Annotated in this window: 79 protein-coding genes; 29 read left to right on the plus strand and 50 right to left on the minus strand. The window is 66.0% G+C overall.

Going from position 1 to position 114,879, the window contains the following annotated elements:
* Together GCN74_RS14355 and mdcA are read right to left on the minus strand one after the other, a co-directional pair.
* A partial coding sequence (locus GCN74_RS14355) for a triphosphoribosyl-dephospho-CoA synthase (RefSeq protein WP_413541543.1) occupies nucleotides 1-385 on the minus strand: 385 nt, incomplete at its 3' end.
* Nucleotides 386-393: 8 nt separating this feature from the next.
* Nucleotides 394-2,067, minus strand: a complete 1,674-nt coding sequence (gene mdcA / locus GCN74_RS14360; protein WP_152257308.1) for a malonate decarboxylase subunit alpha — start codon at nucleotides 2,065-2,067, stop codon at nucleotides 394-396.
* Nucleotides 2,068-2,186: 119 nt separating this feature from the next.
* Here mdcA and GCN74_RS14365 point away from each other — a divergent pair, with 119 nt between their 5' ends.
* Nucleotides 2,187-3,107: a LysR family transcriptional regulator gene (locus GCN74_RS14365; protein WP_152257309.1), complete on the plus strand. Its 921-nt coding sequence runs from the start codon at nucleotides 2,187-2,189 to the stop codon at nucleotides 3,105-3,107.
* A 72-nt stretch (nucleotides 3,108-3,179) separates the two neighbouring features.
* Here the strand turns inward: GCN74_RS14365 and GCN74_RS14370 are convergent, their stop codons facing one another.
* Genes GCN74_RS14370 through GCN74_RS14380 form a run of 3 tightly spaced genes read right to left on the minus strand, consistent with a single transcriptional unit; the run spans nucleotide 3,180 to nucleotide 8,045 of the window.
* Nucleotides 3,180-4,997, minus strand: a complete 1,818-nt coding sequence (locus GCN74_RS14370) for a glycoside hydrolase family 15 protein (protein ID WP_152257310.1) — start codon at nucleotides 4,995-4,997, stop codon at nucleotides 3,180-3,182.
* Complete coding sequence (gene otsB, locus GCN74_RS14375) at nucleotides 4,981-5,757, minus strand: trehalose-phosphatase (protein WP_152257311.1); 777 nt, start codon at nucleotides 5,755-5,757, stop codon at nucleotides 4,981-4,983. The genes GCN74_RS14370 and otsB overlap by 17 nt, the downstream gene beginning before the upstream one ends.
* Entirely contained in the window at nucleotides 5,757-8,045 is a 2,289-nt protein-coding gene (locus tag GCN74_RS14380) for an alpha,alpha-trehalose-phosphate synthase (UDP-forming) (RefSeq protein WP_193317083.1), read from the minus strand. Before GCN74_RS14380 ends, otsB begins: the two co-directional genes overlap by 1 nt.
* 240 nt (nucleotides 8,046-8,285) lie before the next feature.
* Between GCN74_RS14380 and GCN74_RS14385 the strand changes: the two genes are divergently transcribed.
* The 3 genes from GCN74_RS14385 (at nucleotide 8,286) to GCN74_RS14395 (ending at nucleotide 12,047) form a co-directional block, all read left to right on the plus strand.
* Entirely contained in the window at nucleotides 8,286-9,401 is a 1,116-nt protein-coding gene (locus GCN74_RS14385) for a mechanosensitive ion channel family protein (RefSeq protein ID WP_152257312.1), read from the plus strand.
* A 51-nt stretch (nucleotides 9,402-9,452) separates the two neighbouring features.
* Nucleotides 9,453-10,748 carry a cation:proton antiporter gene (locus GCN74_RS14390; RefSeq protein WP_152257313.1) on the plus strand — a complete coding sequence of 432 codons (1,296 nt, stop codon included), beginning with the start codon at nucleotides 9,453-9,455 and terminating at the stop codon, nucleotides 10,746-10,748.
* Nucleotides 10,749-10,856: 108 nt separating this feature from the next.
* Nucleotides 10,857-12,047 carry a serine hydrolase domain-containing protein gene (locus tag GCN74_RS14395; protein WP_152257314.1) on the plus strand — a complete coding sequence of 397 codons (1,191 nt, stop codon included), beginning with the start codon at nucleotides 10,857-10,859 and terminating at the stop codon, nucleotides 12,045-12,047.
* Between the two features lie 8 nt (nucleotides 12,048-12,055).
* On the opposite strand, the gene GCN74_RS14400 is transcribed toward GCN74_RS14395, so the two are convergent.
* From GCN74_RS14400 to GCN74_RS14410, 3 genes are all read right to left on the minus strand, one after another.
* Complete coding sequence (locus GCN74_RS14400) at nucleotides 12,056-12,439, minus strand: YkvA family protein (RefSeq protein ID WP_226939042.1); 384 nt, start codon at nucleotides 12,437-12,439, stop codon at nucleotides 12,056-12,058.
* A gap of 308 nt (nucleotides 12,440-12,747) precedes the next feature.
* On the minus strand, nucleotides 12,748-12,978 hold the full coding sequence (locus GCN74_RS14405) for a hypothetical protein (protein WP_152257316.1): 231 nt from the start codon (nucleotides 12,976-12,978) through the stop codon (nucleotides 12,748-12,750).
* A gap of 476 nt (nucleotides 12,979-13,454) precedes the next feature.
* A complete protein-coding gene (locus tag GCN74_RS14410; protein WP_152257317.1) occupies nucleotides 13,455-13,898 on the minus strand; it encodes an RICIN domain-containing protein in 444 nt (147 codons plus the stop codon).
* A gap of 369 nt (nucleotides 13,899-14,267) precedes the next feature.
* Here GCN74_RS14410 and GCN74_RS14415 point away from each other — a divergent pair, with 369 nt between their 5' ends.
* Complete coding sequence (locus GCN74_RS14415) at nucleotides 14,268-17,663, plus strand: hypothetical protein (RefSeq protein ID WP_152257318.1); 3,396 nt, start codon at nucleotides 14,268-14,270, stop codon at nucleotides 17,661-17,663.
* Nucleotides 17,664-17,681: 18 nt separating this feature from the next.
* Here the strand turns inward: GCN74_RS14415 and GCN74_RS14420 are convergent, their stop codons facing one another.
* The 12 genes from GCN74_RS14420 to GCN74_RS14475 form a co-directional block, all read right to left on the minus strand.
* Nucleotides 17,682-18,497: a ferritin-like domain-containing protein gene (locus GCN74_RS14420; protein ID WP_152257319.1), complete on the minus strand. Its 816-nt coding sequence runs from the start codon at nucleotides 18,495-18,497 to the stop codon at nucleotides 17,682-17,684.
* Between the two features lie 43 nt (nucleotides 18,498-18,540).
* Complete coding sequence (dsdC, locus tag GCN74_RS14425; RefSeq protein ID WP_226939043.1) at nucleotides 18,541-19,446, minus strand: DNA-binding transcriptional regulator DsdC; 906 nt, start codon at nucleotides 19,444-19,446, stop codon at nucleotides 18,541-18,543.
* A 17-nt stretch (nucleotides 19,447-19,463) separates the two neighbouring features.
* Entirely contained in the window at nucleotides 19,464-20,783 is a 1,320-nt protein-coding gene (locus GCN74_RS14430) for a D-serine ammonia-lyase (RefSeq protein ID WP_152257320.1), read from the minus strand.
* A 203-nt stretch (nucleotides 20,784-20,986) separates the two neighbouring features.
* Nucleotides 20,987-21,394, minus strand: a complete 408-nt coding sequence (locus GCN74_RS14435) for a DNA/RNA non-specific endonuclease (protein WP_193317084.1) — start codon at nucleotides 21,392-21,394, stop codon at nucleotides 20,987-20,989.
* Nucleotides 21,391-21,699 carry a hypothetical protein gene (locus tag GCN74_RS14440; RefSeq protein ID WP_152257322.1) on the minus strand — a complete coding sequence of 103 codons (309 nt, stop codon included), beginning with the start codon at nucleotides 21,697-21,699 and terminating at the stop codon, nucleotides 21,391-21,393. Before GCN74_RS14440 ends, GCN74_RS14435 begins: the two co-directional genes overlap by 4 nt.
* A gap of 154 nt (nucleotides 21,700-21,853) precedes the next feature.
* Nucleotides 21,854-22,759 carry an EcsC family protein gene (locus GCN74_RS14445; RefSeq protein ID WP_226939044.1) on the minus strand — a complete coding sequence of 302 codons (906 nt, stop codon included), beginning with the start codon at nucleotides 22,757-22,759 and terminating at the stop codon, nucleotides 21,854-21,856.
* Between the two features lie 255 nt (nucleotides 22,760-23,014).
* The gene (locus tag GCN74_RS14450; RefSeq protein ID WP_152257323.1) at nucleotides 23,015-25,093 is read right to left on the minus strand and encodes a TonB-dependent receptor; all 2,079 of its coding nucleotides are present in this window, start codon (nucleotides 25,091-25,093) and stop codon (nucleotides 23,015-23,017) included.
* Nucleotides 25,094-25,181: 88 nt separating this feature from the next.
* Nucleotides 25,182-25,577 carry a DUF2946 domain-containing protein gene (locus GCN74_RS14455; RefSeq protein ID WP_152257324.1) on the minus strand — a complete coding sequence of 132 codons (396 nt, stop codon included), beginning with the start codon at nucleotides 25,575-25,577 and terminating at the stop codon, nucleotides 25,182-25,184.
* A 55-nt stretch (nucleotides 25,578-25,632) separates the two neighbouring features.
* Entirely contained in the window at nucleotides 25,633-26,640 is a 1,008-nt protein-coding gene (locus GCN74_RS14460; protein ID WP_152257325.1) for a PstS family phosphate ABC transporter substrate-binding protein, read from the minus strand.
* Nucleotides 26,637-27,668, minus strand: coding sequence for a PstS family phosphate ABC transporter substrate-binding protein (locus GCN74_RS14465; RefSeq protein WP_152257326.1), 1,032 nt, complete (start codon nucleotides 27,666-27,668; stop codon nucleotides 26,637-26,639). Before GCN74_RS14465 ends, GCN74_RS14460 begins: the two co-directional genes overlap by 4 nt.
* Entirely contained in the window at nucleotides 27,658-28,353 is a 696-nt protein-coding gene (locus GCN74_RS14470; RefSeq protein WP_152257327.1) for a hypothetical protein, read from the minus strand. Before GCN74_RS14470 ends, GCN74_RS14465 begins: the two co-directional genes overlap by 11 nt.
* Complete coding sequence (locus GCN74_RS14475; RefSeq protein ID WP_152257328.1) at nucleotides 28,353-30,497, minus strand: TonB-dependent siderophore receptor; 2,145 nt, start codon at nucleotides 30,495-30,497, stop codon at nucleotides 28,353-28,355. The genes GCN74_RS14470 and GCN74_RS14475 overlap by 1 nt, the downstream gene beginning before the upstream one ends.
* Before the next feature lie 257 nt (nucleotides 30,498-30,754).
* Here GCN74_RS14475 and GCN74_RS14480 point away from each other — a divergent pair, with 257 nt between their 5' ends.
* Nucleotides 30,755-34,243, plus strand: a complete 3,489-nt coding sequence (locus GCN74_RS14480; protein ID WP_226939045.1) for a DUF748 domain-containing protein — start codon at nucleotides 30,755-30,757, stop codon at nucleotides 34,241-34,243.
* Nucleotides 34,244-34,308: 65 nt separating this feature from the next.
* On the opposite strand, the gene GCN74_RS14485 is transcribed toward GCN74_RS14480, so the two are convergent.
* Entirely contained in the window at nucleotides 34,309-34,887 is a 579-nt protein-coding gene (locus tag GCN74_RS14485; RefSeq protein WP_152257330.1) for a hypothetical protein, read from the minus strand.
* A gap of 168 nt (nucleotides 34,888-35,055) precedes the next feature.
* Nucleotides 35,056-37,506: a membrane-bound PQQ-dependent dehydrogenase, glucose/quinate/shikimate family gene (locus GCN74_RS14490; RefSeq protein WP_152257331.1), complete on the minus strand. Its 2,451-nt coding sequence runs from the start codon at nucleotides 37,504-37,506 to the stop codon at nucleotides 35,056-35,058.
* A gap of 339 nt (nucleotides 37,507-37,845) precedes the next feature.
* On the opposite strand from GCN74_RS14490, the gene GCN74_RS14495 reads away from it, so the two are divergent.
* From GCN74_RS14495 to GCN74_RS29545, 4 genes are all read left to right on the plus strand, one after another.
* The gene (locus GCN74_RS14495) at nucleotides 37,846-38,487 is read left to right on the plus strand and encodes a hypothetical protein (protein ID WP_152257332.1); all 642 of its coding nucleotides are present in this window, start codon (nucleotides 37,846-37,848) and stop codon (nucleotides 38,485-38,487) included.
* An 83-nt stretch (nucleotides 38,488-38,570) separates the two neighbouring features.
* Nucleotides 38,571-39,194, plus strand: a complete 624-nt coding sequence (locus tag GCN74_RS14500) for a response regulator (RefSeq protein ID WP_152257333.1) — start codon at nucleotides 38,571-38,573, stop codon at nucleotides 39,192-39,194.
* 4 nt (nucleotides 39,195-39,198) lie between these two features.
* Complete coding sequence (locus GCN74_RS14505) at nucleotides 39,199-39,591, plus strand: Hpt domain-containing protein (RefSeq protein ID WP_193317085.1); 393 nt, start codon at nucleotides 39,199-39,201, stop codon at nucleotides 39,589-39,591.
* A gap of 30 nt (nucleotides 39,592-39,621) precedes the next feature.
* Entirely contained in the window at nucleotides 39,622-39,747 is a 126-nt protein-coding gene (locus GCN74_RS29545) for a hypothetical protein (protein ID WP_264372888.1), read from the plus strand.
* A gap of 6 nt (nucleotides 39,748-39,753) precedes the next feature.
* Here the strand turns inward: GCN74_RS29545 and GCN74_RS14510 are convergent, their stop codons facing one another.
* The 9 genes from GCN74_RS14510 to GCN74_RS14550 form a co-directional block, all read right to left on the minus strand.
* Nucleotides 39,754-40,965 carry an NnrS family protein gene (locus tag GCN74_RS14510; RefSeq protein WP_152257335.1) on the minus strand — a complete coding sequence of 404 codons (1,212 nt, stop codon included), beginning with the start codon at nucleotides 40,963-40,965 and terminating at the stop codon, nucleotides 39,754-39,756.
* Between the two features lie 135 nt (nucleotides 40,966-41,100).
* A complete protein-coding gene (locus GCN74_RS14515) occupies nucleotides 41,101-41,763 on the minus strand; it encodes a response regulator (protein WP_071323820.1) in 663 nt (220 codons plus the stop codon).
* 22 nt (nucleotides 41,764-41,785) lie between these two features.
* Nucleotides 41,786-43,687, minus strand: a complete 1,902-nt coding sequence (locus GCN74_RS14520; RefSeq protein ID WP_152257336.1) for a type IV pili methyl-accepting chemotaxis transducer N-terminal domain-containing protein — start codon at nucleotides 43,685-43,687, stop codon at nucleotides 41,786-41,788.
* A 122-nt stretch (nucleotides 43,688-43,809) separates the two neighbouring features.
* Complete coding sequence (gene moaA, locus GCN74_RS14525; RefSeq protein ID WP_152257337.1) at nucleotides 43,810-44,796, minus strand: GTP 3',8-cyclase MoaA; 987 nt, start codon at nucleotides 44,794-44,796, stop codon at nucleotides 43,810-43,812.
* A gap of 102 nt (nucleotides 44,797-44,898) precedes the next feature.
* Nucleotides 44,899-45,645 carry a peptidylprolyl isomerase gene (locus tag GCN74_RS14530; protein ID WP_152257338.1) on the minus strand — a complete coding sequence of 249 codons (747 nt, stop codon included), beginning with the start codon at nucleotides 45,643-45,645 and terminating at the stop codon, nucleotides 44,899-44,901.
* A gap of 139 nt (nucleotides 45,646-45,784) precedes the next feature.
* Nucleotides 45,785-46,471, minus strand: a complete 687-nt coding sequence (gene narI, locus GCN74_RS14535) for a respiratory nitrate reductase subunit gamma (RefSeq protein WP_152257339.1) — start codon at nucleotides 46,469-46,471, stop codon at nucleotides 45,785-45,787.
* Between the two features lie 35 nt (nucleotides 46,472-46,506).
* Nucleotides 46,507-47,163, minus strand: coding sequence for a nitrate reductase molybdenum cofactor assembly chaperone (gene narJ, locus GCN74_RS14540; RefSeq protein ID WP_152257340.1), 657 nt, complete (start codon nucleotides 47,161-47,163; stop codon nucleotides 46,507-46,509).
* Between the two features lie 21 nt (nucleotides 47,164-47,184).
* Nucleotides 47,185-48,735: a nitrate reductase subunit beta gene (gene narH, locus GCN74_RS14545; RefSeq protein WP_152257341.1), complete on the minus strand. Its 1,551-nt coding sequence runs from the start codon at nucleotides 48,733-48,735 to the stop codon at nucleotides 47,185-47,187.
* Nucleotide 48,736: 1 nt separating this feature from the next.
* Entirely contained in the window at nucleotides 48,737-52,435 is a 3,699-nt protein-coding gene (locus GCN74_RS14550; RefSeq protein ID WP_152257342.1) for a nitrate reductase subunit alpha, read from the minus strand.
* 245 nt (nucleotides 52,436-52,680) lie between these two features.
* On the opposite strand from GCN74_RS14550, the gene GCN74_RS14555 reads away from it, so the two are divergent.
* Nucleotides 52,681-53,052 (plus strand): ribonucleotide reductase subunit alpha, encoded by a 372-nt coding sequence (locus GCN74_RS14555; protein ID WP_152257343.1) that lies wholly within the window; start codon nucleotides 52,681-52,683, stop codon nucleotides 53,050-53,052.
* Here the strand turns inward: GCN74_RS14555 and GCN74_RS14560 are convergent.
* The 3 genes from GCN74_RS14560 to GCN74_RS14570 are packed head-to-tail and all read right to left on the minus strand — an operon-like array spanning nucleotide 53,038 to nucleotide 56,414.
* Nucleotides 53,038-53,733: a carbonic anhydrase gene (locus tag GCN74_RS14560; protein WP_152257344.1), complete on the minus strand. Its 696-nt coding sequence runs from the start codon at nucleotides 53,731-53,733 to the stop codon at nucleotides 53,038-53,040. The genes GCN74_RS14555 and GCN74_RS14560 overlap by 15 nt on opposite strands.
* 54 nt (nucleotides 53,734-53,787) lie before the next feature.
* Nucleotides 53,788-55,173 carry a NarK family nitrate/nitrite MFS transporter gene (locus tag GCN74_RS14565; RefSeq protein WP_152257345.1) on the minus strand — a complete coding sequence of 462 codons (1,386 nt, stop codon included), beginning with the start codon at nucleotides 55,171-55,173 and terminating at the stop codon, nucleotides 53,788-53,790.
* Nucleotides 55,170-56,414, minus strand: a complete 1,245-nt coding sequence (locus GCN74_RS14570; RefSeq protein ID WP_152257378.1) for an MFS transporter — start codon at nucleotides 56,412-56,414, stop codon at nucleotides 55,170-55,172. The genes GCN74_RS14565 and GCN74_RS14570 overlap by 4 nt, the downstream gene beginning before the upstream one ends.
* Before the next feature lie 289 nt (nucleotides 56,415-56,703).
* Here GCN74_RS14570 and GCN74_RS14575 point away from each other — a divergent pair, with 289 nt between their 5' ends.
* Nucleotides 56,704-57,150, plus strand: a complete 447-nt coding sequence (locus tag GCN74_RS14575; protein ID WP_152257346.1) for a GNAT family N-acetyltransferase — start codon at nucleotides 56,704-56,706, stop codon at nucleotides 57,148-57,150.
* Nucleotides 57,151-57,237: 87 nt separating this feature from the next.
* Entirely contained in the window at nucleotides 57,238-57,615 is a 378-nt protein-coding gene (locus GCN74_RS14580; protein ID WP_152257347.1) for a SirB2 family protein, read from the plus strand.
* Nucleotides 57,616-57,619: 4 nt separating this feature from the next.
* On the opposite strand, the gene GCN74_RS14585 is transcribed toward GCN74_RS14580, so the two are convergent.
* The 8 genes from GCN74_RS14585 to GCN74_RS14620 form a co-directional block, all read right to left on the minus strand.
* Nucleotides 57,620-60,082 carry a TonB-dependent siderophore receptor gene (locus tag GCN74_RS14585; protein ID WP_226939046.1) on the minus strand — a complete coding sequence of 821 codons (2,463 nt, stop codon included), beginning with the start codon at nucleotides 60,080-60,082 and terminating at the stop codon, nucleotides 57,620-57,622.
* 83 nt (nucleotides 60,083-60,165) lie between these two features.
* Nucleotides 60,166-61,170, minus strand: coding sequence for a FecR domain-containing protein (locus GCN74_RS14590; RefSeq protein WP_152257348.1), 1,005 nt, complete (start codon nucleotides 61,168-61,170; stop codon nucleotides 60,166-60,168).
* Nucleotides 61,167-61,679: a sigma-70 family RNA polymerase sigma factor gene (locus GCN74_RS14595; protein WP_152257349.1), complete on the minus strand. Its 513-nt coding sequence runs from the start codon at nucleotides 61,677-61,679 to the stop codon at nucleotides 61,167-61,169. Before GCN74_RS14595 ends, GCN74_RS14590 begins: the two co-directional genes overlap by 4 nt.
* Nucleotides 61,680-61,807: 128 nt before the next feature.
* The gene (locus GCN74_RS14600; RefSeq protein WP_152257350.1) at nucleotides 61,808-63,118 is read right to left on the minus strand and encodes a DUF3472 domain-containing protein; all 1,311 of its coding nucleotides are present in this window, start codon (nucleotides 63,116-63,118) and stop codon (nucleotides 61,808-61,810) included.
* Between the two features lie 128 nt (nucleotides 63,119-63,246).
* On the minus strand, nucleotides 63,247-64,638 hold the full coding sequence (locus GCN74_RS14605) for a Gfo/Idh/MocA family protein (protein ID WP_152257351.1): 1,392 nt from the start codon (nucleotides 64,636-64,638) through the stop codon (nucleotides 63,247-63,249).
* 65 nt (nucleotides 64,639-64,703) lie between these two features.
* Complete coding sequence (locus tag GCN74_RS14610; protein ID WP_152257352.1) at nucleotides 64,704-67,745, minus strand: TonB-dependent receptor; 3,042 nt, start codon at nucleotides 67,743-67,745, stop codon at nucleotides 64,704-64,706.
* Between the two features lie 509 nt (nucleotides 67,746-68,254).
* Entirely contained in the window at nucleotides 68,255-71,200 is a 2,946-nt protein-coding gene (locus GCN74_RS14615) for a TonB-dependent receptor plug domain-containing protein (RefSeq protein WP_152257353.1), read from the minus strand.
* Between the two features lie 101 nt (nucleotides 71,201-71,301).
* Entirely contained in the window at nucleotides 71,302-74,652 is a 3,351-nt protein-coding gene (locus tag GCN74_RS14620; protein ID WP_152257354.1) for a TIM-barrel domain-containing protein, read from the minus strand.
* Between the two features lie 358 nt (nucleotides 74,653-75,010).
* On the opposite strand from GCN74_RS14620, the gene GCN74_RS14625 reads away from it, so the two are divergent.
* The 12 genes from GCN74_RS14625 (at nucleotide 75,011) to GCN74_RS14680 (ending at nucleotide 90,184) form a co-directional block, all read left to right on the plus strand.
* Nucleotides 75,011-76,159 carry an SIS domain-containing protein gene (locus GCN74_RS14625; protein ID WP_152257355.1) on the plus strand — a complete coding sequence of 383 codons (1,149 nt, stop codon included), beginning with the start codon at nucleotides 75,011-75,013 and terminating at the stop codon, nucleotides 76,157-76,159.
* On the plus strand, nucleotides 76,146-77,093 hold the full coding sequence (locus GCN74_RS14630) for an ROK family protein (protein ID WP_152257356.1): 948 nt from the start codon (nucleotides 76,146-76,148) through the stop codon (nucleotides 77,091-77,093). Before GCN74_RS14625 ends, GCN74_RS14630 begins: the two co-directional genes overlap by 14 nt.
* A gap of 5 nt (nucleotides 77,094-77,098) precedes the next feature.
* Nucleotides 77,099-78,442 (plus strand): D-tagatose-bisphosphate aldolase, class II, non-catalytic subunit, encoded by a 1,344-nt coding sequence (locus GCN74_RS14635; RefSeq protein WP_226939051.1) that lies wholly within the window; start codon nucleotides 77,099-77,101, stop codon nucleotides 78,440-78,442.
* A gap of 36 nt (nucleotides 78,443-78,478) precedes the next feature.
* Nucleotides 78,479-79,246 carry a DeoR family transcriptional regulator gene (locus tag GCN74_RS14640; protein ID WP_152257357.1) on the plus strand — a complete coding sequence of 256 codons (768 nt, stop codon included), beginning with the start codon at nucleotides 78,479-78,481 and terminating at the stop codon, nucleotides 79,244-79,246.
* Nucleotides 79,247-79,249: 3 nt separating this feature from the next.
* On the plus strand, nucleotides 79,250-80,344 hold the full coding sequence (locus GCN74_RS14645) for an N-acetylglucosamine-6-phosphate deacetylase (RefSeq protein ID WP_152257358.1): 1,095 nt from the start codon (nucleotides 79,250-79,252) through the stop codon (nucleotides 80,342-80,344).
* A 38-nt stretch (nucleotides 80,345-80,382) separates the two neighbouring features.
* A complete protein-coding gene (locus tag GCN74_RS14650; RefSeq protein WP_152257359.1) occupies nucleotides 80,383-82,176 on the plus strand; it encodes an MFS transporter in 1,794 nt (597 codons plus the stop codon).
* Nucleotides 82,177-82,398: 222 nt separating this feature from the next.
* On the plus strand, nucleotides 82,399-83,796 hold the full coding sequence (locus tag GCN74_RS14655; protein ID WP_152257360.1) for an amino acid permease: 1,398 nt from the start codon (nucleotides 82,399-82,401) through the stop codon (nucleotides 83,794-83,796).
* A gap of 59 nt (nucleotides 83,797-83,855) precedes the next feature.
* Nucleotides 83,856-85,142 (plus strand): DUF445 domain-containing protein, encoded by a 1,287-nt coding sequence (locus GCN74_RS14660; protein WP_152257361.1) that lies wholly within the window; start codon nucleotides 83,856-83,858, stop codon nucleotides 85,140-85,142.
* A 413-nt stretch (nucleotides 85,143-85,555) separates the two neighbouring features.
* Complete coding sequence (locus tag GCN74_RS14665; protein WP_152257362.1) at nucleotides 85,556-87,361, plus strand: PHA/PHB synthase family protein; 1,806 nt, start codon at nucleotides 85,556-85,558, stop codon at nucleotides 87,359-87,361.
* A 31-nt stretch (nucleotides 87,362-87,392) separates the two neighbouring features.
* Nucleotides 87,393-88,238 carry a universal stress protein gene (locus GCN74_RS14670; protein ID WP_152257363.1) on the plus strand — a complete coding sequence of 282 codons (846 nt, stop codon included), beginning with the start codon at nucleotides 87,393-87,395 and terminating at the stop codon, nucleotides 88,236-88,238.
* A 102-nt stretch (nucleotides 88,239-88,340) separates the two neighbouring features.
* Complete coding sequence (locus GCN74_RS14675) at nucleotides 88,341-89,405, plus strand: alpha/beta fold hydrolase (protein WP_152257364.1); 1,065 nt, start codon at nucleotides 88,341-88,343, stop codon at nucleotides 89,403-89,405.
* A gap of 80 nt (nucleotides 89,406-89,485) precedes the next feature.
* Nucleotides 89,486-90,184 carry an alpha/beta hydrolase gene (locus GCN74_RS14680; protein ID WP_152257365.1) on the plus strand — a complete coding sequence of 233 codons (699 nt, stop codon included), beginning with the start codon at nucleotides 89,486-89,488 and terminating at the stop codon, nucleotides 90,182-90,184.
* Nucleotides 90,185-90,388: 204 nt separating this feature from the next.
* Here the strand turns inward: GCN74_RS14680 and GCN74_RS14685 are convergent, their stop codons facing one another.
* On the minus strand, nucleotides 90,389-91,375 hold the full coding sequence (locus GCN74_RS14685) for a magnesium and cobalt transport protein CorA (RefSeq protein ID WP_193317088.1): 987 nt from the start codon (nucleotides 91,373-91,375) through the stop codon (nucleotides 90,389-90,391).
* Nucleotides 91,376-91,615: 240 nt separating this feature from the next.
* On the opposite strand from GCN74_RS14685, the gene GCN74_RS14690 reads away from it, so the two are divergent.
* The 3 genes from GCN74_RS14690 to GCN74_RS14700 all read left to right on the plus strand — a co-directional run bounded on the left by GCN74_RS14690 (nucleotide 91,616) and on the right by GCN74_RS14700 (nucleotide 95,540).
* Nucleotides 91,616-92,095, plus strand: a complete 480-nt coding sequence (locus GCN74_RS14690; RefSeq protein WP_226939047.1) for a sigma-70 family RNA polymerase sigma factor — start codon at nucleotides 91,616-91,618, stop codon at nucleotides 92,093-92,095.
* On the plus strand, nucleotides 92,074-93,060 hold the full coding sequence (locus tag GCN74_RS14695; RefSeq protein ID WP_152257367.1) for a FecR domain-containing protein: 987 nt from the start codon (nucleotides 92,074-92,076) through the stop codon (nucleotides 93,058-93,060). Before GCN74_RS14690 ends, GCN74_RS14695 begins: the two co-directional genes overlap by 22 nt.
* A gap of 62 nt (nucleotides 93,061-93,122) precedes the next feature.
* Nucleotides 93,123-95,540 carry a TonB-dependent siderophore receptor gene (locus tag GCN74_RS14700; protein WP_226939048.1) on the plus strand — a complete coding sequence of 806 codons (2,418 nt, stop codon included), beginning with the start codon at nucleotides 93,123-93,125 and terminating at the stop codon, nucleotides 95,538-95,540.
* Between the two features lie 52 nt (nucleotides 95,541-95,592).
* Here GCN74_RS14700 and GCN74_RS14705 read toward each other — a convergent pair whose 3' ends face one another.
* The 3 genes from GCN74_RS14705 to GCN74_RS14715 all read right to left on the minus strand — a co-directional run bounded on the left by GCN74_RS14705 (nucleotide 95,593) and on the right by GCN74_RS14715 (nucleotide 99,557).
* Nucleotides 95,593-97,962: a TonB-dependent siderophore receptor gene (locus GCN74_RS14705; protein ID WP_152257368.1), complete on the minus strand. Its 2,370-nt coding sequence runs from the start codon at nucleotides 97,960-97,962 to the stop codon at nucleotides 95,593-95,595.
* A gap of 93 nt (nucleotides 97,963-98,055) precedes the next feature.
* Nucleotides 98,056-99,042 carry a DUF4880 domain-containing protein gene (locus tag GCN74_RS14710; protein WP_152257369.1) on the minus strand — a complete coding sequence of 329 codons (987 nt, stop codon included), beginning with the start codon at nucleotides 99,040-99,042 and terminating at the stop codon, nucleotides 98,056-98,058.
* Nucleotides 99,039-99,557 (minus strand): sigma-70 family RNA polymerase sigma factor, encoded by a 519-nt coding sequence (locus GCN74_RS14715; protein WP_226939049.1) that lies wholly within the window; start codon nucleotides 99,555-99,557, stop codon nucleotides 99,039-99,041. Before GCN74_RS14715 ends, GCN74_RS14710 begins: the two co-directional genes overlap by 4 nt.
* Before the next feature lie 128 nt (nucleotides 99,558-99,685).
* Between GCN74_RS14715 and GCN74_RS14720 the strand changes: the two genes are divergently transcribed.
* Nucleotides 99,686-100,177 (plus strand): hypothetical protein, encoded by a 492-nt coding sequence (locus GCN74_RS14720; RefSeq protein WP_152257370.1) that lies wholly within the window; start codon nucleotides 99,686-99,688, stop codon nucleotides 100,175-100,177.
* 164 nt (nucleotides 100,178-100,341) lie between these two features.
* On the opposite strand, the gene GCN74_RS14725 is transcribed toward GCN74_RS14720, so the two are convergent.
* From GCN74_RS14725 to GCN74_RS14740, 4 genes are all read right to left on the minus strand, one after another.
* Nucleotides 100,342-100,557, minus strand: a complete 216-nt coding sequence (locus tag GCN74_RS14725) for a hypothetical protein (RefSeq protein WP_152257371.1) — start codon at nucleotides 100,555-100,557, stop codon at nucleotides 100,342-100,344.
* A gap of 102 nt (nucleotides 100,558-100,659) precedes the next feature.
* Nucleotides 100,660-101,391: a sigma-70 family RNA polymerase sigma factor gene (locus GCN74_RS14730; RefSeq protein ID WP_152257372.1), complete on the minus strand. Its 732-nt coding sequence runs from the start codon at nucleotides 101,389-101,391 to the stop codon at nucleotides 100,660-100,662.
* Complete coding sequence (locus GCN74_RS14735; RefSeq protein ID WP_152257373.1) at nucleotides 101,388-114,044, minus strand: filamentous haemagglutinin family protein; 12,657 nt, start codon at nucleotides 114,042-114,044, stop codon at nucleotides 101,388-101,390. Before GCN74_RS14735 ends, GCN74_RS14730 begins: the two co-directional genes overlap by 4 nt.
* Nucleotides 114,045-114,188: 144 nt before the next feature.
* On the minus strand, nucleotides 114,189-114,879 hold a 691-nt coding region (locus GCN74_RS14740; protein ID WP_193317089.1), incomplete at its 5' end, for a FecR family protein.

Here is a 114,879-nt window from a genome sequence, read left to right on the forward strand (position 1 = left end):
CGCCGCGCGCGCCCTGCTGCGCCGCCGCCGTCGCCAGCAGGCCCAGCGCCCAGATGGCGCCCCGGTGCGTGTTCACGCCGTCCGTGGCTGCCAGCATCAGCGCCTCGCCTTCGCGGCCGATGGCGCCGATGCGCTGGCGCAGGGCGTCGTCATCATCGCTGTCCCAGCCCGCCTGCGCCATGGCGGCAAACACGGGCTGCAGCACGCAAGCCGAATGGCACATCAAGGCCCAGTTCAAGTCCGCGTGGGCGCCCCGGCTGCGCAGATCGACGAGGCCCGGTTTCGGCGTCAGGGTCACTTCATCGAGCAGCGCCTGCAGCACCCGCCGCGCCAGCGCAGCAGGACGTACCTGCACCGGCACTGCCGTCATCATTGTGCTCATCATTGTCATCATTACCAGCTCCTGAATTTGGCGGGGGGTTGATACAGGCCGTCGGACCATTCGACCAGGTCGGCGATGCTTTTCGCCGCCAGCAGCGAGCGGCTGGCGGCGCCCCGCTGCACGCCGATATCCTCGGGCAGCGCGATCAGGCCGTCGGCGCGCAGTTTCGCCGTCGTCTTCGGATCGTGGCGCAGGCCGATCGGCGTCACGCCGGCCACGGCCGCCAGCATGGCCTTGCGCTCGTCGAGCGAACGGGCCTTGTACAGGTAGGCGATGCCCTCTTCCGTCAGCACGTGGGTGACGTCGTCGCCATAGATCATCACGGGCGCCAGCGGCATGCCGCTGGCCTGGCCCACGGCCACGGCGTCGAGCGATTCGACGATGGTCGGCTGGCCGCCGTCCTGGAAGGTTTCGACCATCTGCACCACCAGCTTCTTGCCGCGCGCGAGCGGATCGTCCGTCTCGATCAGGTCCAGCCAGGCGGGCGTCGGGTGGCGCCGGCCGTGCGGGTCGTGGCCCATATTGGGCGCGCCGCCGAAGCCGGCCAGGCGGCCGTTGGTGACGGTGGACGAGTTGCCCAGGCCATCCATCTGCAGGGTGGCGCCGATGAACAGGTCGACCGCATACTGGCCGGCCAGCTGGCACAGGGCGCGGTTCGAGCGCATGGAACCGTCGCGGCCCGTGAAAAACACGTCGGGCCGCGCGGCCGCATAGCCTTCCATGCCCAGCTCCGCGCCGAAGCAGTGCACGCTCTCGACCCAGCCCGTCTCGATGGCCGGGATCAGGGTGGGATGGGGATTGAGCACCCAGTTGCGGCAAATCTTGCCCTTCAGGCCCAGCTGCTCGCCGTAGGTGGGCAAAATCAGCTCGATGGCGGCCGTATTGAAGCCGATGCCGTGGTTCAGCGACTGCACCTGGTGTTTTTCATACACGCCGCGGATCGCCATCATGGCCATCAGCACGTGCACGGGCTTGATGACGCGGGGATCGCGGGTAAACAGCGGTTCGATGAAGAAGGGCTTGTCGGACTGCACGACGAAATCGACCCATGAACCGGGCACGTCGACCCGGGGCAAGTCGCTGACGTCGTCGACGATCTGATTCACCTGGGCGATGACGATGCCGTCGCGGAAGGCGGCCGATTCCACCAGAGTGGGCGTGTCTTCCGTGCTGGGGCCCGTGTACAGATTGCCCTGGCGGTCGGCCATGTAGCCGGCCACCATGACGACGTTGGGCGTGAGGTCGACGAACAGGCGCGCATACAGCTCGATATACGTGTGGATGGCGCCCACTTCCAGCAAGCCGTCCTGCAGGAACTGGGCGATGCGCAGGCTTTGCGTGCCGGCAAAGGAAAAATCGAGCTTGCGGGCAATGCCCCGTTCGAACAGGTCCAGGTGCTCGGGCAGGCTGACGCTGGGCATGATCAGGTGCAGATGGTGGATCTTGTCGGGGTTGACCTTGGTCAACATGCGGGCGAGGAAATCGGCCTGCTTCTGGTTATTGCCTTCGAGGACGACGCGGTCGCCCGGCGCAAGCAAGGCTTCGAGCACGGCGACCATGTCGCCCTGTTGCAGCACGGGGCCGCTCGCGTACTGGCGCACGGCGTCGAGGCGGCGGCGCTTCTCCGTGCGCCGCGTGTCCCATTGTTTTTGCCGCTGCGCTGGCGCTGCTGTGGCGGTTGACATCATGCCTCCGGAATGAGCTATCGAAGCCTGACGATAGAACGAAAGCGTCACCGCGACAATCAACCTGCTAGCATGTTCATTACCCTGAAGTTAATGAACTGCCATAAGAGAGACTAGCCATGGCCATCAACGAAGAAATCACCTTGAAGAAGCTGGAAGTGTTTCTCAGCTTTATGGAATTGAACAACCTGGCACGGGTGGCCGATGCGCTGGGCCAGAGCACGGTCAGCGTGCACCGCGCCCTGCACTCGCTGGAAGACGGCTTGCGCTGCCCCCTGTTCAAGCGCGAGGGCCGCAGCCTGATCCCCCTGCATGCGGCCTACACCTTTGCCGAATCGGCGCGGCGCGCGCTGGCCGAGTGCGAGGAAGGCGTGCGCAAGGTGCGCGAAATGTCGGGCATCAACCCCGTGCGCCTGAAGATCGGCTCGCTGTATTCATTGACCCTGCACTGCATCCCGCAGCTGGTAATCGCCCTGAAGCTGCGCCGGCCGGGCCTGGACATCGACCTGACCCTGGGGTCGAACCGCGAACTGCTGCAAAGCCTGGCCGATGGCAGGCTGGACGCCATCATCGTCGGCGTGCAGGAAGACGAGCAGCATGCGGGCCTGGTGGCCGTGCCCCTGTTCCAGGACGACATCTTCCTGGCCGCGCCGCTGGCCTCGCCCTATGCGGGGGCGGCATCGGTGGACTTGCAGCAGCTGCGCGACGACAAATTCGTCACGCTCAACGAGGGTTTCGTCACCTCGCAAAGCTTCAACCACGCATTCGAGCTGGCGGGCTTCGTGCCCGACACGGCCATGCGGGTGGGCGACATCTTCTCGCTGATCAACCTGGTGAGCGGCGGCATCGGCTACAGCCTGCTGCCCGGCCGCGTGCGCGCCTTCAGCTCGCGCATCGAACTGCTGCCGCTGGACGCCCGCTACGGCTCGCACCAGCAGATTACCCTGCTGATGCTGAGCAGCCGCGAGCGCGACCCGAATCTGCTGGCGCTGGCGGCTGAGTGCAGGTTGTATGGGCGCCGCGAGCCTGCTGGCACATGATTACCCCGAACATCGAAAAGGCTGGGGTCGGACCCTGAGGGTCCGACCCCGGAACGTGCCTTGGGGGTGAACTTAAATCGCACTATCCCACGGCGCCGACAACCGCACGGCGCAATTGATCAAGCCCACCATCGAATACGTCTGCGGGAAATTCCCCCACATCTCGCCCGTCACCGGGTGCGTATCTTCCGACAGCAGGCCCAGGTGGTTGCGCGCCATTAACATCGTTTCGAAGATCTTGCGCGCTTCGTCTTTCCTGCCGATGCGGGCCAGGGCGTCGATGCGCCAGAAGGTGCAGATGTTGAACGCCGTTTCCGGTTTGCCGAAGTCGTCGGGCGCTTCGTAGCGGCGCATATAGGGGCCGTCGCACAGCGACGCTTCCAGCGCATCGACGGTGGCGATGAAACGGGGGTCCATGGGGTCGATGAAGTTGACTTCCGCCATCAGCAAGACGGAGGCATCGAGGTCGCGTCCGCCCAGGCTTTCCGCGAAGGCCTGGCGCTCTTCGCTCCATGCTTCGCGCAACAGGCGCTCACGGATCAGCACGGCGCGGCTGTTCCAGTGGTCGGCGCGGTCGTCCAGGCCCAGTTTATACGCGACCTTGGCCAAACGGTCGCAGGCCGCCCAGCTCATCAGCATGGAAGAGGTGTGGACCCTGGCCCGCGTGCGCAGTTCCCACATGCCCGCATCCGGTTCCGCATGCAGGCGGAAGGCCTGGTCGCCCACGGCTTCCAGCGCGGCAAACTCGGCCCGCCCCGCCCGGTGGAACAAACGGTGGTCGAGGAAGGCCTGCGCCGCACCCAGCACGATGTTGCCGTAGACATCGTGCTGGAAGTGTTCCTGTGCCTGATTGCCCACGCGCACGGGGCCGTTGCCCCGGTAGCCGGGCAAGTGGTCGAGCATCGATTCGGGCAGCTGCTCTTCCAGGCCGATGCCGTACAGGGGCTGGATGTGGCCGCCTTTCGAGCGGGCGACGATATTCGTCAGCCAGCGCAGATATTCCTCCATCGTGCCCACTTCCGACAGGCTGTTGAGCGCGCGCACGACAAAGAAGGCGTCGCGCAGCCAGCAATAGCGGTAATCCCAGTTGCGGCTGCTGCCCGGCGCTTCGGGGATGCTGGTGGTCATGGCGGCGATGATGGCGCCCGTGTCCTCATACAGCGACAGTTTTAATGTGATGGCGGCGCGGATGACCACGTCCTGCCATTCCAGCGGCACGGCCAGGCGCCGCGTGTAGGTGCGCCAGTAGTTGATGGTTTCCTTCTCGAAGATGCGCGCCGTCTCGTCGATGCCGCCGGCCAGGGTTTCATCGGGACCCAGCAGGAAGTTGGCCGTGCCGCCCAGCACGAAATACGTTTCGCTCAGTACATAGTTGAGCGATACATCGGTGTTCAGGCGCAAGGTCTGTTCCGGCCCCACATAGCGGATGTGGTGGCTGCCCTGGGTGATCTGCGGCGCCAGCTTGCCCCAGTCGTAGCGGGGACGCAGGCGCACGCGGATGCGCACGGCGTGGTCCAGCGGGCGGACCCGGCGGATCAGCATCAGCGGGCGGAACATGCGGTCGCGGCTGAGGAAGCGGGGGGCGAAATCCGTGATTTCCACGCCGCGCCCCAGCGTGTCGTACAGCCGCGTGCGCAAAACGGCCGTGTTCGGCTCGTAGACTTGCTCGCTGCGGGCGAAGTTTTCGATGTCGATGGCCCAGACGCTGCCGTTTTCAGTGCCGTCCAACAAGCGGTTGAAGACGGGATCGCCATCGAAACGGGGCAGGCAGGACCAGACCACCTGCCCCGCCTGGTCGATCAGGGCGCTGAAGGCGCAATTGCCCACCACGCCGCAGTTGAGGGATGCTTGCGCGGGCGCGCCGCCGGGGGTGTCATGAGTTGTCATCATCTGCTCCTTCAGGGGATACGGAGGCGGCCAGCAGCGCGGCGCGCAAGGCGCCGGGGCTGGCCAGGCGCAGGGTGGCGGCGCTGGGGCCGCTGCCCACTTTCACGCCCTGCCCGCCTGCTTGTTGGACATAGGCAAAGCCTGCCTCGTCGGTGGTGTCGTCGCCCGCAAACACGGGCCGGCGCCCGGCGAACGGGGTTTCCTGCATGAAGGCGGCGATGGCGCCGCCCTTGTCGGTGGCGGCCGGCTTGGCTTCGAGGACCATTTTGCCATGCAATAACAAAATTCCCGGGCACGCTTGCACGGCCGCCGTCATTTCCTGCAAGCACAATTGTTCCAGTTGCGGCGCCAGCCGGTAATGCAGGGCCACGGCGCCCCGCTTCCGTTCCACCAGCAAGCCGGGATAGAGCGCGGCCAGCGCCTGGGCGCGCGCCAGCACGGGCGACAAGTCGGGCGTGGCCGCCACGGTGAACCTGCCGTCGGCGCCGCGCCGCTCCACGCCGTGCACGCCCGCCACCGGCACGACCAGGGGCGCCAGCATGGCGTCGATCTGCGCCACGGGACGCCCGGAAATGAGGGCCAGCGCGCCGCCATGGCGCTCGGCCAGCAGCGCCAGCGCCTCGACCACGCCCGGTTCCAGGCGCACGCCGTCGGGCGTGGACGCCAGGTCGACCAGGGTGCCGTCGAAATCGAGGAAGACGGCCGTCCCGGGCGCACTCAGCAGCTGCAACAGCGCCGCGCCATCGTCAATGAAAGCCGCCATCACATCCCCTTGCGCCGCTTGATGCGGCTGTGGGCGTCGATCTTGGTCATGACCTTGTCGCGCTGGCGCAGACGGGCCGCGTCCAGCAGCATGCGCCCGGCCCAGCGGTAGACGTTGAAATGCTTGACCCTGGCCCGCATGCTTTTCATGCGCTCGCGCTGTTCCACGGGCGGCATCACGAGAGCGCGGTACAGGGCATCCGCGCCCTGTTCGATGTGATACGGGTTGATGATCAGCGCTTCGTGCAATTCGCGCGCCGCGCCCGTGAACTGCGACAGCACCAGCACGCCCATCTCGTCATCGCGTGCGGCAATGAATTCCTTGGCCACCAGGTTCATGCCGTCATGCAAGCTTGTCACCATGCACACTTCCGAGGCGCGGAAATAGCGCTGCAAGTCGTCCTGGCCGTGGTGCTCCGCCTTCAGCAGGATGGGCACGTAGTCGCCGCTGCCGAAACGGCGGTTGATGCGCTCGACCATCTTGCGCACCCTGGCGTCAAAGCTTTGATATTCATCGAGCGAAGCGCGGCTGGGAGCGGCGATCTGCACGAAAGTAAAATGCCCCACCATGCCGGGCTGCTGCTCCAGCATGCGCTCGACGGCCTGGAAGCGCTCGACGATGCCTTTCGTGTAATCGAGGCGGTCGACGCCGATGCCCAGCAAGTGGTCTTGCGCCACGCCCAGTTCGCTGCGGAGCTGCGCGCGGCACGTGGCCACGTCGGGCTGCGCCGGATCGTCCTCGGGCCAGGCGATGGAAATCGGGTAATCCTCGACCTGCGTCATCTCGCCGCCATAGGAAATGACGGACGCTTCCGGCTCGATGCGCGTTTCCAGGTAGCGGTCCACCGTTTCCAGGAAATTCTTGCGGTGGAATGGCGTGTGGAAGCCCAGGATGGTGCTGCCCAGCAAGCCGTCGAGGATTTCCTCGCGCCATGGGCAAATGCCGAACGATTCCGAGTTCGGCCACGGGATATGCCAGAAGGTGATGATCGTCGCCTTCGGCAAGGCTTCGCGCACCATGCGCGGCAGCAAGGCAAAATGGTAATCCTGCACCAGCACGACGGGGTTGTCCGTCTTCGCTTCGGCGATCACGGCGTCGGCAAAACGGCGGTTGACCTTCACATACTGGTCCCAGTCGGACGAGCGGAACACGGGGCGCACGTGGGCGATATGGCACAGCGGCCACATGCCTTCATTGGCGAAGCCATAATAGTAGCCCTGCTCTTCTTCTTGCGTCAGCCACACGCGGCGCAAGGTGTAGCTGGGATTGTCGGGCGGCACGGGCACGTGGTCGAACTTGTCCACCGTCTCGCGGTCGGCGGAACCGGCGCCATGCGCGATCCACGTGCCGGAACAGGCGCGCATCACGGCCTCCACGGCCGTCACCAGGCCGCTGGCGGGCCGCTGCACGGCAATGCCGGCATCCGTTTTCGTGTGGATATACGGCTCGCGGTTCGACACGACCAGCACTTGATCTCCCGCAAGGTCCGCTTCCAGCAAGCCGCGCAGTTTCTCCGGCGTCCAGTCGGATGACCAGCCGTTGTCGCCCTGGCGTTCCAGATGGTATTCCTGCAGCAATTCGCGCAAGTCGCCGATCAGCGGCTGCATTTCCGGCGGCGGCGCGGGCGCGGCGGCGGGCGCCGTGGCGGCGGCCACGGCGCCATTACTCTTCGGCAGCAATTCGCCCCGCAAGATATCTTTCACGGCCGACAGCCAGCCGCGCCAGCTCAGGTGGGCGACGAACACGGTCATCAGGGAAATCAGCACGGCCAGCACGGCCAGGAAGGTAAAGATGAAACGCTTGGTATCCGTATTGCGGCGCTCGACAAAGCTCATGTCCTGCACCAGCACCAGGCGGCCCAGCTGGGTGGCGTCCTGCATGACGGGCGTTTCGCTGAGGTGGACTTGCCCTTGCGGCAGTTGCGCGAGAGATTTGTAGAGGCCGCCCGTGGCGGGCGTGCTCCAGCAGCCGATGGAGGTGGGGTATTGCGCGGACTGGTACAGCAAGTGGCCCGCGTTGTCGCAAAAGCCGATGGCGATCAAACGTTCGTCGCGCGTGGCGCCCTGGAACAGTTCTTTGACGCGCGTGGCGTCCTGCGCGGGCAGGTATTCGGTGAGCGAGGGCCGGAGAGTTCCAGCAAGCAATTCGGCCCGGCTGTCGAGATCGCGCACATACCAGCGCAGGGTAATGTTGTCGAGCAGGGGTACCACAATATAGGCAAACAATCCCAGCACCAGGGCCAGTGGCAGGATGAAGCGCAAGGACATTCGCAGTGATCGTACTATCATCGTTTTCCTTTGCAGACATGAACAACCATTGCAAGTATGGCTATATTTCCATTGCGGCGGCGCCCGTTTGCTTTCCGTATTGAAACGTCAACATGGCATGGCGCAGCGCAGCAATTTCTTCCAGTATCCGCCTTGACGCAGGTCTTATCCGTACGGCAACGCACGCCCCCGTTACGCCATCTGCCCGTAAAATAGCCGCTTCCGACATCCATTTCATTTAAAGACAAGGAGTTTTCGCCTATGGATCTCAGCACGTTCCACTCGCTGATGGGAGGCCCGCTGCGCTCGGCGCTGACCGTGCTCGTTTCCGCCCTGCTCGTCACCCTGGTCGCCATCGGCGTGCACCGGGCCGGCATCGGCTTGCTGAAAAGACTGGCCAATGGCCGCCCGTTCACCACCAACGCCACGCGCGTGGCCTTCCGCGCCAGCCAGCTGTGCGTGATCGTCTTCGGCCTGCGCATGGTGCTGGCCGGCGCGCCCGACGACACGCCGGGCCTCGTTGCCATGTCGCATGTCACCAGCGTGGCGCTGATCATCGCGCTGACCTGGCTGGCCATGCAATGCATCCAGGCCCTGTCCATCACGATTTCCGAAGTCAACCCCGTCGACGTGGCCGACAACCTGCGCGCGCGCCGCCTGATCACGCAGGCCCGCGTGCTCACGCGCAGCGCGCACGCCATCGTCGTCATCCTGGGCCTGGCCTTTGTGCTGCTGACCCTGCCCGGCGCGCGCCAGATCGGCGCCAGCCTGCTCGCTTCGGCCGGCGTGGCGGGCCTGGTGGCCGGTATCGCCGCCCGTCCCGTGCTGGGCAATTTCATTGCTGGGCTGCAGATTGCGTTTTCGCAACCCATCCGCATCGACGACGTGCTGATCGTCAATGGCGAATGGGGCAAGGTCGAGGAAATCAAGGGCACGTATGTGGTCGTGCGCGTGTGGGACGAGCGCCGCCTGATCGTGCCGCTGCAGTGGTTCATTGAAAATCCGTTCGAGAACTGGACGCACAGCTCGTCCACCCTGCTGGGCACGGTGTTCCTGTGGCTCGATTTCAGCATCCCGCTCGACCCGCTGCGCGCAGAGCTGACGCGCATCTGCGAGTCCGCCGCGCAATGGGATGGCCGCGTCTGCACGGTGCAGGCGACGGATTCGAACGAGCGGGCTGTGCGCGTGCGCTTCCTCGTCAGTGCGGCAGATTCGGGCCTGGCTTTCGAGCTGCGCTGCATCGTGCGCGAGCAGATGCTGGCCTTTATCACGGCCCGCTATCCGCACGGCCTGCCCCGTTTGCGCTCCACGCACGACCCCGTCGAGTTGCGCGCCATGCAGGCGCAGAACGACAGCGTGTCGCTGTACAAGGCGTAAAGAAACCGTGCGGCGCGCTGCCCTTGCCGGCGCGCCGCTACAATGGACCGCATGAGCACCACCGCCTGGTTCATCCTGATCGGCTGCCTGATGCTGGCGCGCGGCCTGGGCGCCGACGGCATTGCGCGCCTGCCCTTGACTTCGGCCATCGCTTACCTGGGCGCGGGCCTGCTGCTGGGGCCCATGTTTCTCGGCCTGTTTGCGTTCGACCTGGTGCAGCAAGCACCCCTGCTGGAAACCCTGACGGAAATCGCCGTCCTCATCTCCCTGTTTTCCGCCGGCGTCAAGATGCCCGTGCCGTTCAGCCTGGCGCGCTGGCTGCCGCCGCTGCGCCTGGCGTGGCTGTCGATGGCCCTGTCCGTGGCCCTGGTGGCCGCCTTTGCCTGCCTGGTGCTGGGCCTGCCCCTGGGCGCGGGCGTGCTGCTGGGCGCCATCCTCGCGCCCACCGACCCCGTGCTGGCCACGGACGTGCAGCTGCGCCATGCGGGCGACAGCGAACAATTGCGCTTCATGCTGACCAGCGAAGCGGGCATGAACGATGGCAGCGGCTTTCCTTTCGTCATGCTGGGCCTGGGCTTGCTGGGCCTGCATGAGCTGGGCCCCCATGGCGCCACCTGGCTGTGGCGCGATCTGTTCTGGGCCAGCGGAGCCGCCATCGCCCTGGGCGCGGCCGGCGGCGCGCTGCTGGCGTGGCTGGGCTGGCAGGTACGGGCCAAGGAACCGAAGCATGCGATGCTGGACGACCTGGCTGCCCTGGGCCTGATCGCCTGCGTGTATGGCGTGGCCACCTGGCTGCACGCGTGGGGCTTCCTGGCCGTGTTCTTTGCGGGCGTGGCCCTGCGCCAGACGGAACTGCGGCTGGCCGGCGCGCCCAAGGACCGGCAAGGCTTGCTGCAGGCGCAAGCAAGCCACGCTGTTTCCGCCGCCAGGCCGCACGGCAGCGAGGTGCCGCTGACCGTCAGCGGCGAGTCGCTCGTCTTCAAGGAACACCTGGAACGCCTGTCCGAACTGACCCTGGTGCTGTTGCTGGGCGGCGCCGTCACGGCTGCCGCCTGGAGCTGGCGGGCGTGGAGCGTGGCGCTGTTCCTGCTGCTGGTGGCGCGCCCGGCCAGCGTGATGCTCGGCTTGCTGGCCTCGGGCACCAGCATGCGCCTGCGGGGCCTGGCGGCCTGGTTCGGCGTGCGCGGCATCGGCTCGCTGTACTACCTCAGCTACGCCATCGCGCATGGCTTGCCGCGGGGGCTGGCGCGCGAACTGGCCGACATCACCCTGGTCGTCGTCATCCTTTCCATCGTCGCGCACGGCTTGACGGTCAAGCCCCTGCTGGAACGCTACTGGCGCAAATAAGCACCGGCCGGGCCCGTTTGTCATTGCTACACAGCAATCTTTTGCCAATCAACCCTATGCTGAGCGGAAATATTGTTAAGATAATTAAAAACAGCCAAGAGAGAATCAATGAAACGAAGAAGCGTGCTGGGACTGGGTGTCTCACTGGCCCTGCTGCAAACGGGCTGCGCCACCGATCCGGCCAGGCTGGCGTGGGAAACGGAATTTGACGGCTTCATGCGCGATGGCCTGGCCCGCACGGAAACGCCGGGCATGGGCGTGGCCGTGGTGCGCGGCGAACAGACCATTTTTGCGCGCGGCTATGGCTGGGCAGATATCCAGGCCGGCAAGAAGGCCGACGCCAGCACGGCGTTCCATATCGCCTCAGTCAGCAAGCTCGTCACGGCCACGGCCATCATGATGCTGCTGGAACAGGGCGCCTTCCAGCTAGACGACAAGGTGGCGGCCTATCTGGACTTCCCGCTCATGCATCCGAAGTTCCCCGACGTGCCCATCACCTTTCGCCATCTGCTCAACCACACCTCGGGCATTTCCGATGCCGTGTACGAAAAGACGACGGCGTTTGCCGTGCAGGGCGACCCCCGCCTGCCCCTGCGCGACTTCGTCAAGGGCTATCTGTCGCGCGGCGGCGCCTGGTATGACGCGGATCTGTCGTTTGCCGCCCGGCCCGGCACGGAATGGCGCTACAGCAATGTGGGTATCGCCCTGCTCGGCTATCTGGTGGGCCGCGTGAACCCGGACGGCCTCGACGCCTTTGCGCACGAGCACCTGTTCGAACCGCTGGGCATGGACAGCACGGCCTGGAACCTGGCCGGCTTGCCGCGGCGCGCCGTCGTCGCCCAGCCGTATGCGCACAGGGAGCCGGGCCTGCAAGTGCTGCCGCCCGTCGGCTATCCGGACTGGCCGGCGGGACTGCTGCGCAGCTCGGCGCATGACTTTGCCCGTTTCCTGGCCATCTTCAGCAATGGCGGCCGGGTCGATGGCCGCCGCTATTTGCAAGATGCCACCCTGCAATCATTTTTTGCCCCGCAAGCGGCCCCCGTCGTGCCTGCCGATTCGTCCGTGCGCCAGGCCCTGGCCTGGCAGCTGCGCGACGTGGACGGCAGGACCCTGGCCACGCACAGCGGCGGCGACCCGGGCGCCGCCTCCGTCGTCTGCGTCGACCGCGCCAGCAGGACAGCCGTGCTGGCCTTTGCCAACGTCAGCGCCGACAAGGAATTTCGTTCATTCCAGAAAGAAGTCGTGCAGCGCCTGCTCGCGCATGGCGGCAGCGGCGCGCCCGCTGCCAAAAAGGCCTAGGCGAAGGCCTAGGCGCCGAACCAGCCGCGCAGCTTGTCGGCGGCCCGTTCCTTGACGTCGGCCGTGATGTAGGTGGCGACCGTGGCGACGGCCGCCGCCAGCACGGCCAGGTCGTCCGCATAGCCGACCACGGGCGTGATGTCGGGAATCGCATCGATGGGCGAAATGAAGTAGCCGAGCGCGCCATAAATCGCCGTCTTGGCCCACAGCGGGGTATTCGGCTGCTGCGCCGCGTAGTACAGCCACAGGGCTTTCTCGATGACTTCGCGCCCCGCCGTCCTGGCGAACTTGACGACCTTGTCCCAGAAACTGTCATCCGTGTATTTTTTCTCATACTGCTTGTCGGCCTGGGGGGCGTGGTCTTCTTCCAGATTCCTTTTTCTGCCAAACATCTGCTGCTCCTGTCTGCCGCGCACGGCGTTACGAATGCGCACCTTAGCATAACGGCGCGCCGGACGCGCGGCGGGCAAGGTAAGCGATCGCCATGCAAATCTCCGCCACCAGAACGGCATCGCCCGCCTGGGCAAGCCCGGCAAGTTCCGCTACCCGGCCGTGCTGGAATCGTATCTGGGCGGCAGTTTATTGGAAGGCATGCGCGCGCGGGCGCGGCAGCAGTTACAGGAGGACTTGCCGGCGCTGGCGCCGGAGGAAGCGGCCGTGCTGACCTTGCTGCAGCAGCGCCTGCAAGGCGCCGCGCCCATCAAGCCTGGCGCCCCGGCTGGGGCTGGCACCGGGCCGACAGCTTGAAGGCATCGCTGTTACACAGCGGCATGCTCTGATGGCCCGCATCGCGCGCCACGGGCGCCGGTGCGCCATCGACGGGCTGCGTGTCGCCGAGCTTGACGAAGGTGGCGGCCAGGGTCGAGAGCGTAAACAGGCAGATCAGCAGGAATGGCTTGTTCAAGTAAATGGACTGGCCTGGCTTTTGCATCGCATACTCCGTCGGACTGGTTGGCTGTTGCAGCATGAATACGATCATCGCGTGTTTCCGCAAGGCATACAATCAGACAGTTTCGACAAGATGGGTAGGACGGCGCTGACAAACACAGCCATGCATCAGCTTGCGCGCACTGACAAAAATTAGAAATGCAGCAGGCATCCGGAGATTATCCGGGATTGGCGCCCGCGACTATTCCTGCCGATATAAAAATCGGCAACACATAAAACAGGAAAAATTAAATATAATCGCCTTTATTTTCAATTCCTCCAAAAAAAAATGATCAGCAATACAGATGAAATAGCGCGATGCAATTGCATGCCCGCCCTCGCATAATATGAAGGGAATAAATCGCCCCCCTTTAAAACAGACGCGGCGATTTATTTTTTAACATGTCAGCATGCAAGCATGCGCCAGCGGCGCGGGACCAAGGCGCAGGCGCAAGGGGACTGGCTGCTGCCGCCCGATGCTTAGGCCGCTTCAAGCATGGCCTTCAGGGCAGGCACGCCAAGGCAACTCCATTTCTGGTTCTGGCCGCCGTTGTATGGCCAAACGAGGATGGGATTGCCGGGCGTGGCATTGTTGTTGGCGTTGTCCAGCACCATTTGCGGGTACTGCACGTTCGAGATGTTCGGCGCGCGGCCCACCCAATTCCACAACTGGCTGGTGCGGCCCAGGACCATCGAGGCAACGATCACCTGGCCCTGCTGGCCGTCGTAGCCCTGCACGTCGAGGCACAGGCTGGGATTCGATGCCAGGGTGATGTAGCCGGAGTTCGGGTCCATATTCCATTGCGAATTCGTGCCGCCGATACCGGAAAGAACTTGCAGGGTAACGGGCGAACCCGCCGCCGCACTATTCACACCGATACACAGATTCGTATTTTGCAGGCTTTGGATTACATATGCAGTCATGCTATATCTCCAATTGAGTTTTCGACGTTAATATATCGGGCTGGCAGCAAGATATATTAGCGGAGCTGTTTTGCAGCAGAGTCAGTATGGACCCATTTTTTTGATTTATTATCACGCTTTGTCACTTTAAAACATATATATTGATGAGCTAAAATTAATTAAATTCATTAATTAAAAACGATAGATCACCAGCCGCGCGAACGGCCAGACCCGGCGCCGGGGCAAGATTGTCGGCATATTTGACAGTACGCCTGGCAGCAAGGGGGCCGGTGCGTCCAAGTCATTGTTTTGCAAGCGATAAATTTTCAGGAATGCTTCCTGCTTGGCCCGTTGCCAGGACCGCGCGGCGGCCCGCACCGGGGAGCGATCATGACGCGGATCCAACGGCATATCACACAAACACTGCTATCGCTGCTGGGCCTCATGCTGTGCATGATGTCCGCCGCGCATGCTGCCACCATCGGCTACACGGCAACCGCGCTGGGCGGCACGCAGTGGCGCTACGACTATACCGTCAGCAATACCACGTTGACCGCTCCCATCAGGGAATTCACGCTGTTCTTCGGCGTGGGCCAGTACGCCAAGCTGCACAACGTTTCCACGGCGCCGGGCTGGGACGTGCTGCAGGTACAGCCCGACGCGGCCATTCCCGCCAGCGGCTACCTCGATGCGCTGGCGCTGGCCGGCGGCATCGCCCCCGGTGCCACGGCCACGGGCTTTTCCATCACCTTCGATTACCTGGGCGCGGGCAGCCCCGGCGCCCAGCCGTTTTCCATCGTCGACCCCGTCTCCTTCATCGAGCTCGAGACGGGACTCACGCAGCCGGCCGCCATCGCCCTGCCCTCCACGCCATGGCTGCTGCTGGCCGGCATGCTGGGCCTGGCCTGCCTGCGGCGGCGCCAGCTGGCTGCCGCTGCGCTGGCCGCCGCGCTGGCGCAGGGCCTGTGCGCGTGCGGCGGACCGAACGATCCCACGCAGCCGCCCACGCCAAAAATCATGCTGGCTGCCGCGCCCGCCAGCGTCCAGGCGGCCGGGGACTTCGAAGTGACCTCGCTGGAAAAAGTGGCCGAACAGCGCGTCAGCCGCACGGCCTGGGACTACACCTACCGCGTGCACATCCGCAACAACAGCAGCGCGGCGGCCAGCAATGTACGGGCCGTGCTGGCCAGCGTGCCCGAAGGCAGCACCATCATCGATGGCGACGTGCTGGCCGGCAGCATCGACGCGGGCGCCACCGTCACGCCCGACGACACCATCATCTTGCGCATCGAGCGCGACATCGCCTTCCAGAGCGGGGCACTGGCGTGGACCTTCAGCGCCAACGCCAGCATCGAGCTCGATCCCGTGCGGCCCGCGCAGGTGGTCGTGCTGTCGCTGGCCGAGCTGGGTTTTACGGACGGCGCCGACGGCGTCAAGGCCAGCGGCGCCGTCACGGACGTGCTGCTGCAGGACGCCAGCCTGCGCTTTTCCACGCCCGGCGACACGGGCACGGACCAGCACGCACAGTTTTTTCTCAGCAAGGGCAACAGCGTCACCACCCTGAACTTGCTGATCCAGACGGAACTGCCCACGGCCGTGGAAACCTATGTGGAGCCGGACGACGACGGCAACGTGCCCGCCGCGGCGCCCGTGCTGGCCATCACGGGGCTGGGGCCGAACAACCGCCTGCGGCCGGCCGCCCTGGAATTCCGCCTGGTGGGCGCCGCCCCCACGACCCTGCAGGACGACAGCGACGGCCTGCTGTCGATGCCGGGCGGCGCCTCAGTCAGCCTCAAGCAGTATTGGGTCTACGATGCGGCCAGCAACAGTTTCCGCATCAGCGCCGCCGCCATGCAGCAGATGCTCGTGCTCCTGCCCAACGGCGTCTACGAGATAAACCTCAATTTCGTTTCGCGGGACGGCGAATTTACGGCCAGCTATACCTTGATCGCCATCAAGTCCGGTGCCGTGCTGCAAGGCCAGCTGCGCACGCCCGCAGGCGGCAACGCCACTGGGCTGGCGGGCAAGAAAATGCTGTTGACCGGCTATAACAGCCACCAGCGCCAGGTGGCCGTGGTCGACGCCACGGGCGCCTTCCATTTCGATGGCGTGCTGCCCGATACCTACCAGCTGACCTTGAACGACCTCGTCCACCCGGGCGTGGTCAGCGTCAGCACCGCCGTCTTCGACAACAGCACCACCATCAACGTGGCCATCGTCTATCCATACGGCCCCGGCCTGGCCCAGCGCGCCGCGCCGCAAGGCTACGTGGCCGCCACGGTCACGCAGGATGGCGCCGGTCCGCCCGCGCGCGCCGAGGCAGCCGCGCCCCGTGCCGTGCCGGACGTGACGCCGCAGGATGACGAGGGCAGCAAGGAATTCACGGCCACGGCGGCCGCGCAAAACCAGACCGTCAGCGTACCCGTCAGCTACACGGTGCCGAAAGGCACGAAAAACGTGGGCGTGAAAATCACCGTCAGGACGGCCGAGTACCCCGTCTACACGACGGCGCAAAGCCAGTACAACGATACCTGGTCCTACTCCGTCACCGGTTTGCCCGGGGTCAACCTGGCCGCCGCCGGCGCCGTCAACCAGAGCCACTACACGCAGGGCACGATCGTCAAGACGGATTGCGTCGACGTCAGCAAGCAAACAAAGGATGGGGCGCTGACCCTGGGCGGCAACGTCAGCGCGACGAATATCGGCGACAGCTTCCTGCCCACCGTGACGACGGTGGAACTGAGCCTCGTGTGCAAGGGTTTGAAGGTGACGCAGGCGAAATTCCTCTCGCCGAACAAGGCCGGCCACCCCGTGCTGCAGCCAATCAAGCTGACGGGCAATTTGCCGGGACCGTATGTATCCGTGTCGCAAGGCGCGACCACGGCCACCCATACCTTGCCGCTGGAACTGCACTACACGCCGACGGCGGCGACGATCACGGAAGTCAACATCGGCATGTCGGCCGGCGGCGGCGATCCCGCCTTCAGCACGGTGAATCTATTGTCTCAGGTCAATACCAAGAGCCCCGGCAAGGTGAAATTTCCCAGCCTGGTGCTGCCCGTCTTCGCCGGTGACAAGCTCGACAAGAAGGCCGTCGTCACGGTGCGCCTGAAGGGCCGCATCGACAATACCGATGCCAGCTCCGACCCGGCCGAAGGGGGGCAAGTGGAATTGAAGGGCGACACGGCCTACATTCCCCTGTACCTGGCCAACAATGACGCGGCGCTGGCGGCGCGGCGCTACGGCACGCGCGATGCGGGCGGCGATTCGTGGGCCACGCGCCTGGCCATCGCCTGGCTGGCGGGCAATGCCTACCGCTTCGACGACATCAGCGGCCAGCACGTGACGCAGACGGCGGCGGGCCGCTCCATCCTCGGCCACAGCGGCCACAGCGACGGCCAGCAGATCGACTTGCGCTACGCGGACGGCACGGGCGGCTACACGGATGCGCTGGGCGGCCAGGGCAATGGCGCCGCCATCAAGAAGCTGATCGCCGACGCGAAGGCGGAAGTGCTGGCCAACCCGCCGCAAAAGCCCAGGCTGGCGGCCTTGGTGGCCTGGATCGCGGCCAACCGGGCCATGCTGGCCCAGGAAGCGTTGCCGGCCAGGACGCGCGTCGTCTACATCGGTCCCAGCTTCGTCAAGCTGGCCCTCGTCGACGGGCGCTTTTCCGCCGATCCGGCCGACAAGATCCCCGGCGCGGGCGCCTGGCTCAAGCCGATGAAAGTCCATATCGAAAAAGGACACCTGAGCCACTGGCACATCAGCCTGACGGCCCATCCGTGAACGGATGCCGCGATGGCGTCAGGCCGGCAAGTCGGACAGTTCCAGCTCCGAAAACCCGGCCCGGCGCCGCGCTTCCAGGTTGAACGGGCCGCGCAGGGTGGGCGCTTCGTAGCGCAGCGCCAGTTCCGCATACGTGGCGCGCAATTCCAGGCCCCTTTGCTCGCACAGGTAGCCGTACCAGCGGTTGCCGATTTCCACGTGCCCCACTTCATCGCGCAGGATGATGTCGAGGATGGCGGCGGCGGCCATGTCGCCCGCCTGCGCCAGCTTGGCGCGCAGCGGGGGAATCGCATCGAGTCCCCGCGCTTCCAGCGTGCGCGGCACCAGCGCCATGCGCGCCAGCACGTCGCCGCGCGTCTTGTCGACCATTTCCCACAGGCTGTCGTGGCCGGGAAAGTCGCCATACGTGTGGCCGAGCACCTGCAGGTGGGCCTGCAGCATGGCAAAGTGCGTGGCTTCCTCTTGCGCCACGCGCAGCCAGTCCGTGTAGTATTCAAAGGGCAGGTCCGGGAAGCGCCACAGGGCGTCGAGGGCCAGATTCATGGCGTTGAATTCGATATGCGCGAGCGCGTGCACCAGCATGGCGCGCCCTTCCGGCGTGATCATCGAGCGCCGTCCCACCAGGCGCGGCGGCACCAGTTCCGGACGCTCGGGACGGCCCGGCACAGGGCCCGCCGGCGCCAGCGGCGCCCGCGCGTCGAGCCGCAATGGCGCGCAGGCCATGGCCGCCACCATCGCCCCCTTGGTGGCCGGGTCCCGCTCCAGCAGGCAGGCCAGCGCATACGCGCGCAGCTCGGACGGCGCGGCGGGAGTCAGTGGAGATGATGCGTGCATGGTGCTTCCTTCGTGCGCGTTCTTGAACAAGGGGCGCAGTGTATCAAATTGCCTGCCCCAGCAGCCAGTCCAGCAGCGCCTGCACTCTGGCCGGCAGCGCGGCGCGCGCGCCGTGCACGAGGTAATACGCCTGCGGGCTGGCCAGGTCAAAGCCGCCGAACGGCAAGAGCAGCTGGCCGCTGTCCAGCCACGGCTGCACCAGCCGGCGCCGGCCCATGGCCACGCCCGCGTGGTGGATGGCCGCCTGCGCGCACAGGTCGGCGCGGTCGAAGCGCAGGCTGCGCGCGGGCAGGCTCACCTCCGGCGCCTGCGCGTCCAGCCACAGCCGCCACTCGGCGTCGGGCGCGCAGGCGGGCCAGGCCAGGGTATCGTGCAGCACCGTCGCGCCTGACAAATTGTGCGGCGCATCCAGCAAGCCATGCTCGCGCGCATAGTCCGGACTGCAGACGGGCGCCAGCCATTCATCCATCAGCTTGCGCGCCGCCAGGCCGGGAAAGCTGCCGTCGCCGTAATGCAGCGCCAGGTCCACCTGGCCGGCGCGACAGTCCACGCTGTCATTGCCAACGCGCAAATCAATCGACAAATCCGGATACTGCGCCGCAAACCCGGCCAGGCGCGGCACCAGCCAGCACTGGGCGATGGACGGACGCGCATGCACGGTGATGCTGCCCGCCAGCGCGTCGCCGCCGGCAATGGCCGCGTGCAGGCCGTCCCAGCCCGTTTGCAGGGCGGCGAAGATGCGTGCGCCGTCGGGTGTCAGTCTGACTTGCCGCGTCAGGCGCTCGAACAAGCGCAGACCCAGGCCCGCTTCCAGGCGCGCGATGCGGTGGCTGACGGCGCTGGGCGTGAGCGCCAGTTCCTGCGCGGCCAGCGCGAAACTGGCGTGGCGCGCCGCCACGAGAAACGTGTGCAGGTTGGCGAACTGGCTGGCCGTAAGCCTGACCGACATGGGCACGCCGGATGGCATCACGCGGCTCCGGCCGCCAGCAGGGCGCGGCCCCGCGCCACGTAGGCGGCCATTTCCTCTTGCGGCACCATGCTGCCGCCCGTGCCCCACACCAGGTGCGTGGCCCGCGGCAGATTCTGCTGATACTGGGGTGCCGCCAGCACGGGAGGAATGCCCGCGAAACCGGCCACGGCCGACGGCTCCAGGCGCAGTCCTTGCGTCTGTTCAAGTGTCGCCAGCAAGCGGTACAGCTCTTCATCCGTCACGGTGGCGTAGCCGTCGATCAGCCGCTGCATGGCGCGCCCCACGAAACCGGACGGGCGTCCCACGGCAAGGCCATCGGCGGCCGTGACATTGTCGATGCCGATCTCCTGCACGCTGATCTGCTCGTGCAAGCCCGTATGCACGCCCAGCAGCATGCATGGCGAATGGGTCGGTTCGACGAACACGCAGTGGACGCAATCGCCAAACGCCAGCTTCAGGCCGAAGGCCACGCCGCCGGGGCCGCCGCCCACGCCGCAGGGCAAGTACACGAACAGGGGGTGATCCGCATCGACGGGGACGCCCGCCGCTTCGAACTGTTGTTTCAGACGCTGGCCCGCCACCGCGTAGCCGAGAAACAGATCGTGCGAGTTTTCATCGTCGACGAAGTGGCAGGCGGGGTCGCCCTCCGCCTGTTTGCGCCCCGCCTCCACGGCCACGCTGTAGTCGGTCGCATATTCCACCACCGTGACGCCATGCGCGCGCAATTTGTCCTTCTTCCACTGGCGCGCGTCAGCCGACATGTGCACGGTGGCGCGAAATCCCAGGCGCGCGCTCATGATGCCGATCGACAGGCCCAGGTTGCCCGTGGAGCCGACGGCGATCGCATACTGGCCGAAGAACGCCCGCACGGCGTCGCTGGCCAGCACGCTGTAATCGTCGCCCTCCTTCAGCAGGCCCGCATCGAGCGCCAGCATTTCCGCGTGTTTCAGCACTTCATAGATGCCGCCGCGCGCCTTGATCGAGCCGGAAATGGGCAAATGGCTATCCTGCTTGAGCCACAGCTGGCCGCTGGTCATGCCCAGCGCCGCCTGCATGGCGGGCAGCGGCACGACGGGCGACTCGATGATGCCGCCGCTGGCCTGCGTTTGCGGAAAAGCCTGGGCCAGGTAGGGCGCGAAACGCGCCAGGCGCGCGCTGGCCTGCGCCACATCGTCGGCCGTCAAGCCCACATCGTCCAAGCCTTCGGCGGCCGGCGCGATGCGGGGGTTGAACCAGCTCATGGGCTGCAAGGCCATCAATTCTGTAATCAGGGGAAATTGCTCGCGCAAGGCGGCGATGGCGGGAGTGGGCAACATGGCTAGCTCGTGAAGGAACAAACCATGATTAGACCGCATCCGGGCGCCGCTGGCAAAGGATGGTTGGTCAGGCAATAGATGACGCAGAATCACCTGTGAGGGCACTGATGGGGCCAATCGCATCCCCAGGGACACCCATCCGGCCGTTTCGCCGGGTGCACTTGCGGCCTCGCGGCGCAAAACCCGGGCTCCTGCCCATTGAATCAGCTGTCATCATCAGACGAGATATCGCTGGCAGTGTCCATCCCGGCATCGGTAATCACGCCTTGTTTTATATTGCTGCCAGCCAGATAGCAGACAAATTTCACCTTATCCTTGGCATCATACAGATCCAGTGCATTGCGCATACGGTTTTCGAATGCCTTGTACTTGCTGTTATTCGTCCCCCCGTCCTGAGCGAAAACATTTTTGGGATCCCTTCCATTGCCACCATTTTGCTTGCCCAACACGTGGCCGGCCTCGGGGTTGGTGAAATCGTTATACAGCGGCTCGATTGCGCCGCTATCGCTGAACTTCCCATCCTTGCTTTTCACTTCATACCTGGCGCGATATTTTTCCACGCCCACCCATCCCTTATTCCCCGCACTTGTCCCCCCCTTGAAGTCTTTCACCTGTCCCTCGGCCCATATCGACTTCTTGTTTTTTTATTCGTTACCAAAGACACCTTTTTCATGCGCTGGATGGGATAGGTGGAAGTGGCTTGCTGCACACTCGGGGACAGGCCTTTGGCATAGCTGTTTGCCGCAGCCGGCGCCTGAGGTGGCTGTGCGACTTGATGGCTGCTGTACGCCAGCTGATGAAAATCCACCGCTTGCATCGGCCGATCGTGGTTGCTGCCTGCTTCTTGCGTTTGAGTCAGCTCGCGCGCAAGCGATTTGCCTGCTTGACCTTGTGTTTTGTAAGCATGCGTATGCATATTTCCCTTTCAGATCTTCTTTTACTTCCATAAAATGGACCCGGAAGACTGAAATGATCACCATTCCAGTCCGCATTTTCAAGCAAGGTCAACACACCAGCAAAGCGCTGTCGCGCAAGCACACGGTGGCGGCCTGGAAATAGATAGCAGCAGCTTAGCCGCCGCTTTCCTCTGCGCTCCAGACATCGCTCCTGGCTGGCGCCACTGTCACTTCGATAGCCTGCGCGTCCGACTTGATCGCCAGCAAACGCTCCCGATACAGGTAGAACGCCGCCTTGCATACTTTATCCGTGTAATAGGCATTGAATCCGCCGCTAATTGCGGCACCGGCAATGGGGATGACATTCGCCAGTTTTGCCTTTGTCAGATTGATGCTGAGGGCCTTCGCGATGGACAACACTGCCTGAACAAATACACTTTTTTCCAGCTGTTCCCAGGTCTTCTTCTTGGCTACCTCTTGCGCAATCTTCACCAGATGCGACAAGGCGGCTTGCTTCCCGCCATCTGTCGTACTCGAGGCAAGGGCCAGGATATTCAGTGAAAAAAGACGCTCCTCCTGAGAGGACATGTCAAACCCGCAGTAGCTGCCATATTCTCCGATGGCGCGCAGGTTCATTGCCAGCAGCGCCACCATGTCTGCGGGAATGGCCGCCAAGGCAACCAGGGGGTTGATGACGGCAGTCCCTCCGGCCGCGGCGCCCTCAACGAGGGCGATACCTTCGTATTTCGTATCCAGCCAGCCGATTGCCCTGTCAATCGTTTGCAGATCCAGCAACTGCACCTGCTCCAGCTGCGTAATATCCCGCCTGGAGATCTCGGACAGCTCCTTGAGAATGGCGGATGGCCTGACGGACCATTGCGAAGCATCATTCACCAGGCCCACGACGCCATTCATCGCCTTGGTACAGGTTTCTGTAAAACCGGGAATTTTATCGACTGTCTGCCCTGCGATTGCAAAAGGTTTGTTGACATAGCCCATGGCCGTGTCGAACCAGGTTTGACGGGGATTTTTCCATGCATGGATTTGCACAAGCGCGCGTTTTTCATAGTCTGACAGCAAAAAAGAATCTCCTAAATTAGTAAGCAAAGTGACCTGAGCAATATCAACGGCAAGGCGCTTACGCTTGCCAATACCAGCGACCTGTCCATGCTTCAGTCTGCATTATTTGCGGGAAAGAGAATAACAAATTAGCGAAAAGAAACATACTCGCATTGTCACGAACTGTCCGACGCCACCGGTTGCAAAGGTGGCAAGCCTGGGGCGCCCTCCAGCCCCGGATGGAAAGCTGCAGGGCGCCTTTTCTCCCTGCCCGCCCTAGAACGTCAGCTGCAGCCCCACATCAATCGACCTGCCCTCGGCCGGCAGCGCTTGCAGCGCGCCGCCGTTCGCCTTCAGGCCCGACAGGTAGACGCCGCCCAGCGGGTCCGCATACGCGCGGTTGAACAGGTTGCTGACGCCGGCGCTCAGGCTGGCCATCTTGCCCAGCGCGACGCTGCTGCGCAGGTTGACGAGCGCATAGCCGCCCGTTTCCGGTTCCAGGCGGCGCGCATCGACCTTGTCCTTGCGGGCAACGATCTTCGTTTCGATGCGGCTGCTCCAGGCGCCCAGCTTATGCTCGACGGCCAGCACGGCGTTGAGCGGCATCATGCGGTACAGGTCGCCGCCATCGCTGCGCTTGCCCCGCGTATAGGCCGCATTGCCGCTGGCGGTCAGGCTGCCCCACTGGCTGCTGCGCGCCAGCGGCAGCTGCCACGCCAGGTTCACGCCGTACAGCCTGGCATCGTGGTTGGCAAAACGCAGCAAGTTGCCGTTGGCGCCCATCTTCATGTACGGATGGAAGGACGCCAGCACGTCGGCGTCGATGTAATTGTCGACCTTGCTGTAGTAGGGGTTGACGCGCAAAAACCAGCCCTCCTCGCCGCCGCCATGCCAGTCGGCCGTCAACGCCGCCGTGTAGGCCGTCTCAGGCTTGAGGTCGATATCGCCCACATAGCCGTTGCCGTCGCCAAACCAGTTGGTCATGGTCATGGCCATCGAGCCGCGGCCCCACGAGTAGCGTTCGTACAGATTGGGCGAACGCACCTTGCGCGCCAGCGCGAATTCATAGCTGCTGGCAGCGTCCGGCGTGAAAGTGGCTTGCGCCGAGGCATCGATATTCGTGTCGCGCCGGCTGCGGCTGCGCGCATTGAAGGCGGCGGCCGCCATGGAATCGGCCATGTTCATCATGTTGGTGCCGTACGATTGCACGGCGCCCGTGTCCATGCGCACGGATTCGCCGCGCAAGCCCAGCACGCTGGTCCAGCGCGCATCGTGGCGCGTTTCCAGTTCGCCGAACAGCACGGTACGGTCGCGCTTGCCGTCATTGATGTTCAGATAGGTGCGCGGCCCCATCATCATGGAACCGGGCACGGCCGGCCAGTAATCGTCGAGGCGGAAGCCGTGCCATTCCTGGCCCAGGCGCAACTCGCCCGCAGCCATCGGCAGGCTGGCCATCAGCGCGTAGCCCGTATTGCGCCCGTGCGTGAGCATCGGCATCGTGCCCGTGCGCTCGCTGCTGAAAAAGCCCATTTCATGGTCCGTCTGCTGCCAGTAGGCGCGCGCGTCCAGCACGCCCCAGCCGAACTCGCCCCGGTAAGCGAGATTGGCGAACTGGCCGTGGTTGTCCGTCATGTCCATGTACTGGTTGGGAAAGCCCTGGTAGGGGATGTGCTGCACGCCGGCGCGCAGGGTCAGCTGCTGGCCCTGGCTTTTTGCCGCCAGCACGATGGCCTGGTTGATGCTCTCAAACATGCTGCCCAGCACCTTGTTGCCGTGGCCATCTTCATAGCTGTGGCCCCGCGTGTAGGCGCCGCTGTAGCCGATGCTGAACATAGCGCCGGCGGCCGACGCGTTCACGCTGGTCGCCACGCTGTTGTTGACGCTGCGTCCCGACACGGCAACGCTGCCTTGCGTCAGCAGCCCCGCGCCGGGCTGGGCGAACACGGGCGCGCTGGATTGTACCTCGATGGTGCCGGCGATACTGTCGCCGCCCGCGCTGACGGGCGTCACGCCCGCGATCAGGCGGATGCGCTGCACCTGTTGCGGGTCGATGTACGACAGCGGCGCATTCATGTGATTGGCGCAGGCCGACGTCAGTTCCATGCCATCGATGCGGATCTTGATGCGGTCATCCGCAAAGCCATTGACCACTGGCAAACCGGACACGCCGCCGCCGGCCGCCACGCTGTAGCCGGGCGTGCTCGACAGCATCAGCGCCGTGTCGGCGCCGGGACGGTAGCCATCGCCTATGGCCGTGACGATGACTTTCATTTCGGGCAGGACCTCTTCGCTGCGCGTTTGGGCCACGGCGGGCATGGCGATGGCGAGGGACATCAATAAGGAGATATGTTTCATGGTGCTGCTTTCAGATTCTGTATGGGCAAGACGAACGGCCGCCAGCGCACGACGGGTGCGAAGCAAGGCAGTTCAGGGAATGGACAGGTCAGAAAGCGGCAGGCGGCCCGCGGGGCTGGACGGGCGTCCAGGCAAACAGGGGCGTGGGGGACTGATAGAACAGCAGGGGCAGCAAGCCCGTGATCAGCTCGCCGGAAGCCAGCACGAGGGTCGTGGGCGGAACATCGAGGGTGGCCGCATGCATGCTGCAGCACGGGCAATCGCCCATGCGCATGCCGCCCTTGGCGGGATCGGGCGCATCCGTGGACAACTTCACGGGCAGCATATTCATGCCGCCCGCCACGGAACAGATCTCGAAGCTGGGCACGGCCTGGCCGCTGGCGACGGTGAACGCGCGCGACAGGGTGGGGGCGAGCGCGGCCATGAGGATGGCGAGACACGCGATCCACAGGACGACGACGGCGCGGCCTTGGCGAATAAACATGGCGGCATTATAACGGCCGCCCTGCCCTGCAGCCAGCCATGCGGTCAAAGAAACTTTACAAAGCGTCCAGTTTCTTGAGCTCGGCCTGCAAATCCCGTTCGCTGAGCGGCAAATAGCCCTCTTCGCTATCCTGCTGGGCCAGAATGATCGCTTGTCCCTGCGGCGACAGGGCCAGCTGCAGATACGCTTTCACCAGCGGATCGAGCCCCTTGCCCGGCGCGCGGTTCACATACAGCTGCACGGGCATGGTCAGCGGGTAATTGCCGGAGCGCACGGTCGCCTTGTCGGGACCGTAATATGGCGCGCCCTGGGCCGCCGCCAGCGGCAGCACGCGCACCTGGTCCGAGATGGGCGCCGCATTGACCCAGCCCAGCACGGCAATGCCGTAGCGGTCGGCGGCCACGGCGCGGATCACGGCTTCGCGCGAGGCCAGCGCTTCGTACCTGGCGGCAAACGGACGCTTGCCGAAACGCGCATGGCGCAAGCCCGTGGCGAAGCCGCCATCGTCGCGCAAGCCGTAGGCGTGGATGCGGCGCGGCGCCCAGTCGCCTGTCGCGCCCAGCTGCGACCACAGGTTGACGTCGCCTCTCGGTGCGCCTGCCGTGAATACCTGGCCCAGCTGCTCCATCGTCAAGCCCGCCAAGGGATTGTCACGGTGCACGTACACGGCGGGCGGCGTCTTGGCCGGTGCACGGGGACCGTGGCCGTTGTAGCCGATGCGCACGGGCGTGGCGTCGTAGCCAAAGACTTGCCGGAAGGCAGCCTGGTCGCCCGGCCACATGTCGCGCGTCAGCGGCGCAAAGGCCGTGGCGCCCGCCGTCAGCGCGGGCATGCCGGCCGACGAGCCTTCCATGCGCAAGCTGAAGCGCACCTGCGGATGCTGGCGCGTAAACAACGCATTCAACTGCGTAATCACTTCTTCCAGGCCATCGTTGCCGACGATGGCCACCGTGCCGTCACGGTTCACATAGGTTTGCGCCGGGTCAACGGCCAGGGGCGCTGCCTGCACGGCGGCCGCCAGCACGCAGCAAGCGGCCAGCGCGGTCTTGTTCAACAGCGTCATTCGAGTTTCTCCAGTTCAGCCTTGGCTTGCGCGGCCGTCAGGGGCAGATAGCCGCCGGGCTGCGCGGCGATGATCGCCTGTCCTTCGTGCGACAGCACCAGGCGCAGGTATTCCTTTGCCAGCGGATCGACGGCCTGGCCCGGCAAGCGGCGCACATACAGATACACGTAGCGGCCGTACGGGTAGCGGCCGGATACCACTTCCTCGTCCGTGCCCGTCGCCGGCTGGCCATCCGCGCCCACGATGGCCAGCTGGCGCAGTTGCGGGTGCCGCACGCCGAGCGCGGCCACGCCGATGCCGGCCGGGTCTTGCGCGATGCGGCCCGTGATGGCGGCCGTATTGGCCAGTTCTTCGTGATTGGGTGCCAGCGCCCTGCCCTGGAAATGTTCGCGCTGCAAGTAATCGCCAAAGCCCGTCCAGGCAGCTGTGCCGTAGGGGTGGATCGCGCGCTCGCGCCATTCGCCGCTCAAGCCCAGCTGTCCCCAGCGGCTGACATCGCCACCGGGGTTGCCAACCGACAGGATTTGCGACACTTGCGCCGCCGTCAGCTGCGTCAGGGGATTGGCCCGGTTCACGTACACTGCCAGGGACGTGGCCAAGCTGCCGTCCGGCGTGGACGCCGTGTGCGCGATGCGGATTTCCAGCGCGTCGCGTCCCACGATCTTGCGGTATGGCACCAGTTCAATGGCATTGATGGCACGGCCCATGGCGCCGAACAGCACCTTGTCGTGCATCAATAGCGGCACGGCGCTGCTCGTGCCCTTGCCTTCGAAACCGAGCACGATGCCCGGATGGCTGGCCGCAAACAGGGCATTCCATTGGCCCACGGCGGCGGCCACGTGTTCGGCGCCGCCTATCATGGCCGCGCCCGTCCTGCGGTCCAGATAGCCGGCCGTGGCCGGCACCTTGACGGCCTGCGGCACGTAGGCGGGCAAGGCGGGATCGAGCGTGGCTGCGGTCGCCGCAGTTGCAGATGCGGACATGGCCAGCATCAGCGCGGCCAGCGGCAAGGATGGGCTATTTGCCATCGCTGGCCCAGTCCACGGCCGCGTCGAACAGGCGCAGGCCGGCCGGCGACAGATTCGTAAACGTTTCATTGTCGAGGAAGAAGCTGACCCGGCGCGCGGGCGCCAGGCTTTCATAATCCATGGTGGCGCCCTTTTCATAACCGAAGATCGCGGCTTTTTCCGGCTCGCCATAGATGGTGGCAATCGTCGTGGCGCCCAGGCCCGGCTTGCCCCAGCTCATGGTCGATTGTTTTTGATAAATATCTACCGTGCCGGCCGGCAAGCCGCCCGCCAGCGCGTGCGGTGCGTTGACCAGCCACACATAGCGCGATTTTTCCACCGTGCCGTAGTCCACGCCGGCCCGCTTGCCCGTCATCGACATGTCGTCATACAGGTCGTTTTCCCACGTCAGCACGGGCACCGTGACGTTGCGGTAAGCGCCCAGCAAGTCGCGCCCGCGGATGGTGGACGACAGGATCACCAGGTCCTTGCCTTGCGCGCCGGACACGGGCGCATACTGGCTGTGCACGGTGACGGCATAGCCGCGCGATTCCAGGTGTTCCTTGATTTTCTGATCGAAAGGCAGGCTCTTGCCTTCCAGGCGCACCACCAGCAGCACTTGCTTGCCGGAGGCAGGCTCCGCCGCCTGCACGTGCATCGTTCCCGCCAGCAGGACCGCCGCCAGCAAGGTGTTGAGCGGGCGCATCACAGATCCACCTTCATGCTCAGCTTGATGGCGCGCGGCGCACCCGATGCCAGGCGCGTCCCGGCGCCAGCCCAGTAGCGCTTGTCCGCTGCGTTTTCCACGTTCAGCTGCCACACGACGGCCTTGTGCATGACCGTGCTCGCATAGCGGGCGCCGGCGCTGAACAAGGTCACGCCGCCGAGGAATGCCTGGTTCAGGTCGTTGACGGGACGGGCGCTGTAGTAATACGCGCCGCCATTGACGGACAGGCCCGGCACGGCGTCGAACGCGTAGGCGAGGAAGGCGCTGCCCGTGCGCTTGGAAGCGTTTTCCGGCGCCTTGCCGTTGTAGTCGGCGTTGATGTGCTCGAATTTCGGGTCGAGGAACTGGGCCGACGTCTGCCACGACAGCTGGCGCGTCAGCTTGCCCTGGGTCGACAGTTCGAGGCCACGGTAGCGCTGCTCGCCATCCGAGGTGAACACATTGCTGCTGTTGGTGTAGTAGCCGGGACGCGTGATGTCGAACAGCGCGGCCGACACCAGGGTGCCGCCCGGCGTCAGCCAGCGCGCGCCCAGTTCCTTTTGTTTACTGACGCCGGGCGCCATCTTGACGTTCTGGTTGACGGTGCCCGTCGGGCCCGTTTCACCCTCTTCCAGGCCCCGTGCCGACGAGGCATAGAACGAGATGGCCGGCGTCAGCTTGTAGACCAGCGACACCATGGGCGTCGTCTTGCTGACGTCGTAGTGGCTGGCGCCCTGGTCGCTTTGATAGCTGGTGCGGCGCACGCCGATGACGCTTTGCCATTGCGGGTTGAAGACCATGCGGTCGAGCGCATACAGGCCCGTGTCGCGCGTGTCCAGCGCCGCCGTCGTGGGCGTGGTGGGCTTGGGACCGAACACGACATTCGTCACGGGCACGGGGTTGTACAGGTTTTGCGCGGCGATCGTGTAGTTGCTCTGGTAGATAGGATCTTGCGACTTGTCCGTGCGCGAGGCGCCCAGGGTCAGTTCATGGGCGATGAAGCCCGTGTTGAAATTGCCCGCCAGTTCCGCGCGCAGCAGGTCCGACGCCGTTACATGGTGCTGCATATTGCCCGTGATGCGGCCCGCCCCCGTTTCCACGGCGGCCGCATTGTTCAGGCGGAAGATGGCCAGGCGGCGGTCGCGCGCCGTTTCCGAGTGGCCAGCCTCGACCGTCAGGGCCCAGCCATCCGTGATGGCGTAGTCGGCGCGCAATTGCGCGTTTTTCGTCTGCGCTTCGAAGTTCGACCAGTCCGGGCCGATCAGTTTGCGCGGATCGACGGCGCGCGGCAAGGTGATCACGCCCTTCACGGCCGTGGGCAAGGCCACGCCCGCCTGCTCCGTCACCCGGCGGCGGTCGTATTCCAGGTCCGCTTTCAGCAGCAGCTTGTTCGTCACGCGCCAGTCCAGCGCGGCGGACACGAAGCTGCGGTTGCCGTTGCCCACCTTATCCAGGTAGGAACCCAGGGTGCCGCCAGCGGCGTTGATGCGCACGCCGAATTCCTGTTCCGCGCCGAAGCGGCGGCCCAGGTCGATATTGGCCACGGCACTGCCCCGGTCATCGAGGCTCAAGCCCATGCTGGTGACGGGCTTGCTGCCGGCCCGCTTGGTGACGAAGTTGACCACCCCGGCTGGCGAGGTAAAACCGTAGTACAGGGCCGAGGCGCCCTTCAGCACTTCCACCCGCTCCTTGTTTTCCATGGGCACTTGCGAGAAGTTCATGATGGGCATGGAGCCGTTCAGGCGGTAATTCGTGCGGTTTTCCACGGCGATGCCGCGTATCACCAATTGATCCCAGGTTTCGCCGCCGTTTTGCTGGCGCGTCACGCCGGCTGTGTTGCGCACGGCATCGTACAGGCCGGACACGGCTTGCTGTTCCAGCAACTCGCGCGTGATCACGTTGACGGTCGATGGCACGTCCATGATGTTGGCGCCACGGAAACTGCCCGCCTCCGTGGTGGTGGGCACCAGGCCTTGCGCGCGCGCGCCCGTCACCTGCACGGCCTGCATGACTTTCTCATCGCCAGCCGTCAGGTCATCCTGGCCATTGGCCCCGTTGGCGGCGCTGGCCGCGTGGGAAGCGAAGGCCAGTGACAAGGCCGCTGCCACTGGAAGTAGTTGCAAGGAAGGAAAAGTTGCGCGCATAAAGACCGGGCTTTCAACAGAAAAATAGTGATAAAAGGAAACTCCAAGTTACGCGGCATGATATCCGTAACGAGAATCATTCGCAATGAATAAGTGATAATTGGTGAGAATATGCAAGTTTTCAACAAAGAAACAGTCTGCCGGGTGGCCTGTTATCACATGAACACGTTTGGATTTTGCAGACGAGGCCGCAAAGAGGCATACTGACAGTCACGGCGTGCAAGATGTGCCGCCCAACAAGATTAAAAGGTCAGTTCGTGAACACAATCGACAACAAAAGCGTGCAGACGAAAACATTTCGCTGGAAACGCTGGCAGCGCTGGGCCCTGGGCACAGGCTGTGCCCTGGCCGCCTACAGTGCGGCCGGCTTCTGGCTGGTGCCCTACGTCATCAAAAACCAGTTACCCAAATTTGCCGAAAAAGAACTCGCGCGCCAGGCCAGCATTGCGGACGTGCGCTTCAACCCGTTTACCTTGCGCCTGGAAGCAGACCAGATCGCCTTGAGGGAAGCGGCCAGCGCAGATGACAAGACCAGCGCGGGCGCGCCGCTGCTGTCCATCGGCGCGCTGGCCGTGCAGCTGGAATGGAAATCCATCGTGCGCCGCGCCTGGAGCCTGGCGGAAATCCGCATCACGGCGCCGCAAGCGCAGCTGACCATTACACCGGACGGCAAGTTCAACCTGGCCGAAGTGCTGGCCACCTGGCAACGCAAGCACCCGGAAAAAAGCGACGGCGGCATGCCGCGCCTGATCATCGCTCACTTTGCGCTGGAGCAAGGCAAAGTGGACTGGCAAGACCAGAAGGCGGGCTATGCGGACAACTTCACGCCGATCAACTTTACGCTCGATAACATCTCGACCCTGCCCGACGCCAACGGCAGCTACAGCCTCAGCGCCGATGCGGCGCGCGGCGGCAAGCTGCACTGGCGCGGCACGGCCTCGCTCAGTCCGATCCGGGGCGAAGGCGAACTGATACTGAACGATGCATCCCTGCCCGGCCTGGCCGCCTACCTGAAAGCCTACACGCGCGCCACGGTAACCAGCGGCAAGCTGTCGGCACGCCTGCCCTATGCCTTTTCCTATGCGGATGGCAAGCTGGAAGCCACGCTCAAGGGCGCCGGCCTGGCCTTGCGCGACCTGGCGCTGCTACGTGATGGAAAAGGCGAAGCCTTCACGTCGCTGAGCACCCTGGGCATTGCCGGCGTCAACGCCGACCTGGCACGCCAGAGCGTCACCGTGGATAAAGTCAATCTGTACGGCGGCAAGCTGGCCGTGCGCCGCGATGCCAGGGGCGAGATCGACGTGGCGAACCTGATGTTGCCGGGCAATCCCGCACCCGCCACCGCTGCTCCTGCCACCCCCGCCGCCCCGGCCAAGCCGGGCAAGTGGAAGGTGGACTTGAAGCAGGTGGCCCTGGCCAATGTGGACCTGTCCGCCATCGATGAAACCGTCTCGCCGGCGCTGCAACTGAGCGCCCGGCAGCTGCAGCTGAACTTGCAACTGGCCTTGCAGCAAGGCCCATCGGGCATGGCCACCGTGATCGACGGCGCCAACTTCAGCCTGGCCGACCTGGCCATGCAGCGGGGCGCGCAAACGCCGTTCAAGCTGGCCCAGTTGGGTTTCACGGAAGGCAAGATCGACCTGGCGGCGCGCAGCGTGCACCTGGGCGCCGTGACGGCCAGTGGCGCGCAGATCGACCTGGCGCGCAACCGCCAGGGCGATTTTGCGATTGCGCAAAAGCTGCCCGTGTTTGCCTCCGGCAAGGCTGATGCGGACAAGGATGCGCCAGCCGCGTCCTGGTCCACCAAGATAGACAAGGTAGAACTGAGCAAGTTCGGCGCCCGTTTCGACGATGCGGGCACCGGCATCAAGGGCAATCTGCAAGATGCTAGATTGTCCCTGCAAAACGTCAGCAACGATATGCGGCCGGCGCTGCCGTTCGAGCTGGGCGTGGGATTGCGCGAAGGCGGCTTGCTCACTGCCAACGGCAAGTTCGTGCCGGGCACGGGCGCCGTGGATGCGCAATTGAACTTGAAACAGCTGACCCTGGCGCCCGTGCAGCCCTTGCTGGCGCAGCATCTGAAACTGAAGCTGGCGGGCGGCGCGCTCTCCGGCAGCGGCCGCCTGACGACGGGCGGCGGCGCGCCGAAGGTACCAAAAGTGCGCTATGTAGGCAGCGTCGACATCGCGGGCCTCGTGCTCAATGAAACGGATGGCAAGCGCTTTGCCTCGTGGAAAAGCGTGCGCGCCGACAAGCTGACGGCCAGCGTGGGCCCCGATTTCGTCGACATTCCCGAACTGCGCGTGGTGGAACCGAACGCCCAGCTGATCATCGAAAACGACCGCAGCCTGAACGCGCAGCGCCTGCTGGTGAAAGCGCCCGAGCCGGCCACCGCCCCTGCTCCCGCGCCATCGGCCGCCGCCTCGCCAGCTGCCGACGCCGCCTTCCCCGTGCGCGTGCGCCGCGTGCGCCTGCAGAATGCCAAGCTGGACTTTGCCGACCTCAGCTTGCGGCCCCAGTTTGCCGCCAAGATCTATGAACTCAATGGCGTCGTCACGGGCCTGTCGACGAAACGCGATGCGCGCAGCCAGATCGAACTGGACGGCCGCATCGACGAGTTCGGCCTGGCCCGCGTGCGGGGACAATTAAATCCGTTCGCACCCACGGACAATACGGATTTGAACGTGGTGTTCAAGAACGTCGACATGGTGTCCGCCTCGCCGTACACGATGAAGTTTGCCGGGTACAAAGTGGCTGAAGGCAAGATTTCGCTGGACTTGCAATACAAGGTGCGCAACCGCCAGCTCGACGGCACCAACCAGATCGTGCTCGACAAGCTGACCCTGGGCGAGCGCATCGACAGCCCGGACGCCTTGAAGCTGCCGCTGGAACTGGCGCTGGCCATCCTCAAGGATAGCGACGGGCGCATCGACCTGGGCTTGCCCGTGTCGGGCGACATGAACGACCCGCAGTTCAGCTATGGCGCCCTGATCTGGAAAGCCGTGGGCAATGTGCTGACGAAAATCGTCACGGCGCCATTCCGCGCGCTGGGCAACCTGCTGGGCATCAGCGCCGACAAGCTCGAAGCCATCGACTTCGATGCGGGCAGCGCCGTGCTGCTGCCGCCGGAACGGGAAAAGCTCAAGCAAGTGGCGCAAATCCTCGCCAAGCGCGAACAGCTGAAGCTGGCCGTGCCGGGCCAGTACAGCGACACGGATGCGGCCGCCCTGCGGGCCCAGGCCGTGCGCCGCGCCGTGGCCGCCAAGGCCGGCATCAAGCTGGAAGCGGGAGAGGAACCGGGACCGTTGAACTTGGGCGAACGCAAGGTACGGGGCGCCCTGCGCGACCTGTATGGCGAACGCTTCGGCAAGGCCGAGCTGGACAAGCAGAAAAAGGCGGCGGAGTCGGCAGCGCCTGCGGCCGCGGCAGCCTCGTCGGCCAGCGCATCCGCTGCGGCAGCAGCCAAGATTCCTGTCTGGCAGCGCCTGGGCAAGCTGATCGAAGGCGAACCGCAAGTGGCCGATACGGGCGCCTTCTACAACGGCTTGCGCGAGCAGCTGGAAGCGAAGCAACCGCTGCCTGCCGATGCCTTGAGCAAGCTGGGCAGCCAGCGCAGCGCAGCGATTCTGGCGGCATTGCAGCAGGACGGCACGCCGGCAGCCAGGGTCAGCGCGGGCGCGCCGGAAAAAACGCAGGCCGCACCGGGCAAGCTGGTGGGACTGAAGCTGGGATTGGCGGCGCAATAAAAGAAGCGTTGTCCGCAACAAGCTTGCGGACAACGCCTTTCATCAGAAAACAACTTTATTTGAATTTATTTCTTGGGCAAGAATTTTTTCAGATCGAATGTGCCTACATCAAATTCAAATACAGGCGATCCTTCCTGATACATTTCCGCTGAAATGCGCAGTCTTTTTGCCTTTTGCAATTCCTTGAAAAATTTATCTCCATCGCGAAAATGGATCGTTGTCGTGCTTTGATCAGAGGAGCCAACGGCCTTGTAATAACCCGGCGGACTGTCGTCGAATCTCACCTGTACCAGGCAATCCTGATAGGATTGGCACAATATCTGGCCCTTCTCGATCGAGAACATCACACTCTTCTTCGGCCGGCTATCACTCGTCAGCGTCAGACTGGCAGTCTGCTCACCGTTATACGGGAAAGCAAAATCGACAGTATTACTACTATGCACATTGGCAAAGTAGACCATATCGCCGCTCATTTTATCTTCGTTGGTGAAGTAATACCATGGACTTTCCGGCTTGACTTCCGCAGCATCGGCAACAGGGCTGCTATTTGCCGCGGCCTGCGTATTGGCATCAGGCGCTTTGGGAGAACAGGCGATCAAGGAAAGGAGAATTGCTGTTATTGCGGAAAGCCGTTTCTTTGTCATTGAAATCATTCACACATTATTTAAAGTGAAATACCGAGTTGCAGTCTAACAAATGGCATCCCCACAAGCAACATGCAAATATAAAAACCTGCAGCGTCAATTAATCCCAGAAACGCTCGCCGATACAATGTGCGGCACCGTCAATTGACAGTGCCGCACCGGACTTGCTTACTTCCCTTTCCCCGCCTCCTTCACCGCCTCGTCCGGCAAGGCAAACGCCACCAGGCTATCGCCCATCTTCGTGCCCAGCGAGCCATGGCCGCCAGCCATCACCACCACATATTGCTTGCCCGTCTTGTCGGAGACATAGCTCATCGGCGTAGCCTGGCCGCCGGCCGGCAGGCGGGCTTTCCACACGGTCTTGCCGTTGCGCACGTCGTAGCCGCGGATGTAGTAGTCGAGCGTGCTGCTGAGGAAGGCCACGCCGCCGCCCGTGGTGCTGATACCGCCCAGGCTGGGCACGCCCAGCGGCAAGGCGATGGGCACGGGAGCGCTGTCGCGCGTGGTGCCGTTCTTGTGCATCCACACTTTCTTCATGGTGCGCAAGTCGACGGCGGCGATATAGCCCCAAGGCGGCGCCTGGCATGGGAAGCCCAGCGGCGACAGGAAAGGCTTGATTTCCACGGCAAACGGCACGCCCGTCTGCGGCTGCAAGCCCATTTCCGTGCCCGTGCCGCCCGGCGCATTGGCTTGCGCGCGCGGCACCAGGCGTTCCAGAAAGCCCATATAGTCGGGATTGACCAGCAGCAATTGCCGGCCCGGATCGACGGCCGCCCCGCCCCACTCGAAGATGCCCAGCGGGCCCGGCGAGATGATGGCGCCCTTGATCTTGCCTTCGGCCACCGTTTGCGGCGTGAACGGCCCTTCATAGCGGTGCTGGCGGAAGATGATGCGGCACGCCAGCTGGTCGAACGGCGTCGTGCCCCACATATCCGTTTCGCTGATGTTTTTCTCGGGCAGGAAAGTCAGGGCCGAGAACGGCTGCGTGGGCGACAACTTGTCGCCGGGGGCGGCATTGGCCGTCGGCACGGGTTTTTCCGGCGCCGGCACCACCAGGCTGCCGTCGCGGCGGTCGATCACGTAGATATCGCCCCGCTTGGTGGTGGCCACCACGGAGGGTACCTTGCCTTTCGGCGTATCGATGTCGACCAGGGTGGGCTGGCCGCCGATATCCATGTCCCAGATATCGTGGTGCACGGTCTGGTAGACCCAGCGCACCTTGCCCGTCGCCAAGTCCAGCGCCACGATGGCGCTATTGTATTTCTCGCCATGGGGATTGCGATTGCCGCCCCAGGTATCGGGGGTTTCATTGCCCATCGGGATGTACACCATGCCCAGCTTTTCATCCACGCTGGACACGCCCCAGGAATTGGGCGAATTGTTCGTGTAGGTCTTGCCATCGGCGATAGGCGCCGTGTCGTCCGGATTCGACGCATCCCAGTTCCACATCAGCTTGCCGGTGACGGGATCGTAGCCGCGGATCACGCCCGACGGCTCTTCCGTGGAAAAGTTATCGGTCACGCTGGCAGCCATCACCACCACGTTCTGCGCCACGGCTGGCGGCGAGGTGGGCATCAAAAAGCCCCGCTTCTTCATGCCCATGCCGTGATACAGGCCGATCACGCCATTTTCGCCAAAGCTTTTGCACGCCTCGCCCGTGTCGGCATTGACGGCGATCAGGGTCGCATCCATGGTGGGCGCGAAGATGCGGCGCGGACACTCCATGCTGGCCGCTTCCGGCAGCGGATTGTCCTTGGCGCGGCCCGCGTTGACGTCCCAGTAGGCCACGCCGCGGCAGATCATGTGCTGGTAGCTGGAGGCGTCGCGGTTGATCTTCGGATCGTGGCGCCACAGTTCCTTGCCCGTGTCCGGGTCCAGCGCGATGACGATGTTATGGGGCGTGCACAGGTACAGCATGCCGTTGACCTTCAGCGGCGTGACTTCGTTGGCGATCTCGCCCGGGTCGCTCGGCCCCTTGAAGTCGCCCGTGTTGTACACCCACGCCTGTTTCAGCTGCGAGGCGTTGGCCGGCGTGATCTGCGCGGCCGGCGCGTAGCGGTCGCCATAGCCGGAACGCCCGTACGCGGCCCAGTCGTTGGGCACCACGCCCGGCGCGTAGTCGCCTTGCGGCGCGGCAGCCATGTTTTCCGCCGGTACTTCGCCGTGCAGGGTGTAGTAATCCTGGAACAGCGAGAACACGCCCACGGCGGCCGTCAGCACCACGGCGGCAAGCAAGGCGCTCTTGCCCGCGTCGCGCGGTTTCGTCCCGGCGGCCAACGGCGGATCGAGGCGGCGGTCGATGAACGGCAGCAGCAGCCAGACGGCGGCGGCGAACCAGATATCGAGGCGCGGCAGCAATTGCCACCAGTCGAACTTCACTTCGATGACGGACCAGATCAGGGTGGCAAACAGCAGCAGCGCGAGAAACAGCTGGGCGCTGCGCCGCCCTTTCCACACGAGCGCGCCGGCAACTATCATGCCGATACCCGCCACGACGTAATACCAGGAGCCGCCAAGGCTGATGAGCCAGGCGCCGCCGCCGGCAAGCGCCAGGCCCAGCAAGATGAAAATGACTGCGGTGATGGTAAGCAAGGGTCCAGGCCGGGCAGAGGCAGTCATGATGCTCCTTTACAAGAGTCAATCGGCGGCACGCGCCAGCGCGCCGTATTTGAGGGCGATCAAGGAAATTGCATTTTTTCACTAATTGGCAAAGCGTGGCACACGCGAGAGCGCAATATTTTTGCCGTGTTGCTTTTCGGGCCCACATCCCAGGCGCGTCCGCCTGCCGCAAAAACAAATTTCCCAAATAAAATAAATATTGATTTAAAATGCGTTAATCGTGATTTTTGTTAAAAACGTTTCTCAAGCTGCAAGAAAACCGCAGCCGGACGTATTGAACAGGAGTTCCACCATGCCGCATGCCCCCATCCGCCGCCCCCGCCATTGGCAGCCGCTGCCATGAGCGCCTTCATCTACACCTACCTGCTGGCCCGCAGCGACGGCATGACGCTCGTACGGCCGGGCCTGGCTTTGACGGGCTTGTTGCTGCTGCTGGCTGCCCTGCTGTGGCGGCATCCGCGCCGGCCCCGGCGCAAGGGCTGCGAAGCGGACGCTGCCGGCCTGTTTGAAGTGTTGCAGGCGCGCAGTGCCGCCCCCGCGGCGGCGCCAGCCAGCGGCGAACGCGCCGTGCCCCCCATGCCCGCCGGCCCCGAGCGGCGCACGCCACCCTTCGAGCAAGCCCGTCTCGATGCCCTGTTTGGCGAAGACCGCGTGGTGCAGGGCGAAATCCTGGCCCTGTTCGTGGCCGAGACGCGCGACCGCCTGGCCGGCATCGCGCATGCGCTGCGCTGCGGCCGCACTGCCCCGGCCCGCGTGCTGGCGCAAGAGATATTCGACGCCAGCACGGCCCTGGGACTGGTGCCGCTCAGGCGCCTGTCGGGCGCGGCCGTCCATGCCAGCTTCAGCAATGACATCGAGGCCCAGCGGTCCCTGCATGCGGACCTGCTGGTGGCGCTGGAGGTGCTGTCGAGCGCCGTTACGCAGCTGCAGCAGCCGCAGTGGCGTGCGGAGCGGCGCAGGGGGGCAGAGAGCCTGCCCTGAAGCAGATTCGCCAGATTTGATTAATTTGATTTACTAGCAAGCTCTGCGTATGATGCCTTCATCCCTACCGACCATGATCCCCCATGCAAGCAGCCGACGTCTGTACCACGCAAAAAGCCGCCGAAATCCTCGGCATTTCCGTCACTTCCGTGCAGCAGCTGGTGGAGGCAGGCGTGATCGAGGCGTGGAAGACCAAGGGCGGCCACCGGCGCATTCCCCTTGCAGCGGTGCATGCCTACAAGAGTAACTACGCACAACATAGTCAGGATACGCGCGCGCCACGCCCTGCCAGGCAGGCGGGCGCCATGCTTCCCGCCTCCATCCTGGTGATCGAGGATAATCCCATGGAACGTGCGCTGTATCAAAAGCAGATCACGTCCTGGGGCTTGCAGGTAAGCCTGCGCTTTTGCGAAAATGGCTACCAGGCATTGATGGAAATTGCCCGTGACCAACCCGACATCTTGCTGGCAGATATCATCATGGACGGCATCGACGGCTACGAAGTGATACGCACCATCCTGGACGACCCGCTGCTGGCCGACATGCATATCGCCATGCTGTCGAGCCTGTCGCCGGAAGAACTCGATGCGCGTGGCGGCGTGCCGCCGGGCGTGGTCTTCTTTGCCAAGCCCGTCAACTACGACGAACTGCGCGGCTACCTGCGGGCCTGCTGCGCGACCCACGCGCGGCGCGGCGCGCCCGCCTGACGCCATGCAGCCATACCGCCACATCGACCCGCCCCAGCTGCTGCGCGCCGCCTGCCAGGACTTGCCGCTGTTCCGCTCGCTGTGCCAGACGTATCTCGATATGGCGCCCGCCATGCTCGCGCACCTGGCGCAGGCCGTGCGCAGCGGCGCGCCGCAAGCCATCGTGCACAGCAGCCATGACTTGCGCGGCAGCGTGGCGCTGCTGGGCGCCACGGCACTGGTGGCGCGCCTGACGGCGCTGGAACAACTGGCGCGCCGGCAGGAACGGCCCGCGCCGGAATGGCTCGACGACACCATGCACATGCTGGCCCAGGTGGAAGCGGAAGTACGACGTGGCATGGCCGAGTATGCAGCACCCGCCCCGCAGGAACAACAAATTCCCGTGAGCAAGTGTTAAAATTACATCTATTCAAATTTGGGGAATGAGATGATCTGGTGCCGTGATCTGCTGCTGAAAGCCCTCATGCTGGGCATGCTGATCTTTATCGTCGGCGAATCGCTGTCCTACTGGATACCCGATATCAAAAAACTGCTGCTCTGGTGGCGCGCCTGAGGCGCATCAGCCTTCGCGCCCATCCACCCTGGCGCGCCACAGATAGGGCGCGTACACGAGCGCATACAGGATAAAGGCCAGGGTCCAGCACAGCCCTGCCGCCAGCAGGAACGGCGGCACCAGCGAGGCGGGACCGATGGCCGCCAGCAGGCGCGCCAGCGCCCCCAGTTGTATCAGCCAGTACATCGCCGCTTCCGCCCTGCCCGCCTTGAGCGGACGGCCCGTGTGGCCCAGGGTGGTGCGCGTCATCATGCCGATGATCAGGCCCGCCATCGAGCCCACCGTCAGCGCGTGAAATGCGGCGCTGGCCGGCAGCAGGTCCAGGCTGGCCAGCGCCAGCAGCGCAAAGCCCACGCCTATCCACGCATACGACAGGTGCAAGATCCACAGCAGGGGCACGCGCATGGTGCGCTGCGGCTGCCAGGCCAGCAGATTGGCCAGCGACGCGCCGGCAGCGCAGATGGCCAGCGGCGCCGTCAGCCAGGCCGGCGCACCGGCCAGCCACGCGATGGCGGCTGCCGCCATGCAGGCCACGGCGGCCAGCGCCCGCTTCGGACTGGCCACGGGCGTGCTGCCCGGCGCGCCATTGCGGGTAAACATGGGGATCACGCGCGCGCCGATCACCGACTCGATCAGCACGATGATGAAGATGGCCGCCTGCACGGGCACGAACAGCGACAGCGGCAGCCAGCCCAGCACGGCCGCGTGGAACAGGCCGTTGGCCAGCGCCAGCAAGGCCAGCAGGCCGACGAGGAACAGGTTGCGCGTGTTGCCCGAGCGGCGCAGCACCCTGTACAGGGGCCAGGCGGCCAGCGGCACGAACAGCCACTCGAGCAGCGCCGCCACGAAGCCAGGCCCGCACAGCATGGCGACGCGCCCCGCCAGCCACAGGCCCGCCAGCGCCATCAGCAAGGCGCCGTGCGGCGTGGGCAAGCCCGTCCAGTTGCGCCCCGCCGTGTATAAGAATCCCACGACGACGGCCAGCGCAAAGCCGAACACCATCTCGTGCATATGCCAGCCCAGCCCCACCTGCGGGCCGCCCGTCAGCAGGCCCGCATAGCTGGCCAGCCACAGGGGGATGCTGATGGCCGCAAACACGGCCGCCAGCAGGTAGAACGGGCGGAAGCCCAGTTGCCAGACGGCGTGACGGGCATGCCAGGGGGCGGCGCCGGAGGACGCAGCCCGGGTGGATGGTTCGCTGACGGGAGTGACGGCCATGATGGACTCGCTTTTAAAGATATATTCAACATACTACTTTAAAAGTACAGATATCACCATCGGCAAAAAGGACTAGACGGATACAGGGAAGCGGGTGCAGGGCCTGGCTCGGCGGCTCAGGTCCCATCTGCCTGGCTACTTGCCCTGGCGGTGCTCGACCGCGTACACGGCCGCCTGCACGCGGCTGGTGAGGTTGAGTTTTTTCAGCACGTTCTGCACGTGGATCTTGACCGTGCTTTCGGCCAGGTCGAGGGTGCGCGCGATGCCCTTGTTGCTCTCGCCGCGCGACAGGCAGTCGATGATTTCCTTTTCGCGCGGCGTCAGCTTGTCGAGTTCCGACACGGGCTCCTCGCGCCGCGTGCCCGCCTGCAGCTGCGCCACCAGCTTGCCCGTCATCGCCTCGGCGATGACCACTTCGCCGGCGGCCGCGCGGCGGATGGCGCGCACCAGGTAGTCGGCGTCGATATTCTTGATCAGGTAGCCGCAGGCGCCCGCGCGCAGGGCCGTCGCCAGGTCTTCCGCGTCTTCCGAGACGGTCAGCATGACGATGGCCGTGTCGGGACAGTCGTGCTGCATCAGCTGCAGCGCTTCCACGCCCGACATGCCGGCCATGTTCAGGTCCAGCAGCACCACGTCGGGCTGCAGCTGGATGGCGCGCTTGATGCCTTCCACGCCGTCGGCCGCCTCGCCCACGACGGAAAAATCGGTATGCCGCTGCAGCAGCGAACGTATGCCGCTGCGGAACAGCGCGTGGTCGTCCACCAGCATGACGGTGATCGGTTTGACGGGAGTCTCCATTTTTATACTTTCAGGTAGTTGCTTAGGCGGCGCGGCGCTGCTCGCGCGACAGGTGCAGTTCGACCGTGGTGCCGCCGCCGGGACAGGCGTGCAGGTCGAACGTGGCCTCGATGCGCTGCGCGCGCTCGCGCATGATGTGGATGCCGACATGGCTGTCGCCCTTTTCCAGCACGGCCGCGGCATCGAAGCCCACGCCGTTGTCGCTGATCGTCAGGGTGAAATCCTGGTGGTCGGCCAGGCGCACCTCGACATGGCTGGCCTGGGCGTGCTTGCGGATGTTCGACAGCGCTTCCTGCACGATGAATAATAGCTGCAATTGCTGCTCGCGGGGGAATGGCGCGCCGTCGACGTCGGCCAGCAGCTCCGCATCGATGCCGGTCTGGCGGCGGAACTTGTCCAGCGCCGCGCGCAGCGAGCCGATCAGGTCGTCCTCCATCAGGCGGCTGCGGAAGTTGGCCAGCAGCTCGCGCACGTCTTCATAGCTTTCCTTCACGCCCGCGTGCAGGGCCGGCACGATGCCCGCCACTTCCTCGAAACGGGCATGGCGCACGGAGTCGTCCAGCATCTGCACCTGCAGGTTGAGGAAATTGAGGCTTTGCGCAATGCTGTCGTGCAGACCCTGCGCCACCAGGTTGCGCTCTTCGGAGACGGCCATTTCGCGTTCTCGCGCGGCCAGGCGCAGGTTTTCCAGCGCAATGCCCAGCAGCTGGCCCAGGGTTTCCAGCAAGGCCAGCTCGCGCGCGGAAAACACGCGGGCCAGGCGGAAATGCAGGTTGAAAAAGCCCAGGTGCTGTTCGTGCGCGTGGATCTGGAACACGGAGACGGTGGCAAAGCCCTCGCGGTGGCAGCGCAGCTCGTGCGCCTTGTCGATGCGGCGCATGTCGTGCACCTTCGCCACCTTCATCTCGACGGCCGTGCCGCACAGGCAGTCGCCCACCTTCAGGCAATGCTCGGACGCCACCAGTTCCTCCGACAGGCCGTGGTGCACCACCATGTGCAGGTTGCCCCGCTCCGCGTCGAGCACGCGCACGGTGGAGCCGTCCGCCTCGAAATAATCGACGATGCGCTGCATGAAACCGCCGCAGATATCTTCCAACGGCTGCGGGCGCTGCAAAAAGGCGGCGCTTTCGTACAGCAGCGCCAGTTCGCGGTTGCGGTACTCCAGGGTGGCCGTCTTGCTGCGCACGCCCTCCTCCAGGTTGCCGTACAGCGCCTGCAGGCGGTCGGCCATCTGGTTGAAGCCGCTGGCCAGCTGGCCGAATTCGTCATTGCTTTCCACGGCCAGGCGCACGCTGAAATCGCGCTCCTTCATGCGCTGCATGCCCAGGCGCAGGCGTGTCACGGGCTCGATGATGAGCATGAACATCAGGTAAATCATGCTGACGGTGCCGATGACGGCCATGCCCACCAGGATCAGCTGCGAGGCGCGCAGCCAGAAGGTGCGCTGTTCGCTATCGTGCTCGATCAGGCGCACCAGCTGGTCCACCTGGCCGACGAAGGTGTCGGCGTCATGCTCGAACTGGCGCGCGCGCGCGGTGGAATCGGCGGCCAGCGCGGCCGGGCGCAAGGCGCCGCGCCAGGCGGCGCCGATGCGCTCGAATTCCCACTTGATGGCCGTGCTGGGGGGCAGGAACAAAGGACGCTGCGGGTCGCCGTGGCCGATCTTGGCCAGGGTTTCGTCGATGAGCAGCGCCTGCTGGCGCGCCTGCTCGCGCGCGTCGCTGGCGATCAGCAGGGTCAAACGGTAGGTCTGCATGCGCAGCCGGCCCGTCTCGTTGATGGCGGCCGAGCTGCCCTCGAGCTGCCACGACAGGAACAGGGTGCAGCCGATGGCGCTCAGGGCCAGCACGAGCATGAGCAGCAGCGCGCCGACGATCTTGGTCGACAGCTTCTGCCAGGAGGAAAACATCGCCTTGAATTTCATACCGCCCCTAATAAATGCCTGTTTGTGGTTCCTATGCCGTCAAGTCAGCGACATCGTTCCACCCACAAGCCAAGATCCGGGGTCAGACCCGGCGGGTCAGACCCCGGCATTGACACCGCCATTCATCCACCGGTCTGCGCCATGAAGCGCACTATCTTGTCCGGCTGCGTATTGAAATCGTGCTGCTGCGGCTTGAGTTCGATGGCGGCGCGGATCGCCGCCTCGATCTCCGCATCCGTGGCCCCGCCGCGCAGCATGGGGCCGAAGGCGAATTTCTCTTCCTGGCCCAGGCACAGATACAGGGTACCATCGACGGACAGGCGCACGCGGTTGCAGGTGGCGCAAAAATGCTGCGACATGGGCGTAATAAAACCGATGCTCGCGCGTCCATCCCGGCTCGCCATGTAGCGCGCCGGCCCGCCGCCCAGTTCTGCTGCCTGCGGCACCAGGCCAAAGCGGGCCGCCAGGCGCTCGCGCACGGGGCTCAGCGGCATGTAGCAGGCATTGCGGCCCGTGCTGCCCATGGGCATGGCTTCAATCAGGCGCAGGATGAATTGCTGCTCGATGCAGAACGCGGCCATGGCCTCGATCTGGCCGTCATTGATGCCGCGCATGGCCACCATATTGATCTTGATCGGGTCGAAGCCGGCCGCCTTGCCCGCCATCAGGCCGTCGAGGATGGGCTGCAAGCTGTCGCGCCCCGTGATCTGCTGCATGCAGGCGCGGTCCAGCGAGTCCAGGCTGACATTGATGCGGTCCACGCCCGCCGCGCGCAGGGCCGCGGCATGCTTGCCCAGCTGCGTGGCGTTGGTCGACAGCGACAGGTCCTGCAGGCCGGGCAGCGCGGACAGCCGCTGCGCCAGCTCCGGCAGCTTGCGCCGCAACAGGGGCTCGCCGCCCGTCAGGCGCACGCGGCGCGTGCCCAGGCGGACAAAAATACCCAGCAGGCGCTCGATCTCGTCGAACGTCAGCCAGTCCTTCGGCTCTTCGAAGCCGCGAAAGCCTTTGGGCATGCAATAGCTGCAGCGCAAATCGCAGCGGTCGGTGACGGACAGCCGCACATAATCGATAGCACGGCCAAAACGGTCCTGCAACTTGACGCTACCCATGACGCTACTCCTGTTTCTTCCTTGATTGTAAAGGCTGGGGCACGATCTGGCTGTGCCCCAGAAGGCCTAGCGGCCTACGCCTTTCGGTCTACGCATTTCTACTTACTGAACCAACGGACTGGCTGTGCCTTCCAGCGCGATGCCGGCGATCTCGGCGCGGCCCACCAGCAAGTGCAGATACTGGTGCACGGCGCGCTGCCACGCGGCGCGCGACAGGCGGTCGGCGATCTGCGCCTGCACCGCCTCGTAGGCGATGGCCTGGCCTTCGACCCGGCGCAGCACTTGCACGATGTGGTAGCCGAAGCGCGTTTCCAGCAGATGGCCGGCCAGCGCGCCCGCTTCCAGGCGGAACAGCAGCGCGTCGAACTCGGGCACGCTCTGGCCCGGCGACAGCTGGCCCAGGTTGCCGCCCAGGGCGCCCGACGGACAGTTCGAGTACTGCGCCGCCAGTTCGCCGAAGCGCTCGGGCGCCAGCTTCAATGCATCGAGCACGGCTTGCGCCGTGGCCCGCAGCAGCTCCAGGGGCGCTTCCGGCGTCACCTGGAACAGGATGTGGCGCGCCTCGACCAGCGCGCCGCTGCTAAACAGCTGCGGGCGCTGCGCATAAAAGGTGCGGCACGCCGCATCGTCGGCGGGCGGCACGCGCACTTCCTGCGCAAACAGCGCCTCGATGCGGTCGTCGTCGCTGCCGCCCTGCACGCCCAGGCGCTGCGCCTCGTCCAGCAGCAGCCGGCGCAGCACCAGTTCATGCACGGCCTGTTTCAGCGGATTGCCGGCACCGTCGTGATGCGGCAGTTCGCGGGCGATGTCGGCATCGTCGATATCGATGCCATTGACGGAGATTCCCATCTTACTTTCCTTCCATAAATAGCCTGAAAAATCGTCACGAGCGGAGATGCGTTGCGGCTGAGAAGCGCAGCTGTGCGCATGCACAGTGAGCATCGCAGGCCGCAAATCGCTACGCGCAGTAGATTTTTCATGGCGTTTTTTAACGGCGGCGCACCAACTGATAGGCGCGGCCCAGGTAGCCGATGGCGCCAAAGCCGCTCCACACGTGCACCAGGCGGGTGAACGGGAAGATGACGAACAGCGACATGCCCATGAACAGGTGCAGCTTGAAGACCAGCGGCGCATCGACGATGAAGCTGGCCGCATCGGCGCGGAACGTGACGATGTGCTGCGCCCATTGCATCAGCAAGACCATCATGTGGCCATCCATGTGCGAGGCCGACACGAAGATCGACGACAGGCCCAGCAGCAAGGTCAGCAGGATCCACACCATCACCAGCTTGTCGCCGGCCGTGGTGACGGCGCGCAGCCGCTCGTTGGCAAAGCGGCGCACCAGCAGGATCAGGATGCCGGCCAGGCACAGGCTGCCCATCACGCCGCCGGCCGCCATGGCCACGCCCTGTTTCAGGCCATGCGACACGCCCAGGGTATCCCACACCCAGACGGGCGTGAGCAGCCCGGCCGCATGGCCGAACAGCAGGCCGATGATGCCGATGTGGAACAAAATATTGCCCAGGCGCAGGCTGCCGCGGTGCAGCAGCTGGCTGGAATCGGACTTCCACGTGTATTGCTCGCGGTCGAAACGGATCAGGCTACCGAGAAAAAAGATGGCCAGCGCGATGTACGGGTAGATGCCGTAGACGAATTGATGCAGATAATGACTCATGATGTACTCCTCTTCATGCGGATACCGGACGCCGCTCAGGCGGCGCGCCGCGGCTGCGGGTGAAAATGCACGGGGTGGACGCCGCCCGCGACCGTGCCCTGGCCCGGGCGCAGCAGCGGCTCGACGCCGTCCGCGCCGGGACCGAAGGTTTCCAGCGCTTCATCCATGTCGCGCACCGGCGGTTCGGCCAGCATTTCGGCCGCCACGGGACTCAGGCGTTCGAGCAAGGTGAAGACGGGCGCGTACGGGCTGCCGTTGGCCGTCAGCTTGCGGCCGATGTGCGCCAGCACGTGGACGGCGTCGCCCAGCAGCGGCGCCGAAGCCGCCTCGTCGAGCTGCGCCAGGAATTCCAGGAACAGGGGCACGAAGTCGGGCAAGTCGTCGCCCACCATCTGCAGGCCGTGGCGCTTGTATTCCTCCATCAGGTCGACCATGGCCTGGCCCCGGTCGCGCGATTCGCCGTGGATATGCTCGAACAGATGCAGCGAGTGCGACGGATTGCGGTCGAAGGTGGCCACGTACTGCTGCTGCAGGTCGATCAGGCTGCTGCTTTCCAGGTGCGCCAGCAAGGGCTGCAGCAGCGCGTGCTGCTGCGGCACGGCCGCCAGCGCCGCGTCCAGTTGCGGCAGGTGCGCGATCAGCTCGGGCTCGGGATACAGCAGCAGGCGAGAAAGGACTTGGTAGTGATGCATAGCGTGTTCCATATGAGCTCCTTAAGCGCCTGGCGCCGTTTTGCGCGACTTCGGCATCTGCATGAAGATGGCCGAACCGTGTTTTTTCTTGCCGAACAAGGTAGGCTCGCTGCCCCCGTCCGAGCAGCCATTGCCGAAGCTGAAGCCGCAGCTGCCCTTCTCGTTGAAGCTGTCCTCCGCCATTTCCTTGTGGCTGCTGGGGATGACGAAGCGGTCTTCGTAGTTGGCGATGGCCATGATGTGGTACATGTCCTCCACCTGCGCCTGGGTCAATCCCACCTGCTTCAACACGGTCAGGTTTTCCACCTTTTCCACCGTCTTGCTGCGCATGTAGGCGCGCATGGCCAGCATGCGGTCCAGCGCCGAGACGATGGGCGGCTGGTCGCCGGCCGTCAGCAGATTGGCCAGGTACTGCACGGGAATGCGCAGGCTTTGCGTATCCGGCAGCATGCCGTTCACGCCCAGCTTGCCCGATTCGGCGGCCGCCTGGATCGGCGACAGGGGCGGCACGTACCACACCATCGGCAAGGTGCGGTATTCGGGATGCAGCGGGAACGCCACCTTCCACTCGACGGCCATCTTGTAGACGGGCGACTTGACGGCCGCATCGAGCCACAGGTCGGGGATGCCCTGGCGGCGCGCCTCGGCGATGATGGCCGGGTCGTGCGGATCGAGGAACAGGCCGAGCTGCGCCTGGTACAGGTCCTGCTCCTGCGGCACGGAGGCAGCCGCTTCGATCCTGTCGGCGTCGTACAGCAGCACGCCCAGGTAGCGGATGCGGCCCACGCACGTTTCCGAGCACACGGTAGGCTGGCCCGCTTCGATGCGGGGGAAGCAGAACGTGCACTTCTCCGCCTTGCCGGACGACCAATTGTAGTAAATCTTCTTGTACGGGCAACCGGAGATGCACATGCGCCAGCCGCGGCACTTGTCCTGGTCGATCAGCACGATGCCGTCATCCTCGCGCTTGTACACGGAGCCGGACGGGCACGACGCCACGCACGTCGGATTGAGGCAATGCTCGCACAGGCGCGGCAGATACATCATGAAGGTGTTTTCGAAGGTGCCGTACATCTCCTTCTGCATGTTGTCGAACAGTTTATCCTTGCTGCGCTGGGCGAATTCGCCGCCCAGGTCATCTTCCCAGTTCGGGCCCCACTCGATCTTCTCCATCTTTTTCCCCGTCAGCACGGAGATGGGACGGGCCGTCGGCGGCGTCTGCGACAGCGGTGCGCTTTGCAGGTGTTCGTAGTCGTAGGTGAACGGCTCGTAGTACTCGTCGATGGCGGGCAGGTTCGGGTTGGCGAAGATGTTCGCCAGGATTTTCAGACGGCTGCCCTGGCGCGGCTCGATCTTGCCAGAGTCCGTGCGGCGCCAGCCGCCATTCCACTTGTCCTGGTTTTCCCACTGCTTCGGATAGCCGATGCCCGGCTTGGTTTCAACGTTGTTGAACCACGCGTACTCGACGCCGTCGCGGCTGGTCCATACGTTCTTGCACGTGACGGAACAGGTGTGGCAGCCGATGCACTTGTCCAGGTTCAGCACCATGCCGATTTGCGCTCTGATTTTCATACTATGCTCCTTCTTCCTGCAACGGGCCTTCCAGCCAGTCGACCTTGTTCATCTTGCGCACCAATACGAATTCATCGCGGTTGGAGCCCACCGTGCCGTAGTAATTGAAGCCGTAGGCCAGCTGGGCGTAGCCGCCTATCATGTGCGTGGGCTTGGGCACGGCGCGCGTCACGGAGTTGTGGATGCCGCCCCGCTTGCCCGTCATCTCCGCGCCAGGCACGTTGATGATCTTTTCCTGCGCGTGGTACATCATCGTCATGCCGGCCGGGATGCGCTGGCTGACGATGGCGCGCGCCGTCAGGGTGCCGTTCACGTTGAAGACTTCGATCCAGTCGTTGTCGACGATGCCGGCCGCCTTCGCGTCGATTTCCGACAGCCACACGTGGGGACCGCCGCGCGACAGGGTCAGCATGCGCAGGTTGTCCGAATACGTGGAGTGGATGCCCCACTTCTGGTGCGGCGTCAAAAAGTTCAGCGCCAGTTCCTTGTTGCCGTTCGGCCGGGTGCCCAGCAGCGCTTCCGTCGTCTTCGTGTTGATGGCCGGCTTGTACACGCACAGCCCTTCGCCGAAGTCGCGCATCCACAGGTGGTCCTGGTAGAACTGCTGGCGGCCCGTCAGGGTGCGCCACGGGATCAGTTCGTGCACGTTGGTATAGCCGGCCGTGTAGCTCACTTCCTCGCTTTCCAGGCCCGACCAGGTGGGCGAGGAAATGATCTTGCGCGGCTGCGCCTGCACGTCGCGGAAGCGGATGCTGTCATGCTCGCGCGGCAGCGCCAGATGCGTGTGGTCGCGTCCCGTGATGCTTGACAGCGCGGCCCAGGCTTTCACGGCCACGTGGCCATTCGTTTCCGGCGCCAGCGACAGAATCATCTCGGCCGCATCGATGGCCGTGTCGAGGCGCGGCTGGCCCTGCGACACGCCGACGCCTTGCACCGTGCGGTTCACGCCGCGCAGCACGTCCACTTCATGGCCCGTCTTCCAGGAAATGCCCTTGCCGCCGTTGCCGATGCTTTCCAGCAGCGGGCCGATCGAGGTGAACTTCTTGTAGACGTCGCGGTAATTGCGCTCGACCACCGTCATGTTCGGCATGGTCTTGCCGGGAATCGCCTCGCATTCGCCGGCGCGCCAATCCTTGGGATCGAAAGGCTGGCCCAGTTCGCCCGGAGTGTCGTGCATCAGCGGCGTGAGGATGATGTCTTGCTGGGTGCCCAGCAGCTCGCCGCCGATTTCCGAGAATTTCTCGGCGATGCCCTTGTAGATTTCCCAGTCCGACTTCGATTGCCACAGCGGCTGCACGGCTTCCGACAGCGGGTGGATGAACGGATGCATGTCCGAGGTGTTCAAGTCATCCTTTTCATACCAGGTGGCCGTCGGCAGCACCACGTCGCCGTACAGGCACGTGGTCGACATGCGGAAGTCCAGCACCACCAGCAGATCGAGCTTGCCTTCGGCGGCCGGACGCACCTTCACCTGTTTCGGCGTGAGGCAGTCGTCCTCGTCGCTGAGCAAGCCGTTCTGCGTGCCCAGCAGGTATTTCAGGAAGTACTCGTGGCCCTTGCCCGAGCTGCCCAGGATGTTCGAGCGCCAGACGAACATATTGCGGGGGAAGTTGGCCGGGTTGTCCGGGTCGTCGCACGAGAACTGCAGCTGGCCCGCCTTGATCTGGTCGAGCGCATATGCGGCCGGCGCCTGCCCTGCAGCCCTGGCGGCCTTCGCCACTTCCAGCGGATTGGTTTGCAGCTGCGGCGCCGATGGCAGCCAGCCCATACGCTCGGCCTTGGCGTTGTAGTCGAGCAGGGTCAGGTCGCCCGTGCCGCCGGCGGCCGAGGGCGAGGCGATGTCGCCCGTTTCCAGCTTTTCATGGCGCCACTGGCTCGTGTGCGCATAGAAGAACGAGGTACCGTTCATCTGGCGCATCGGGCGTACCCAGTCCTGGGCGAAGGCCAGCGGCGTCCAGCCCGTTTGCGGACGCAGCTTTTCCTGGCCCACGTAATGGGCCCAGCCGCCGCCCGACTGGCCGATACAGCCGCACATCATCAGCATGTTGATGATGCCGCGGTAGGTCATGTCCATGTGGTACCAGTGATTCAGGCCGGCGCCCACGATGACCATGCTCTTGCCGCGCGTCTGGTCCGCGTTTTCCGCGAACTGGCGCGCCACCGTGATGACGTCGGCGCGTTTCACGCCCGTGTGCTTTTCCTGCCATGCCGGCGTGTACGGCACGTCGTCGTCATAGCTTTCCGCGACATTGGCGCCACCGAGGCCCCGGTCGATGCCGTAGTTGGCCAGGGTCAGGTCGAACACGGTGGTCACCAGGCCCGTGCTGCCGTCGGCCAGGCGGATGGTTTTCACGGGTACTTTGCGCAGCAGCATGTCGGCCGCGTCCTTGCCGCCGAAGTAGGCGAAGCCCACTTCCGTGACGGCGTCGCTGTCGTGGATCATGGAGAGCATCGGCACGATGGGCGCGCCGCTGCCGCCCGCTTTTTGCTCCAGGTTCCACTTGCCCGACTCGCCCCAGCGGAAGCCGATGGAGCCGGCCGGCGCCGTGATCGCCCCCGTGCCCTCGTCGATGACGAGGGTTTTCCATTCCGGATTGTTGGTTTCGTCCAGGTTGTTGTCCAGGTGCGAAGCGCGCAGGAAGTAATCGGGCACCAGCGTGCCGTTATGCTCCTTGAGCAGCACCAGCATGGGGAAGTCCGTGTACTGGCGCGCATAGTCGCGGAAGTAGGCGCTCTGCCCTTCCGCATGGAATTCCTTGAGGATCACATGGCCCATGGCCAGCGCCAGCGCGGCATCCGTGCCCTGCTTCGGCGCCAGCCAGATGTCGCCGAACTTCACCATTTCGCCGTAATCGGGCGAGATGGCCACGGTTTTCGTGCCCTTGTAGCGCACTTCCGTGTAGAAGTGGGCGTCCGGCGTGCGCGTCATCGGCACGTTCGAGCCCCACACCATCAGATAGGTCGAGTTGTACCAGTCGGCCGATTCCGGCACGTCCGTCTGTTCGCCCCACACTTGCGGGCTGGCCGGCGGCAAGTCGCAGTACCAGTCATAGAAGCTCAGGGCCACGCCGCCGATCAGCGACAGGTAGCGCGTGCCGGAAGCATAGCTGACCATGGACATGGCGGGAATCGGCGAAAAGCCGACGACGCGGTCCGGGCCGTATTTCTTGATCGTCAGCGCATTCGCGGCGGCGATGATCTCGTTCGATTCATCCCACGTGGCGCGCACGAAGCCGCCCAGGCCGCGGATGGATTTGTACTGCTGCGAGCGCACGGGGTCCTGGCTGATCCAGTCCCAGGCCGTGACAGGGTCCATGGTCTTGCGCGCTTCGCGCCACATTTCCATCAGGCGGCCGCGCACCATCGGGTATTTCACGCGCTGGGCCGAATACACGTACCAGGAGTAGCTGGCGCCGCGGGGGCAGCCGCGCGGCTCGTGGTTGGGCAGGTCGGGACGCGTGCGCGGGTAATCGGTTTGCTGGGTTTCCCAGGTGATCAGGCCATTCTTGACATACACCTTCCAGCTGCACGAGCCGGTGCAGTTCACGCCGTGCGTGGAGCGGACGATCTTGTCGTGCTGCCAGCGCTGGCGGTAGGCGTTTTCCCAGGTACGGTCTTCATCGACCACGGTGCCATGGCCGTTGGAAAACGGCTCGGCGGGCTTGCTAAAAAATTTCAGGCGGTCCAGAAAGTGACTCATGCTACCTCCACATTGCGCCGCAAACAGCGGCGCCAGGTCTTAAAAAACGCTGCAAGCACGAGGGCTCAAGCGTCGATACAAACAGTCTAGCGATGCGCCCCGCGCGGCGGTATTGGCAAGAAGTCGGTTTCCGGCACCAGGAATGCATAGGCGCGTAGTCACCCGGATAGTCACTCTTGCCTATGGGCGCCGCGGCTGTGCTGCGGTATACCTGTCGCCATCGTTCAACTGTGAGAAAGAGCACCATGCCGATTACCGATTACGCCAGCCTGCTGCGCAGCGCCCGCAACCAGGAGCAGCCGCAACGCCTGCTGTTCACCTTTACCCAGGCGCAGGCCCAGCCTGGCGGCCAGGGCAAGTCCCTCACGCCCGTGATGTGCGCCGACAAGCTGCCCGAGGAACTGGGCAGCTTCGAGACGTTGAAAGAGGAGTCGAAACAGATGCAGACGCACTGGGACGTGGTCTTCGTGGCGGGACTGGCGGGCCAGCACGGCCAGCCGCCCGCGCCGCACGATTGCCAGGCGCCCCTGCGCGCCATGGTGACGGCCATCGAGCAAGGCCGCATCGACAGCCTGCTGGCGTTTGACCGCAGCGGGGATTTGTTACGTTTTAGCTGAATCCGGCCAGGGGCGCGCATGCAGATGGCGCGCCCTTTCTATCGGACAGACGAGGGGCAAGAACTGCTGCTGGCGCGCCGAATACGCCATCAGCGCCCCGCTGTCGATGTCGAAATACCATCCATGCAATTTCAATAATCCCTGTTCCACCCTGCGCTTCAGCCAGGGGTAGGTGAGCAGGTTGTCCAGCGACTGCAATATGCTGGCCAGCTCGCACGCATGGTGCTGCTCTTCCGATGAACGGTGCGCCAGCTCGCGCCGCACGCGCTGCGCCACCGGTTCGGCGATGCGCATCCACTGTCCCACGAAGTCCGTTTCCTGGTCTTGCGCGCGCGGCGGCGGCTGCAGCAGCGCGCGGATGCCGCCGCAACGCGCATGCCCCAGCACGATGACCCTGGCCACTTCGAGCTTGCAGACGGCGAACTCGATGGCCGAACTGACGCCGGGCGGCGCGTCGGGCGTGCACGGCGGCACCAGGTTGGCGATATTGCGCACGACGAACATGTCGCCCGGGTCGCTGCCCGTCAGCAGCATGGGATCGACCCGCGAATCGCAGCAGCCGATCAGCAGGGTCGAGGGCCGCTGGCCGTCGCGCAGGCTGTCGTACAAGGTCTGCGGCTCGCTGAAGTACTGCTGTTGAAACAGGCTGAAGCCGTTGACGAATTTTTCCAGTTCTTCCATGACATACTTTCATTTCCTCAACGTCTGGCAAAAACGACTTGCCAGACGTTCTAACTAGCAAGGCATCGGCGCGTTTTTACGGGAGTAGCACCACCAGGTGATGGCGATACAGCTGACATAAAAGCCGATGAAGCACCACAGGGCCGCGTCGGGGCTGCCCGTCAGCGCGATCGAAGTGCCGTAGCTTTTCGGGATGAAGAAGGCGCCGTACGCGGCCACGGCCGAAGTGAAGCCCAGCACGGCCGCGCCTTCCTTGTTGGCGTCGACGATGGCTTGCTCCTGCGCCGCCTTGTCCTTGCCGGCCGCCGCGCGCTGGTGTTCCGTCAAAAAGATCACGGGGATCATGCGGAAGGTCGACGCGTTGCCGATGCCCGTGCCCGCAAACAGCAGCATGAACATCCAGAAGAAGCCGTTGAAATTGCCACCGATGCCGCCTTGCGGCATGAAGTACAGCACGCCCAGCACGGCGCCTATCATCAAGAGGAACGACCACAGGGTGACCCTGGCGCCGCCCAGCTTGTCCGAGATCACGCCGCCGGCCACCCTCGCCAGCGCACCGACGAGGGGTCCCAAGAACGCGTAGTCGAGCGGATTGACGTCGGGGAACTGGATCTTGATCAGCAGCGGAAACGCGGCCGAATAACCGATGAAGGAGCCGAAGGTGCCCGTGTACAGCCAGCACATGAGCCAGTTGTGCTTGCGCTTGAAGATCACGGCCTGCTCGGAAAACGAGGCCTTGGCCGATGCCAGGTCGTTCATGCCGAACCAGGCCAGCAAGGTGGAGAGCGCAATGAACGGCACCCAGATGAAGCCCGCGTTCTGCAGCCACATCTCCTTGCTCACGCCGTTCTTGACCCAGGTGAGGGAATCGCCGCCCCAGGCGCCGAAGACGGCAAAGGTGATCACCAGCGGCACGACGAACTGCACCACCGACACGCCCAGGTTGCCCAGGCCCGCATTCATGCCCAGCGCGAAGCCCTTGCTGGCCTTCGGATAGAAAAAGCTGATGTTGGCCATCGACGAGGCGAAATTGCCGCCGCCGAAGCCGCACAGCAGGGCCAGGATCAGCATGGTCGGGTAGCCCGTGTTCACGTCCTGCACGGCCAGGCCGATGCCGATGGCGGGAATCAGCAGCGAGCCCGTGGAAATGGCCGTCCAGCGCCGGCCGCCGAAGATCGGCACCATGAACGAATAAAAGATGCGCAAGGTGGCGCCGGACAGGCCGGGCAAGGCCGTCAGCCAGAACAGCTGGTTGTTACTGTAGGTGAAGCCGATGTTGGGCAGGTTGACCACCACCACGCTCCACACCATCCACACGGCAAACGCCAGCAGCAGCGCGGGGATCGAGATCCACAGATTGCGCGCGGCCGTGGCCTTGCCTGTCGTTTGCCAGAAACCGGGAGTCTCAGGCTCCCACGTAGTGATCATGTAGCGGCTCATGCTTGTGCTCCTGCAGCTTGATTGGCGGGCGCCGCGCGCAGCGGCTTGAACGAAAAATGCATCCAGACGAGGGAAACGCAGACGGTGCCGTACAGGAGCATGAAGGCGCTCGAGCGCACGCCCGTGAAGTCCACCAGGGCGCCGAACATCACGGGCAGGATGAAGCCGCCCAAGCCGCCGGCCAGGCCCACCACGCCCGACACGGCGCCGATGTTGTGAGAAAAATCATCGCCGATGAACTTGAAGACGGACGCCTTGCCCACGGCCATGGCGATGCCGACGATGAACAGCAGCACGGTAAACCACAGCGGCGACAGGCCGATATGCAAGGCCAGCGGCCCCGTGACGGTTTCCACCACCATCTGCGTCTGCGGATACGACAGCAGGAAGAAGCACACCCAGCACACCCACATCACGGCCCATGTCACCCTGGCGGCGCCGTACTTGTCGGAGATCCAGCCGCCCACGGCGCGCAGCACGCCGCCCGGCAGCGAGAAGCAGGCGGCCAGCAGCGCCGCGTGTTTCAGGTCGAAGCCGTATTCGGCCACGTAGTACTTCGTCATCCACAGCGCCAGCGCCACATAGCCGCCGAACACCACCGAGTAGTACTGGCAGTAGCGCCACACGCGCGGGTCCTTCAGCACCTTCATCTGCTCGGCAAAGCTCTCGCCCGATGGCGCCAGGTGCGATTTGTCCATGTATGAAAACAGCCAGAAGAGGATGGCCGTGGCCAGCATGGCCACCGCATACACCTTGGGCAGCATTTGCCAGCCGAAGGCGGCGACGATGCCTGGCGCGACGAACTTGGTCAGCGCGGAACCGGAATTCCCCGCGCCGAAGATGCCCATGGCCAGGCCGCGGCGCTCTTTCTCGTACCAGCGCGCCACGTAGGGCGTGCCGACGGAAAACGAGCCGCCCGCCAGGCCCACGAACATGCCCAGCAAGAGGAAATGCCAGTAGGCGGTGGCGTAGGCGATCAGGTAGATCGGCACCACGCTGGCCAGCATCAGCAGGAAGAAGACGCGGCGTCCGCCGTATTTGTCCGTCCAGATGCCCAATGGCACGCGCACGAGGGAGCCCGTCAGCACGGGCATGGCGGCCAGCAGGCCGAATTGCGTTTCAGTCAAGCCCAGGCTGGTCTTGATGGGGATGCCCAGTACGGCAAACATCATCCATACCGCGAAGCAGATCGTGAAGGCGAAGGTACTGCTGACCAGCACGGACGCCTGCTTGCGCCGCATGCCCGGTCCGACTGCCGTGTTACTGCTGTTACTGTTCTTGTTGGTGCCATCTAGGGTAGCCACGATGTTTCTCCATGAATGCACTGGCCGTCTGGCCAGCCGTCCCGACCAGCTTACGTGCCGGCCGCGAAAGGCACTATCGGCCACAGGGTGATTTTGGGAAGGCAATCTGGATAGCCGCATCGGCAAAAGTGACTAGATGGCGCAGGCCGGACCTAGCCTGGATGGCGGGTGTTTTACAAACGGACGCATTTTTGGCACACTCGGCACCGGCACAACAGGGAGCGGCATGGACAACAACACAGAAGCAAACGACATCATCGCCCGCGAGGCCGGACCTGGCGACGTGGCGGCCATGCTGGCCTGCGACGCCTATGCGCAATCGCACGCCAGCCGCGGCGACGCCGTGCGCGACGCCGTCGACAAAGGGCAATGCCTGGTCGCCCTGCACGCCGGCCAAGTGGCCGGCTATGCGCTGCTGCACCCGGACTTCTTCGGCTACGGTTTTGTCCCGCTGGTGGTGGTGGCGCCCGCGCAGCAGCGGCGCGGCGTGGGCTTGCGCCTGCTGGCGGCCGCCGCAAACGCCTGCCCGACGGCGAAACTGTTCACTTCGACGAACCAGTCCAACCTGGCCGCGCAGCGGCTGTTCGCCAGCGCGGGCTTCGTGCGCAACGGCCGGATAGACCATCTCGACGAGGGCGACCCGGAACTCGTGTATGTCAAATTCCTGTATTAGGGACGCCTCATCCCGACGGCGTATGGCGCGCAAGGCCAAAGGCGGCTATGCTGGCGCCACCGTCAATCAACGCCCACGACATCACGCATGGATTATCTGAGCCTCAAGCATTTCCACATGGGTTGCGCCGCCGCCAGCGGCTTTCTTTTCCTGTTGCGCGGCGCCTGGATGCTGCGCGCCTCGCCCGCACTGCAGCAGCGCTGGGTAAAAATCCTGCCGCACCTGATCGACACGGCCTTGCTGGCCAGCGCCATCACGCTGGCCGTGTGGAGCGGCCAGTCGCCGGGCAGCCAGCCGTGGCTGGCCGCCAAGCTGGGCGCGCTCGTGGCCTACATCGTGCTGGGCACCATCGCCCTGAAGCGGGGCAAGACGCCGGCCGTGCGCGGCGCCGCGTTCGCGCTGGCCGTGCTGGTCTTTGCCTACATCGTGGCCGTGGCCGTCACCAAGCAGGCCTGGCCGCTCTGATGCATCAGAAGAGGTAGCGCAGCGCGACGCTGGCATTGCGCGGCGCGCCCCAGTAAGCCTGGTTATACATGCCGACCTGGCTGTAGTAGCGCTTGTCGAACAGGTTGTTGACGTTCGCCTGCAGCGACAGCTGGCGCGACAGCGCATATCTGGCCATCAGGCCGGCCACGGCGTAGCCGCCCTGCGCCACCCGTTCCGTTCCGTTCGGACCCGTGGCGTCGCGGTAGGCGCCGCTCTGCCAGTTCACCCCGCCGCCCACCGACAGGGCGCGCCAGTCGCCGGGCAGCTGGTACGTGGAAAACACGCGCGCCAGGGTTTGCGGCACATAGCTGTTCAGGCGCACACCCTGCTTGTCTTCGGCCGCCGCATGCGACACGCTGGCCGATACGTTCCAGCCCCTGGCCAGCTCGCCCGAGACGTCCAGTTCCACGCCCTTGCTGGTGGTGCCCGCCGCCGCGTAATACGCCTGCGTCAGCGAATTGCCCACGAAGTGTCCCGTGTCTTCCTGCGCCAGGCCATCCTGCGCGATGCGGAACACGGCCAGCGCCGCATTGAGCCTGCCGCCGAAATACTCGCCCTTCACGCCCGCTTCCACGTTCTTGCCCTGCACGGGATCGAGGTAGCGGCCGAAGCGGTCCTGGTTACCCTGCGGCTTGAAGATCTTGCTGTAGCTGGTGTACAGCGCATGCTGCGCATCGATATCCCACACCAGGCCCGCGTACGGCGTCACGGCGTGCTTGGCATACGCGTAGCTGCCGCCCCAGTCGTCGACGTGGTCCGCCTTGTAGCGGCTGTAGCGCGCGCCGACGATCAGCTTCAGGGGATCGGCCAGCGAAAAACGCGCCGTGCCATAGATGCCGCGCTGCTGCACCGTGTCGAGCAGCTTCCAGCGGGAAAAGCCAGGATCGTTCCAGTCCGGCTCCGGCGCCACGCCCCGCCACTGCTCAAACTTGCCGTAGTCGACGCTGCCGCCCGAGATGCCCGGATTGCTGGCGAACTGGTTGCTGCCCGAGACGCCGAACGCCAGGTCGTGCGTGCGCCCCAGCATCTGCACCGGCCCCTGCACATAGGCGTCCACGCTGTCCTGGCGCCGCGTGCCCGAGTAAAACCCGGTGTAGCCCGTCACGCCCTGCCCCGTAACCTTGTCCGGCCAGGTATACGCGAAGGTTTCGGCGGCCGAATAATTGCCCCAGCCGTGATTCAGCATGGCAGTCAGGTTCCAGCCGCCACCCAGTTCCTGCTCCAGGCGCACAAAGGCCGTCTGGCTGCTGCTGAACCAGCGGCTCCAGGTGGCGGCCGTGGTGGCGGCGCGGGAAAACGTGGCCCGCTCGCCATCCGCATACCACAGCGGCAAGCCGCCATACATGCCGCCGCGCGGACGGTTGTCCTGGTATTCATAGCCGGCGATCAGCACGCTGCCGGGCGCCAGGTCCGCTTCCACGGTGGTATAGGCCATGGCTTTCTTGCCATGATACAGGCGCACATACGATTCGCTGTCCTGGTAGCTGGCCACGACGCGCCCGCGCACCTTGCCGTCCGCGGTGAGCGGCGTGGAGACGTCGGCGCTGGCGCGCGCATTGTGCCAGGAGCCCAGACTCAGGGCCGCCGCGCCGGCCAGCTGCCTCGACGACGCGCGCTTGCGCACCAGGTTGATGGTGGCCGACGGTTCGCCCGCGCCCGTCAGCAGGCCCGTGGCGCCGCGCACGATTTCGACCCGGTCGTAGGCCGTCATGTCCAGGGTGCTGTCGCCCACGTTGTAGGCATTGTCGACCGTGGTGGGGATGCCGTCGTACTGGTAGCTGGCGATGGAAAAGCCCCGTGCGAAGAACGAAGTGCGGTCGCTGTCATAGCGGTTGACGGCTATGCCGGCCGCATTTTGCAGCACCTCTTCCACCGTCTGCAGGTTCTGGTCATCCATCTGCTGGCGCGTGACCACGCTGACGGCTTGCGGCGTCTCGCGCACGGACAGGCCCAGGCGCGTGGCCGAGCGCATGCTCTGCGTCGTGTACGAGCCGCTGCCTTCCGTCGCGCCGTTCGCATCAAAGCTGGCGGTGACCTTCATCTCGGGCATGGTCTGGCCGCCATCGGCAGGCGCCGCGTCGAGCACATAGCCGCCATTCGCCTGCGGCACGGCGCGCAGGCCCGAGCCGGCGACGATGGCGCCCAGCGCTTCGGGCACGCTGTAGCGGCCCGCCAGGCCGGCGCTGCGCTTGCCCGCCAGCGCGGCGGCCTGGTAGGAAATCATGGTGCCCGTCTGCTGGCCGAAGCGCACCAGCACCTGTTCCAGGGTGCCGGCCGGTATCGCCAGCTCGATGCGTGCCGCATTGACTGCCTGAGCAAGGGGGGCGGCAGCCGAGGCGCCGCCGGCGGCGAGCAGCCACAGGGCCTGACTGACGGCGATGGCGGCCACGCTACGCTGGCAGCGGGCGGAAACGGCGGGGAAAAGAGAAGAGATTTGACCAGGCATGGGACGATTTTCCAGAAAGTGAATGAAGGGTTCACTGTGCTTGTCACGCGAAAGCCGCAAACCCCTCAATTTTCTGAAAATATTTATCCGGCAGCCTGTGCGCGCCCGGCGTCTGGCCGGTGCGGCGTCAGCGTGACCCAGAACCGCGTGGTCTGGCGCACGTCGATGGGCAAGGTGCGCGCCAGCATGTCGAGCACTTGCGTGGTGTCGGCCAGCGGGTAGATGCCCGACACGCGCAGGTGCGCGATGGCCGGGTCGCACGCCAGGCGCCCATGGCGGTAGCGCGCCAGCTCCTGCACAAAATCGGCCAGCGGCATGTCGTGCGCCACCAGCGTACCGGCCGTCCACGCATCCGCGCCGGCCGGCAAGGTCTGCACGGTGCCAAGCTGCGTCGCCGTGAAGCTGGCTTGCTGGCCGGCCTGCAGCCTGCGCACCGCCTCGGACGCCTGCCCCGGCAGAATATCGACGGCGCCCTCGAACACGCCCAGCTGCGTGCGTTCGCCTGCCACGCGCACGGCAAAGCGCGTGCCCACGGGCTGCAGGCGCCCTTGCGCCGTGCGCACTAAAAAAGGCCGGCCGGCAGCATCGCGCGCGGTCGTGACCATGATCTCGCCCTGCAATACCGTCACCAGGCGCTGGCCCGAATCGAAGCGCACGTCGACGCTGGACGCCGTATTCATCGCAATGCGCGTGCCGTCTTCCAGCACGATGTGGCGCAGCTCGCCCGTGCCGGTGCGGTAATCGGCCAGCCAGAACCGCGCCTGTTCATCGCCGCCAGCCAGCCAGGCGCCGCCGCCCGCGGCCAGCAGCGCCAGGAGCTTCAGGGACTGGCGCCGCGCCGCATGCGCCTGCGCGTGCACGGGCTTGCGCGCCAGGGTGCCGTGCGCCAGCGGCGCGGGCAGGCCGCGCATGCGCGCCATGCACGCCTCGATATGCTGCCATGCCTGTTCGTTTTCCGGGTCGCTGTCGCGCCAGGCGCGCCACGCCTGCTCCACCCCGGGCGCGCCATCGCCCGCCTGCAGGCGCACCAGCCATTCCACGGCTTGCAGGCTGGCCGCTTCCGGCGCGGCGTTGCCAGGCATGCTCATGCCGGCGGCTGGGAGAAAAAGCACTGGTGCATGGCTTTCACCAGGTAGCGCTGCACGGTGGCGAGAGAGACATTCAGTTCGGCGGCGATGGCCGCCTGCGGCATGCCATCGAGCTGCGACAGCAAAAAGGCGCGGCGCACGGGTGGCGCCAGGCCATCGAGACGGCGGTCGATGTCGAACAGCGCTTCGAGCAGGATCGCCTGCGCTTCCGGGTCGGGCGCGCATTGCGCGGGCAGGCTGGCCAGGGTTTCCAGATAGGCCGCTTCCAGGTCGCGGCGCCGGTACAGATTGCCCAGCACGCCCTTGGCCACGGTGGTCAGGAAGGCGCGCGGCTCGCGCGCCGCGATGCGCTCTTCCCGGTTCAGCAGGCGCATGAAGGTGTCGTGCGCCACGTCGGCCGCGTCAAAGGCGTTGCCCAGCTTGTGCCGCAGCCATCCTTGCAGCCAGCGGTGATGATCGTGGTACAGGCTGCCCACCTCCTGGTGAACGCCGGATTGGGCAGCCGACACTGGATATCCCCATGCGCAAACAATAATGATTCGCATTCTAACTGGCGACCTAGTCCCGCGCAACTATCCCGAGAAAGCCAAGCCCCGCGCATGGCACGCGCGGGGCTGGCGTTACAGCGCCACCGCGCTTACTGCATCGGCAAGGCCGTTACATCGACGGCTGGCGCCTGTCCCGTCGCGGGCCGCGTGAAGTTCTGGCTGGTTTTCACGTAGTCGGCAAAGAAGCCGCCGTTACGCAGGTAGAACTTGCCGTTTTCCAGGCCGCCCGCATAATCCATGCGCTGCCCGTTGGTGGCCGTGGCGTCGCCCGTGAAGCGCCCCGCCGTCACTTCCGACCACGTGCCCGATACATTGCGCGCCCACTGGTTGCCGAACTGGACGCGGCGTTCCGTGTAGCCCAGGGTATCGATGAAGTTCTCGAGGAAGGAATGCACGCCCGTCAAGTACGTGCTGATGGCCGGGCGCTTCCACGTGGCGATATAGCGCCACTTGCCTGCCTCCGGCGCGTAGAACCAGGCCGAGTAATCGCTGCCGCCATTGCCGTCGGGCCGCGCGCGCGTAATGAAGCGGTAGGTGGTGCCGGCCGCCCAGTTGTACGACAGATAGGTCTGGCCGCCCGTGCCTTCGCCGCCGAACGCGTTGTCGACCACGCCCGCGCCCTTGCTGACCAGGGTGGTCTTCGCGCCATTGTCGGCATCCCATACGGAGAACAGTATCCAGCGCTCGCTCGGCGATTTCACCTGGATGCCCATGTAGCCCTGGCCAAAGCCGTTGGCCATGAAGTAGGAACCGATGGCGTCCTGGCCCACGGGTATCGTCATCTCGTTATAAAAATACTCGGTATTGGCCGGCACCGTATAGCCCATGTGCACGGACGGTCCGCGCCGCGACCAGTAGTAATTGGCCGGGTCGTTGGCGTAATTGAGCGTGGCGTTCGACGTCACCTTCAGCGCGGCGACGTCGCCAAACGTGTCCTTCACGCGCGACAGGCCCTGCAAGTCCACCTTCACGTAACCGGCCGCCGGCACGTTCACCGTGCCCACGGCATAGGTCTTGCGCGCCTTGCCGGCCAGCTTGACGTCGAACGGCGTGCCGTTGATCTTCACGCGGATGGTGCTGTTGCCGCCATCGGCCAGGCTGGCATCAAGCGCCACCTGGACGGGGCCCGCCTCGGCCACGCGGAAATAGGTGCTGGCGACGGCAGCCGGACTGCTCCAGCCTGACAAGCCCTGCTCGCCGATGACGGCGCCACCGGCCCCGCCGGTGATGAAAGCGTTGCCGGCCAATTCCACGGTGGCGGGCGTGGCCGGCAATTCCACGCTGGTGGCCAGCAAGGCGGTGCCGCCCGTGCCGGAGGTCGCGGTGGCGCCGCCGCAGGCGGCCAGCATCAGCGGTGCGGTGGAAAGGACAGCATAGAGCAATGAACTTCTGTGTTTCATCGACGTCTCCTGGTGGCAGATCTTTGCGGCGGACGTACAGGGGCCTGCGCGCCTGCGCCACGGTTGAACAACAAGGGGAAAAGAAAAAACCCGCTACGGCGGCAGGCGCGGTAGCGGGCGGATGGTGCCTAGTACTTGCCGTCGAGGGCGAAGATCGGCTTGCGCGATTTCCACTGGCCGCCCGTGAAGTCCGGGAAGTCCAGGGTCTGGAAGTTGGCGGCGATCGACTGCTCGGACAGCGGCGTGATGGCGCTCCACGTCACGGCATCGTAGATATCGATCGGCATCGGCGCATTGGCCTTGAGCGCCTCGACAAAGGCGTGGATGACGAAGAAGTCCATGCCGCCGTGGCCCGCGCCTTCTGCCTTGGCCGCATATTTGCGCCAGACGGGATGGTCGTACTTGTCCTGGTAGGCCTTGAAGTCGTCCCACTGGTGCGGCTTGCTGACGCCTTCGATGTGGATGGCATTGTTCAGGTCCATCCACAGGCCGTCCGTGCCTTGCACGCGGAAGCCCAGCGAGTACGGGCGCGGCAGGCTCGTGTCGTGCTGCAGGATGATGGTTTCGCCGTTCTCGCACGCCAGCGTGGTGGTGACCACGTCGCCCAGCTTGAATTTCACCTTGGCGTTCGCATGCTGCGCGCCGCCCGGCTGCTTGACGATGTAGTCGTGCAGGCCGCGCGCCTTGGTGGCGAAGGCGTTGATGCGCGTGAAACGGTTGCCGCGGTTGATGTTCGTGTACATGGCGCACGGGCCGATGCCGTGGCTGGGATACAGTTCGCCATTGCGTTCGACCGAGTGCTGCGTGCGCCAATGGGCTTCGGACCAGCCCTTTTCGCCGAATTCCACGCCGCCGCCATACGGCTTGGCCGGATTGCCGCTGTTGAATTTCACGGCACGCAGATCGTGCTGGTAGCCGCCCTGCAGGTGCAGCAGTTCGCCGAACAGGCCCGCGCGCACCATCTGCAATGCCGCCATCACGTCGCGGCGGTAGCACACGTTTTCCAGCAACATGTAGGGCGTACCCGTTTTCAGCTGGGTATTGAGCACATCCCAGTGGTCTTGCAGGGTGATGCCGGCCACCACTTCGCAACCGACGGGTATCTTCGCCTGCATGGCGGCAATCGCCATGGGCGCGTGGAATTCCCACGGCGTGGCGATGATCACGCCATCGAGGCCGCCCGCGTCGAGCATGCGCTTGTAGGCTTTCTGGTCGCGGTCTTCGCCATACGTGCGCGGACGCGGCTTGCCCGCCTTTTCCACCTGACCCAGCGCGTGTTTCAGCATGATCGGTTCGATATCGCACAGGGCCACCACTTCCACGTCGTCGCGGCGCACCAGTTCAGCCAGCAGCACCTGGCCGCGCATGCCCGTGCCGATCACGCCCAGGCGGACCTTGTCGCGGCCGCCGGCAGTTGCGGCGTTCGCGTCACCAGGCAGCAAGGCGCTGCCGGCCATGGCGCCACCGGCCAGCGCGGCGCTGGCGGACAGGAAATTGCGTCGATTGAATTGTGTCGTCATTGGTCTCTTCTCGCTCCATTGGTAATCATCGTCACCGGCCCGCCATGCGGCAGGCCGGCTGCAGTTTAATAGGTGTATTCCGCCGTAAAGCGCACGGAACGCGGCGCCGTGCGGCCAGCCACCTGCAGGTAGTTGCGGGCGATGGCGCCATGGTCTTCGCGCGTTTCGTTATAGCGGGTCACCGTCTGGCTGTTGAACACGTTGAACACGTCCACTTTCAGGCTCAGGCCTTTAACGGCGCTGGGAGTATAGGCCACATTCATGTCCAGCTGGGCTTGCCATGGCAGGCGGCCCTGGCTGCCGCGCGGCGCAGGCTTGCCGTTGCAGTAGAAATAAGAGTCGCCGTAGTCGTTCTCGAACTTCAGGTTATCCGGCAGCGCGCCGATGCAGTTGCGCGGTGCGCCCGAGGTCAGCGACAGGTTGGCGCCCACCATCACATCCGGGATGACCTGCATGAAACCGTAGGCCTTGAAGGCATGGCGGTGGTCGCCCGGCAGGTAGCCATACGCGTTGTACATCAGTTCTTTGTGGTCGTCGCTGACCGTCAGGCCCACATCGCCGCCGCCGATGCTGTCCGTCTGGCCTTCCATATTGCCCTTCAGCGCAGACAGGGTGTAGGTCAGCTTGCCGTACCAGCCGTTCGTGTACGGGTGCTCGACGAACATGTTCAAGGCGCGGTAGGTGCGCGATGGCAGCGGGTTGCCCCACTCCGCCGCCGAGATGTCCACGCGGCGCAGGCCCTTGCCGTCGTCGAAGTCCACCATCAGGCTGTTGTCGCGGCCCGGGTTGATGATGGCGCACTGGAAGCCGCCCCAGTTGCTCGTGTCGACGCTGTTGCGCGTGGCCCAGGCTTGCAGCGGACGGGCGTCGCAGACATCGTCGTTGGTGTCGTTCAGCTTGCGGTACAGGACGCTGGCGCCCACCACCAGCTTCTTGCTCAGCGCGCGTTCGAAGCCCAGCGAGAATTCATCCTGCGACAAGGGTTTGAGGCCAATGGCCGTCACCTCGCGCGCATCGCGGCTCTGGCCATATGCATTGTTGGCCGAATACGGCTTGCTGATGGCGTGCAGGCCCGTTGGCGCGCCCGTGACGGGATCGACGCCCGTGTAGGTGTACATCTCGCTGGTGGCCAGGAAGGGACTGGCCATGTTGCTCGACAAATTCGATGGCACCGGCAGGTGATAGCGGCCGCCGTTGGCGAAGAATTTCAGGGTGCCGTCGCCCAGGTAATCCCAGGTGGCGCCCACGCGGGGGGCGATCATGTTGCGCTGCGAAATGAAGGCAACGCCGTCGGTGCTGTAGTTGGTGAACTGTTCGCGGCGCAGGCCCAGGTCCAGCAGCACCCGTTCCGTGACCTGGTAATGGTCCTGGATGTACTGCGCCGATTGCACGCTGGTCGGACGCGCCAGGTTGGCATTCAGGTCCTTGCTGACGTAATAGCCCTGCGCGCCGTAGCCGCCGCCCTGTGCCGGCGTCTCAAACGCGCCGTTGATGGCCCGGTTCGGATCGTCCGCTTTCAGATAGCTCCAGCGGTAGCCGCCCGCCAGGCTCAGGCCCACCTTCGATTCCACGTCGATGCGGTCGATGCCGCCGCGCAGCGAATGCTTGCCCAGCTTGTATTCGAGGTCCAGGCGCTTGGCCTTCTGGCGGTCTTCCGACGACGGGTCGACCAGGGTGCCCGTCACCGTTTGCGGATTGGCATAGCTCAGGCCCGGCACCTGGGTCGAGGTATTCGACGAAGTCTGCGCCAGCAGCGGATTGTAGCCATTCGGCGTGCGGGTGTGCGACGTGCGCGATTCGCCCATCATGGCCGTCACCGTCAGGTTGTCCGTCAGGTAGCCCGTATATTTGAAGATGTCGATGTTCGCCCCTGGCGCGGCCGATGAGCCGCAGCAGTTGACCGTCGTCTCGCCCTTGCCTGCCTGTACGCCATTGCTCGCATGCGTGGCGTAGCTGTAGCCATACGCCTGGCTGTCCGTTTTCGTGCGGTCATACAGCTTGGTGTATTCGAAGTGGTGGTCGTCCGTCAGGTTGTAGTCCAGCTTGGCCATCATGCGGTCCACCTTGCTCTGGCTGGTGCTCCAGCCGCGCGCCAGGGCCGTGCCCGAGTCGGCGGTGGCGGCAACGGCCTGGCTGTCCGTGCGCGTCTGCTCCAGCGCCACGAAGGCGAACAGCTTGTTCTTGATCAGCGGACCGCTGCCATACAGGCCCACCACCTTGCTGGTGCTGCCGTTGTCGCGGTTCCAGTACAGCAGATTGCCGTCCGTCTTGGGATTGGCGCCCGTGTTCGGGTAATACGTGTTTTCCGGCTCGCCCTTGAGCGAACGGGGAATGATGGAGACCTTGCCGCCGAATTCGACCTTGTTGCCGCCGCTCTTGGTGGTGATGTTGATCACGCCGCCCGTGGAACGGCCGAATTCCGAACCGTAGCCGCCCGACAGCACCTGCAGGTTCGAGATGGCGCCGAACGGCAGTTCCGACGCGCCCACCTGGGTCAGGATGTTGGTGATGGGGAAACCGTTGACGTAGAACGCGTTTTCCGACTGGCCCGAGCCGCCGATCGATGGCGCATTGCCGTACACGCTGTTGGTGCCGCGCGAGACGCCCGGCGTCAGCTGCACGATGGAAGCGACGTCATTGCCGACCGGCAGCGCCTTCAATTCCTTGGCCGTGAAGATCACGCCATTGTTGGTGTTCGACACGTCGATCGGATTGCGCGACGCTTTCACCACGACGGTCTGCTCCTGGCCCACGGGACCTGCCGCGCTGGCAGGGCCGAAGTTGGCTTCGGCGCCCGCGCCGATCAGGGCCTCGACTTCCTGCGTCGCTTCGACCGCACCGGCGCGCAGCACGCGCACCGCATAGCGGCCAGGCGGCATGGAGTTGGCCACATAGCGGCCCGAGGTATCCGGCGTCAAGCTGCGCTGCACGCCCGTCGCCAGGTTTTCCAGCACCACGGTGGCGCCGGCCGGTGCGCTCACTTCGCCGAAAATGGTGCTGGTGGCGTTCGACTGCGCCCAGGCCTGGCCTGGCACGCCGGCCGCCAGTGCGATCACGATCGCGGCGGCGCGGCTGATGTCGCGCAATTTGAGTCGGGTGGTATGCATGATGTCTCTCCGTCTGTTTCGAGGGTTATCGGCGCCCTTCCCGCTCCAGGGCGAAGCTGAAAGGGGCGCCATTTTTATGGTGTTCGCCGGAAGGCGCGGCCAGGCAGCCGCTCCTTTCGGGAAATCAGTCCATCTCGGCTGATTTTCGTTTTCTTGGGATTACTTTAAAAAGAAAAACAAATATCGTCAACAAAAAGAAAGTTATAACGCAAATTTATCGTGAATTTCATTCAATAAGCAGAATTTATCTTTCGATTCACGGGATGGCGCGGTGAATAACTTTCGTTATCGTGGTATGACAGATACACATAACGCCAAGCAGGTGGAGAGAAACGCGCAATACGGGCACCGACCGGCAAGAAAAAACGCGAAAGACGACATGCGCATCATCTTTCGCTTACGTTTATCTTTCGTATTGCGCATTTCGGAATGTTGCCATTTTCTTTTCATGGCGCAACGCCGTCCCGCCCGGCGCAAACCGCGCCGGGCGGGACGGGGCATGCCACGCTTTAGAAGAACTTGTAGCTGGCCGAGAGCGCAAACTGGCGGCCGAACAGGTCCTGGCTATGGTTGTAGCCTTCCCAGCCATTCGGGTCGTAGTACGGCTGCTTGTTGAACGCATTTTTCACGTTCAGGCCCACGTCCAGGTGCTTGATCGGCTTCCAGCTGAAGGCCAGGTTCACCGTGGTGTACGACGGCGCTCCCTTGCACTGCCCCGCAGGCAGGGACACGGAAGCGGCCGTGCAGTTTTCCGGCGTGTTGTCCTTGTCCCAGGGACCATACGCCCAGCGCGTCTTGCCCGAGTAGTTGATGAAGACGCTGCTGACGAAGTTGCGGTAGCTCCAGTCGGCATTCACGGTGGCGCGGTAGCGCGGCGAATCGTAGTAACCGACGGTATTGCCCTTGATGTCGCTGCCGTCTTCGCCGTCATGGGTGTCGCGCTTGCGGATGGTGGCCGCGATACCGGTGCTCAGCTTGCCCCAGTCGCCCAGCGAAAAGCGCGTGCGCGCATCGATGTCCACGCCGTCCATCAGGGTGCGGCCCCGGTTCGAATACGAGTTGATCAAGCCGCCCAGGTTGCCCACCGAGTAGCCCGGCACGCCGCCCGCGCACACGCCCGCATTGGCCGGATTGGCGCACATGGCCGCCACCGCCGCCATATTGCCCCGGTCCGTGTCCGTCAGGTCGTTGCGGATGGCGCTGGCGGTGCCGGCCAGGGTCGGGCCGTATTTAGCCACCAGTTCCGTAAACAGCTCGTTGAAGTCCTGGCGCACGATTTCGTCGCGGCGGTTGATGAACCAGTAATCGACGGAGATGCTCACGTCCTTGGCCGGCTGCAGGACCAGGCCCACGGTGGAAATCTTGGCCTTTTCCGGGCGCAGGTTCTGGTTCGGCGGCGTCAGGCCGCCCACCGTCGTCGAGCAGTTCGAATTGAGCAGGCTCTTGCCCAGGTCCGCATCCGTCGCCACGCTGGACTTCATCAGGGCGCGCGCCATGGCATTCGTTTCATCGCAGCGCACCGTGTCGCGGATGCCGCCCACCTGCGCAAAGACGCCGCCCGTGCCCGATTCGGCCAGGTTGGGCGCGCGGAAGCCTTCGGAATACGTCCCGCGCAGCATCAGGTCGGGCCGCGCGCGCCAGATCACGCCCAGCTTGGGCGCCAGGTTGGCGGCGAAATGCGGATATTTGTCCAGGCGCGCAGCCGCATTGACTTCCAGAGTGTCGGAAAGCGGCACCACCACTTCGCCAAACACGGCGCCGATGGTACGGCGGCCATCGAACCAGGACCCGCCCTGCTGCGTGATCAAGCCATTGGCCGCATCCGCATTGCCGGGCGTGAGGAAGCTTTCGCGCATGATGCTGGTGCCCACGGCGGCGCGCACTTCGCGCTCGCCCAGCTTGAACAGGGTGCCTTCCAGCTTCGCGTCCCAGGTCATCAGCTTGGTCCACGATTCGATGGCGAAGGTGGGATAGGCGGCGCGCAGCAGCGCCGCATTGGCTTCGCTGATCTCGCCGAACTTGTAGGCGGGATTGTCCGAAATGAACGTGCGGCCGCTGACGGGGTCCTTCGTGAACGGGCCGAATGCCTGCTCGAAGCCCTTGATGTTGATGTTCGCCGTCTGGAACAGGGTGGAATGGCTGCCCGCCACGCTGAGCGCCGTTTCAAAATCCCAGCCGCCGCCGATGCTGCCGCGCAGGCCCACCAGCGCGCGGTAGTTTTCATCGACGTTCTTCTGGCCGAAGTGGCCCGTCGCATCTTGCAGCAGATAGTTCAGGCCGGCCGCGCCGCCCATCTTCGCCACCATGTCGGCATCGAGCTTGCCTTTCAGGTAGACGTTGTTGGGGCTCAGGAAAGGCGTGGCGAAGGTGTTCAGGGTATTGCCCGTGTTGCGCGCAAACCAGTTGTTCGTGCTGCCGCTGTTGAAGCTGGACGGGCCGTTCTCGCCGCGCATCTTGATGTGGGTGAAGGCACCTTCCGCGAACCCTTCCAGGTCGCCGCCCAGTTTCAGCCGGCCGCTCAGGTAGGCCGTGGCGCGCTCCGACGTGGGGCCCGTGTCGAGCTGGTTGGGCAGCGCATTCCACACGCAGCGCGTGCCCGACGCCTCGGTGATGCTGGTATTGCAGCCGGGCGCGGCGCGCTGGGTGCGCGCATTGTTGTTGGCCTTGTCGAAGACAAAGAAGGTCCCCGGATTCATCGTGCCCGGCTCGCTGCCCACGCCCACGCGCATGTTGGGAATGAAATTGGGATTGTTCGCATAAAAATACGAGGGGCGCTTCTGCCAGGTGTCGGCCAGCGCGATGCGGTCGCGCTGGTAGACATTCACGGAGCCGTAGACGTTATAGCCGTCGCTGGCCAGGTCGCCCACGCCATACAGCACGCTGGCCTGGCGCTCGCCATAGGCTTTCACGCTGGGCGAAAACTCGCCGTTGGCGCGCGCTTCCAGGCCCTGATACGATTTCTTCGTGATCACGTTGATGACGCCGGCCACGGCGTCGGAGCCATACACGGCCGATGCGCCGTCCGTGAGGATTTCCATGCGCTCGATGGCGGCAGCCGGAATGGCGTCGATATTGACGAACATGGTCTGGAAGCCGGCCGGCGCGCCATAGAACGACAGGCGGCGGCCATTGAGCAGCACCAGGGTGCCCTGCGCGCCCATGCCGCGCAGGTTCGCCTGCGAGCCGCCATCGGAGCCCGTAAACATCGAGCGGAAATCCTGCTGCGCGGGACGGGCGGCAGGCAGGTTGTCGAGCACCTGCAGCAGGGTGAGCGCGCCCATGTTCTCGATCTGCTTGGCGTTGATCACCTGTACGGGCGACGCCGTTTCCGCATTGATGCGCTTCAGGCTCGATCCCGTCACTTCCACGCGCGCCAGCTTCTCTTCCTCCGCTGCCAGCGCCGTTGACGCCAATCCTACCGCCACCATGGCGGCCATCAGTTTTTTCAAGTGCATTCCCATCTCCCTTTTTATAAGTGATTTGTTTTCGTCAGGCTGCAAGAGCCCCTCCCCGGTCCGAAGAGGGGCGCGTTCTCAGTGAAATAATTGAAGGGTGCTTAGCGCGGCTTGACGGTCGCGCCCTCCGTGCCCGTGAGTACGGCATTGGCCCAGTTGCCGCAGACCTGGGCCGGCTGGGCGCCGCGCGCACCCAGGGTGCGCAGGCTGAGCTGGCTCAGGCCGCGCACGTCGATTTCGGGTTTGACCACCCCGGGAGCCGTGACCAGGCCGCTGTCATACAGCTGCCGCTCGCCGCTCCAGACCTGGAATTGCAGGCCGCCCGCGCTGCGGCAGCTATCGTCCACGCCCAGGTCGGCGCGCAGCAGATTCCAGTTGCCCGCCAGCTGCAAGTCGATGCGGCTGGCAGGTCCCACGCCGAGGCCCTTGCGGAACCACAGCCCGTTCATGCGCATCTCGGCCGCCTTGCCGGCCGGCCGGTCGCGCGCAATATGCTTCGGCAGCGCCAGGTCCGACAGGTAGCGCTGCACTTCCGGCCCTTCGGCCACGCGGTGCTCGAGCACGCGGAATTCGGACAGGGTCACGGGCGCCACGTCCGTGGCCAGCGCCGCGTCGAACGCGCGCGCCACCGGTGCGCCTTGCGCCGCCGTGACCATCGGGTCGGTGGTCGCCGCGCCGTCGCCTTCCGGATTTTGCGTGCTCATCACGCGGAAGCGCAGCAAACGCCCCGCCGTCGCGGGGAAGTTGATGGTCTGCGTGCCTTCCTGCAGTTTCAGGGTGCCCCGCTGCAGGGGCGCGCCCCACTCGCCGTTGTTGTCGCCGATGTAGATTTCATAGTCGCGCACCTGGCCATGCTTCCAGTGCTGGTCGTTGCGCGGCGCCAGTTCGATGCCGTCCACCAGGCGCCGTTCCGTAAAGCCGATTACCCATTCGTGCGGCCCGCTCTTCACGGACGGGCTGCGCACGGTGCGGAACCACGTCTCCGGCTTGCCGTCGAAGGCGTTTTCCAGCGGATAGCCGCTCTCTTCGAACGGACGCGCCACCACCTGCATGGCGTCGGCCGGCAAGGCGCGGCCCGGCACGGGCGCGGCCGGGAAGTCGGCGTCCAGCCGCGCCACGGCCAGCGCGCCGGCGACCTGCAAGGCCAGGGGCTGGCGGATATCCTGCGCCGCCACCTTCACGTGCAGGGTGCCCTGCCTGTCGGCGCCATCGAAGAACCAGCCCTCTGCCGCCTTGTCGTAGGCGGCGCGGTCGCCGGACGCCGCGATCATCCTTTCGCCAGCCCGCACGGCGGCCGGGGCCTGGCCCGCCAGCATGCGCAGCGCGTAGCCGCGGCGCGCTTCCTGGCCCTGGTACTGGCCATCGACGGCGCCAATCTCCACGCGCACGCCGCCGCCCGTCTGGCGCATGCGGATCACTTGCTGGCTGTAGGCGCCGCCCTGGTACTGGCGCGTGTTGCCGTCGTCTTCATACAAGGTATATTCGGAGTCGCCATGCGGGTAGATATCCAGGGTCAGCTGGTCCTTCGGCTTCTGGCCGTCGTACAGCATTTCCGGATACATGGGCAGGATGGCGCCGGCCCGCACGAACACGGGCAGCTTGTCCAGGGTCACCTGCAGATCCAGGTCGCGCCCTTTCGCATCCGCCGTGGCCTGGCGGCCATCCCAGTAGTCGTACCACGTGCCCTGCGGCAGGTGGATGCCCTTGCGCCAGCCGCCGCTGACGGCCTGGCTGCGGTAGACGGGCGCCACCAGCACGTCGCGGCCCAGCAGGAACTGGTATTTGTACGCTTCCGTGTAGGCAGCCGGGTCTTGCGGGTAATCCCACATCAGGCCCCGCACCAGCGGCGCGCCCGATTGCTCCGCTTCGCGCACCAGCGTATACATATACGGCGTCAGACGCATCTTGAGTTTCAGATAGCGGCGGTTGATGTCGCGGTACGGCTGCTCGAACCACCACGGGTGCTTGCGTTCTGCAGCGGCCCAGCCGGACATGCCCATCAGCACGGGCGTGAAGCTTTTCCACTGCAGGTCGCGCAGATAGGTTTCCGGGCTGCCGCCGAAGATGGCGTCCACGTCGCCGGACGCATACGCCTGGCCGGACAGGCCCGAGCCGATCAGGGTCGGGATGTGCCAGCGGATGTAGTCCCAGCTGGCGCTTTGGTCGCCCGTCCACGCCACGGCGTAGCGCTGGATGCCGGCCCAGCCCATCACCGTCCAAAGGAATGGCCGGCTGTCGGAGTTGTTCAGGATGCCGTCATACGCCGACTTGTTCGCATCCATGGCAAACTGGTAGCCCTTGCCCGTCCACGCCACGTCCAGCTTTTGCACGCGGCTGCCCGCCTGGCCCACTTCCCAGGCGATCTTGTCGACGCCGTTTTCCGTCCACAGGCCCGTGCGGAAGCCGTAACCGGCCAGGCCCTTCACCGTTTCCGGCAAGTTCGTGTAGCCGCAGCCATAGCCGTCGTTGGGCAGTATCCAGCCGCCCGGCATATCGTGTTCGCGGTATTTGCGCGCCACCGTTTCCACCACGTCCGGCGTCTTGCCCGTGGGGCCGTCGGTCCAGCCTTTCGGCACGGAACCGGGCTTTTTCACGTTGTCGCCGTCGTTGTAGCAATCGGCGTCGCCGTATTCCAGCGCCCAGCGGGGCAGCATGCGGGCGCGGCCCGTCAAGTCCGTGTAGCGGGCCACGACGTCGCGCACGTCCTTGCCGACGAAGAAATACGCGTCATAGCGGCCTTCCGCGTGCTGCAGCGAGATCTGCTGCGTGTCGCGCAAGTCGTAGTTCCCGTCGGACCAGGTGTTGCGCAGCATGCCCCACCCGCGTGAACTCATCAGGAATGGCGCGGGATTCGGGCGGTCGCCCTCTTCCCAGCCGCCCGAGTACGACACGGGCACCTGCCTGCCCTTGAATTCGAAGCGGCCATTCTGCTGGCCGCCGCCGAAATAACGTTCGCCCGGCAGGCTGGACAGCACCTGCACGCCCTGCTTGTCGTCGAGCGACAGCGGCTGCACCTCGCGCCACAGCGGCGCCGCGTCGCCCTTGCGGAACAGGGTAAAGCGCAGCGGTTTGCGGTCGATGCGCAGGCTCAGGGCCTCGGTGCTGATCAGGATATGGTCGGCCTGCTCGCTGAGCTGGTACGCCACCTGCGCGGCAGGCTGGCCCACGACGATGGGCGCGGCCTTGTCGCCGGGGCCCGTCAAGCCTCCCTTGCCGCCCGCCTGGATGCGCAGCACGTCCACCTGCGGCAGGCTGATACGCAGCTGCACGCCCGTGTCGCTGCGCACATCCCAGCCCAGCGCTTCGCCCTTGGCCACGTCGGCCCCATGCACGGCACTCAGACTGGTCAGGTTGCCGATGGGCGCGGCCTGCACGCCTGGCGCGGCCAGGGTGGCAAGGGCGGCGAGGACGCAGGCGGCAAGGGCGCGGCGGGGAAGCGGGAGAGGTTTCATCTGTAGGCTTTCAGAAAATCGAAGTGATGGAAATACTTTAAGAAGAAAAATAAATATCGTCAATCAAAAGAAAGTTTTGACAGCAATTTATTAATAAAATGCCCAAAATTGGCGCATTTATCTTACGAATCACCAAAATCGCGCAAAACAAACTTTCGTTATCGTGGCATTTCAGCGACAAGCCGCAGCAGCACGGGCTGTCATGCGGCACTGCAGCACGCTTGCCAGCCATCTTCGCCCCTGTAAAACGACATTATTTCGCAAGTCACGAAATAATTTACTTTCGTTTTACTTTCGTATTTGACTTTTCGAAATTTAGTATTTATGCTTTCTCCAACAAACACTTTACTGACACTCCATGACTACCCTTCTTCAGCGTGACATTCAAACCTGGCGCGACATCGGCGGCCTGCACACGGCCGAGGAAATCGCGCACCAGCCGGCCATCTGGCGCGCGCTGGCCGCCATTCTGCGCGACGAGCAAGCCGGCCTGGCTGCCTTCCTGGGCGACGCGCTGTGCAACCCTGCGCAGCGCGTCATCCTGACGGGCGCCGGCAGCTCGGCCTACGTGGGCGAAATCGTCGTCGACACCTTGAATGCGGCCTGGCCCGCGCAGATCCGCGCCATCGCCACCACCACCCTGCTGACGCACCATGAGCTGTACCTGGAAGCGGATGCGCCCACCCTGCTCGTCTCGTTTGCCCGCAGCGGCGACAGCCCGGAAAGCCTGGCGGCCGTGGAACTGCTGCGCCAGGTCGTGCCCGGCGCTCGCTTCTTGAACATCACCTGCAACGCGGACGGCAAGCTGGCACGCCAGGGCGCCAACGACAGCAACACCTATAAGCTGCTGATGCCGGCCGGCAGCTGCGACCGCGGCTTCGCCATGACCAGCAGCTTTACCAGCATGCTGCTGGCAGCCCTGTGCGTGCTGGGCAAGGATACGGACTTGCAGCGCCTGGAGGCCCTGGCTGACCTGGGCGAACAGGCCTTGCGCGACTGGTCGGCCCCCGTGGCGGACCTGGGCTCGCAAGCCGTGCAGCGCGTGGTCTACCTGGGCAGCGGCCCGCTGGAAGCGCTGGCCAAGGAAGCGGCATTGAAAATCCTGGAATTGACGGGCGGCCGCGTGATGGCGATGGCGAATACGCCGCTGGGTTTCCGCCACGGCCCGAAATCGGCCGTCACCACGGAATCGCTGGTGATCCTGCTGCGCAGCAGCAAGCCGCTGGCGCGCCAGTACGAAGACGACCTGCTGAAGGAGCTGCAGCGCGACAGTGTGGCGCAGCGCTGCCTGACGGTGGGCATCGGCGGCGACTTATCTGCCAACTTGGCGGCCGACGCGCCGGCCTGGCCCGACGCCTGGCTGGCGCCATTGTGGCTGCTGATGGCGCAGCAATATGCGCTGCACCAGTCCGCGCTGCTGCAGCTGCGCCCCGACAATCCATTCGCCGGCGGCATCGTCAACCGTGTCGTGCAGGGCGTCACCATCTATGGCCATGACCAATTCTAACCGTCCCCTGGGCTACCACGGCATCGACATCGGCGGCAGCAAGATGGAGCTGGTCGCCTTTGCCGACCGCGACGGCGCGCTGGCCGAGGTGTTCCGCGAACGGGTGGCCACGCCGGGCGACGATTTTGCCGCCTTCGTGCAAGCCATCGTCGACCTGGTGGCGCGCGGCGACGCCGCCCTGGGCACGGCGGCGCCCGTCGGCATCGGCTTGCCCGGCGTAATCGACAGCGCCAGCGGCCGGCAACTGAGCTCCAACGTGCCCGCCCTGAACGGCCGCCTGGTGGCGCAGACCCTGCAGCAGGCCTTGAAACGTCCTGTCGCCATCGGCAACGACTGCCAGTGCTTTGCCCTGTCGGAAGCGCAAGGCGGCGCGGCCGACAATGCCGCCAGCATGTTCGGCGCCATCCTCGGCACGGGCGCCGGCGGCGGCTACTGCGTGGGCGGCCAGCTGCTGCGCGGCTTTAACGGCGTGGCCGGCGAATGGGGCCACTGGACCCTGCCCGCCACCCTGCTGGCGCAGCACGGCCTGGCCGAATACCCCTGCCCGTGCGGCAAGACGGGCTGCCTGGAACGCTATGCCTCCGGTCCTGCCATGAGCAAGCTGCACGCGCATTTCGGCGGCGACGGCGCCGAGCCCCTGGCCATCGTGGCGCGCGCCAACATGGGCGACGCCGTGGCCGAACGCACGGTGGCCGTGCACCTCGATGTGCTGGGCCACGCGCTGACCGGCCTGGTGCTGGCCTACGACCCGCACGTCATCGTGCTCGGCGGCGGCCTGTCCAAATTGCCCCACCTGTACGACAAGCTGCCGGCCGCCGTGAAGCGTCATCTGTTCCCCGGCGTGCACGTGCCGCCCATCTTGCCGCCCCGCTTTGGCGACGCCGGCGGCGCGCGCGGCGCGGCCCTTTTGATACGACAACATACGAAGGCGTAAACATGATGAAGCAAGTGGAAACCCCGACTTTTACCCTGTCGCCCATCCAGCAGGTGATCAAGGCGCACCGCCGCGGCGAGCGCGTGGGACTGTACGCCGTCTGCTGCAGCCACCCGAGCGTGCTGCGCGCCGCCATGCGCGTGGCCAGCGAATACGACACGGTGCTGCTGGTCGAAGCGACCTCGAACCAGGTCGACCAGTTCGGCGGCTACACGGGCATGACGCCGGCCGTCTTCCGCGACACCATGCTGGCACTGGCCCGCGAACAGGGCTTCCCCACCGAGCGCCTGGTGCTGGGCGGCGACCATCTGGGCCCGAACGCCTGGCAGCATCTCGATGCGGCTACCGCGATGGCCCACGCCGAGACCCTGATCGCCGCGTATGCGTCGGCCGGTTTCCACAAGATCCACCTCGATTGCAGCATGCGCTGCCTTGATGACCCCTTGCAGCTCGACGATGAAACCGTGGCCGCCCGTTCGGCGCGCCTGTGCATCGTCGCCGAAACGGCGGCCGCCGCCGCCGGCTTCGCGCCGCCCGTCTACGTGATCGGCACGGAAGTGCCGATTCCCGGCGGCGAAGCATCGCTGGCGCAGGCCGGCGCCGTCACCAGCCCGCAGGCGGCGCGCCGCACCCTGGACGTGCACCGCCGCGCCTTCCTCGACAATGAGCTGCATGGCGCCTGGCGCAGGGTCATCGCCATGGTGGTGCAGCCGGGCGTCGATTTCGACCAGAGCAGCATCCAGCATTACGATGCGCCGGCGGCGGCCGAACTGTCGGCCTTCGTGGCCGAGCAGCCCGGCCTCGTGTTCGAAGCCCATTCCACCGATTACCAGCGCGAATCGGCGCTGCACGCCATGGTGCGCGACCATTTCGCCATCCTGAAAGTGGGTCCGGCCGCCACCTTCGCCCTGCGCGAAGCGCTGTACGCGCTGTGCCAGATCGAGCAGGAACTGCTGCCGGCGCACGCCACCTCTCAGCTGATGCAGGTGCTCGACGACGTGATGGTGGCCAAGCCGAAGAACTGGATCAAGCATTACCTGGGCACGCCCGAGGAACAGCGCCTGATGCGCCGCTACGGCTTGAGCGACCGTTGCCGCTATTACTGGGGCGAGCCGGAAGTGGCGGCCACCGTCGACAAGCTGCTGGCCAACCTGGACGCCGTGACGATTCCGCTGCCGCTGCTGAGCCAGCACTTGCCGGAGCAGTACCTGGCCGTGGTGCAGGGCAGCCTGCAAGCCCGGGCGCCGGCCTTGATCGAGCACAAGATCGGCAGCCTGCTGGCGCAATATGCGCGCGCCTGCAACCGCAATGCGGCCCTGCCCCCCATTGCCGAAGCGGCAATCTGTTAAGCTCGGTATTTTCATTTTTTTACTGAGCCCGCCACCATGCGAAATACCAGCCAACGCCGTGAATCCATCCTCCAAATGCTTGCCCAGCAGGGCTCGGTGCAAGTGACCGATTTGGTGGAAAAGCTCGGCGTGTCCGCGGTCACCATCCGCAGCGACCTCAATGCGCTGGAAGCGCAGGGCATGGCCACGCGCAGCCACGGCGGCGCGACCCTGACGCGCACGCCGCCGCCCGAGCACACGATACGCCAGAAAGACGCCATCAACCACGAGCAGAAGGAGCGCATCGGCGCCTATGCCGCGCGGCTGGTGGAACCGGGCGACAACATCATCATCGACTCGGGCACCACCACCATCTCGCTGGCGCGCCATCTGCGCGATGCGAGCGGCGTGACGGTGGCCACGAATGGCCTGAACATCGCGTGGGAACTGGCCGACGCACCGGGCGTGGACCTGATCCTCACGGGCGGCCTGCTGCGCAAGCAGTCGCTGTCGATCCAGGGCAGCCAGGCGGAAACCTGTTTGCAGGCGTACAGCTTCGACAAGCTGTTTTTGGGCGTGGATGGCTTCGACCTGCAGTTTGGCGTCACCACCCACCACGAAGCGGAAGCGAGCCTGAACCACAAGATGGTGGAACGGGCAAAGAAAATCATCGTCCTCACGGACGCCTCCAAGTTCGGCCGCGTCAGCCTGCACCGCATCGTGCAGCTGGACCGCGTCGATACCGTCATCACCGATGCCAGCATCAGCCAGGAGTACCGCGAAGGGCTGCAAAAGCTGGGCATCGAACTTTTTATAGCGGAATAACACATGCTGAGCGGCAGAATCCTTACCCCATCTGGCTGGATCACGGGCAACATCACCTTTGACCAGCGTATCGTCCAGATACAAGAAGACCCTGCCGCCGACAGCGCGCTGACCATTTTGCCCGGTTTTATCGACCTGCACGTGCACGGCGCGGCCGGCGTCGACATCATGGAAGGCGCAAACGCGGGCGCCACCGTGGCGCAGGTGCATGCGCGCCACGGCACCACGGCCCTGCTGGGCACCACCCTGACGGCGAAGGAACCGTCGATCCGCCGCGCGCTGCAGGGCCTGGCCGGCGTCATCGCCGAGCGTCCCAAGAATGGCGCGCGCATGCTGGGCGTGCACCTGGAAGGACCGTTCCTGAATCTGCACCGCCTGGGCGCGCAGCCGCCCGACGTGGTGCAGGCCAGCCTGGCGCTGGTGCAGAACTTTCACGCCATCGCCCCCATCAGGGTACTGACCATGGCGCCGGAAATCCCCGGCCACCTGGAACTGATCCCGCAACTGGCGGCCATGGGCATCCGCGTGCAGATCGGCCACAGCGCCGGCACGTATGACGAAGGCGTGGCGGCGCTCAACGCCGGCGTCTCCGGTTTTACCCACCTGTACAACGGCATGACGGGCATGACCCATTACGACCCGGGCATGGTGGGGGCGGCGCTCGCGCATGCCGAATACGCGGAAATCATCCCCGACCTGCAGCACGTGGCCAAGGGCGCCCTGCGCGCGGCCCTGCGCGCCATCCCCCGCCTGTACGGCGTGACGGACGCCACCTCGGCCACCGGCATGCCGGACGGCGAATACGGCCTGGGCACGCAGCGCGTCTACAAATGCCTGGGCTGCGTGCGCCTGGCCACGGGCTCGCTGGCCGGCAGCGTGCTGACCATGGACCAGGCCCTGCGCAATTTCGTCGACCTGGGCCTGGACCTGGCCGACGCCTCGAACCGCTTGTCGCTGTACCCGGCCGACTACCTGGGCGAATCCGAACGGGGCCGCCTGGCGCCCGGCGCCTGGGCCGATATCGTCGTCCTCGATGCCAGCTTGCAGCCAGTGTCCGTCTTCGTCGAAGGCACGGCCATCGATCTTTCCACCCGCTAGACCACTTCACCCCACCTCAACCCCGTCCCGGAGTTTTCATGCACGACACGTCACACAAGGCCCCCGTGTGGGCCATGCGCTACCTGCTATTTATTGCCGGCATGGGGGGATTGCTGTACGGCATAGACATCGGCATCATCGCCGGCGCCCTGCCTTACCTGGAATCGACGGCCTCCGTGGCCTGGAAACTGACGGCCCAGCAGCTGAGCTTTATCGTCGCCGCCGTGCTGCTGGGTTCCGTCCTCTCGTCGCTGTTCGCCGGCGCCCTGGCCGACATCCTGGGCCGGCGCTGGGTGATGTTCCTGGCCGGCGCCCTGTTCAGCGCCAGCATCCCCCTGATCGCGCTGGCCGACGGCTACATGCCGCTGCTGCTGGGCCGCCTGCTGCAAGGCATCAGCGGCGGCTTGATCGGCGTCGTCGTGCCCCTGTACCTGGCCGAATGCCTGCCCGCGCAGCAGCGGGGACGGGGCGCCGCCCTGTTCCAGCTGCTGCTGACCATCGGCCTGGTGGCCGCCGCCCTGATCGGCCTGCTGCAGGCGCAGACGGTGGAAACGGCCACGCAGGCGGCGCAAGCGCTGCCGGAAGCGGGCCGCATCGCCGCCATTTTTAGCGCCAAGGACCACGCCTGGCGCAGCATCTTCTGGGTCTGCCTGACGCCGGGCCTGGTGTTTACCATCGGCGCCCTGCTGCTGGCCGAGTCGCCGCGCTGGCTGGCCCGCCGCGGCCGTGTCGAACAGGCGCGCCAGTCGCTGCTGCGCACGCGCCTGCCCGCCGCCGCCGACCTGGAACTGCGCGAAATGCTCGATACCCCCGAGAATGCGGCCAGGACGAGCGGCGCGGCCAAGGTCAAGGACCCGCTGCTGAGCCGCCGCTATGTGCTGCCCTTCCTGCTGGCCTGCCTGATCCTGGCCTGCACGCAGGCGACGGGCATCAATTCCATCCTCGCGTATGTCGTCAATATCCTCAACCAGGCGGGCCTGTCGGGCGCCTCGGCCAACATGGCCGACGTCCTGCTGAAAGTGCTGAACGCCGTGATGACGGTGGTGGCCGTGCTGCTGGTGGACCGCAAGGGCCGCAAATTCCTGCTGATGCTGGGCACGGGCGGCATCGTCGTCTCCCTGCTGGCGGCCGGCCTGCTGTTCCGCGGCGCCGAGGCGCACCTGGCCGACGTGCGTCCCGCCATCGCGGCGCAAGTGCAGGCCGACGGCCTGGCCGTGCACCTCGATGCGGCCACCCTGGCGGCCCTGGGCGCGGCGGCCGACGGCACGCCGCAGCAGCTGACCATCGCCTACGCCTACGGCCCCTTCACCAACGTGAAAAGCCTGCGCAGCGACGACCCCGTGCTGCGCCAGGTGACGATCGCCCGCGAAGACGCCGTGCAGGCCGACAGCGTGATCGGCGCGTTCTTCCGCAAGCTGCACCTGAACCCGTTCGCCGACCCGGCCGCCGGGCGCGACGCGGCGCTGCGCATCGAGAAGGCCAGCCTGGGCCCCGTGCCCTCGCCCACGCACGGCTGGCTGGTGGCGATCGCCATCTGCGTGTTCGTTTCCAGCTTTGCCGTGGGACCGGGCGTGTGCGTGTGGCTGGCCCTGTCCGAGCTGATGCCGACCCGCATCCGCTCGAACGGCATGAGCATCGCGCTGCTGGTCAACCAGTTCGTCTCGACGGTGATCGCCGCCATCTTCCTGCCCACCGTCGGCTTGCATGGCTATTCGACCCTGTTCTTCTTCGGCGCCGGCTGCACCGTGCTGTATTTCCTGGCGGCAGCATTTTTGTTGCCGGAGACGAAGGGCAAGACCCTGGAAGAAATCGAAGCCCATTTTTCGAAATAGCCAAACAGGCAACTATTTACTCCATCAAAGCAGTCTCCTTTACAGCCCCGGTCCATCATCCCGGGGCTTTTTTTCGGCCCTGCCGCCGTGCCCCCGTGGCTGGCGCGCACGGCACAGTACATATTTCCTTCTAGAATGCCTGCCGCCTGGGCTAGAATCTGGCTGCGTCGTGCTACTCACGAGGCGGCAATGGCGCCATGACAAAAATTACCAGGAGACACAGTGAGCTTATTTAGAACCAAGAATTTGGATGATATGATCGCCCACAGCAAGAAGCCGGGAGGACTGGCGAAAGTGCTGGGCCCGTTTGACCTGGTGCTCATGGGCATAGGCGCCATCGTCGGCACCGGTATTTTCGTACTCACCGGCACGGGTGCGCTGACGGCCGGCCCCGCCCTGTCGCTGTCCTTCGTCGTGGCGGCCGTGGCCTGCTGCTTCGCCGCCCTGTGCTATGCGGAATTTGCCTCCACCGTACCGGTGGCCGGCTCCATCTACACCTACAGCTACGCCACCCTGGGCGAGCTGGCCGCCTGGATGATAGGCTGGGACTTGCTGCTCGAGTACGGCCTGGCCGCGGCCGCCGTCTCCGTCGGCTGGTCCGGCTACTTCCAGTCACTGCTGTCGGGCTTTGGCATCGTGCTGCCCGTCGCACTCACCGCCGCGCCCGGCGCGCTGCCCGGCGTAACCACCTTCATCAACCTGCCCGCCCTCGTCATCATGCTGGCCCTGACGGCCATGCTGGGCTGGGGCGTGCGCGAATCGGCCCGCCTGAACAACATCATGGTGGCCATCAAGGTGGGCGTGGTGCTGCTGTTCATCATCTTCGGCGCGCGCCACGTGCAGCCGGCCAACTGGCAGCCCTACATGCCATTCGGCTATCACGGCATGCTGAGCGCGGCCGCCCTCGTGTTCTTCGCCTTCATCGGCTTCGACGCCGTCACTTCGGCCGCCGAGGAAGTCAAGAAGCCGTCGCGCGACTTGCCGATCGGCATCATCGGCTCGCTGGCCGTGTGCGCCGTGCTGTACGTGGTGGTGTCGGCCATCATGACGGGTATCGTGCCCTACCAAAAATTCCTCGGCGTCGACCATCCCGTTTCGCTGGCCCTGCAATATGCGGGCGAAAACTGGATCGCCGGCTTCGTCGACTTGGGCGCCATCCTCGGCATGACCACCGTGATCCTCGTGATGGCCTTCGGCCAGACGCGCATCATCTTCGCCATGTCGCGCGACGGCCTGCTGCCCAAGCGCCTGTCCACCGTGCACCCGCGCTTCCACACGCCGTTCTTCGCCACCTGGCTGGTGGGCATCGTGTTCGGCCTGATCGCCGCCGTGATCCCGCTCAACATCCTGGCTGAACTGATCAACATCGGCACCCTGGCCGCCTTCACCATGGTGTCCGTGGCCGTGGTGGTGCTGCGCAAGCGCCGTCCCGACCTGCCGCGCGCCTTCCGCTGTCCCGGCGTGCCATTTGTGCCGGCGCTGGCCGTGGTGCTGTGCGTGGGCCTGATGAGCTTTCTCAGCTGGGTCACCTGGGTGGCCTTCACCATCTGGCTGGTGATCGGCCTGGTCATCTACTTCGGCTACGCGCGCCGCCGTTCGCTGCTGCACCCGCAACAGTAATCGCATCACTGCGCCATCGCAGTAAGATGGCGGTCCCGCAACCCTGCAGGCCGCCATCCATGCAACGTTCCCCCGACCTCATCGCACAACTGGACCAGAGCACGGACCAGCTCAGGCGCGCGCGCCTGCGCAGCATGCAGTGGCTGGCCGCGGGCTTGCTGCTGCTGGCCGCGCTGGTCTTTGCCGTGGCCCGCTCGCAGCGGGGCGGCCATCCCGCCTGGGGCTATGTGGAAGCGTTTGCCGAGGCGGCTATGGTCGGGGCGATTGCCGACTGGTTCGCCGTCGTGGCCCTGTTCCGCCACCCGCTGGGCATCCCCCTGTGGCATACGGCCATCATCCCGAACAGCAAGGCGGACATCGGCCGCAGCCTGGGCGCCTTCGTGGAAAACCATTTCATTACCGAACAAGGCATCGCCGAACGCATGGTGCAAGCCGATCCTGCCGCGCGGCTGGGCGCCTGGCTCGGCGACGCGACCCACGCGCGGCAGCTGGGCATGGCCAGCGCCGGCGTCGCCAGGCAATTGCTGGCGATGGCCGACCATGAACAGCTGGGACGCCTGCTGCGCGAGCAGGCCAGCAGCTACCTGGGCCAATTGAAGGTGTCGGACGTGGCGGCCGATTGCATCGATGCGCTGATCGCCGACGGCAAGCCGCAGCTGCTGCTGGACTTCATGCTCGACCGCAGCGCCGCCTACCTGGACGACGAGCGCCACCACGCCGCCATCGGCGACTTCGTGCTGGACGCCTTCCAGATCGAAAACGCGCTGGTGAAAAAGGCCGTGAAGGCATACGAGCCGCGCATGATCGCCTCGCTGCAAAAGTTTGCCGTCGCCGTGCGCATCGATCCGGCCCACCCGCTGCGCCAGCGCATCGCCGGCTGGATCGCCGACAGCGCCCTGCACCTGAAGGCCGACCCGCACTGGCAGGAGACGGTGCGCCGCTACCAGCTGCAGCTGGTCGCCAGCGACACGGTGCAAGCCATGCTGGGCGACGTCTGGAACCACCTCCGCACGCGCCTGCAAGCCGACCTGCACGCGGACCAGCCCGCGCTGGCCCAAGCGATCGCCGGCCTGGCGCGCAACACGGGCCAGGTGCTGGGCACGGATACGGCCGCGCGGGCATGGCTGAACGCTGCCATCGTCGCCGGCAGCGGCGCGCTGGTGCGCCGCTACCGGGGCGAGGTGGGCGCCTTCATCGCCGCCCGCCTGGACCTGTGGAGCAAGGAAGAGATGAGCGAACGCATCGAACTGGCCATCGGGCGCGACCTGCAATTCATCCGCATCAACGGCACTATCGTGGGCGGCCTGGCCGGCCTGCTGCTCTATACCCTCAGCCGGGCGTTTTGAAGCATGCTCACCAGCGCGGGCCGGAGCCGCATGGTTGACGCCGGCCTCGCGCCACTCGTCCAGCAGATCGATCAGACCCGTGCGCGCCAGCCTGCGGCATGGCGGCCTCTCCACTCCAGCGGCTGGCCCGAGGAACTGGTGACGACCAGGGGAATAGCGCCCGCCGCGGGCTTGGGCAGCAGTTCGAGGCCTTCGAGCCTGCCCAGCGGGCCTGCGATATGGACCGGGCCGGGCCGGGCCCGGGTGCCGCAGCTGCATGCGCACGAGGAGATCGCGCGCCCCGCCGTGCAGGCGTACATGGCGTGGATCATCGACGAGGCACAGACGCCAGGCGCATCCAGCCAAACTTGATATAGATCATAATTTTTTGAACAAGCTCTTGCTATCCTGTGAAAAAATGACAGGAGTCCTGGATGAGCACAGCGCGGCAGGCGAATACGGAGCAGACAAGGGAACATGAGCGCCAGGGCAGCGCCTGGCAAGGGGTGCCCGTGCCCGATTACCCGGAAAGCGCGCCCGAAGGCGCCACCCTGGACTTGCTGCTGAACGCCTGGCTGGGCAAGTTCACGGGCGGCATATCGCCGGCCGCGCTGGGCAACGCCTATGCGGACTGGCTCAGCCACCTGGCGCTGGCGCCATCGAAGCAGCAAACCCTGCTGCAGGAAGCGTGGAAGAAGATCGCCCGCTGGCAGCAGTACGCCGTACAGTCCGCGCTGCAGGGCGCCGACGGGGCACAGCCGTGCATCGCCCCGCTGCCGCAGGACCGGCGCTTCGACGATCCCGCGTGGCAGCGCTGGCCGTACAACCTGGTCTACCAGGGCTTTTTGCTGCAGCAGCAGTGGTGGCACCGCGCCACGACGGGCGTGCGCGGCGTCGCGCCGCACCACGAGGATGTCGTCACGTTCACCGTGCGCCAGTGGCTCGACATGCTGGCGCCATCGAACTTCATGCTGACCAATCCCGTGGTGCAGCAAGCCACCTTGGCAAGCGGCGGCGCCAACCTGGCGCGCGGCATGGCCCACCTGGCCGACGACTGGCAGCGCGCCGCCATGGGCCAGCATGCGCCCGACCAGCGCAGCTACCAGGCAGGCGGCAACGTGGCCGTCACGCCGGGCAAGGTCGTCTACCGCAACGACCTGATCGAACTGATACAGTACGCGCCCGCGACAGAGCGCGTGCATGCCACGCCCCTGCTGTTCGTGCCCGCCTGGATCATGAAGTTCTATATCCTCGACCTGTCGCCGCACAATTCGCTGGTGCGCTACCTGGTGGGACAGGGCCACACGGTGTTCATGATTTCGTGGAAAAACCCCACGGAAGAAGACCGCGAACTGTCGCTGGAAGACTACCGCCAGCTGGGCGTGATGGACGCGCTCGACGCGGTGGGCGCCATCACGGGCGCGCCGCAGGTGCACGCGGCCGGCTACTGCCTGGGCGGCACCCTGCTGGCGATCGCCGCCGCCAGCATGGCGCGCGATGGCGATGCGCGCCTGGCCAGCATCACCATGCTGGCGTCGCAGGTGGATTTCAAGGAACCGGGCGAACTGTCGCTGTTCATCGACGACAGCCAGGTCAGCTTCCTGGAGGCGGCCATGTGGAAGCAGGGCTACCTCGATACGAAGCAGATGGCGGGCGCCTTCCAGCTGCTGCGCTCGAACGATCTGGTCTGGTCGCGCCGCCTGCGCCACTACCTGCTGGGCGAGGATGAACAGGACAGCGACCTGATGGCCTGGAACGCGGACGCCACGCGCATGCCCTGCCGCATGCACTCGGAATACCTGCGCCGCTTGTTCCTGCACAACGACCTGGCCGAAGGCCGCTACCGCACGGCAGGCCGGCATATCGCCCTGCCCGACATCGGCGCGCCCATCTTCGCCGTCGGCACCCTGACGGACCACGTGGCGCCGTGGCGCTCCGTCTACAAGCTGCAGCTGCTGACCGACACGGACGTCACCTTCCTGCTCACCTCGGGCGGCCACAATGCGGGCGTGGTCTCGCCGCCGGGCCAGCCGCGCCGCAGCTACCAGCTGGCCACGCACCGCCACGACGAACCCTACATCGACGCGGACAGCTGGCAGCGCGACGTGCCGCGCCACGACGGTTCGTGGTGGCCCGCCTGGCAAGCGTGGCTGGCAGCGCGCCCCGGTGCGCTGGCGGCGCCGCCGCCCATGGGCCCCGACCTGGGCGACGCGCCCGGCAGCTACGTGCTGCAGACGTGACAACCGACAACCGACAACCGAGGAAAACGCCATGCCCTACACCACCGTGCTCGTCCACGTAGACAATTCCCGCCACTGCGCCCAGCGCATCCGCCTGGCCGTGCGCCTGGCCATCGCCGAAGGCGCCCACCTGATCGGCTCGGCCATGAGCGGCATCTCGCGCTACGCGTATGGCGGCGGCGTCAATGCGCTGCAGTTCGCGCCCGCGCAGATGCAGGCGCTGCGCACCCAGGCCAGCGTAGCGCTGCACGATTTCGAGCGCATCGCCCGCGAAGAAGGCCTGGCCACCTGCGAAACGCGCTTCGTCGACGACGATGCGCAGGGCGCGCTGCTGCTGCAGGCGCGCTATTGCGACTTGCTGATACTGGGCCAGACGGACGCGCAGGATACGCCGTCGCGCGTCATCGCCGGCACGCCCGAATACCTGATGCTGCATTGCGGCCGGCCCGTGCTGATGGTGCCGCACGCGCCTTCCGCCCCGCTGGCGGGCACCGCGCAGCATCCGCTGCTGGCCTGGAACGGCAGCGCCGAAGCGCTGCGCGCCATCACCGATGCGCTGCCGCTGCTGCAGCGCGCGCAGCAGGTGACCCTGGCCGTCGTCAACTCGCACGCCCAGCCGGCCGCGCATGGCGAGCAGCCGGGCGCCGACCTGGCCCTGTACCTGGCGCGCCATGGCGTCAACGTCGAGGTGCTGCAGCACGACACGCCGCCGGGCCAGGACGTGGGCACGGCCCTGCTGGCGATGGCGGCACAGCGGCGCTGCGACCTCGTCGTGATGGGCTGCTACGGCCACATGCGCCTGCGCGAAGCGCTGCTGGGCGGCGTCACGCGCACGGTGCTGCAGGACATGACCGTGCCCGTGCTGGTGTCGCACTAGCGCGGCCGGCAGGTCCTTCAGCCGACCTTCACCTGTCCCTCATCTGCGCTTCATGCGCGGTGCCGATACTGGCCATGCCCTCATCCCCACAAGGAGTACCGCATGACCAGACCACACTACGCCCTCTCCCATTTCCACGCCCGCCGGCACCTGCTGCTCGGCCTGGGCGCGCTGGCAGGCCTGGCCGCCTGCGGCGGCAGTTCGCTGCCGCGCGCCTCCGCGGTGACGGACCGCCAGGTCGGCGTCGCCCCCGGCGTCAGCCTGCATGTGCGCGACTGGCCCGCGGCGCAGGGCAGCGGCGGCGACGCCGACGTGATTGTGCTGCTGGCCGGCCTGGGCGGCAACGCGCATGCCTTCGACAGCCTGGCGCCCGCGCTGGCGCGCCGCCACCGCGTGCTGGCCATCACGCGGCGCGGCTACGGTTCATCGGGCAAGCCATCGCCCGCCGGCGACGCCAGCTACGCTCCCGCCACCCTGGTGGCCGACCTGCTGGCCGTGCTCGACGCACTGCAGGTACCGCGCATCATCCTGGCCGGCCACTCCATCGCCGGCAACGAGCTGACCCTGTTCGCCGGCAGCCACCCGCAGCGCGTGCGGGGACTCGTCTACCTGGACACGACATTCGACTACCTGGCCAGCGGCGGCTATGAGCCGCCCACAGCCACTCCCTTCGACGAACCGCAGCCGGGCCCCGCCGACCTGGCGTCGATGGGCGCCTCGATCGCCTATGCCAGGCGGATCAACAAGCAATGGTGGCCCGCGCTGGAGGCGAACTGGCGCGATGCGCTGGAAGTTCTGCCCGACGGTTCGGTGCGGCCAAACACGCCGCCCGCCGTCGCCACGGCCATGGACATGGCCGCGCACAATTTCTCGCCCGACTACCGCCGCGTGCGCGTGCCGGCACTGGTCGTCAGCGTCGATCCCGGCACCCTGCGCAACCTGTTTCCATGGCTGCTGCAGTCCGATCCCGCCACCCAGGCCGCCGCCCAGGCGGTGCTGGACGGGTTCCGCCCTTTCCGCCTGGCCGACGGCGAGCGCCTGGCCGCCGCCCTGCCCGGCAGCCGCCGCCTGGTGATCCGCGACGGCTTCCACAGCGATTTCTTCATCGAGCATGAAAGCGCCGTCGTCGAGGCCATCGAGACCATGCGCTGGGAAGGTCTACAATGAGCGTGCAATTGCCCGCCGCGCAGTGAGCAGTCGTTCATGGCGCGGTCTTCGCCGTTTCCCTTGTCCCAAGGAGTATCCGCATGAGCCAGCAAGCCACCATCGTCCTCGTCCACGGTTTCTGGGGCGGCGCCGCCCACTGGAGCCGCGTCATTGCCGAATTGCGGCGCCAGGGCCACACGGCCATCCGCGCCGTCGAACTGCCGTTGACGTCGCTGGCCGACGACGCCGAGCGCACGCGCAAGATGGTGGCGCAAGTCGATGGCCCGGTGTTGCTTGTAGGACACTCCTACGGCGGCGCCGTCATCAGCGTGGCCGGCAATGCGCCGAACGTGGCGGGCCTCGTGTACATCGCCGCCTTCGCCCCCGACGCGGGCGAGAGCGCGGGCAGCATCACGCAGGAACACCCGCCCCTGGCCGCGGCCAGCCTGGAAGGCGACAGCGACGGCTATCTGTGGGTCAGGCCCGCGCAATACCATGACAGCTTTTGCCAGGACCTCGATGCGGAAGAAGGCGCCGTGCTGGGCGTGGTGCAGAAAGCCCCGCTGGCCGGCACGTTCGGCGACACCGTCAGCGACCCGGCCTGGCGCCACAAGCCCAGCTGGTACCAGATTTCCAGCGCCGACCGCATGATTTCCCCCGTCAACCAGGAGCGCATGGCGGCGCGCCTGCAGGCGCGGAAAGTCATCACGCTCAACGCCAGCCACGCTTCGCTGGCCTCGCGTCCCGTGGAAGTGACGGCGCTGATCCTGGAAGCGGCTGCGGCGCTGGCCGGAGCATAGGCAAAAAGAAGGCTCCTGGGGAGCAGGAGCCTTGTGGCGTCGGACGCGTCATGCCTGCAAGCGCCGGGGTAGTCGCTGCAGCCGGACACGGCATCCACGCCAAGGAGGTCATGACCATGTGCCACCTTCGCCAGGACAACTTCATCGTAGCAGCTAATTGCGCGGCAAAACTCTCCAATATTTGCACGATGGCGGCGTTTGCCGCTACAGCCAGCCATCCTTCTTCAAACGGCGGTGCAGCAGATAGCAGCCGACAAAGATGCCGACGATGACGGCCGGATAACTGCCGCGCCATTTCAGCTCCGGCATGAACTCGAAGTTCATGCCGTACAGGCTGAACACCATGGTGGGCACGGCCAGGATGGCGCCCCAGCCGGCCAGGCGCTTGACGACTTCGTTCTGGCGGATCGAGATCTGGCCCAGCGCCACCTGCATGGCCGAATTGACCATTTCGCGCATCTGCCCCGCCGTGTGCGTGACCCGTTTCACGTGATCGAGGATGTCGCGGTAATAGATGCGGTTTTCCTTGGGCACGATATCGCCATGGAAGCGGATCAGCTGGGTGCAGATTTCATGCAGCGGGTTGACGGCCGCGTCCAGCTTCAGCAGCTCCGTCTTGAGCTGGTAGAAATCCTGCAGCTTGTCTTCACTCAGACTGGGCTTGAACAGCTGGGTTTCATATTGCTGGAACTTCGCCTGCAAGTGGTCGATGCAGGGCTGATACTGGTCGACGATGAAGTCGATGATGGAATACAGCACGTAGCCGGGTCCGCTGGCCAGTTTCTCCGGCACGCTCTCCTTGCGCTCGCGCAACTTCGCATAGCCGGTCGAGGGGCCGTGCCGCACGGTAATGATGAAGCGGCAGCCCAGGAAGACATGGGTTTCGCCGTACACGATGGCGTCGCCATCGAGGCTGGCCGTGTGCAGCACCATGAACAGGGTGTCGCCGTATTCTTCCAGCTTGGGCCGCTCGTGCGCCCCTTCCGCATCCTCGACGGCCAGTTCGTGCAGGCCGAAGGCCGCTTGCAGCGCCTGCATGGCGGCCGTATCGGGGCTGGCCAGGCCGATCCACACGAAACTGGCGGGGTCGTCGAGGAAGTCGCCCACCTTGTCGATATCGAAGTGGGCGATCTTCCTGCCACCGCGATAGGCTTCGCAATTGACGACGGCGGCGTGGGCACTCAGGTCCATGGTGATTTTCGGATAGTGGCGGCAATATGGGGGGCCAGTATAGCGGAAAGAGCATGATTGCCCTGCCAGCGGAGCTGCCGCATTGACATTCAGGCACGTCAATGTAAAATGAGAACCATTCGCATTTAAGAAGAGCCTGCACGCGCCTGCGCCAGCGGCACGGGGACTTCCGCGCCCAACCTGGAGTGTGCCGTGACGTATGCCGTATCCCCTGCCGCCGAGCCCCAAGGCCCACCATCATTGAGTCAGCTGTATGGCCAGCACCATCCGTGGCTGCTGCGCTGGCTGCGCGGCAAGCTGTCATGCACGGACCACGCGGCCGACCTGGCGCAGGATACCTTCGTCAAGCTGCTGGCCACGCCCGGCGAGCGCGCATTCACCCTGCGCGAGCCGCGCGCCTACCTGACCACCGTGGCGCGGCGCCTGCTGATCGACCATTACCGCCGCCAGTCGCTGGAACAGGCCTGGCTGGCCACCCTGGCGCAGCTGCCCGCGCCCGTCACGCCGTCGGCCGAAGAGCGCCTGCTGATCCTGGAAACCCTGCACCGCATCGACGCCATGCTCGACGGCCTGGGCGCGAAGGTGCGCACGGCCTTCCTGCTGTCGCAGCTCGAAGGCATGGCGTATGCCGACATCGCCGCGCGCCTGAGCATCAGCGAGCGCACGGTGAAACGCTACATGGTGCAGGCGCTGGCGCAATGCATCCTGCTGGCGGCATGAACGCGGCCGTCGATGCGCGCGCCGCGCATGCAGCGGCGCACTGGATGATGCGGCTGCAAGGCGGCGAACTGGACGACGAGGCGCGGCAGGGCCTGGCCCGCTGGCGCGCCCGCCATCCGCGCAATGAAGCGGCCTGGCAACGGGCCGAGCAAGTGTGCCGCACCTTCGGCATGCTGCCCGCGCCGCTGGCCGCGACCTTGTCCATGCCCGTGCTGGACCGCCCGGCCGGCGCACAGCGCCGCGCCGCCCTGAAAACCCTGGCCGTGCTGATCGTTGCCGGACCCGCCGGCTGGGCCATGCTGCGCGTGGCGCCATGGCAGCAATGGTCGGCCGGCGTGCGCACGGCCACGGGTGAAATCCGCCACCTCGCCTTGGCCGATGGCAGCAAGCTCAGCCTGAACACGGCCAGCGCGGCCGATATCGCCTACGGCGACGCGCTGCGCCTGGTCCGGCTGCGCGGCGGAGAACTCCACGTGGCCACCAGCGCCGATGCGCGCCAGCGCCCCTTCATCGTGCGTACCAGCAATGGCAGCATCCGCGCCCTCGGCACGCGCTTCACGGTGCGCCAGGAAGACAGCCTGCTGGACGCACGCACCCACGTGGCCGTGGCGCAAGGCGCCGTCGAAGTGCGGCCCGCCGGCGGGCGCCCCGTCATTCTGCAGGCGGGCTGGCAAGCCAGCTTCGACGGGACGGCCGCCAGCGCGCCGCAGCCGCTGGCGCCCCATGCGGACGCCTGGACCAGGGGATTGCTGTATGCGGACGACACGCCGCTGGCCCAGGTGCTGGCGCAGCTGGCCCGCTACCGCCACGGCGTGGTGCGCTGCGATCCGGCCGTGGCGCGGCTGCGCGTGTCGGGCGTGTACCGGCTGCATGACACGGATCAATTGCTGTCATTGCTGCAGGCTTCGCTGCCCATCCGCGTGCGGCGCCACAGCCGGTTCTGGATTTCCGTCGAGCCGGCATAAAAATTTCTAAAAAGAATGTCCCTTTCGCGCATGTGCCCCGTCAATCCACACAGGACCAACACATGAACGAAGGGAAACAAGCAATGAAGCATTACCGCACTACCCGCATGACCCTGGCCCTGCTGGGCAGCCTGGCCCTGGCGCCGCTCGCGCACGCGCAGCAGCGCCAGGAAGCGCCCGCGCGCCACTACCAGGTGGCGCCCGGCCCCCTGGGCACGGCCCTGTCCGCCTTTGCGGCCGATGCGGGCGTCAGCATTTCCGGCGCCGCCAGCCTGTACGCGGGCTTGCACAGCCGCGGCTTGAACGGCAACTACCAGGTGGCCGAGGGCTTTGCCCGCCTGCTCGACGGCAGCGGCCTCATTGCCATCGAGCAGGGCGGCGGCAACTATGCCGTGCGCCTGCAGCCCTCGGCCGCCGACGCCGCCACCCTGCCCGGCATCGCCGTGCGCGCCACGGCCGAGCGCAGCACCAGCACGGAAGGCACGCACTCGTACACGACGCCGGCCACGGCCAGCGCCACGGGCCTGGTGCTGTCCCTGCGCGAGACGCCGCAATCGGTCAGCGTCATCACGCGCCAGCGCATGGACGACCAGGACTTGCTGACGGTGCGCGACGTGCTGCGCAACACGCCAGGCATCGCCGTCAACCAGTTCGACACGGAACGCAGCACCTTTTCCGCGCGCGGCTTCGACGTCGACAATTTCCAGTACGACGGCGTGCCCACCACGTACAAGGTGCAGTATTCGGGCGGCGAATCGGAAATGGATTCGCTGATCTACGACAGGGTGGAGGTGACGCGGGGCGCCACGGGCTTGCTGACGGGCGCCGGCTATCCGTCCGCCTCGATCAATCTGGTGCGCAAACGGGCCAGCGCCAGGCAGTTCGAGGGGCAGCTGTCACTGGCGGCGGGATCGTGGAGCGACTACCGGGGCACGGCCGACCTGGCCGCACCGCTGAACGAAGACGGCTCCGTGCGCGGCCGGGTGGCGGGCGCCTGGCAGGACCGCAAGTCGTTTACCAATGGCTATGCGAACCAGCGCCAGCTCGTCTACGCCACCGTCGAGGCGGACCTGGCGCCCGGCAGCGTGGCCATGCTGGGCGCCAGCTACCAGAAAAACGACCCGAAAGGCAGCAACTGGGGCGGCTTCCCCCTGTGGTACAGCGACGGCACGCGCACCGATTTCGACCGTTCCGTCACCACGGCGCCCCGCTGGTCCGCCTGGGCCACGCAGCAGACGAACGTGCACGCCACCGTCGAGCACGCGCTGGGCCAGGGCTGGAAGGCGCAGGCGCAAGCCATGTACAGCAAGCACACGGAAGACACGCCGCTGGTGTTCCTGGCCGAACGGCCGGACAAGGTCACGGGCCTGGGCATGCTGGGCTACCCGAACCGCTACATCGGCGCGCGCGACCAGAGCAGCATGGACGTGAAAGTCTCGGGGCCGTTCAGCCTGGGCGGACGCCAGCATGAAGTCATCGTGGGCGCCAACTACACGGTGCAGCACGCCGAATTCAAGGTCAAGGAAGCGCTCGACCCTGAACCGATCGGCAACTTCCTGGCCTGGGATGGCAGCTACCCGCAGCCCGCCTGGGGCGAGCCCGTGCTGTCGGAACGATACACGACCAAGCAATATGGCGCCTACGGCGCGGCGCGCCTGAACGTTGCCGACAACACCAAATTGATACTCGGCGGGCGCCTGAGCCGCTGGGACAAGGACCGCATCGGCTTTGACGGCAGCGCCCGCTTCGCCTTTGCCAAGAGCAAGTTCGTGCCGTATGCGGGCGTGGTGGTCGATCTGAACGGCACGTATTCGGCGTATGCCAGCTACACGGACATCTTCCGCCCGCAGGAAAACCAGGACCGCACGGGCGCCTGGCTGGACCCGCTGACGGGGCAAAGCCTGGAAGCGGGCTTGAAGGGAGAATTGGCCGGGGGCCGGGCCAACGCATCCATCGGCATCTTCGAAATCAGGCAGGACAAGCTGGCCCAGCCGGACGGCGCCCACCATATTCCCGGCACCACCACGCAAGCGTACTATGCGGCGCGCGGCGCCACCAGTCGCGGCATCGAGGGGGAACTGTCGGGCCGCCTGGCGCCGGGCTGGAACGTGACGGCCAGCGCCAGCCACTTCCGCGCCAAAGACCGCGAGCAGCAGGACATCAACACCCTGTCGCCCCGCTCGACGGCGCGCCTGTTCACCACCTGGAAGGTAAAGCCCGACCTCACCGTGGGCGGCGGCATCAACTGGCAAAGCAAGTTCTACTTTGACGACGAGGGGCCGGACGGCAAGGAAAGAGTGACGCAGGAGGGCTACAGCACGGTGAGCCTGATGGCCACGTACCAGTTGTCGCGCCAGCTGACGGCCCAGCTGAACGTGGAAAACGCGCTGGACAAGAAGTACATCAACATCAATACCTACGCGCAAGGCACGTACGGCATGCCGCGCAGCGTGCGGGCAACGTTGACGTACCGCTTCTGACGGCCATGCAAACCGGGCGCCCGGCACCCGGTTTGCGCGACATCCGGATCAATCAGTAGCGGTAGTTCAAACTCAGCATCGCATTGCGCGGGTCGCCGTAGCTGACGCGGCGGCCCGTGCTGATGCCGTAATAGCTGCGATCCGTCAGGTTGTTGAAGTTGAGGGACAAGGCCAGGCGGTCGGAGATCTGGTAGCGCGCCATGGCGTCGAACACGGCGTAGGAAGCCTGGTGCACGGTGGTCAGGCCGCCGCGCACGGCCCGGGTTTGCTGCCAGGTGCGCGCTTGCCAGCGGGCGCCGCCGCCCACCGTCAGGCGCGGCATGGGCTGCCAGGTGCTGTACAGGCTCAGCTGGTCTTCCGGCGCCAGGGTATTGACCTTGCCGCCGGCGTCGCGCGCCACCTTGTGCGTGTAGCCGGCCTGCAGCTGCCAGCCCGGCATCAGCTGGCCCGACACTTCCAGCTCCACGCCGCGCGAGCGCACGCCGTCGATGGCGCGGTAGGCATCCATGCCCGTCACCCTGTTGACCTCGTCGACCGATTCTGCGTAGTTATCCTGGCGCACCTCGAAGGCGGCCGCGCTGGCATTCAGGCGGCCGTTCAGGAACACGCCCTTCACGCCCGCCTCGATATTCTTGCCCAGCACGGGGTCCAGCGTCCGGTTGTTCACGTCGCGGCTGTTTTGCGGGCTGAAGATATCGCTGTAGCTGGCAAACGCCGTCAGGTCGGGCGCGAAATCCCAGGTCAAGCCCGCGTACGGCGTGAAGATCGACGCTTCGTCGATGCCGGCCGTGGGATTCTCGTACGAGGACAAACGCCCGCCGAGGATCACGTGCACGCCTTGCGGCAGCGAAAAGCGGCCCGTCGCATACACGGCCTTCTGGCGGATGACTTCGCGCGCCGTGTCCAGTACCCACTGCGGCTCCGGCACTTCGCCCCGGTAGGTATGGATATTGTCGACATCGATGAAGGAATACGGGCTGAAGACGTCGTCCGACTGCTTGCGGTAGGCGTTCGCGCCCACCACCAGTTCATGCGTGCGGCCCAGCAGGGCGAACGGCCCCTTCGCGTACACGTCCAGGCCATTGCTGGTGGCGTCGCTGTTGTACTGGCGCGCCGTGACGGCGGTGCCGCTGCCGTCCGCCTTCGGGAAGCTGTCGAGGTAGGCGACGGGCGCGTACAGCGCGTTGGCCTGGTGGATCAGGCGCAGATTGGCCATCCAGCCGTTGTCGAGCCTGTGTTCGAGCGAGGCAAAGACGGATTTGGCTTCCGTCTGCTGCGTGCTCCAGGTGGGCGCGCCGTTGAACGAACGGGGCATGGTGAAACGCTTGCCGTCCGCGTCGAACAGGGGCGCGCCGCCCCAGTCGCTGTTGCGCGGCACCGTGTGCTGGTAGTCGGCGCCCACGGTCAGCAGGGTGCGCGGCGACAGATCCGCTTCCACGGTGCCATACGCGAGTTCCGAACGGCGCTGGTAGCGGTCGACGAACGAGTGCTTGTCCTGGTACGAGGCCACGGCGCGCGCGCGCACGCTGCCGCTGTCGTTCAAGGGGCCGCCCACGTCGGCCATGCCGCGGTAGTTGCTCCACGATCCCGCCGACAGGTCGGCCAGCGCGCGCAGTTCGCGCGTGGGCTTCTTGCGGATCAGGTTGACGGTGGCGCCCGGCGTGCCGGCGCCGCTCATCAGCGCGTTCGCGCCCTTCAGCACTTCGACCCGGTCGTACAGGTCCATATTGGCCAGCGATTCGCCCAGGTTCAGGGACGCGTCGCGCGTCCACGGCAAGCCGTCGTAGCTGAAATTGTCGAGCGAAAAACCGCGCGCATAATAGATCGTGCGTTCGCTGTCGATGTGCTGCACGTACACGCCCGGCGTATGCTTCAGCACTTCGCTCAGCTGCACCAGGCCGAAATCGTCCATCTGCTGGCGCGTGACGACGCTGATCGCATGCGGCGTTTCGCGCGGCGACAGCACCAGGCGGTTGGCCGTGCTGACGGCGCCCGTCGTGTAGGACCCCGTGTCTTCCGTCACCTGGCCCAGGTAATTGGTGGTGATCAGCACTTCCGGCATGGTGGCCTCGGGCCGGGCGGCCGCCTGCACTGCGCGCTGCACGGTATAGACACCGCTGTCCGTCTTCAGCAAGGCCAGCTGCGTGCCCTGCAAGGCGCGGCGCAGCGCCTGTTCCGCCGTGAAATCGCCCTGCACGGGGGCGGCGCTGACGCCGCGCGCCAGTTCCGCATCGATGGAAATGCGCACGCCGCCACGGCTGGCAATCGCAATCAGGCTCGCGTTCAACGGCTGAACGGACACGTCGTAGCGCATGGTGGCAGGCGCGGTTTGCACGGAGGGCGTCTGCGCCAGGACGGCGGGCGCGGCACAGGAAAGTAACAGTACAGCCAGGGGAATCTGGCGCATCGACAATGGTGGCATGCTGGGACTCTATCTAGGTGGTGAAGGAAAAGTGGTGCTACACCAGGTATGAGCCGCGGCGCGCCAAAAGTGACAGTGCCGGCGCAAAATAAATCAGCCGTGTTTCAGATCAATGCCGGACCACCAGCCGCCGGGACCTTGCCGCAAGGTGACCGGCAGGGTTTCCGCCAGCGCCAGCAGGGTGGCGCCGCTGTCGTCGAGCGAGTAATTGCCCGACACGCGCAGCGCGGCGGCGGCCGGCGTGATGTCGATATAACCGTGGCGATACGGCCGCAAGGCGGCCACCAGATCGCCCAGCGGCTGGTCGACGGCCACCAGCATGCCCTGCTCCCACGCCGTCGCCTGGCTTGCCGCCCACTCCGGCAGCAGGCGCAGGCGCTCCCCGTCGAAACGCGCCGCCTGGCCCTGGCGCAGCACGCGCGACAAGCCCTTGCCGGCGGGACGCACTTCCGCGTCGCCGTGCACGGCCAGCGCCACGGTGCCCCGTTCTTCGCGCCGCAGCATCAGCGCGCCGCCCTGCGCCGCCACCGTGCCGTGCTTGCTGCACAGCAAGAAGGGAGTAGACCCCGCCGCCACGCGCGCCAGCAGCTGGCCCTGGCGCAAAGTAGCTTGCCGGTGTCCATGGCCGACATCCGTGTCGGCCGAGGAACGGGCATCCAGGGTCAGCACGCTGCCGTCGGCCAGCGCAAAGCGGCCCCGCGTGGCCGTGGCCGTATGCAGGTCGGCGCTCCAGTCCGGCAAGAAAGGACTGCCGCGCAGCAGCCAGGCGCCGCCGAACGCCGCGCCGGCCAGGCACAGGGCGCCCTGCAGCAGCTGGCGCCGCTGCCTGTCGTGCTGCGCGGCGCGGGCCAGGGTCTGTCCGACGGCCCCCGCCCCGCCCGCGCCCTGCAGCGGGCCGACGCTATGTTCCACGGCTTGCCCCAGGGTGCGCCACGCGGCCGCATGGCGCGCATCGGCCGCCAGCCAGCGCGCAAACGCCTGGTGCTGGCCCGCATCGGCTTCGCCCGAACTGAGCTCGACCAGCCAGCCGATGGCGGCATCCTGGACGGAAGGTGCAGGCATCGATGGGGAAACGCTCATGCCGCGTCCGCGGCGGCCAGGCAGCAGCGCAAGCCTTGCGCCATGTACTGGCGCACCATGCTGGCCGACACCCCCAGTGCATCGGCGATCTGCGCATACGTGAGGCCGTCGAGCTGGCTCATCAGGAAGGCGCGGCGCGCCTTGACGGACAGGGTGTCGAGCGCGCGCGACAGGCGCTCCAGCGCTTCGAGCAGTACGGCGCGCTCTTCCGGCGACGGCTGCACGGCGTCCGGCAGCCGGGCCAGGGTCTCGATGTACGCCTGCTCGATAGCGCGCCGCCGCCACTGCTGCAGCAAGATGCTTTTCGCCACCGTCGTCAGGTAGGCGCGCGGCTCGCGGATGGCGGCCAGGCGCCCCGCATGCAGCACGCGCACGAAGGTTTCCGACGCCACATCCTCCGCTTCCGCCCGGTTACGCAAGCGCAACAGCAGGCGCTGCAGCAGCCAGCCCTGGTGGCCCGTGAACAGGCTGGCGGCCAGGGCGGCGTCATTCGAGGGAAAAAGCAAGGCAGACAAGGAGCGATCCGGCGATATGAATGATAATGATTCTCATTATATTGCAGGGACTGGAGGATGTGGCGCAATTTTGCTATGGTTGTCCTGCGCGAACAACGCCGCCCACCTTTTGAAAGCACTGCCGCTCCATGTCCAGCCTCCCGATAGACGCCCTCTCCGTGATTGCACGCCAGTGCATTGCCGCCAGTTGCTTGCAGCGCTTTTGCCGGCGCCATGGCATCGGCCACCCGGCCCTGTCCGCATTCACCGATCACGCCTGGAACGTGGCGCAGCTCGGGCCCGGCGATTTTGCCTCCTGGCAGCAAGGCTTCGCCTGCCTGCCCATTACGGGCATGGGCGACCCGTGGCCGGACGACGCATGCCAGGCCGTCCCCGGGCATCTGCTCGACACCCTGGTGCAGCTGGTGCAACACGTGCTGGAAACGAGCGCATCGACCTGGTATGGCGACGATCTGCCGGCAAGCAGGCGGCAGCTGGAAGCGGTCTTGCGCATCTGCGGGCAGCACGGCGTGGCCGTGCCGGAGCTGGAACAATATGGACAACACGATGCTTCACTGCGCGCAGGCTGGGGGCCGGCCCTCACGGACGCGGAGCTTATCGCCTGGAAAGCGCTTGTGTAGCTAATCCGGGCTAACCCGGGCGCGCAGCGACATGCCGTGCCGCCAGTTGCACTTATTCCAACTTGAACAAGACATTCACGCTCTGCTCCAATGCGATGCTGCCCGGCGCGCGGACGGCCGACGAAGGCTCCGTGGGAGGAATGAAGGGCGGCGGCGCGAAACCCTCATTGCCTGAACGCATCATCCGGGTGGCGGCGCTGGCCATTGACGTCGAGGCTCACTGGCATCAGGACGGGCGGCGGTGCAGCACCGGCCTGGGCGGACGCGGTCACCGCTTCCGCCGCGCCCGCCACCTGGGGCACGGCCACGGCCGTGGCCGACAGCGCGCGGGCGATCAGCAAGCAGCGCCGGCCCGCATCGATGTGATTACACTCTGTCATGTCGCGCTTCCTCCTGGCTGTGGACTGGCTGGGTGGGCGCATGCGGGCCCGAACTGCCAGTCGGGCGGCTGCAGATGTACGCGAACGAACGCAGAACAGCCGTCAGCCGCCCATGTGCGCTGCTTTGCGCAAGCGCAAACTGCGCCGGGGCGTGCTGACGCCGCCCAGCGCCGCGTAGCCCGTGTGGCGGGCGCAGTGGTCGAGCGCCTGGCGCAAGGCCGTATCAACGTTGCGCAGCGACATGTCGTGCCGCTCGGCCACTTCCTGGCGGGTCAGCTCGTCCACGCGCAGCGCTTCGAGCACTTGCCGGTGGCGCCGCGGCAGCAATTCGACGGCCTGCGCCAGGCGGCGCACGTCCGCCTGCAGCTCGGCCAGGCGTTCCGGTCCCGCCGCCGTATCGGCAAGACGATCGACCAGGCTCGCCTCATCAGCGCCCTCGTCCGCAGACAGCCAGGCGCGGTTGCGGCGCAGGCTGTCCACGGCCGCGTTGCAGGCCACGCGGAACACATAGGCGGCGGGGCTGTGCGCCAGCGGCGCGCCCTCCCCCGCCGTCCACGCGCCCAGGCGCAGCCAGGCGTCGTGCAGGCTGTCGCTGGCCAGCTCGGCGCAGCCCAGGTGGCGCGTCAGGCGCCGGTGCAGCGCCGCGTAGTTGCCTTCCAGCACCGCCTGCAGCCGGGCGCCCTGAGCTGGCAACGATGGCGGCGGGGCCACATCGTTGGCCGCCCGCAGGCGGGGCCGGATGGCTGGCCGGTACCCGGCCAAGCCCGCATGGGCGGCAGCGCCCGGCATGCGCAAGGGCAAGGCATCGGCCAGCGTCGCCATGCCGGCCATCATGGCGACAACCTGCTGCGCTCTTGCGCCGTCAGCTGGCGCGTGGCCGATTCCGGCAACGTCCCCAGTCCCAGCACGCGCACGGCGCTGCGCGGGTTGTAGTCGGCCGCTTCGATGCGCGCGCCCTCCTGCGGCGCCGCTTGCGCGCTGTCGGGCGGCGCCTCGCTGCCAAAGCCCAGCACGCGCACCGTGAACACGGACGGCTGCGCGGAACGGGTGGCGGCGCGCTCGCGCTGCACCACGTCCTGCGCCGCCGCCGTGGCCTGGGAAGCGGCCGCGCTGGCGTTCGTCATGGCCGCCACGTTGACGGACGCCGCCGCCGGCATGCCCTTGGCCTCGCCCTTGACCTGGATATTCGCCGCATTCATCACCTTCAGCGCGGCCAGGTTGACGTTGCCCGAGATGCGGATGCCCGCCTCGCCCGCGTCGATGGTGCCCAGCGGCGCCAGCAAGTCCACGTCGCCGGCCGGCACTTCCGCGATCGGCGCCAGGGTGGCGATGCCGGCGCCCGTGCTCGGCGCGTCCGGCGACAAGGTCACGTTGCCCCAGTTGTCATACACGCGCTTGGGCGGGGTGTAGACGATGGTCGACTTCGAACCGCGCCCCGCGTTGATGTCGCCTTGCGACGACCAGCCGAGGATATCGCCGCCAAACGTCGTCATGATGCGGCTCTGGCCCAGCAGGATGCTGCCGTGCGAGAACAGGTCGATATTGCCGCCGCCCTTGGTGATGACACCCGAGGTCGCCGGCGGCGCCTCGCCTTCGATGCCGAACACCTGCCTGCCGCCCGGCGTCAGCAGCTGGATGTCGCCGCCGAAGTTGGTGTGCACGTAGCCGCTGCGGGGGTAGTAATCCCAGCGCTGCTCACCGTCATTGCGCACCGCGTACAGGCCGCGGTACATGACGATGTCGCCAGCATAGGAAATTGCCTTGCCGCTGGCGTCCGTGGCCGGCGCCAGGCCCGCGATGGCGTTGCGGCTGCGCAGGAAACTGCCATAGCGCGAGCTGTCCCGGTCGTTGTATTCGCGCCCACCCGCCTTCAGTTCGGCGAAATACACAGTGCGGGCAAACACGCGCTGCTGCGGCTCGGGCAAGGCCAGGTAAAAGGCCAGCGCTTCAGCCGCCGTGCCCTTGAAACCGTAGCGTTCGCCCAGCCACGCCGCCAGTTCGCTGTCGTACGCTTTCACCACCTTGCCGGCCTGCTCGGCCAGCGGCACGCCCTTCTGCGCCACGTTCGCCGGGTCCAGATACGGCTTGACGAAGCGCAGGTAATCGAGGCCGGCCGCGCCCACGCCCGCCTGCATGGCAATGCCGGCACCCGGACGCTTGTCGCCCGCCACCACGGGACCGAGGCTGACGACGCTGCCCTTGTCCTGCATCAATATGTTGCGCCCGGCGCTGATGTCCAGCGTGCCGGGGCCGGCCACGTTGAAGGAGCTGTTCAGGATGTCGCGCCCGGCCGACACCACCGACACGTCATACACATTGTTGTGCACGACCAGGTTGCTGATATTGCGGAAGCTCATGTCGCTGCCGCTGGTATTGCCGTTAATGGCTTCCAGCTGCGCCGTGCCGCTGCCGACGATATCGCGGCCCGCCTTCATCCACACGGGCTGGCCACCCTCGTACCAGGTAATGCCGGCATGCCTGGCATCGAAAAACTCGAGGATGCGGCCGCTGTTCACGCCCACCAGGTCACCCGTGACGGCATAGATGCGGGCCGTCTGCGTGCCGCTGTTGGCGGGACCGGCCGAGGAGTTGGGACCGAAGGCGAACAGCGGGAAGTTCCATTTCGTCGCCGCCGTCCCCGTGCTCGAGATATTCGCCGCCAGGGGATCGGTCACATTAGGCTGGACATCCCAACCCGTGAAACCCGGCTTGAACGGCGTCGCCATGCTGTCGGCAGAGGCGCCGGACTGGCTGACGGCAAATCCGCCTGCATAGATGGAGTCGCTGGCCAGCCATTGCAGCTGGGCGTTGGGCGACGGCGCCAGCAGCAGTGGGTGGTCATATTCGCGGATGGTATTCGGATTGCCGATCGCCTTGCCATAATACAAACTGCCATTCGCGGCCGCGGCCCGCACGATGGACGGATAGACGACGGCAAGGTCGGTGGCCGTGTCGATCGCCGCAGTCAGCGGGATCATGTTGCCACCGGCGGAAAACAGATCGAGCGCCGTGCGCGGCGTCCACAGGCTGAACCAGCCGTAGCCATACCCCTGCTCGCCCGCCGCGCCGGTGAACGGCGTGGCATTGAACGGGGTCACGCGGCCAGGGTCGGCCACATCCTGCAGCACCTGGTCGCCCAGGGTTGCCACGCTGAACGTGGCGTCGCCCGGTACCAGGGTCATGGCGCCCCGGGGCGTGGCGCGCGTGGCGCGGAAGGCGTCGTAGGCGCGCGATTCCAGCGGCACGTGATCGCCCCCCCAGGTGCCGTACTGCAGCGCCACGTTGCCCAGTTGCGTGGCCGACGCTTCTGCATGGCCACGCAAATCGACCAGCGCGCCATTCAGGTGGCGGCCACCGGAGCCGCCGCCTGGATTGAGGGCGCCGCCCACGCGCAGTTCCAGGTCGCCGCCGCCCGTCTGCAGCAGGCTGCCGTCGGCCTGCATGCGGCCCGTGCCGCCCACGGCCAGCAGCAAGCCCTGCGAACGGGGATTGATACTGCCGTTATACGTGCTGCCGGTCAGCGGCGCCAGCACGCCGGCGGCGCCCGCCACCTCGGCGCGCACATTGCCGCCGCCCAGGGTGCCGAAACCCGTAAAGCCCAGCACCGTGTCGGCCAGGGTGGGGCGGCCCACGTAGCTGCCGAAATTGATCCACCACGCCACCGGCTGGGGCTGGCCACCCGTGGCCACGCCGCCGCTGCCCTGGCGCCACAGCCAGTTACCCACGGCCACGGAATCGGCCATGCCATCCTTGCTGACCGGACGCTGGCTGATTTCGCTGGACTTATCGACCAGCGAACCGCTCAAGTCGCCCGCCACCTTCAGCAGCAGGTTGCCGCCCTGCTCCGGATACCAGGCGCGGTAGATGCTGTCGGCGCCGCCGTCGACCAGGTGTTCATGCGCGCCGTCGGGGTTGCCCAGCACCTTGCCGTCGACATTGCGCGCGCGCGGCAGGTTGTACGGGTCGCCGACCGCCGTCGGCGTGGTCGACATGCCGGCCGTGTACACGCCATACAGGCTGTCCATGTGCAGGCTGCCGCCGCTGACGAGGTCCAGGTCGCCCGTGCCCGTGCGCAGCACGCTGTAGCGCAGGCTGCTCGCCTTGTAGTCGAACGTGGGGTTCGACGTGCCGCACCAGGTGGGGTTTTCCTCGCAAATGGTGGGCCAGCCCAGCGCCACGGGGTCGAGCACATCGCCCACCTTGACCTTGGGGTCGGCAAACTCTTCCACGCCTTCCCTGGTCCAGACATAGGCCACCTTCAGCAGGCACATGGTAGGGTCGTTGGCGCAAAACACCTCGACAGTCTGGCCGAACTGGCTGGTGAATTCCTCGGTGATGGGTTCGCCCGCCACGATGCCGGGAATGCCTTCCCGCTCGCCCAGCTCCTGCGCTTCCTTGGTCCAGTACTGCACGCCCTTCGGCGGGACCAGGATGCCGTACATGCCGTAGTGGCTGTCGGCCAGGCGCAGGGTGCCGCGCGCGGGATGCGCCTGCACGCCGCGCGTGTCGGCCCCGTCCAGGTCGGCGCCGGCCACCAGGCGCATGCCCCACGCTTGCGAGCCTTCGGCCAGCATGGGCGCGATGGCCCACAGCTTGCCCTGGCTGCCCGCCACTTCCGGACGCAGGCCGATTGAATCCACATCGGGCAACAGCTTGACGTCGGTGCCGGACGGGATCAGCGAACCCACGGCCAGCACCAGCTTGCCATTGAGCGCGAACACCGAGCGCTCGCCCGCCACCCCCGGCAGGGGTACGCCCTTGGGCCAGGTCATGGCGCTCACCGCCACCGTTTGCTTCAGCACGCTGCCCGCATCGAGGCGCATGCCGGCAGTAAAGGTCTGTTGCGTGGCAAGCAAGGTGCCCGCCGCGTGGACGATATTCCCGGCGCCGTCGCGCACGGCGGCCGCCAGCACCGTGCCGGCCGGCACGGTGATCGCCTGGTCCAGGGTCACGGCCACGGGCAGGCGCGTGTCGGCGAGCAGATTGAAGCCCTTGACGGGCAAGTCGTAATTGAGCGCGATGCCTCCCGGGAACAACGTGCCGTCGGCCAGGGTCACGCCCTTGCCCGGCACGATGACGTCGCTGCCGTTGATGTCGCGCCCCGGCAACAATTTCCAGCCGCTGTCATCCTGCGTGGCGGGCGGCGGCGCGAAGCCGTCATTGATGCTGCCGTAGATGCTCAGGTCGCCCCCGGCGCGCAACAGCAGGCTGCCCACCTCGCCCGAGCCGCGCGCATTGCTTACTTGAAAGCGCGGGTTCAGGCTGGCGTAGCGCATGCCCGACAGATCCAGGTCGCCCCGCACCACCAGGTCGCCATCCGCCGTCTTGCTGACGATATCGACGCCGGGACGCACATGCAGCGCATCGGCATACGCGGCCGTGGCCAGGCCCGCCAGCTTGCCGTTGCGCAAGTTCGTATTGGCCAGCGCCGCATCGATGAAGGCCGTGCTGTCCGCATGCTTGCTGTCGAGGTAAGCCTGGTTGATCACCTGGTAAGGGCGGCCGCCGGCCGACAGCTCGGGCGCCAGCACGCCATTGGCATCGGGCGCCATGGCGTAGGCTGCGTCGTCGTAGCGCTGCATGGCGTTGACGGCGATGGATTTCGCGCCGCGGATGGTCAAGCCGCCGCCGGCGGCGATGGCGATGTCGCCAAAGGTGGCCGCGTCAAGGTCCGTGCGCGCGCCGCCGCTGCCCAGGCGCGGCGCGCTCAGCTCCAGCGTGCCGCGCGCCGCGCCGTCGTGTTCGCCCTTGCCCTTGCCGGCCACGGCCGCCGTGCCGTGGCGCACGTCGATCTGCGTGCCGCCGGCCAGGTTCAATACACCCTCGCCCGCATTCAGCTCCACCGTGGCGCGGTTCGGGCTGTCGATGATCTTGCCATAGCTGTCGACGCGCAAGACCGTGCCGTGCGCGTCGAGCACGGCGTTGCCGGCCAGAGTGACGCCATGCTGGCCGGCCAGGCGGATGCTGCCCACGCGCTCGCCGCTGGCGTCGATGGTGCCGGCCACGGCCAGGCGGCCGTTGTCGACGGCCACCTGCACCTCGCCCGCCTTCAGCTCATTGCCTATCGTCAAGTCGCCCTGTTTCAGCTGGAAGCTGCGCGCGCCCGTCACGCCGCCTTCATTCAGGCGCTGGTTCAGCGACGCGAACTGGCTGTCCAGCGCGCTGCCGGCGCCCAGGGTCTGCGCGCGCACGTCCACGCTGCCCTTCTTGTACGGCACCATGGTGCCGCCCGCGTCATAGCTGCCGCTGGCGCCGCCCAGTATCTTGCCCTGCAAGTCCACCGTGCCGGCCGCGCCGCCGAGCGCCACGGCCTTCAGGCTGCCGGCGCGGTTATTCTCGGCCGACACGTCGATCACGGCGCCCGCCCCCTGGCGGATATCGCCGGCCCCGCTGTCGAGGCTCACGTCGCCGCCCCAGCTGTATTTGTCCACGTCGAAGAAGGCGGTCTTGCGGCCCGCCATGTCGATGCGCGCGCCGTCCGCCACGGTGATGTCATGCAGGGCGTTGACGGTGAACTTGCCGCTTGGCAACACCACGGCCGTCGCCACGCTCACGCTGTCGCCGTTCAGGCTCAGCTGGGCGCCCAGCGCGTCGCTATTCCTGGCGGGAGCCGCTGGCGCCGCGCCGGCCGGCGCCGCCACCTTCAGCGCGCCGCCCGCCGTGTAGTTGTGCGCGGAACCGGCGTCGCCCGTCAGCAGCGGCGTGCTGATGTTCAGGTTGCCGCCGCTGTACTGGTAGCCCTTGCCCGTTTCATACGCGCCCTGCGACTGGTAGACGGACAGGCTGCCCTTGTGGTTGGCCGTGACCTGGCCCGACGCTTTCAGGTTGACCGTGCCAAAGCCCAGCGCCAGGCGGTCGAACGAGGCGATGCCGGCCGGCTGCGTGAACGGGCCGAAGCCGAAATCGATGCGTTCCGCTTCCAGGTTCAGGGTGCCGCTGCCCGTGCCGGCGCCATGCGCAATCACATTGCCGGCCGGCGAAAGTGCGCCGCCCCAGACCAGGTTGGCCGTGCGGATGGTGGCCAGCGTGCCCGCATCGCCCTGGCCATACATGGCGGGCGTGGTGAGCACCAGGCGCTCCAGCGTGGATTTCCCCGTGCTCTTGTCGTAGGTGTCGAGCAGCACGTCGCCATAGAAATTGACGCCGTCGGCCGCGCTCAGCACCAGCGCCTGCAGGGCCGGCGCGCCCGCGCTGGTGTCGCCGCGCAGCAGGCGGTCCAGCACGTCCTGGTTCATGGCCAGGCCGCTGGAACGCGTGCCATTGGCCTGGGCCGCCGCCAGTGCTTCGCTGCTGCCCATGTTGATGGCGCCCACGGCCAGGCCCAGGTTGCGCGTGCCGTAGCGGGCGGAGTCGTCCAGCGCGAAGCTGCCATTGGTCGACAGCAGCAGGGTGCCTTCCGAGTACAGGCTGGCCGTGCCGGCGCAGGCGTCGTCGCACATGCCGATGCGGATGCCGCCGCGCGCCGCGCCGCCGACGGGCGCCACATTGAGCAAGCCGTTCGACGCGGCCAGCATGTGCACATCCTCGCGGCCCTTCTTGTAGATGAAGCCGTCGTTGGCGTCATACGCGGCCTTGCCCTTGCCCAGGGTGCTGATGCCGGCGCCGGCCGCGATATCGATCAAGCCGTTGCCCAGCAGATAATTGCTGGGGTCCTGGGCGACCAGGAATACTTCGGGCGCCGACAGCACGGCCCCCGCGCGCAGGTAAATGGCGCGCGCCGAACTGGCGCCGAAGCTCACGTAATTGCCGGCCTGGCCATATTCCACCGACGGGGCATTGCCCACCAGGATACGCGCCGCGCCGATACTGTTCAGGCTGGAGGCCCGCACGCTGACCAGTCCGGCGTCGCGGGTGGCCGGCGCGCCGTCGGCAAGGATTTCAATGTCGCCCCTTGCGCTATTGCTCGACATCAGGATCACGGTGCCGCCATAGCCCCCCTCGGCCGCGGCGAACTTGCCCGTGCCCTTGAACTGGAAGGTGTCCAGGCCGCCGTCCTGGATCATGTTCAGCTTGAGCGTTTTCGCATCGGACGGCAGTAGCGCGCGGGGAATGCCCCGCGTTTGCGCGTCGGCCAGCGCAAAGGCGGCGTACGGCGTTTCGTTGTACTGCGAATACGTACGCAAGACCTTGGCCGGCGTGAGTATCAGCTGGCTGGCCAGCGGCGCGCGGATATCCGTGCCCGCGATCGACAGGGTGCCGGGCGCGGCCCAGGAACCGTTGCGCAACGGCTGCGCCACGCTCCCGCCGTTGCCCTGGCCCGCCAGGCCGTTCACCTCCACGCGGAAGGCGCCCGGCAGCAAGGCGTAGGTCGACGGCATCAGGGTGTAGGTGCCGGCCGCCAGGCCAGGCACGCCGCTGCCTATCGTCACCTGCCGGCCCACGGCCGGATCGGAGGCCGCCTTTTCGCCGCCCGCGGGCGCCTGCGGCGCCTGCACGCCCGGCACGATGGCGTACACGGGATTGGTGGCCAGGCCCGGCAGGACAAAGCCGCCGTTCGCCCCCACCTGCAGCAGCGGATGGTAGCGCGCGTCGGTGGAGCCGCCGCGGCCCGCGATGAAGCCGGCGCCCGTCAATTCGCCGCCGCCGGACAGGTCGAGCAGCGCGCCCGGCTGCACGTCCACGGCCCGCCCCGCCATTTCCACGCCGTTGTGCAGGCCACCCTGCGAATTGATGCCGCCCACGCCCATCAAGGTGACCGGCTTGCCGCTGACGTTCCAGGTCTGGCCATCGACGGTACCGCCATACGGCATGAGCATGCCGGCGCCGCTGACGGAAGTGATGCTGTTGGCCAGCAGCCTGATGCTCAGGCTCTTGTCATTCTCATCGCCGGCCGCGCCGATCGCCAGGCGCCCCAGCGGCGCGCGCACCACGCCGCCCTGCTCGATATGCGCGGAGCGCAGTTCCAGCGAGCCGAAGGCGGAAGACGGCATGGCCGGCACGGCATCGGTCGCGCGACCGATGGTCAGGCTGCGCGCCGGATCGTAGCCGAGCTTGCCATCGATGGCGCCATAGCCGGCACGCACGGCGGCGCCAGCGCCCGTTTCCGGATACAGCTGGGCCGCGCTGAGGGTCATGTCGCCCGGCGAGGACAACACCGTCGTCGCCTGATTGCCATCCCAGCCCAGCGGCGACAGCAGGAAGCGCAGGTCGCCGCGGCTGGCCAGGCGCACGTCGTTGGCCACGACGTCGACCATGCCGCGCACGTCGATCAGGTCGCCCGCTATGCTGATCTGCCGGGCGACCGGCGACTTCCCTGCGCTGCCGGGCGTCGTATAGAAATCGCGGCCGGCCGGCTTGATGCTGGCCAGGCGCACATACGGCGCCGCCACGCTGACCTTGGCGTCGGGAGAACTGCCGGGCGACAGCACGGGCGCGCCGTACAGCTGGAAGCTTTGCCGCATCGTCAGCGACACGTCGCCATCGAAGCTGGCGGCGCCCAGCAGGGCCAGGTTGGCGAAACCGCCCGCCTCCACCTGCTCCACGGAAAAACGGCCATGGCCATACTGCAGCGCCTGCGGCCCGTCCTGGGCCGCTTCCCGCGCCGTCACGCCGCCGGCCAGGTCGCTGGCGGCCTGGCGCTGCGTCAGCCGCAGCTGGCGGGCCTGCAGCACCTTGGGCGTGGCCAGCACTTTCAGGTATTCGGGCGTGCCCGTGGCCACGGACAGGGTGCCGCCCGCCGCGCCCGCGCCGCCCGCCCTGGCCCGCAGCTGGCCGTCCAGGTACAGGCCATTGTTCGACGCCAGCGCGATGCTGCCGCCCGCGCTGGCCACGTCGATGGCGTCGCCACTGACGTCGAGCACGGCGTGCGCGCCGGACGCATCGAGCACGGCGCCGTCGCGCACGACGACGAACAGGCTGGCCGCCGAGGTGCTGCCCTGCGCATGGTCGATCTCGCCGCCGACGACGATGCTGCCGCCATCGATCACCTTGCCGTAGCGCCGGCCCTGCGCATCCGTGGCGCTGACGGCGCGCGATGCCACGTCCAGCACGGCGTTGTCGCCGATCCAGATGGAGCGGCCATGGCCGGCCGCTTCCACCGCCTCGGACACGGGCTTGTCGACGTTCACGCCACCCAGGCTGATCTGGCCGCCCCAGGCGTTCAGGCGGCCTTCCACCGTCAGCTGGCCCACGCTGGACAGCTTGATGGACTGGCCCGCATCCACGCTGACCACGGCATTCTTGCCCACCAGCAATTCGGCGATGGCCATGTCGGCCGCGCCGGACTGCATATCGCCCACCTGCAGGGCCAGGCTGGCGCCCTTGCGCTGCGTCAAGGTGCCCTTCAAGGCGTTTTCCGTGACCTGCTCCGGCGTCCACAGGGCCAGTTTTTCATTGTCCACCACGCGCAATACCGGCATGCGCACGTCCACCCGCGCGCCGTCCGCTACCGTCACGCCCTGCTTGCCGACCAGGCTGTAGCTGGAAAAACCCTGGTCGAAGAAGTCGCCGTCCAGCTGCAGGCTGCCGGCCTCGGATTTTTCAACGTTGCCGATCATGATCTTGTTGGCCTGCAATTCCAGCTTGCCGCCGCCCGCCACGCCATGGCCGCGCACCTGCGCGCCCTCGCCCAGCAGCAGGTCGGCCTTCGGTCCGTAACTGGCCAGGGTCACGTTGCCGCCCTTGCCGCCCTGCTGTTTCGCCTGCGCCAGGATGGCCGCGCCCGAGCTCGCGTCGACCAGGCTGCCATTGCCGATGCGCACGTCGCCAAACGCGCGCAGGGATACGCTGCCGCCGTTCACGTAAGGCAGGCCGGCGGCGGCCAGCGGGTCGCGCAGCACGTTGCTGAGCAGGCCGCTGGTATCGAGGCTCACGCCGTCGGCCAGCACCAGCTTGCCCGGGGGGATGCCCGGATTGACGAAGGTGTCGAGCATGCCCAGCGGGCCGATCTGGTTCAGCACATTGCCGGCCGCGATGCTGCCGCCATGGCTGCGCAGGCTGGCGTTGATGGCCACGTCCTTGCCGAACAGGGTGATATTGCCGCCATCGGCCACCTGCAGCGCGCTGTCGACGGTGATCGCGCCCTTGGCGGCGAGGCGGATGGCGCCCAGCCGCTGCTCATTCAGCAAGGCCGTGTCGAGCAGCAGCCTGCCCTCGCGTCCGGGCGCCAGCGCGCCGCTTACGTCGAGGCCCGCGGCGATGCCGTCCTGCACGCGCGTCAGCCGCACCTCGTCCATGACGGCCGACAGCGCATGCTGCAGCACGCCCGTGCGCTTGTCGAACATGGGCTGATACTGGCCCACGACCAGCTGCCCCCGCTGCGCGGCCGCCAGCTGCGACTGCTGGTAGCCGTCCAGCAGCGCCTGCGGCGCCTGTACCTGGCGCTCGCCCTGGAAGACGTCGCCCGCGATGCCCCCTTCCAGCACGGCCGATCCCGTGGCCACCACCAGCTTGCCCGCGTCGCGGCCCGCCGTATACCCGTTTTCCAGGCGCTGCTGCGCGGCGATCAATGGATTGGCGTAGAAGGCGCTGGCATCCTTGCCCCAGCGCGCGTGCGCTTCCTCGTAACCCTTGTACACGCCCGCATACGCCAGGTCGGCGGGCGCGCTGCCTGCCTCGTACAGCTTGCCGTCCGCGCCTTTCAGCCAGGTCTGGCGCAGCGCGCCCGTCTGCACGTCCAGGGTGCCGCCCGACAGGTTGATGCTGGAGCCAAGCTGCGTGACGACGTCCTTGCCGCCGAAGCTGACCGTGCCGCCCTGCGCCATCCATTCGCTGACGGAGTGCCCCTGCGTGCCCAGGTAGCCGGCCACTTCCAGCAAGCCGCCCGCCGTGTACCAGCGGTCGCTGTCGTAGCCGTTCGTGCCTTTCGGTACGAACACGAGCTTGCGGCGGTCCACCCAGATATTGTTGTTGATCAAGGCCTTGCCGTCGCGGTTGACGGGCGCATCGCGCTGCTCGTTGCCCTGCACGTTGATTTCGACATTGTTCGCTTGCATCGCCACCTTCACGCCCACGGCGCCGGAGACGTCGAGCTGCGCGCCGTCGCGCAGCAGGCTGCGGCTGGCCGCGTTGACGGCGATCTGGCCGCCCGTGGCCAGGGTCAAGGAATCGCCCATGAATTCCACCGTGCCGGCGCTGCCGATCTCGATGCGCGACTGGTCGCGGCGGTCGTTGACGGCGAGAATATTTTCCGTGGACGTCACGGCCGGGCCGCGCATGGCGTCGCGCTGGCTGTCGAGCGCCGTCGTCTTGCCGTCGTCTTCGACGAGGATGGCCGTGGTGGCGCCCCGTCCCACGGTGACGGCCGCGTCGCTGCCCAGCGCGTTCAGGTGGATGGTGCCGCGCGTGGCCGTGGTGGTGGACGCCAGCAGCACGCCCTCCTGCTGCAGCGTGCGCCCGGCCAGGGTGACGTCGCCTTCGCGCGCCTGGATCAGGCCCGTGTTGACCACCTTGCCCGCCGTGCTGCCGGCCGCGAACTGGGGCGTGACTTCGCTGCCGCGCGTGGTCGACAGGGGGTTGCCGTCCGTGCCCACGCCTTTCTTGATGGCGAAACTGTCGCCCGCGGCCAGCAGGGCCTGGCCTTTCGGCGTGCTGATCTCGCCCCCGTTGTGGACTTCCTGGCCCAGCAGCATCACATAGCCGCCCCCTTCCGTGCTGCCCTTGGGCGCGGTGCTGGCCAGGCGCGCGCCCGCCTGCACCTGCACCTTGCCGGCCGCATCCGTCAACGTCGTGGCGCCCGCCGTGCCGGCGCTGTAGATGCCGTTTTTCTGGAATTGCGCATCGCTGATGCGGGCCGCGGCCGCCACCAGGCTGCGCGTATCGACCTGGCTCGTGCCCGTAAACACGATGCCGTTGCGGTTGACCAGCAGCAGCGTGCCGTCGGCCTTGATCTGGCCCTGGATCTGGCTGGGACGGGCTTGCGGATCGTTGACCCGGTTCAGCACGGCCCAATCCTTTTGCTGCTGGAACGTCAAGGTCGTGTCCTTGCCGACGTTAAACGTTTCCCAGTTCAGGATGGCCTTGTCCGCCGTCTGCTGCACCAGCACGGCCGTCTTGCCGTTCGCCACCGTCTGCACGGGCGCCTGGGCGTTGAGCCAGCCGGCCGTCAGGCTGTTGGTGTCGACCTGCAAGCCGCCCTGCGCCAGGCCGTTTGGCGCGCTGGCGCCGCCCGCGGCAGCCTGGCGCGCCTGCGCCTGGGCCGCTTGCTGGGCGGCGATGGCGCGCGCGGCCAGGTTCAGGTTGTTGAGCGAGCGCTGCAACTGCTGATTCGCCGGCTGGCCCTCGGGCCGGCTGCCCAGCGGCAGCGGCTGGCCATTCGGCAGCCGGCCCGAGGTGGCCGCCGTATTCTGCGCCGCGCCCTTGGCCGCGAACCAGCCGCCGCTGAACGCCTGCTGCGCGCGCGCGGGCGTGGTGAAGGCGCCCGCCATCAGCATGGTGGTCAGCGCGTAAGCGAGCGGCGTGAGCCGCAAGCGGCTGCCCAGCGTGGAGGACCGCTGCGCGCCCGTGTCGACGTTTGGGACTGGGCGCTGGGCAGTGTGAAGCTTGGTCATGGCAATGTTTTCCTGGCTAGAGAGAAGGGAACGGAGCCTGGCGGTAGCGCAAGCGTCCATGCCTCCATGACGTAGCTGGACGGCGGAAGGGATAATGTTTTTTGAAAAATATTTTTATCTGCCCTGCCGCAGGGCAAACGGCTATCAGCTGAGCAGCACGATGCCGCCTGGCAGGCTGGTCATTTGCGCGCCGTACAGGTCGCGTATCATCGCCAGCGCGCCATCGGTTTGCCCGATGGAAAAACGCATGCGCACGAGGCGGCGGCCCAGCTCGGCATTGCGCAGCAGCACGCGGCCGGGCCGGTAGCGGTTGATTTCATCGACCACCTCGGACAGCGGCTTGCCGACGAACGACAGCGCGCCCGTGCGCCACGCGCTGGCCTCGCCCGCAGGCGCGGCCGTGACGGCTTGCGCGCCTCCGTCGTCGTACACCAGCTGCTGCCCCGCATCGAGGGTCTGGCGCCGCTGCTGCCAGACCACGTCCACGGCGCCCGCCAGGCAGGTGACGCAGACGGCATCGCCCGTGTGGCGTATATTGAAGCGGGCCGACTGCGCCAGCAGGCGCCCTGCCCCCGCCGCCACCGTCACGGGCTGGCGCGCGCCGCTGGCGAGGATTTCCGCTTCGCCGCCCAGCAGTTCGATCGATTCCGGCGCCAGCACATTGATGCGCGTCTGCGTATTCATCTGCACCGTCATCTGCTGCGACAGGGCCACTTGCCGCTGCTCGCCCGTGCCCGTGCGGTAGTCGGCGCGCAATTCCTGCAGCGACGGCCAGGCGCCCAGCGGCGGACGCAAGGCCAGCACGGCCACGCCGGCCGCCAGCGCGCCGCCCAGG

The sequence above is a fragment of the Janthinobacterium sp. FT14W genome, from assembly GCF_009208755.1.
GTDB lineage: Bacteria > Pseudomonadota > Gammaproteobacteria > Burkholderiales > Burkholderiaceae_D > Janthinobacterium > Janthinobacterium violaceinigrum.

What these genes read in the sequence shown, in the direction of transcription:
- mdcA (WP_152257308.1), bottom strand. Translation starts at nt 2,067, where the DNA reads ATGTCAACCGCCACAGCAGCGCCAGCGCAGCGGCAAAAACAATGGGAC.
- GCN74_RS14365 (WP_152257309.1), top strand. Translation starts at nt 2,187, where the DNA reads ATGGCCATCAACGAAGAAATCACCTTGAAGAAGCTGGAAGTGTTTCTC.
- GCN74_RS14370 (WP_152257310.1), bottom strand. Translation starts at nt 4,997, where the DNA reads ATGATGACAACTCATGACACCCCCGGCGGCGCGCCCGCGCAAGCATCC.
- otsB (WP_152257311.1), bottom strand. Translation starts at nt 5,757, where the DNA reads ATGGCGGCTTTCATTGACGATGGCGCGGCGCTGTTGCAGCTGCTGAGT.
- GCN74_RS14380 (WP_193317083.1), bottom strand. Translation starts at nt 8,045, where the DNA reads ATGATAGTACGATCACTGCGAATGTCCTTGCGCTTCATCCTGCCACTG.
- GCN74_RS14385 (WP_152257312.1), top strand. Translation starts at nt 8,286, where the DNA reads ATGGATCTCAGCACGTTCCACTCGCTGATGGGAGGCCCGCTGCGCTCG.
- GCN74_RS14390 (WP_152257313.1), top strand. Translation starts at nt 9,453, where the DNA reads ATGAGCACCACCGCCTGGTTCATCCTGATCGGCTGCCTGATGCTGGCG.
- GCN74_RS14395 (WP_152257314.1), top strand. Translation starts at nt 10,857, where the DNA reads ATGAAACGAAGAAGCGTGCTGGGACTGGGTGTCTCACTGGCCCTGCTG.
- GCN74_RS14400 (WP_226939042.1), bottom strand. Translation starts at nt 12,439, where the DNA reads ATGTTTGGCAGAAAAAGGAATCTGGAAGAAGACCACGCCCCCCAGGCC.
- GCN74_RS14405 (WP_152257316.1), bottom strand. Translation starts at nt 12,978, where the DNA reads ATGCAAAAGCCAGGCCAGTCCATTTACTTGAACAAGCCATTCCTGCTG.
- GCN74_RS14410 (WP_152257317.1), bottom strand. Translation starts at nt 13,898, where the DNA reads ATGACTGCATATGTAATCCAAAGCCTGCAAAATACGAATCTGTGTATC.
- GCN74_RS14415 (WP_152257318.1), top strand. Translation starts at nt 14,268, where the DNA reads ATGACGCGGATCCAACGGCATATCACACAAACACTGCTATCGCTGCTG.
- GCN74_RS14420 (WP_152257319.1), bottom strand. Translation starts at nt 18,497, where the DNA reads ATGCACGCATCATCTCCACTGACTCCCGCCGCGCCGTCCGAGCTGCGC.
- dsdC (WP_226939043.1), bottom strand. Translation starts at nt 19,446, where the DNA reads ATGTCGGTCAGGCTTACGGCCAGCCAGTTCGCCAACCTGCACACGTTT.
- GCN74_RS14430 (WP_152257320.1), bottom strand. Translation starts at nt 20,783, where the DNA reads ATGTTGCCCACTCCCGCCATCGCCGCCTTGCGCGAGCAATTTCCCCTG.
- GCN74_RS14440 (WP_152257322.1), bottom strand. Translation starts at nt 21,699, where the DNA reads ATGCATACGCATGCTTACAAAACACAAGGTCAAGCAGGCAAATCGCTT.
- GCN74_RS14450 (WP_152257323.1), bottom strand. Translation starts at nt 25,093, where the DNA reads ATGAAACATATCTCCTTATTGATGTCCCTCGCCATCGCCATGCCCGCC.
- GCN74_RS14455 (WP_152257324.1), bottom strand. Translation starts at nt 25,577, where the DNA reads ATGTTTATTCGCCAAGGCCGCGCCGTCGTCGTCCTGTGGATCGCGTGT.
- GCN74_RS14460 (WP_152257325.1), bottom strand. Translation starts at nt 26,640, where the DNA reads ATGACGCTGTTGAACAAGACCGCGCTGGCCGCTTGCTGCGTGCTGGCG.
- GCN74_RS14465 (WP_152257326.1), bottom strand. Translation starts at nt 27,668, where the DNA reads ATGGCAAATAGCCCATCCTTGCCGCTGGCCGCGCTGATGCTGGCCATG.
- GCN74_RS14470 (WP_152257327.1), bottom strand. Translation starts at nt 28,353, where the DNA reads ATGCGCCCGCTCAACACCTTGCTGGCGGCGGTCCTGCTGGCGGGAACG.
- GCN74_RS14475 (WP_152257328.1), bottom strand. Translation starts at nt 30,497, where the DNA reads ATGCGCGCAACTTTTCCTTCCTTGCAACTACTTCCAGTGGCAGCGGCC.
- GCN74_RS14485 (WP_152257330.1), bottom strand. Translation starts at nt 34,887, where the DNA reads ATGACAAAGAAACGGCTTTCCGCAATAACAGCAATTCTCCTTTCCTTG.
- GCN74_RS14490 (WP_152257331.1), bottom strand. Translation starts at nt 37,506, where the DNA reads ATGACTGCCTCTGCCCGGCCTGGACCCTTGCTTACCATCACCGCAGTC.
- GCN74_RS14495 (WP_152257332.1), top strand. Translation starts at nt 37,846, where the DNA reads ATGAGCGCCTTCATCTACACCTACCTGCTGGCCCGCAGCGACGGCATG.
- GCN74_RS14500 (WP_152257333.1), top strand. Translation starts at nt 38,571, where the DNA reads ATGCAAGCAGCCGACGTCTGTACCACGCAAAAAGCCGCCGAAATCCTC.
- GCN74_RS14505 (WP_193317085.1), top strand. Translation starts at nt 39,199, where the DNA reads ATGCAGCCATACCGCCACATCGACCCGCCCCAGCTGCTGCGCGCCGCC.
- GCN74_RS29545 (WP_264372888.1), top strand. Translation starts at nt 39,622, where the DNA reads ATGATCTGGTGCCGTGATCTGCTGCTGAAAGCCCTCATGCTGGGCATG.
- GCN74_RS14510 (WP_152257335.1), bottom strand. Translation starts at nt 40,965, where the DNA reads ATGGCCGTCACTCCCGTCAGCGAACCATCCACCCGGGCTGCGTCCTCC.
- GCN74_RS14515 (WP_071323820.1), bottom strand. Translation starts at nt 41,763, where the DNA reads ATGGAGACTCCCGTCAAACCGATCACCGTCATGCTGGTGGACGACCAC.
- GCN74_RS14520 (WP_152257336.1), bottom strand. Translation starts at nt 43,687, where the DNA reads ATGAAATTCAAGGCGATGTTTTCCTCCTGGCAGAAGCTGTCGACCAAG.
- moaA (WP_152257337.1), bottom strand. Translation starts at nt 44,796, where the DNA reads ATGGGTAGCGTCAAGTTGCAGGACCGTTTTGGCCGTGCTATCGATTAT.
- GCN74_RS14530 (WP_152257338.1), bottom strand. Translation starts at nt 45,645, where the DNA reads ATGGGAATCTCCGTCAATGGCATCGATATCGACGATGCCGACATCGCC.
- narI (WP_152257339.1), bottom strand. Translation starts at nt 46,471, where the DNA reads ATGAGTCATTATCTGCATCAATTCGTCTACGGCATCTACCCGTACATC.
- narJ (WP_152257340.1), bottom strand. Translation starts at nt 47,163, where the DNA reads ATGCATCACTACCAAGTCCTTTCTCGCCTGCTGCTGTATCCCGAGCCC.
- narH (WP_152257341.1), bottom strand. Translation starts at nt 48,735, where the DNA reads ATGAAAATCAGAGCGCAAATCGGCATGGTGCTGAACCTGGACAAGTGC.
- GCN74_RS14550 (WP_152257342.1), bottom strand. Translation starts at nt 52,435, where the DNA reads ATGAGTCACTTTCTGGACCGCCTGAAATTTTTTAGCAAGCCCGCCGAG.
- GCN74_RS14555 (WP_152257343.1), top strand. Translation starts at nt 52,681, where the DNA reads ATGCCGATTACCGATTACGCCAGCCTGCTGCGCAGCGCCCGCAACCAG.
- GCN74_RS14560 (WP_152257344.1), bottom strand. Translation starts at nt 53,733, where the DNA reads ATGGAAGAACTGGAAAAATTCGTCAACGGCTTCAGCCTGTTTCAACAG.
- GCN74_RS14565 (WP_152257345.1), bottom strand. Translation starts at nt 55,173, where the DNA reads ATGAGCCGCTACATGATCACTACGTGGGAGCCTGAGACTCCCGGTTTC.
- GCN74_RS14570 (WP_152257378.1), bottom strand. Translation starts at nt 56,414, where the DNA reads ATGCGGCGCAAGCAGGCGTCCGTGCTGGTCAGCAGTACCTTCGCCTTC.
- GCN74_RS14575 (WP_152257346.1), top strand. Translation starts at nt 56,704, where the DNA reads ATGGACAACAACACAGAAGCAAACGACATCATCGCCCGCGAGGCCGGA.
- GCN74_RS14580 (WP_152257347.1), top strand. Translation starts at nt 57,238, where the DNA reads ATGGATTATCTGAGCCTCAAGCATTTCCACATGGGTTGCGCCGCCGCC.
- GCN74_RS14585 (WP_226939046.1), bottom strand. Translation starts at nt 60,082, where the DNA reads ATGCCTGGTCAAATCTCTTCTCTTTTCCCCGCCGTTTCCGCCCGCTGC.
- GCN74_RS14590 (WP_152257348.1), bottom strand. Translation starts at nt 61,170, where the DNA reads ATGAGCATGCCTGGCAACGCCGCGCCGGAAGCGGCCAGCCTGCAAGCC.
- GCN74_RS14600 (WP_152257350.1), bottom strand. Translation starts at nt 63,118, where the DNA reads ATGAAACACAGAAGTTCATTGCTCTATGCTGTCCTTTCCACCGCACCG.
- GCN74_RS14605 (WP_152257351.1), bottom strand. Translation starts at nt 64,638, where the DNA reads ATGACGACACAATTCAATCGACGCAATTTCCTGTCCGCCAGCGCCGCG.
- GCN74_RS14610 (WP_152257352.1), bottom strand. Translation starts at nt 67,745, where the DNA reads ATGCATACCACCCGACTCAAATTGCGCGACATCAGCCGCGCCGCCGCG.
- GCN74_RS14615 (WP_152257353.1), bottom strand. Translation starts at nt 71,200, where the DNA reads ATGCACTTGAAAAAACTGATGGCCGCCATGGTGGCGGTAGGATTGGCG.
- GCN74_RS14620 (WP_152257354.1), bottom strand. Translation starts at nt 74,652, where the DNA reads ATGAAACCTCTCCCGCTTCCCCGCCGCGCCCTTGCCGCCTGCGTCCTC.
- GCN74_RS14625 (WP_152257355.1), top strand. Translation starts at nt 75,011, where the DNA reads ATGACTACCCTTCTTCAGCGTGACATTCAAACCTGGCGCGACATCGGC.
- GCN74_RS14630 (WP_152257356.1), top strand. Translation starts at nt 76,146, where the DNA reads ATGACCAATTCTAACCGTCCCCTGGGCTACCACGGCATCGACATCGGC.
- GCN74_RS14635 (WP_226939051.1), top strand. Translation starts at nt 77,099, where the DNA reads ATGAAGCAAGTGGAAACCCCGACTTTTACCCTGTCGCCCATCCAGCAG.
- GCN74_RS14640 (WP_152257357.1), top strand. Translation starts at nt 78,479, where the DNA reads ATGCGAAATACCAGCCAACGCCGTGAATCCATCCTCCAAATGCTTGCC.
- GCN74_RS14645 (WP_152257358.1), top strand. Translation starts at nt 79,250, where the DNA reads ATGCTGAGCGGCAGAATCCTTACCCCATCTGGCTGGATCACGGGCAAC.
- GCN74_RS14650 (WP_152257359.1), top strand. Translation starts at nt 80,383, where the DNA reads ATGCACGACACGTCACACAAGGCCCCCGTGTGGGCCATGCGCTACCTG.
- GCN74_RS14660 (WP_152257361.1), top strand. Translation starts at nt 83,856, where the DNA reads ATGCAACGTTCCCCCGACCTCATCGCACAACTGGACCAGAGCACGGAC.
- GCN74_RS14665 (WP_152257362.1), top strand. Translation starts at nt 85,556, where the DNA reads ATGAGCACAGCGCGGCAGGCGAATACGGAGCAGACAAGGGAACATGAG.
- GCN74_RS14670 (WP_152257363.1), top strand. Translation starts at nt 87,393, where the DNA reads ATGCCCTACACCACCGTGCTCGTCCACGTAGACAATTCCCGCCACTGC.
- GCN74_RS14675 (WP_152257364.1), top strand. Translation starts at nt 88,341, where the DNA reads ATGACCAGACCACACTACGCCCTCTCCCATTTCCACGCCCGCCGGCAC.
- GCN74_RS14680 (WP_152257365.1), top strand. Translation starts at nt 89,486, where the DNA reads ATGAGCCAGCAAGCCACCATCGTCCTCGTCCACGGTTTCTGGGGCGGC.
- GCN74_RS14685 (WP_193317088.1), bottom strand. Translation starts at nt 91,375, where the DNA reads ATGGACCTGAGTGCCCACGCCGCCGTCGTCAATTGCGAAGCCTATCGC.
- GCN74_RS14695 (WP_152257367.1), top strand. Translation starts at nt 92,074, where the DNA reads ATGCATCCTGCTGGCGGCATGAACGCGGCCGTCGATGCGCGCGCCGCG.
- GCN74_RS14700 (WP_226939048.1), top strand. Translation starts at nt 93,123, where the DNA reads ATGAACGAAGGGAAACAAGCAATGAAGCATTACCGCACTACCCGCATG.
- GCN74_RS14705 (WP_152257368.1), bottom strand. Translation starts at nt 97,962, where the DNA reads ATGCCACCATTGTCGATGCGCCAGATTCCCCTGGCTGTACTGTTACTT.
- GCN74_RS14710 (WP_152257369.1), bottom strand. Translation starts at nt 99,042, where the DNA reads ATGAGCGTTTCCCCATCGATGCCTGCACCTTCCGTCCAGGATGCCGCC.
- GCN74_RS14720 (WP_152257370.1), top strand. Translation starts at nt 99,686, where the DNA reads ATGTCCAGCCTCCCGATAGACGCCCTCTCCGTGATTGCACGCCAGTGC.
- GCN74_RS14725 (WP_152257371.1), bottom strand. Translation starts at nt 100,557, where the DNA reads ATGACAGAGTGTAATCACATCGATGCGGGCCGGCGCTGCTTGCTGATC.
- GCN74_RS14730 (WP_152257372.1), bottom strand. Translation starts at nt 101,391, where the DNA reads ATGATGGCCGGCATGGCGACGCTGGCCGATGCCTTGCCCTTGCGCATG.
- GCN74_RS14735 (WP_152257373.1), bottom strand. Translation starts at nt 114,044, where the DNA reads ATGACCAAGCTTCACACTGCCCAGCGCCCAGTCCCAAACGTCGACACG.